At 75.2% G+C, this 115343-nt stretch carries 95 protein-coding genes and 1 tRNA gene (1 of these 96 running past the window's edge); 52 read left to right on the top strand and 44 right to left on the bottom strand.

From position 1 onward, the window contains the following. On the top strand, positions 1-2081 hold the 3' portion of the coding sequence (gene pcrA, locus ACFPK1_RS23300) for a DNA helicase PcrA (protein ID WP_378023399.1). Its footprint begins 250 nt before the window's first position; the window shows 2081 of its 2331 coding nt (coding positions 251-2331); the start codon falls outside the window, past its left edge; its stop codon occupies positions 2079-2081. A gap of 348 nt (positions 2082-2429) precedes the next feature. Here the strand turns inward: pcrA and ACFPK1_RS23295 are convergent, their stop codons facing one another. Together ACFPK1_RS23295 and ACFPK1_RS23290 are read right to left on the bottom strand one after the other, a co-directional pair. After that, positions 2430-3680, bottom strand: a complete 1251-nt coding sequence (locus ACFPK1_RS23295) for a M23 family metallopeptidase (RefSeq protein WP_378023340.1) — start codon at positions 3678-3680, stop codon at positions 2430-2432. A gap of 368 nt (positions 3681-4048) precedes the next feature. Continuing rightward, on the bottom strand, positions 4049-5002 hold the full coding sequence (locus ACFPK1_RS23290) for an alpha/beta fold hydrolase (RefSeq protein ID WP_378023339.1): 954 nt from the start codon (positions 5000-5002) through the stop codon (positions 4049-4051). Between the two features lie 294 nt (positions 5003-5296). Between ACFPK1_RS23290 and sucC the strand changes: the two genes are divergently transcribed. The 6 genes from sucC to purH all read left to right on the top strand — a co-directional run bounded on the left by sucC (position 5297) and on the right by purH (position 12983). Further along, positions 5297-6472, top strand: coding sequence for an ADP-forming succinate--CoA ligase subunit beta (gene sucC / locus ACFPK1_RS23285; protein ID WP_378023338.1), 1176 nt, complete (start codon positions 5297-5299; stop codon positions 6470-6472). Between the two features lies 1 nt (position 6473). Then, positions 6474-7355, top strand: a complete 882-nt coding sequence (sucD, locus tag ACFPK1_RS23280; RefSeq protein WP_378023337.1) for a succinate--CoA ligase subunit alpha — start codon at positions 6474-6476, stop codon at positions 7353-7355. A gap of 60 nt (positions 7356-7415) precedes the next feature. Beyond that, positions 7416-8957, top strand: coding sequence for a DUF5336 domain-containing protein (locus tag ACFPK1_RS23275; protein WP_378023336.1), 1542 nt, complete (start codon positions 7416-7418; stop codon positions 8955-8957). A 342-nt stretch (positions 8958-9299) separates the two neighbouring features. Continuing rightward, entirely contained in the window at positions 9300-10727 is a 1428-nt protein-coding gene (locus ACFPK1_RS23270) for a cell division protein PerM (protein WP_378023335.1), read from the top strand. A gap of 61 nt (positions 10728-10788) precedes the next feature. Beyond that, on the top strand, positions 10789-11406 hold the full coding sequence (gene purN, locus ACFPK1_RS23265) for a phosphoribosylglycinamide formyltransferase (protein WP_378023398.1): 618 nt from the start codon (positions 10789-10791) through the stop codon (positions 11404-11406). Next, the gene (gene purH / locus ACFPK1_RS23260; RefSeq protein WP_378023334.1) at positions 11403-12983 is read left to right on the top strand and encodes a bifunctional phosphoribosylaminoimidazolecarboxamide formyltransferase/IMP cyclohydrolase; all 1581 of its coding nucleotides are present in this window, start codon (positions 11403-11405) and stop codon (positions 12981-12983) included. The genes purN and purH overlap by 4 nt, the downstream gene beginning before the upstream one ends. Here purH and ACFPK1_RS23255 read toward each other — a convergent pair. Together ACFPK1_RS23255 and ACFPK1_RS23250 are read right to left on the bottom strand one after the other, a co-directional pair. Continuing rightward, on the bottom strand, positions 12980-13882 hold the full coding sequence (locus tag ACFPK1_RS23255; protein WP_378023333.1) for an alpha/beta hydrolase fold domain-containing protein: 903 nt from the start codon (positions 13880-13882) through the stop codon (positions 12980-12982). The two genes, purH and ACFPK1_RS23255, sit on opposite strands and share 4 nt — an antisense overlap. A gap of 11 nt (positions 13883-13893) precedes the next feature. After that, the gene (locus ACFPK1_RS23250; RefSeq protein ID WP_378023332.1) at positions 13894-15291 is read right to left on the bottom strand and encodes an MFS transporter; all 1398 of its coding nucleotides are present in this window, start codon (positions 15289-15291) and stop codon (positions 13894-13896) included. Between the two features lie 64 nt (positions 15292-15355). On the opposite strand from ACFPK1_RS23250, the gene ACFPK1_RS23245 reads away from it, so the two are divergent. Then, positions 15356-15685 (top strand): chorismate mutase, encoded by a 330-nt coding sequence (locus ACFPK1_RS23245; protein ID WP_378023331.1) that lies wholly within the window; start codon positions 15356-15358, stop codon positions 15683-15685. On the opposite strand, the gene ACFPK1_RS23240 is transcribed toward ACFPK1_RS23245, so the two are convergent. After that, on the bottom strand, positions 15637-16455 hold the full coding sequence (locus ACFPK1_RS23240; RefSeq protein WP_378023330.1) for an NAD-dependent epimerase/dehydratase family protein: 819 nt from the start codon (positions 16453-16455) through the stop codon (positions 15637-15639). The two genes, ACFPK1_RS23245 and ACFPK1_RS23240, sit on opposite strands and share 49 nt — an antisense overlap. Before the next feature lie 115 nt (positions 16456-16570). Between ACFPK1_RS23240 and ACFPK1_RS23235 the strand changes: the two genes are divergently transcribed. From ACFPK1_RS23235 to ACFPK1_RS23225, 3 genes are all read left to right on the top strand, one after another. Continuing rightward, a complete protein-coding gene (locus tag ACFPK1_RS23235; RefSeq protein WP_378023329.1) occupies positions 16571-17446 on the top strand; it encodes a hypothetical protein in 876 nt (291 codons plus the stop codon). After that, positions 17443-19149 (top strand): DNA polymerase Y family protein, encoded by a 1707-nt coding sequence (locus tag ACFPK1_RS23230; protein WP_378023328.1) that lies wholly within the window; start codon positions 17443-17445, stop codon positions 19147-19149. The genes ACFPK1_RS23235 and ACFPK1_RS23230 overlap by 4 nt, the downstream gene beginning before the upstream one ends. Positions 19150-19211: 62 nt before the next feature. Next, entirely contained in the window at positions 19212-22787 is a 3576-nt protein-coding gene (locus ACFPK1_RS23225) for an error-prone DNA polymerase (protein WP_378023327.1), read from the top strand. A gap of 167 nt (positions 22788-22954) precedes the next feature. Here the strand turns inward: ACFPK1_RS23225 and ACFPK1_RS23220 are convergent, their stop codons facing one another. Next, on the bottom strand, positions 22955-23623 hold the full coding sequence (locus ACFPK1_RS23220) for a GPR1/FUN34/YaaH family transporter (protein WP_378023326.1): 669 nt from the start codon (positions 23621-23623) through the stop codon (positions 22955-22957). Between the two features lie 201 nt (positions 23624-23824). Here ACFPK1_RS23220 and ACFPK1_RS23215 point away from each other — a divergent pair, with 201 nt between their 5' ends. The 6 genes from ACFPK1_RS23215 (at position 23825) to ACFPK1_RS23190 (ending at position 29687) form a co-directional block, all read left to right on the top strand. Continuing rightward, positions 23825-24379: a hypothetical protein gene (locus tag ACFPK1_RS23215; RefSeq protein WP_378023325.1), complete on the top strand. Its 555-nt coding sequence runs from the start codon at positions 23825-23827 to the stop codon at positions 24377-24379. Between the two features lie 67 nt (positions 24380-24446). Beyond that, complete coding sequence (locus ACFPK1_RS23210) at positions 24447-25469, top strand: DMT family transporter (RefSeq protein WP_378023324.1); 1023 nt, start codon at positions 24447-24449, stop codon at positions 25467-25469. Between the two features lie 7 nt (positions 25470-25476). Next, positions 25477-26331 carry a bifunctional methylenetetrahydrofolate dehydrogenase/methenyltetrahydrofolate cyclohydrolase gene (locus ACFPK1_RS23205; RefSeq protein WP_378023323.1) on the top strand — a complete coding sequence of 285 codons (855 nt, stop codon included), beginning with the start codon at positions 25477-25479 and terminating at the stop codon, positions 26329-26331. A gap of 190 nt (positions 26332-26521) precedes the next feature. Next, positions 26522-26914 carry a DUF3017 domain-containing protein gene (locus tag ACFPK1_RS23200; RefSeq protein ID WP_378023322.1) on the top strand — a complete coding sequence of 131 codons (393 nt, stop codon included), beginning with the start codon at positions 26522-26524 and terminating at the stop codon, positions 26912-26914. 112 nt (positions 26915-27026) lie between these two features. Then, positions 27027-28244 (top strand): NADP-dependent isocitrate dehydrogenase, encoded by a 1218-nt coding sequence (locus ACFPK1_RS23195; protein WP_378023321.1) that lies wholly within the window; start codon positions 27027-27029, stop codon positions 28242-28244. A gap of 156 nt (positions 28245-28400) precedes the next feature. Further along, complete coding sequence (locus ACFPK1_RS23190) at positions 28401-29687, top strand: AI-2E family transporter (protein ID WP_378023320.1); 1287 nt, start codon at positions 28401-28403, stop codon at positions 29685-29687. Between the two features lie 117 nt (positions 29688-29804). Here ACFPK1_RS23190 and ACFPK1_RS23185 read toward each other — a convergent pair whose 3' ends face one another. Together ACFPK1_RS23185 and ACFPK1_RS23180 are read right to left on the bottom strand one after the other, a co-directional pair. Further along, a complete protein-coding gene (locus ACFPK1_RS23185; protein ID WP_378023319.1) occupies positions 29805-30236 on the bottom strand; it encodes a DoxX family protein in 432 nt (143 codons plus the stop codon). 69 nt (positions 30237-30305) lie between these two features. Then, complete coding sequence (locus ACFPK1_RS23180; protein WP_378023318.1) at positions 30306-30788, bottom strand: GNAT family N-acetyltransferase; 483 nt, start codon at positions 30786-30788, stop codon at positions 30306-30308. 48 nt (positions 30789-30836) lie between these two features. Between ACFPK1_RS23180 and ACFPK1_RS23175 the strand changes: the two genes are divergently transcribed. Further along, entirely contained in the window at positions 30837-31403 is a 567-nt protein-coding gene (locus tag ACFPK1_RS23175) for a TetR/AcrR family transcriptional regulator (RefSeq protein WP_378023317.1), read from the top strand. A 46-nt stretch (positions 31404-31449) separates the two neighbouring features. Here ACFPK1_RS23175 and ACFPK1_RS23170 read toward each other — a convergent pair whose 3' ends face one another. Beyond that, on the bottom strand, positions 31450-32613 hold the full coding sequence (locus tag ACFPK1_RS23170; protein ID WP_378023316.1) for an MFS transporter: 1164 nt from the start codon (positions 32611-32613) through the stop codon (positions 31450-31452). A gap of 105 nt (positions 32614-32718) precedes the next feature. Here ACFPK1_RS23170 and cofG point away from each other — a divergent pair, with 105 nt between their 5' ends. The 4 genes from cofG (at position 32719) to yhjD (ending at position 37814) form a co-directional block, all read left to right on the top strand. Next, positions 32719-34053 (top strand): 7,8-didemethyl-8-hydroxy-5-deazariboflavin synthase CofG, encoded by a 1335-nt coding sequence (cofG, locus tag ACFPK1_RS23165; RefSeq protein WP_378023315.1) that lies wholly within the window; start codon positions 32719-32721, stop codon positions 34051-34053. After that, positions 34050-35153, top strand: coding sequence for an FO synthase (locus ACFPK1_RS23160; RefSeq protein ID WP_378023314.1), 1104 nt, complete (start codon positions 34050-34052; stop codon positions 35151-35153). Before cofG ends, ACFPK1_RS23160 begins: the two co-directional genes overlap by 4 nt. Positions 35154-35185: 32 nt before the next feature. After that, the gene (locus ACFPK1_RS23155; RefSeq protein ID WP_378023313.1) at positions 35186-36670 is read left to right on the top strand and encodes a flavin-containing monooxygenase; all 1485 of its coding nucleotides are present in this window, start codon (positions 35186-35188) and stop codon (positions 36668-36670) included. 85 nt (positions 36671-36755) lie between these two features. Further along, complete coding sequence (yhjD, locus tag ACFPK1_RS23150) at positions 36756-37814, top strand: inner membrane protein YhjD (protein ID WP_378023312.1); 1059 nt, start codon at positions 36756-36758, stop codon at positions 37812-37814. 4 nt (positions 37815-37818) lie between these two features. On the opposite strand, the gene ACFPK1_RS23145 is transcribed toward yhjD, so the two are convergent. Next, positions 37819-39096 (bottom strand): PucR family transcriptional regulator, encoded by a 1278-nt coding sequence (locus ACFPK1_RS23145; protein WP_378023311.1) that lies wholly within the window; start codon positions 39094-39096, stop codon positions 37819-37821. A 221-nt stretch (positions 39097-39317) separates the two neighbouring features. Between ACFPK1_RS23145 and ACFPK1_RS23140 the strand changes: the two genes are divergently transcribed. Both ACFPK1_RS23140 and ACFPK1_RS23135 read left to right on the top strand, forming a co-directional pair. Further along, positions 39318-40262, top strand: coding sequence for an alpha/beta hydrolase (locus tag ACFPK1_RS23140; RefSeq protein ID WP_378023310.1), 945 nt, complete (start codon positions 39318-39320; stop codon positions 40260-40262). 14 nt (positions 40263-40276) lie between these two features. Continuing rightward, positions 40277-41797 (top strand): flavin-containing monooxygenase, encoded by a 1521-nt coding sequence (locus tag ACFPK1_RS23135; RefSeq protein WP_378023309.1) that lies wholly within the window; start codon positions 40277-40279, stop codon positions 41795-41797. Positions 41798-41813: 16 nt separating this feature from the next. Here ACFPK1_RS23135 and ACFPK1_RS23130 read toward each other — a convergent pair whose 3' ends face one another. The 4 genes from ACFPK1_RS23130 to ACFPK1_RS23115 form a co-directional block, all read right to left on the bottom strand. Next, positions 41814-43250 (bottom strand): AMP-binding protein, encoded by a 1437-nt coding sequence (locus ACFPK1_RS23130; protein ID WP_378023308.1) that lies wholly within the window; start codon positions 43248-43250, stop codon positions 41814-41816. Between the two features lie 16 nt (positions 43251-43266). Then, positions 43267-44472, bottom strand: a complete 1206-nt coding sequence (locus tag ACFPK1_RS23125; protein WP_378023307.1) for a D-alanyl-D-alanine carboxypeptidase family protein — start codon at positions 44470-44472, stop codon at positions 43267-43269. A gap of 291 nt (positions 44473-44763) precedes the next feature. Next, positions 44764-45816, bottom strand: a complete 1053-nt coding sequence (locus tag ACFPK1_RS23120; RefSeq protein ID WP_378023306.1) for a PA containing protein — start codon at positions 45814-45816, stop codon at positions 44764-44766. Positions 45817-45965: 149 nt separating this feature from the next. Next, a complete protein-coding gene (locus tag ACFPK1_RS23115) occupies positions 45966-47327 on the bottom strand; it encodes a primosomal protein (protein WP_378023305.1) in 1362 nt (453 codons plus the stop codon). Positions 47328-47425: 98 nt separating this feature from the next. Here ACFPK1_RS23115 and ACFPK1_RS23110 point away from each other — a divergent pair, with 98 nt between their 5' ends. The 3 genes from ACFPK1_RS23110 (at position 47426) to ACFPK1_RS23100 (ending at position 50147) form a co-directional block, all read left to right on the top strand. Continuing rightward, positions 47426-48346 (top strand): haloalkane dehalogenase, encoded by a 921-nt coding sequence (locus tag ACFPK1_RS23110; RefSeq protein WP_378023304.1) that lies wholly within the window; start codon positions 47426-47428, stop codon positions 48344-48346. After that, the gene (upp, locus tag ACFPK1_RS23105; protein ID WP_378023303.1) at positions 48339-48968 is read left to right on the top strand and encodes a uracil phosphoribosyltransferase; all 630 of its coding nucleotides are present in this window, start codon (positions 48339-48341) and stop codon (positions 48966-48968) included. Before ACFPK1_RS23110 ends, upp begins: the two co-directional genes overlap by 8 nt. A 66-nt stretch (positions 48969-49034) precedes the next feature. After that, positions 49035-50147, top strand: a complete 1113-nt coding sequence (locus ACFPK1_RS23100) for a class II histone deacetylase (RefSeq protein WP_378023302.1) — start codon at positions 49035-49037, stop codon at positions 50145-50147. Here the strand turns inward: ACFPK1_RS23100 and ACFPK1_RS23095 are convergent. Further along, a complete protein-coding gene (locus tag ACFPK1_RS23095; protein WP_378023301.1) occupies positions 50090-51118 on the bottom strand; it encodes a helix-turn-helix transcriptional regulator in 1029 nt (342 codons plus the stop codon). The two genes, ACFPK1_RS23100 and ACFPK1_RS23095, sit on opposite strands and share 58 nt — an antisense overlap. Positions 51119-51204: 86 nt before the next feature. On the opposite strand from ACFPK1_RS23095, the gene metG reads away from it, so the two are divergent. The 6 genes from metG (at position 51205) to ACFPK1_RS23065 (ending at position 59586) form a co-directional block, all read left to right on the top strand. Continuing rightward, entirely contained in the window at positions 51205-53004 is a 1800-nt protein-coding gene (gene metG / locus ACFPK1_RS23090; RefSeq protein ID WP_378023300.1) for a methionine--tRNA ligase, read from the top strand. Positions 53005-53037: 33 nt separating this feature from the next. Beyond that, positions 53038-53922, top strand: coding sequence for a TatD family hydrolase (locus ACFPK1_RS23085; protein WP_378023299.1), 885 nt, complete (start codon positions 53038-53040; stop codon positions 53920-53922). A gap of 305 nt (positions 53923-54227) precedes the next feature. Beyond that, positions 54228-55760 (top strand): transglycosylase family protein, encoded by a 1533-nt coding sequence (locus tag ACFPK1_RS23080; protein ID WP_378023298.1) that lies wholly within the window; start codon positions 54228-54230, stop codon positions 55758-55760. A 37-nt stretch (positions 55761-55797) separates the two neighbouring features. After that, positions 55798-56703 carry a 16S rRNA (adenine(1518)-N(6)/adenine(1519)-N(6))-dimethyltransferase RsmA gene (gene rsmA, locus ACFPK1_RS23075; RefSeq protein WP_378023297.1) on the top strand — a complete coding sequence of 302 codons (906 nt, stop codon included), beginning with the start codon at positions 55798-55800 and terminating at the stop codon, positions 56701-56703. Between the two features lie 32 nt (positions 56704-56735). After that, complete coding sequence (locus ACFPK1_RS23070; RefSeq protein ID WP_378023296.1) at positions 56736-57740, top strand: 4-(cytidine 5'-diphospho)-2-C-methyl-D-erythritol kinase; 1005 nt, start codon at positions 56736-56738, stop codon at positions 57738-57740. 85 nt (positions 57741-57825) lie between these two features. Next, on the top strand, positions 57826-59586 hold the full coding sequence (locus ACFPK1_RS23065; protein ID WP_378023295.1) for an ABC-F family ATP-binding cassette domain-containing protein: 1761 nt from the start codon (positions 57826-57828) through the stop codon (positions 59584-59586). Here the strand turns inward: ACFPK1_RS23065 and ACFPK1_RS23060 are convergent. From ACFPK1_RS23060 to ACFPK1_RS23050, 3 genes are read right to left on the bottom strand one after another with little or no spacing between them, the layout of a single operon-like run. Beyond that, positions 59534-60136: a hypothetical protein gene (locus ACFPK1_RS23060; protein ID WP_378023294.1), complete on the bottom strand. Its 603-nt coding sequence runs from the start codon at positions 60134-60136 to the stop codon at positions 59534-59536. The two genes, ACFPK1_RS23065 and ACFPK1_RS23060, sit on opposite strands and share 53 nt — an antisense overlap. Beyond that, entirely contained in the window at positions 60136-60648 is a 513-nt protein-coding gene (locus tag ACFPK1_RS23055; RefSeq protein WP_378023293.1) for a DUF6653 family protein, read from the bottom strand. Before ACFPK1_RS23055 ends, ACFPK1_RS23060 begins: the two co-directional genes overlap by 1 nt. After that, a complete protein-coding gene (locus ACFPK1_RS23050) occupies positions 60645-61391 on the bottom strand; it encodes a CPBP family intramembrane glutamic endopeptidase (protein WP_378023292.1) in 747 nt (248 codons plus the stop codon). The genes ACFPK1_RS23055 and ACFPK1_RS23050 overlap by 4 nt, the downstream gene beginning before the upstream one ends. A gap of 109 nt (positions 61392-61500) precedes the next feature. On the opposite strand from ACFPK1_RS23050, the gene ACFPK1_RS23045 reads away from it, so the two are divergent. From ACFPK1_RS23045 to ACFPK1_RS23035, 3 genes are read left to right on the top strand one after another with little or no spacing between them, the layout of a single operon-like run. Next, entirely contained in the window at positions 61501-61863 is a 363-nt protein-coding gene (locus tag ACFPK1_RS23045; RefSeq protein ID WP_378023291.1) for a response regulator, read from the top strand. Then, positions 61860-63593 carry a sensor histidine kinase gene (locus tag ACFPK1_RS23040; RefSeq protein WP_378023290.1) on the top strand — a complete coding sequence of 578 codons (1734 nt, stop codon included), beginning with the start codon at positions 61860-61862 and terminating at the stop codon, positions 63591-63593. Before ACFPK1_RS23045 ends, ACFPK1_RS23040 begins: the two co-directional genes overlap by 4 nt. Further along, entirely contained in the window at positions 63584-64228 is a 645-nt protein-coding gene (locus ACFPK1_RS23035) for a response regulator transcription factor (RefSeq protein WP_378023289.1), read from the top strand. The genes ACFPK1_RS23040 and ACFPK1_RS23035 overlap by 10 nt, the downstream gene beginning before the upstream one ends. Here ACFPK1_RS23035 and pth read toward each other — a convergent pair. Both pth and ACFPK1_RS23025 read right to left on the bottom strand, forming a co-directional pair. After that, positions 64225-64815: an aminoacyl-tRNA hydrolase gene (gene pth / locus ACFPK1_RS23030; RefSeq protein ID WP_378023288.1), complete on the bottom strand. Its 591-nt coding sequence runs from the start codon at positions 64813-64815 to the stop codon at positions 64225-64227. The two genes, ACFPK1_RS23035 and pth, sit on opposite strands and share 4 nt — an antisense overlap. A gap of 9 nt (positions 64816-64824) precedes the next feature. Continuing rightward, positions 64825-65532 carry a 50S ribosomal protein L25/general stress protein Ctc gene (locus tag ACFPK1_RS23025; RefSeq protein ID WP_378023287.1) on the bottom strand — a complete coding sequence of 236 codons (708 nt, stop codon included), beginning with the start codon at positions 65530-65532 and terminating at the stop codon, positions 64825-64827. A 157-nt stretch (positions 65533-65689) separates the two neighbouring features. On the opposite strand from ACFPK1_RS23025, the gene ACFPK1_RS23020 reads away from it, so the two are divergent. Beyond that, a complete protein-coding gene (locus ACFPK1_RS23020) occupies positions 65690-66325 on the top strand; it encodes a class I SAM-dependent DNA methyltransferase (RefSeq protein ID WP_378023286.1) in 636 nt (211 codons plus the stop codon). A 51-nt stretch (positions 66326-66376) separates the two neighbouring features. Here ACFPK1_RS23020 and ACFPK1_RS23015 read toward each other — a convergent pair whose 3' ends face one another. The 4 genes from ACFPK1_RS23015 to ACFPK1_RS23000 form a co-directional block, all read right to left on the bottom strand. Further along, positions 66377-66988 carry a class I SAM-dependent methyltransferase gene (locus tag ACFPK1_RS23015; protein ID WP_378023285.1) on the bottom strand — a complete coding sequence of 204 codons (612 nt, stop codon included), beginning with the start codon at positions 66986-66988 and terminating at the stop codon, positions 66377-66379. A 35-nt stretch (positions 66989-67023) separates the two neighbouring features. Continuing rightward, a complete protein-coding gene (locus tag ACFPK1_RS23010; RefSeq protein ID WP_274282959.1) occupies positions 67024-67995 on the bottom strand; it encodes a ribose-phosphate diphosphokinase in 972 nt (323 codons plus the stop codon). Positions 67996-68003: 8 nt separating this feature from the next. After that, on the bottom strand, positions 68004-69470 hold the full coding sequence (glmU, locus tag ACFPK1_RS23005) for a bifunctional UDP-N-acetylglucosamine diphosphorylase/glucosamine-1-phosphate N-acetyltransferase GlmU (protein ID WP_378023397.1): 1467 nt from the start codon (positions 69468-69470) through the stop codon (positions 68004-68006). Between the two features lie 118 nt (positions 69471-69588). Beyond that, positions 69589-71337, bottom strand: coding sequence for a diguanylate cyclase domain-containing protein (locus ACFPK1_RS23000; protein ID WP_378023284.1), 1749 nt, complete (start codon positions 71335-71337; stop codon positions 69589-69591). Between the two features lie 168 nt (positions 71338-71505). Here ACFPK1_RS23000 and ACFPK1_RS22995 point away from each other — a divergent pair, with 168 nt between their 5' ends. Next, positions 71506-72297 (top strand): phosphatase PAP2 family protein, encoded by a 792-nt coding sequence (locus ACFPK1_RS22995; protein WP_378023283.1) that lies wholly within the window; start codon positions 71506-71508, stop codon positions 72295-72297. A 5-nt stretch (positions 72298-72302) separates the two neighbouring features. Here the strand turns inward: ACFPK1_RS22995 and ACFPK1_RS22990 are convergent, their stop codons facing one another. Beyond that, positions 72303-73721, bottom strand: a complete 1419-nt coding sequence (locus tag ACFPK1_RS22990; protein ID WP_378023282.1) for an MFS transporter — start codon at positions 73719-73721, stop codon at positions 72303-72305. 59 nt (positions 73722-73780) lie between these two features. Further along, a complete protein-coding gene (locus ACFPK1_RS22985) occupies positions 73781-74875 on the bottom strand; it encodes a carboxylate--amine ligase (RefSeq protein WP_378023281.1) in 1095 nt (364 codons plus the stop codon). A gap of 250 nt (positions 74876-75125) precedes the next feature. On the opposite strand from ACFPK1_RS22985, the gene ACFPK1_RS22980 reads away from it, so the two are divergent. Beyond that, entirely contained in the window at positions 75126-76055 is a 930-nt protein-coding gene (locus ACFPK1_RS22980) for a glycosyltransferase family 2 protein (RefSeq protein WP_378023280.1), read from the top strand. Between the two features lie 15 nt (positions 76056-76070). On the opposite strand, the gene ACFPK1_RS22975 is transcribed toward ACFPK1_RS22980, so the two are convergent. From ACFPK1_RS22975 to ACFPK1_RS22960, 4 genes are all read right to left on the bottom strand, one after another. Then, a complete protein-coding gene (locus tag ACFPK1_RS22975) occupies positions 76071-77033 on the bottom strand; it encodes a polysaccharide lyase (RefSeq protein WP_378023279.1) in 963 nt (320 codons plus the stop codon). 149 nt (positions 77034-77182) lie between these two features. Beyond that, positions 77183-79285: a lipopolysaccharide biosynthesis protein gene (locus tag ACFPK1_RS22970; RefSeq protein WP_378023278.1), complete on the bottom strand. Its 2103-nt coding sequence runs from the start codon at positions 79283-79285 to the stop codon at positions 77183-77185. A gap of 206 nt (positions 79286-79491) precedes the next feature. Further along, a tRNA-Gln gene (locus ACFPK1_RS22965) sits at positions 79492-79562 on the bottom strand. An 86-nt stretch (positions 79563-79648) separates the two neighbouring features. Continuing rightward, entirely contained in the window at positions 79649-80725 is a 1077-nt protein-coding gene (locus ACFPK1_RS22960; protein WP_378023277.1) for a polysaccharide lyase, read from the bottom strand. 422 nt (positions 80726-81147) lie between these two features. Between ACFPK1_RS22960 and ACFPK1_RS22955 the strand changes: the two genes are divergently transcribed. The 6 genes from ACFPK1_RS22955 to ACFPK1_RS22930 all read left to right on the top strand — a co-directional run bounded on the left by ACFPK1_RS22955 (position 81148) and on the right by ACFPK1_RS22930 (position 87387). Then, positions 81148-82983, top strand: a complete 1836-nt coding sequence (locus ACFPK1_RS22955; protein WP_378023276.1) for a sugar transferase — start codon at positions 81148-81150, stop codon at positions 82981-82983. Positions 82984-82993: 10 nt separating this feature from the next. Then, complete coding sequence (locus tag ACFPK1_RS22950; protein WP_378023275.1) at positions 82994-84253, top strand: class I SAM-dependent methyltransferase; 1260 nt, start codon at positions 82994-82996, stop codon at positions 84251-84253. Next, positions 84250-85071, top strand: a complete 822-nt coding sequence (locus ACFPK1_RS22945) for a glycosyltransferase family protein (protein ID WP_378023274.1) — start codon at positions 84250-84252, stop codon at positions 85069-85071. Before ACFPK1_RS22950 ends, ACFPK1_RS22945 begins: the two co-directional genes overlap by 4 nt. Positions 85072-85074: 3 nt before the next feature. Beyond that, a complete protein-coding gene (locus ACFPK1_RS22940; protein WP_378023273.1) occupies positions 85075-85731 on the top strand; it encodes a PIG-L deacetylase family protein in 657 nt (218 codons plus the stop codon). A gap of 52 nt (positions 85732-85783) precedes the next feature. Beyond that, complete coding sequence (locus ACFPK1_RS22935; protein WP_378023272.1) at positions 85784-86809, top strand: NAD-dependent epimerase/dehydratase family protein; 1026 nt, start codon at positions 85784-85786, stop codon at positions 86807-86809. A gap of 152 nt (positions 86810-86961) precedes the next feature. Then, the gene (locus ACFPK1_RS22930) at positions 86962-87387 is read left to right on the top strand and encodes a hypothetical protein (protein ID WP_378023271.1); all 426 of its coding nucleotides are present in this window, start codon (positions 86962-86964) and stop codon (positions 87385-87387) included. Positions 87388-87444: 57 nt separating this feature from the next. Here the strand turns inward: ACFPK1_RS22930 and ACFPK1_RS22925 are convergent, their stop codons facing one another. Next, positions 87445-87990, bottom strand: coding sequence for a dTDP-4-dehydrorhamnose 3,5-epimerase family protein (locus ACFPK1_RS22925; RefSeq protein ID WP_378023270.1), 546 nt, complete (start codon positions 87988-87990; stop codon positions 87445-87447). A gap of 51 nt (positions 87991-88041) precedes the next feature. On the opposite strand from ACFPK1_RS22925, the gene ACFPK1_RS22920 reads away from it, so the two are divergent. Next, positions 88042-89190 carry a class I SAM-dependent methyltransferase gene (locus ACFPK1_RS22920; RefSeq protein ID WP_378023269.1) on the top strand — a complete coding sequence of 383 codons (1149 nt, stop codon included), beginning with the start codon at positions 88042-88044 and terminating at the stop codon, positions 89188-89190. Positions 89191-89211: 21 nt separating this feature from the next. Here ACFPK1_RS22920 and ACFPK1_RS22915 read toward each other — a convergent pair whose 3' ends face one another. Both ACFPK1_RS22915 and ACFPK1_RS22910 read right to left on the bottom strand, forming a co-directional pair. After that, positions 89212-90432, bottom strand: a complete 1221-nt coding sequence (locus ACFPK1_RS22915; RefSeq protein ID WP_378023268.1) for a glycosyltransferase family 4 protein — start codon at positions 90430-90432, stop codon at positions 89212-89214. Further along, positions 90429-91517: a glycosyltransferase family 2 protein gene (locus tag ACFPK1_RS22910; protein WP_378023267.1), complete on the bottom strand. Its 1089-nt coding sequence runs from the start codon at positions 91515-91517 to the stop codon at positions 90429-90431. The genes ACFPK1_RS22915 and ACFPK1_RS22910 overlap by 4 nt, the downstream gene beginning before the upstream one ends. Positions 91518-91820: 303 nt before the next feature. Between ACFPK1_RS22910 and ACFPK1_RS22905 the strand changes: the two genes are divergently transcribed. Beyond that, positions 91821-92753, top strand: coding sequence for a polysaccharide lyase (locus ACFPK1_RS22905; protein WP_378023266.1), 933 nt, complete (start codon positions 91821-91823; stop codon positions 92751-92753). Continuing rightward, complete coding sequence (locus ACFPK1_RS22900; RefSeq protein WP_378023265.1) at positions 92750-93781, top strand: hypothetical protein; 1032 nt, start codon at positions 92750-92752, stop codon at positions 93779-93781. Before ACFPK1_RS22905 ends, ACFPK1_RS22900 begins: the two co-directional genes overlap by 4 nt. 89 nt (positions 93782-93870) lie before the next feature. On the opposite strand, the gene ACFPK1_RS22895 is transcribed toward ACFPK1_RS22900, so the two are convergent. The 9 genes from ACFPK1_RS22895 to ACFPK1_RS22855 form a co-directional block, all read right to left on the bottom strand. Further along, positions 93871-95880, bottom strand: coding sequence for a lipopolysaccharide biosynthesis protein (locus ACFPK1_RS22895; protein ID WP_378023264.1), 2010 nt, complete (start codon positions 95878-95880; stop codon positions 93871-93873). A gap of 214 nt (positions 95881-96094) precedes the next feature. Continuing rightward, on the bottom strand, positions 96095-98263 hold the full coding sequence (locus ACFPK1_RS22890; protein ID WP_378023263.1) for a heparinase II/III family protein: 2169 nt from the start codon (positions 98261-98263) through the stop codon (positions 96095-96097). A 290-nt stretch (positions 98264-98553) separates the two neighbouring features. Next, the gene (locus ACFPK1_RS22885; protein ID WP_378023262.1) at positions 98554-99738 is read right to left on the bottom strand and encodes a glycosyltransferase; all 1185 of its coding nucleotides are present in this window, start codon (positions 99736-99738) and stop codon (positions 98554-98556) included. Then, positions 99716-100915, bottom strand: coding sequence for a glycosyltransferase (locus tag ACFPK1_RS22880; RefSeq protein WP_378023261.1), 1200 nt, complete (start codon positions 100913-100915; stop codon positions 99716-99718). Before ACFPK1_RS22880 ends, ACFPK1_RS22885 begins: the two co-directional genes overlap by 23 nt. A gap of 37 nt (positions 100916-100952) precedes the next feature. Beyond that, positions 100953-102071 (bottom strand): glycosyltransferase family 4 protein, encoded by a 1119-nt coding sequence (locus ACFPK1_RS22875; RefSeq protein ID WP_378023260.1) that lies wholly within the window; start codon positions 102069-102071, stop codon positions 100953-100955. Continuing rightward, positions 102068-103648: an O-antigen ligase family protein gene (locus ACFPK1_RS22870; protein ID WP_378023259.1), complete on the bottom strand. Its 1581-nt coding sequence runs from the start codon at positions 103646-103648 to the stop codon at positions 102068-102070. The genes ACFPK1_RS22875 and ACFPK1_RS22870 overlap by 4 nt, the downstream gene beginning before the upstream one ends. A gap of 54 nt (positions 103649-103702) precedes the next feature. After that, complete coding sequence (locus tag ACFPK1_RS22865) at positions 103703-106243, bottom strand: hypothetical protein (protein WP_378023258.1); 2541 nt, start codon at positions 106241-106243, stop codon at positions 103703-103705. Between the two features lie 139 nt (positions 106244-106382). Then, positions 106383-107588, bottom strand: coding sequence for a glycosyltransferase family 4 protein (locus tag ACFPK1_RS22860; protein WP_378023257.1), 1206 nt, complete (start codon positions 107586-107588; stop codon positions 106383-106385). Further along, the gene (locus ACFPK1_RS22855; protein ID WP_378023256.1) at positions 107569-108894 is read right to left on the bottom strand and encodes a nucleotide sugar dehydrogenase; all 1326 of its coding nucleotides are present in this window, start codon (positions 108892-108894) and stop codon (positions 107569-107571) included. Before ACFPK1_RS22855 ends, ACFPK1_RS22860 begins: the two co-directional genes overlap by 20 nt. Before the next feature lie 220 nt (positions 108895-109114). Here ACFPK1_RS22855 and ACFPK1_RS22850 point away from each other — a divergent pair, with 220 nt between their 5' ends. After that, positions 109115-110296: a GNAT family N-acetyltransferase gene (locus tag ACFPK1_RS22850; protein ID WP_378023255.1), complete on the top strand. Its 1182-nt coding sequence runs from the start codon at positions 109115-109117 to the stop codon at positions 110294-110296. A 23-nt stretch (positions 110297-110319) separates the two neighbouring features. Beyond that, complete coding sequence (locus ACFPK1_RS22845) at positions 110320-111264, top strand: polysaccharide deacetylase family protein (protein ID WP_378023254.1); 945 nt, start codon at positions 110320-110322, stop codon at positions 111262-111264. Here the strand turns inward: ACFPK1_RS22845 and galE are convergent. Both galE and ACFPK1_RS22835 read right to left on the bottom strand, forming a co-directional pair. Then, a complete protein-coding gene (gene galE / locus ACFPK1_RS22840) occupies positions 111239-112231 on the bottom strand; it encodes a UDP-glucose 4-epimerase GalE (protein ID WP_378023253.1) in 993 nt (330 codons plus the stop codon). The two genes, ACFPK1_RS22845 and galE, sit on opposite strands and share 26 nt — an antisense overlap. Beyond that, on the bottom strand, positions 112228-113583 hold the full coding sequence (locus tag ACFPK1_RS22835; protein WP_378023252.1) for a glutamate-1-semialdehyde 2,1-aminomutase: 1356 nt from the start codon (positions 113581-113583) through the stop codon (positions 112228-112230). Before ACFPK1_RS22835 ends, galE begins: the two co-directional genes overlap by 4 nt. A gap of 207 nt (positions 113584-113790) precedes the next feature. Here ACFPK1_RS22835 and ACFPK1_RS22830 point away from each other — a divergent pair, with 207 nt between their 5' ends. Next, positions 113791-114297: a hypothetical protein gene (locus ACFPK1_RS22830; RefSeq protein ID WP_378023251.1), complete on the top strand. Its 507-nt coding sequence runs from the start codon at positions 113791-113793 to the stop codon at positions 114295-114297. Between the two features lie 110 nt (positions 114298-114407). Continuing rightward, entirely contained in the window at positions 114408-115220 is an 813-nt protein-coding gene (locus tag ACFPK1_RS22825) for a hypothetical protein (RefSeq protein ID WP_378023250.1), read from the top strand. Positions 115221-115343 lie beyond the last annotated feature (123 nt).

Below are 115343 nucleotides of genomic sequence, written 5' to 3'. Positions count from 1 at the left end.
TGTGCGTGCGCATCCTGCGCCGCGAGTACCGCCACCTCGACCTGAGCTCCACGTTCTCCATCTACGACGCGGACGACTCGCGACGGCTGGTCGCGTCGGTGGCCCGGGGGCTCGACCTCGACGCCAAGAAGTACTCGCCGCGGGGCCTGCTCGCCCGCATCTCGGCGTGGAAGAACGAGCTGGTCTCGCCCGTCGAGGCCGTCGACGCCGCCACCACCGAGGCGGAGAAGCGCACCGCCGAGGTCTACACCGTCTACCAGCAGCGCCTGCAGCAGTCGAACTCGCTCGACTTCGACGACCTCATCGGCCGCACGGTCGACCTGCTGACGCGTTTCCCCGACGTCGCCGAGTACTACCGCCGCCGGTTCCGCCACATCCTGGTCGACGAGTACCAGGACACCAACCACGCGCAGTACATGCTGGTCCGCGCCCTGGCGGCGGGCAGCGACGACGGGTCGGTCAAGCCCGCCGAGCTGTGCGTGGTCGGCGACGCCGACCAGTCGATCTACGCCTTCCGCGGCGCGACCATCCGCAACATCGTCGAGTTCGAGCGCGACTACCCCGAGGCGCGCACGATCCTGCTCGAGCAGAACTACCGCTCCACCCAGCGCATCCTCACCGCGGCGAACGCCGTCATCAGCCGCAACCCGGAGCGTCGCGACAAGCGGCTGTGGACCGACGCGGGCGACGGCGAGCTGGTGGTCGGCTACGTCGCCGACAACGAGCACGACGAGGCCGCGTTCGTCGCCGCCGAGATCGACCGGCTGGTCGACGCCGGCGAGGTGCGCTTCGGCGAGGTCGCCGTGTTCTACCGGACCAACGGCCAGTCCCGGGTCTTCGAGGACGTGTTCATCCGCCTCGGGCTGCCCTACAAGATCGTCGGCGGGGTCCGCTTCTACGAGCGCCGCGAGGTCCGCGACGCGATGGCCTACCTCAAGGTGCTGTCCAACCCCGAGGACACGGTCTCGCTGCGGCGCATCCTCAACGTGCCCAAGCGCGGGATCGGCGACCGCGCCGAGTCGGTGGTCGCCGACGCCGCCGACCGCGAGCGCATCACCTTCGCCGCGGCGCTGCGCCGGGCCGCCGCCGGCGAGGTGCACGGCCTGGCCACGCGCTCGCAGCGCAACATCGCCGACTTCGTCGAGATGATGGACGGGCTGGCCGAGACCCTCGTCGGGGGTGCGCCGGTCGACGAGGTGCTCGACGCGATCCTCGACCGCTCCGGCTACCGCGCCGAGCTCGAGGGCTCGGAGGACCCGCAGGAGCAGTCGCGCCTGGAGAACCTGCAGGAGCTCGTCAGCGTCGCCCGCGAGTTCGTCCAGGACGCCGTCAACGCCGCCGGTGTCGAGGACGCCGCCGAGGAGCAGACCGAGGAGCAGCAGCAGGGCACGGCCGCGGACGGCGACGGCGTGCCCGAGCCCGGCTCGCTGGAGGCGTTCCTCGAGCGGGTGTCGCTGGTGGCCGACGCCGACTCGATCCCCGACGGCGGCGACGGCGTCGTCACCTTGATGACGCTGCACACGGCCAAGGGCCTCGAGTTCCCCGTCGTGTTCGCCACCGGCTGGGAGGACGGCGTGTTCCCGCACTCGCGGGCGCTGGCCGACCCGGCGGAGCTCTCCGAGGAACGCCGGCTGGCCTACGTCGGCATCACCCGCGCGCAGAAGCGGCTGTACCTCTCGCGCGCGGTGATGCGCTCGGCGTTCGGGCAGCCGCAGGCCAACCCGCCGTCGCGCTTCCTCGACGAGGTCCCGGCCGACGTGTGGGAGTGGCGCCGCGTGGAGCCCAGCTCCGAGCGCTCCTCGCCGGTCGGTCGCACGCGGTTCGGCTCCGGGCGCTGGGCGAGCCCCGGCACCGACCTGTCGGGGCGCACGTCCCGCCCGTCGCCGATGCGCCCGGACTGGAAGGAGGCGCCGACCATCTCGCTCGAGGTCGGCGACCGCGTCACCCACGACAAGTACGGCCTCGGCACGGTCGTCACCGTCGACGGCGTCGGCTCCCGGGCCACCGCCACCATCGACTTCGGCTCCTCGGGCACCGTGCGCCTCATGCTCATCGGCGGGGTCCCGCTGACGAAGCTGTAGCTCGCCGCGAGTCCCTGGTTCTGAGCGAAGGGCACCTTCGGTCAACGAGACGGGCGAGGGGCGCCCTTCGCCGGGACGCCGCCGGGTGGTGGGTCGGGCGAGGGGCACGTTCCGCAGGCCCGCGAGCCTCGTGATCATGCGCAACGTGCCGGTCGCGGCGGCGCAGCCGTGCTCGATGCTTCCCTGATCAGGAGCGTCGTCGTCCCCGCGCTCGCCGACATCCGGTGCACCGCGTGCTCCTGATCTCCGGTGAGCCGCGCGCCCGGAGACCCCCGCACCACGCCCCCGGGAACGACGAGGGCCCCGGAGCGCGTGCTCCGGGGCCCTGGTCGTCTTGCGGGGAGCGGACTAGTCCTGAGGGGAACCCAGCGAGATGCCGCGCTCGGCGAGCCACGGCAGCGGGTTGATCTTGCGCCCGCCGTCCTCCCACACCTCGAAGTGCAGGTGCGGGCCGGTCGACTGGCCGCGGTTGCCGATCTCCGCGATCTCCTCGCCGGCGCGGACCTGCTGGCCCTCGCGGACGTAGGAGCGGTTGACGTGGCCGTAGACGTTGACCGTGCCGTCCTCGAGCTGCACCCGGACCCACTGGCCGAAGCCGCTGGCCGGGCCGGACTCGATGACGGTGCCGTCGCCGACGGAGACGATCGGGGTGCCGATCGGGCCGGCGATGTCGATGCCGCGGTGCGACGAGCCCCAGCGGGCACCGAAGCCCGAGGTGAAGCGGCCGTCGGCGGGCTTGACGAAGTCGGGGCGGGCGGCCTCGGCGGCGGCGCGCGCCGCGGCGGCCGCGCGGTCGGCGGCCTTGCTCAGCGAGCCGACCTGGTGGCCGTCGTCGGAGTCCGAGGACGAGGAGGCCGACGACGAGGACGTCGACGCGGTGCTCTCGGCCGCCGAGGTGACCGGCAGGACACCCGAGGTGGCCGCGTCGAGACCGGTCGCGCCGCCGGGCGACGCCGCCGAGGAGCCGCTGCCGTCGCTCGTCGTGCCGGTGCCGGCGGCCAGGGCGAGCTCGGCGGTCGTCGGGGCGTCGCCGAGCGCGTCGAGGCCCGTGAAGCTGTGCCCCGCCGTGGCCAGGGCGCCCGCGGCCACCGCGGCGACGGCGAGCCGCCCGCGCAGAGGCGACGGGCCGCGCTCGGCGGGCGGTGCCGGGCGGACGCCACGGCGGGGGTCGACGTCGCGGCGCTGGGGAGCCCGCGGCGGCGGGCCCTGCCGGGGGTCCCGGGGCGAGCGGTGCTCGCGGGGGAGGTCGCGGAGGGTCTCGTCGTGCCCGGTGGGCCGACGGTGACCGCCGGTGGTCGGGCCCTGCGGAGCCGGACCGGCCGGACGTGCGGGGGCCTGCGGGCCCCGGTGTCCGGGGTGGAGGCCGACCGAGCGTGCCGGCAGCGGGCCGGGCGCCTGCCCGGAGCCGCTGACCAGGCCGGCGGCGTCACCACCGCGACGGCCGCCGCGGGCGCCGAGCCCGGGCAGTCCTCCAGCGAGGCCGGAGAAGTCGGAGAAGCGCGGTCCCGACGGAGCTCCACCGGCGCCGGCGAGGGCGGGGGTGAGACCGAAGGAGCCGAAGAGGGACGCGGACGGCGGGCGTGGGGAGCTGTGCGCCAAGACCATCCTTCCCGCAGATCGGGGCCGGTCGCGGCGACATCCAGGGCGGGTGGTTCGGGGAGTGCCCTGCCGGAACGTTCGGGGTCGTTCCGTTTGTCGTTCGTGACCTGGCCGTGATGAGGACGGGCAGAAAGTAGCGACGAGGTCACGGCGTGAGCAAACGACAGGAGTGCCCCGAGCCGGTCGCTACGCCGTGCGTGCGGGCGTGCGCGCCGAGCGGTCGTCACCGGGTCGGGTGACACGGATTCGCTCGGTCGGCGGCACCGCCCCGGTCCTCGCGGCTCTCCGGCCCGTTCGGCGCGGCTCCGGAGCCCGCCGGCACGCCCCGTCGACCGTTCGCCGCGCCTGTGTCGCGCGGGTCACGCCGCTCAGCCCGCGAGCTGGCCGGCTCGGACGCGGTTGCCCCGCACCGGACGCCGCGACAACAGCCGTGTGACGAGGTGCACGACCTCGGCGTCGATCGTCATCGACAGGTGCCCCACGTGCTCGAGCTCGACCTCGGTGACCTGCAGGTCGGGGTGCGTCAGCCGCGCCGCGCGCTGCGGGATGATCAGCTGGTCCTGGCGGCTCCACACCGCGAGGAACCGCGTGCGGCAGTCCGGGGCGGGTGCCTCGAGCTCGCGCAGCAGGTCGGAGCCCGGCTGCAGCTGCATCGGCACGCGCGTCGGCGGCAGGAAGTGCGCGATGAGGCTGCCCTCGTGCGGCGTGCCGAGCGTGACGAGGGTGTCCACGCGGGCGTCGCCGCCGAGGCGCTGGACGTAGTAGCGCGCGATCAGCCCGCCCAGCGAGTGCCCGACGACGTGCACCCGGTCGGCGCCGGTGCTCGCGCACAGCCGCTCGACGTGGTGGCCGAGGTCGCGGGCGGCCACCCGGATGTCGCCGGTGAACGCCGTCAGCACGCTGAAGTTGATCGCGTGGACGATGCCGAACCCGCGCCGGCGCAGCGCGCGGGCCAGCAGCGCGAAGATCGAACGGTTGTCGACGATGCCGTGCACGAGCAGGACGGGGGTCGTCGAGCTCTCCATGTCGGAGACGACGAGGCTGCGTTGCGCGGGGGACAGGGCCGCGGTGCGGTGGTGGACGAACGTGCCCGCCGGGCGCAGCACCTCGTCGACCAGGCCCCACGGGTAGAGCGACATGTGCACGGCGGTGTAGGCGACCTCGACGGCGAGGCCGCGGACGCCCGCCGGGACCCCGAAGGTGCGCGCGACGTAGCCCAGGCCGCGCCAGACGGCCCCGGCGAGGGCCGACACCGGCCGCTCCGCGGGGCCCAGCGCGTCCGTCGGCTCCGGCGCCGACGACATGACGCCCGTCACGTCCATGAGGTGGACGTTAAGGGTTGTTCACTCGGGATCCTCACCAGGGTGCGCGCCGAACCGATCAAGATCGCCCCCGGATGGGCCCGATCGGGCCATGCCGGAAACGATCCAGACCCCGCTCGACCTGCCCGTGTGTCGGGCGTCGCCCCGGTCGCGGCGCCTCGCGGGGCCCGGCGTCGATAGGGTCGCCGCGCATCCGTCGGGACGTGGGCGCTCGCTGCACAGCAGGGCGCCACGCGACCTCGCCCGGGCACCGCCGCCGGCGGCGGCCGGGGAGTTGGTGAGGAGAGTTCACGAGTGGACCTGTACGAGTACCAGGCGAAGGACCTCTTCGCCGCCCACGGGGTGCCGGTGCTGCCCGGTCGCACCGTCGACACCGCCGCGGAGGCGGAGCGGGCCGCGGAGGAGATCGGCGGCCCGGTCGTCGTCAAGGCGCAGGTGAAGACGGGCGGCCGCGGCAAGGCCGGCGGCGTCAAGCTGGCGCAGAGCCCGGCCGAGGCCAAGGAGAAGGCCCAGGCGATCCTCGGGCTCGACATCAAGGGCCACATCGTGCACCGCGTGCTGGTCACCGCGGCCAGCGACATCGCGGAGGAGTACTACTTCTCCTTCCTGCTCGACCGCTCGAACCGCACCTTCCTGGCCATGTGCTCGGCCGAGGGCGGCATGGAGATCGAGGAGCTCGCGGTCGAGCGGCCCGAGGCGCTGGCCCGGGTGCCGATCGACCCGATCGCCGGCGTCGACCGCGCCAAGGCCGACGAGATCGTGAAGCAGGGCAAGCTGCCCGCCGAGGTCGCCGACGAGGCCGCGCAGGTCATCGTCAAGCTCTGGGACACCTTCGTCGGCGAGGACGCCACGCTGGTCGAGGTCAACCCTCTGGTCCGCGACCCGCAGGACAACGTCGTCGCGCTCGACGGCAAGGTCACCCTCGACGAGAACGCGGAGTTCCGGCACGAGGCGCACGCCCAGCTCGTCGACGAGAAGAGCCAGAACCCGCTCGAGGCCAAGGCCAAGGAGTCGGACCTCAACTACGTCAAGCTCGAGGGCGGCCAGGTCGGCATCATCGGCAACGGCGCCGGGCTGGTCATGTCGACGCTCGACGTCGTCGCCTACGCCGGCGAGGCCCACGGCGGCATGAAGCCCGCCAACTTCCTCGACATCGGCGGCGGCGCGTCCGCCGAGGTCATGGCGGCCGGGCTCGACGTCATCCTCGGCGACGGGGACGTCCGCAGCGTCTTCGTCAACGTCTTCGGCGGGATCACCGCCTGCGACGCGGTGGCCAACGGCATCGTCGAGGCGCTGAAGATCCTGGGCGACGACGCCACCAAGCCGCTCGTCGTGCGGCTGGACGGCAACAACGTCGACGAGGGCCGGCGGATCCTCGCCGAGGCGAACCACCCGCTGGTCACGGTGGTGGACACGATGGACGACGCGGCCGCGAAGGCCGCCGAGCTCGCCTCGAAGGCTGGTGCGTGAGATGTCGATCTTCCTCAACGAGAACAGCAAGGTCATCGTCCAGGGCCTCACCGGCTCCGAGGGCATGAAGCACGGGCGCAAGATGCTCGCCGCGGGCACGCAGCTCGTCGGCGGCGTCAACGCCCGCAAGGCCGGCACGAGCGTCGACGTCGACGGCACGAACGTGCCGGTGTTCGGCGGCGTCGAGGAGGCCATGAAGGAGACCGGGGCCGACGTCTCGGTGCTCTTCGTGCCGCCGAAGTTCGCCAAGGACGCGGCGATCGAGGCCATCGACGCCGGCATCGGGCTCGCCGTCGTCATCACCGAGGGCATCCCGGTGCACGACTCGGCCTGGTTCTGGGCGCACGCCACCGCCAACGGCAACCGCACCCGCATCATCGGCCCGAACTGCCCCGGGATCATCTCCCCCGGCAAGTCGCTCGCGGGAATCATCCCGGCGAACATCTCGGGCCCCGGGAAGATGGGGCTCGTGTCCAAGTCGGGCACGCTGACCTACCAGATGATGTACGAGCTGCGGGACATCGGCTTCTCGACGGGCATCGGCATCGGCGGCGACCCGATCATCGGGACGACGCACATCGACGCCCTCGAGGCGTTCGAGGCCGACCCCGACACCGAGGCGATCGTGATGATCGGCGAGATCGGTGGCGACGCCGAGGAGCGGGCCGCGGACTACATCAAGGCCAACGTGACCAAGCCCGTCGTGGGCTACGTTGCGGGGTTCACGGCCCCCGAGGGCAAGACGATGGGCCACGCCGGCGCCATCGTCTCGGGCTCCGCGGGGACCGCGCAGGCCAAGAAGGAGGCGCTCGAGGCCGCGGGGGTGAAGGTGGGCAAGACTCCCACCGAGACCGCCGACCTCGCGCGCTCGCTGGTCAGCTGACCCCAGCCCGACCTGCAGCCTGACCCGCAGCCGACGCCGCCGTCCCCGGGAGGACACCTCATGAGCTCACCGAACCAGGGCCCGCCCCCGGGCGGCCCGTCCGGTCAGCGCCCGGGCCAGGCGGCGTCCGGCCCGGGCGGCTGGGGCGCCGGCGGCGGCTCGTACGGCGCGCCCGGCGGCGCGCCGTACGGGGGATCCTCCTGGGCCGGCGCCGGCCAGCAGCACCAGCAGCCGTACGGGGCGCCGGGCCAGGGCCACGGGGCGCCGGGCCAGGGCCAGGCGCCCGGCTGGGGTCAGCAGGGTGCTGGCGCCGCACCGGCGGCGTCCCCTCCGCAGACCGGGGGCTTCCCCGCGGCCACGACGACGATCACGACCACGCCCGGGACCGGCGCCCCGGACGGCGGGGCCGGGCACGGGTCGGCGGGGCCGGCGGGGTCGGGCTCCGGCGCCGAGCGCGGTGTCGCGCTGGGCGCGGGGGTCCTCGCGCTGCTCGCCTACATCCTGTCGTTCTTCGGCTCCGCCGAGGCGTCGGGCGTGGCCTCCGACCTCAGCGCGGCGTTCGGCTCGCTGTTCTACCTGCCGCTGGTGCTCGCCGGCGGCCTGCTCACCGCCGCCTCCCTGCTGCCCCGCACCTCGAACACGCTCGTGCCGGGCGCGGTCGTCGGGGTCACCGGCGCGCTGGCGATGCTCCCGCTGCTCGCCTACGCCGACGCGCTGCTCGTCGTGCAGGTGGTCCTCGCGGTGCTCGCCGCCGTGGCCGCGGTGGTCGCCGCGCTCTTCGGCACCGGTGTCCTCAGCGCCCCCGCCTCGCGCCCCGCCTCGTCGGGCTTCGGCGCGCCGTCGGGCGGGCCGGGCCAGGCTCCCGGCGGGCCGGGCCCGCAGCCGACGCCCGCCGGGCCGTGGGGCGGGCCGGCCGGGCCGCCGTCGGGCGGCATGTCGGCGCACCAGCAGCCGGGGTACGGCGGTCAGGGTCAGCACACCGGCCCGGGGTCCGGGCAGTTCGCCGCGGCCCCGCGGGGCCAGGCCGGGCCGACGTCGGCGCCGGCCTCCGGCCCGCCGTCCGGTCCCTTCGGGGCCGGCTACGGCTCGGCGGCGACCACCCAGGTCGTGCCCAGCGCGACCGCGGGCGGCCAGGGCGGTCAGGGGGGCCAGGGCGGTGACGCCGGCGCGTCCCCGTCCCGTGACGACGCGCCGTCCAACGGCCCCGCGGCGACGGTCCCCGGACCGTCGGGTCCCGGGTCGTCGGGTCCCTCGGGAGCTCCCGGGTCCTCCGACAGCGGCACGCCGAGTGGTGCCCCCGGCTTCAGTTCCTACGGGGCGGGCGAGTCGTCGAGTGCCGACGCCGGCCCCAGCACCCCGCCGCAGGGGAACCCGCAGGGCTCCTCCGGCGCCAGCTCCACCCCGGGGTACGGCATCCCCTCCACCGGCTGGGGCGCCCCCTCGGGGCCCGGCGCGGGGTCGGGGCCGGCGAACGGTCCGCTCGCCCCGCCGCCCGGTGGTGAGCGCCGCGGCGCCCACGAGTCCGGCGAGGACCCCGGCCGCCCGGCCCCGGACACCGCGTCCCCGGACGACCGCCGCGGCGAGTGGGGCTCGCCGCGCTGACGTGCGCGCGCCGGGCCCCGACCGTCGGGTGATCAGGAGCGCGTGGTCCACGCGAGGGTGCGGCGTGACGTGGCTGGTGTGCTCGTGATCTCGGGCTGCTCGGCGGATCCTGGCTCGGCCCGCGTGATCAGGAGCGCGTGGTCCACGCCGGAGCGTCGCGTGACGTGGCTGGTGTGCTCGTGATCTCGCGGGGTGCCGCGCACCCGCCGTTCCCCGGCGTGTCGCGCAGCGAGGGTGTGGTGATCCTGGCGTCAGACGCCAGCACAGCCGCATTGCTCGCACCCCCGGGCCGCGCGGCGTGGCAGCGGGGGAACGTGTCCACGGTTTGACAGTGTCGGGGGTGTGACCGCCCCGACCAGCCAGTCCCCGCGACGTGGCGGGCGCGGGAGTCGCACCGCCACCACGACCACGGCACCCGCGCCGCCCGGGTGGCTGCCGGTCCTCGCGCGCGTGGCGCTGCTGCCGCCGCTGACCCTCTACGGCGTGGCCGTCGTGCTCGCCGGCGTGATCGCCGCGCTGGCGTCGGGGACGACGCCGGGCGGTGAACCGGGGCTCGGGCAGGCGCTCGCGGTCGGGATCCCGCTGTGGCTGGTCGCGCACCTCGTCCCGTTGCAGGTCACCGGTGTGCCGCTGGGCATGCTGCCGCTCGCGCCCGCCCTGCTGCTCGCGGTCCTGATCGCGACGGAGGCGCGCGGCGCGGTGGCGCGCCTCGAGCGTCGCGCCGACGGGCGCACGGCGGGCCTGCTGCACGGGGTCGGCGTGCCCGTCGTCGCCACGGCCGCCGCGGCGCACGCGGTGATCGGCGTGCTCGCCGCGGCGCTGCTCACCCCCGAGACCGTCGTCGACGCGTCGCCCGGCCTGGCCGGGGTGGTGTGCGGGCTGCTCGCGGGCCTCGCCGCGCTGGCCGGCGTCGCCCGCCCGTGCGGCCTGCTCGCGCTGCCCCGCCGCCTGCCGGGGTGGGCGCGCCAGGGGCTGCAGGGCGGCCTCCTCGCGACGACGGCGCTGCTCACGGCGGGCGCGGGGCTGCTGCTCGCCGCCCTGCTCGCCGACATCGGTGCGGTGCGCGGGGTGCTCGCCGACGTCGCCCCCGAGGCCGGCAGCGGCGCGGGCCTCACGGTGCTCACGCTCGCGTACCTGCCCAACGCGGTCGTCGCGGCCGCGGCGTGGCTCGTGGGACCGGGGGTGTCGATCGGGGCCGCCTCGGCGACACCGACCGCGATCACGTCCGGGCTCCTGCCGCCCGTGCCGCTCGCGGCGGTGCTCCCGCAGAGCCCGCCGCCGACGTGGGCGGGGCTCGCGTTCGCCGTCCCGCTCGCCGTCGGCAGCATCGTGGGCTGGCGCCTGGCCCCGATCGCCGCCGACGCCCCGCCGCGCATCAAGGCCACCGTCACGGCGGCGGTCACCGCGGCGCTGCTCCTCGGGCTCGCGGCGGCCCTGTCCGGCGGGCGTCTCGGCGCCGGCCCGTTCGACCCGGTCGAGGTGCCGGCCGGGCCCGTCGCCGTCGCGGTACTGGGCTGGGTGCTCGTGCCCGGGCTGGTCGTGGCGCTTCTCGCCGTCCCGCTCGGCAGCGTCCCGGACCGTTCCCGCCGCCGACCGGCCGGCACGTCCCGCAGCACGCGGGCCACCCCGGAGAAGCCCGACGAGCCCGACACGACCGCCGAGGAGGCCCCCGCCACCCAGGCCGCGGACGCGCCGGACGCCGAGGCCTCCGACGACGCCGCCGCCGAGGCGAGCGAGGGCGTCCGACCTGCGGAGGAGCCGCGCGGTTAACCTGGACGCCGACACCCACGGCGGCCCGGGAGCAGCGCTGACCACCACCGAGCAGCACCGGCTGACTCTGCCCGTGCCCGCCCGCGTCGTCGTCCTGGCCTCCGGATCGGGGAGCCTGCTGCAGGCGCTGCTCGACGCGTGCGACGGTGACGGCTACCCGGCGCGCGTCGTCACCGTCGTCTCCGACCGTCCCGCGGTGGGCGCGCTGGACCGCGCGACGGCCGCGGGCGTCGACGTCGCCGTGGTGCGGCCCGCCGAGTTCGCCGACCGCGCCGCCTGGGACGCCGCGCTGGCCGAGACCGTCGCCGCCGCCGGGCCCGACCTCGTCGTGTCCGCCGGGTTCGCCCGGCTGCTCGGCACCGCGTTCCTGGCCCGGTTCGGCGGCCGCACGATCAACACCCACCCCGCGCTGCTGCCCGCGTTCCCCGGGGCCCACCCGGTGCGCGACACCGTCGCCTACGGGGTGAAGCTCACCGGGGCGACCGTGCACCTGGTCGACGCCGGCGTCGACACCGGCCCGGTGCTGGCGCAGGAGGCCGTCACGGTCGAGCCGGACGACACCGAGGACACGCTGCACGAGCGCATCAAGGTGGTGGAACGCCGGGTGCTCGTCGAGACCGTGGCCGCGCTGGCCCGCCACGGCGCCACCGTCACCGGACGAGGAGTGAGGATTCCGTGACCGACGCCATCGAGGGCCGCCGGCCCATCCGCCGCGCCCTGGTCAGCGTGTTCGACAAGGCCGGTCTGCTCGACCTCGCGACGGGGCTGCACGCCGCGGGGGTCGAGGTCGTGTCGACCGGGTCGACCGCCGCGCGGATCGCCGACGCCGGCGTCCCGGTCACGCGGGTCGAGGAGGTCACCGGGTTCCCCGAGTGCCTCGACGGCCGCGTGAAGACGCTGCACCCGCGCGTGCACGCCGGGCTGCTCGCCGACTCGCGGCTGCCCACGCACGTCAGCCAGCTCGACGAGCTCGGGATCGCGCCGTTCGACCTGCTGGTGGTCAACCTCTACCCGTTCACGCAGACGGTGGCGTCCGGCGCCTCCCCCGACGACTGCGTCGAGCAGATCGACATCGGCGGTCCGGCGATGATCCGGGCGTCGGCGAAGAACCACGAGACGATGACCGTCATCACCGACCCGACGCGCTACCCGTGGCTGCTCGAGCAGGCCAAGAACGGCGGCGTCGCGCTGGCCGACCGCCGCGCGCTCGCGGCCGAGGCCTTCCGGCACACCGCCGCGTACGACGTGGCCGTCGCGTCGTGGATGGGCAACGTCCTGACCTCGGACGCCGAGCCGGGCTCGCCGTTCCCCGGCTGGGTCGGCACGACGGCCCGGCGCCGCGCGGTGCTGCGCTACGGCGAGAACCCGCACCAGGCCGCCGCGCTCTACGGCGACCCGGAGGTCAGCTCCGGCATCGCCGGTGCGACGCAGGTGCACGGCAAGGAGATGTCGTACAACAACTACGTCGACACCGACGCCGCCTGGCGCGCCGCCCACGACCACGACGGCGTCTGCGTGGCGATCATCAAGCACGCCAACCCGTGCGGGATCGCGGTGGCGACCGGTGACGAGGACGTCGCCGCCGCGCACCGCAAGGCCCACGCCTGCGACCCGACCAGCGCGTTCGGCGGCGTGATCGCCGCGAACACCGAGGTCTCCGTGGCCATGGCCGAGACCGTCTCGGAGATCTTCACCGAGGTCATCGTGGCCCCGTCCTACGCCGACGGCGCGGTCGACGTGCTGGCCCGCAAGAAGAACATCCGCGTGCTGACCGCGACCTGGGCGCCGTCCCCGGTCGAGCAGCGCCCGATCTCCGGCGGGCTGCTCCTGCAGCAGCGCGACGCCGTCGACGCCCCCGGCGACGACCCGGCCTCGTGGACCCTGGCCTGCGGCGACGCGGCCTCGCCCGAGCTGCTGGCGGACCTCGCGTTCGCGTGGCGCGCCTGCCGCGCGGTGAAGTCGAACGCGATCCTGCTCGCCCACGACGGCGCCACCGTCGGCGTCGGCATGGGCCAGGTCAACCGCGTCGACGCCGCGCGCCTCGCGGTCACCCGCGCCGGCGACCGCGTCCGCGGCTCGGTGGCCGCCTCCGACGCGTTCTTCCCGTTCCCGGACGGCTTCGAGGTGCTCGCCGAGGCGGGCGTCGCCGCCGTCGTGCAGCCCGGCGGGTCGGTGCGCGACGAGCAGACGATCGAGGCGGCCCGGAGGGCCGGCGTGACGATGTACCTCACCGGCACGCGGCACTTCGCGCACTAGGCGGAGAGCTGCTGTCGCAGCCACGCCCCCGCCCGCCCGAGCGCCGCGGCCGCCTCGGGGTAGACCCCGACGCCGAGCTGGAAGAAGTGCTGCATCTGCGGCCAGACGTCCAGGGTCACCGGGACGTCGGCGAGCGCGGCGGCCCGGGCGACGGCGAGCGCGTCGTCGAGCAGCACCTCGTGGCTGCCGACCTGCACCAGCAGCGGCGGCCACGCCGCGGCGACGTCCCCGGGCGCCGCGAGGGCGGGCGAGGCGGTCGGGTCGGTGGGGTCGTGGCCGTCGAGGTACTGGCGGGCCATCCGCGTGAGGCTCTCGCGGCTGCACTCGAGGTCGGCGGCGCGGCGGGACTCGAAGGACGGCGCCGAGCAGGTCAGGTCAGCCCACGGTGACATGAGGAAGGCGGCGGCCGGGCGGGCGAGCCCGGCGCGGGCGGCGGCGAGCAGGGTCTCGAGGACCAGCCCGCCCCCGGACGACTCGCCGGCCAGCACGAGACGTTCGCCCGGGACCCCCTGCTGCTCCAGGAGCCACCGGGCGGCGGCGACCGCCGCGTCCACGTCCTGCGGGAAGGGGTGCTCGGGGGCCAGCGGGTAGTCCAGCAGCAGCACGCGGGCGTCGAGGGCCAGGGCGAGGTGGCCGGCGAACTTGTGGCGCGAGGCCGGCGAGGTGATGACGTGCCCGCCGCCGAACAGGTAGAGGACGGTGCTGGTGGGCGCGGTCCCGCTCACCCACACCCCGGTGACGCCGCCGTCGGCGACGGTCTCGTAGGTGACCCCGACCGGTGCCGCGGTGAGGTCCTCGGCGTGCTCGCCGGCCTGTCGTTGCGCCGTGAGCGGCATCTCGGCCATGCGCGGCGCCTGTCGCAGCATCTCGGCGAACCGCTCGGCCTCGGCACTCACCACGGTCGTCCTCCTCAGGCGGTCACGGGATCGGTGGTGGCGGCGGAACGTCGCGGCCACTGGCTGACGAGGGTCGCCGCCCCGGCGACGAGCAGGAGCGCGGCGACCGCGAGGAGGGTGAGGGCCAGACCGGCCACGGTGGGCGGGCGCGGGCCGACTGCCTCGATGATCGCCGTGGCCGCGACGATGCCGATGCCGCCGACGCAGATCAGCGAGGTGAGCACGACCCCGGTGGCCTCGGCGGAGCGCTGCGGCGGCAGGACGTTCTGCACGGCGAGCGGGGCCAGCCCGTACCCCATGCCGGTGGTCAGCCCGCAGACCCCGAGCGCGAGGACGAACAGCGGCAACGGCCCGGCGAACGCCAGCAGGGCCAGCGCCGGCGCCCCCGCCAGCACCGAGACGGCCATGATCGGACCGGCGGGCCTGCGGGCCGTCAGCCACCCGGACAGCGGCCCGCACGCGGCGAGCCCGATGGACGAGACGCAGAAGGCGAGCCCGGCCGCCGCCGCGGACAGGCCGCGCAGGGTCTGCAGGTCGATGGTGGCGGCCACGATGTAGGTGACGGTCCCGACGTTGGCCAGCGTCCCGGCGGCACAGAGCACCACGAACAGCCGGTTGCGCACGAGCGAGGGCCGCACGAGGGCAGCGGGGGCGTGGCGCTCGCGGACCCCGAACGCGACGAGCAGCGCCAGCCCGCCGAGCAGCGGCCCCCAGGTCGCCGGCGTGGTCCACCCCTGCACGCCGACGTCGTCGATGGCGACGCTGACCGCGACGAGCCCGCCGACGACGGTGACGACGCCCCACCAGTCGAGGGTGCGCAGGTCGCGGCCCGCCTCCTCGTCGCGGGAGGTGGCCAGCCGGCGCACCCCCCAGATCGCGAGCAGGGCCACGGGCACGTTGACCAGGAACACCCAGCGCCAGCCCACGGTCGACGACAGCACGCCGCCGACGATCGGCCCGAGCGCGGTGCCCACCCCGGAGACGCCGAGCATCACCCCGGTGACGCCCGGGCGCTGCTCGGGGGTCGTCGCGTTGGTGACCAGCGCGAAGCTCGACGGCATGATCAGGGCCGCGCCGACGCCCTGCGCCACGCGGGCCCCGATGAGCACCGGCACCGAGCTCACCAGGCCGCACACGAGCGAGCTCAGCCCGAACAGCGCGATCCCGGCGACCAGGACCTCGCGGCGCCCGAGCATGTCGCCGAGCCGTCCGGCCGGGATGAGCAGCGCGCCGAGCGCGATCATGTAGCCGCTCAGCAGCCACTGCAGGTTCGTCACGGTGGTGCCGAGGTCGAGGGCCATGGTCGGCAGCGCGAGGCCCAGCGAGAAGAAGTCGAGCTGGATGCAGAAGAGGCCCGCCGCGACGGGGAGGAACGGCGTTGCGGTACGCAACGTAGCCGTCGACAGGGCCATGAGGAGTACGTTAGGGCGTCATGCCCGGCTCGTCATCACTCTGCGTCGATCCAGTGGGGGTCTGATGGCCGACGAGCTCGAGGTGCTGCGCGCGGAGCTCGACGGCATCGACGACGCGCTGTTCGCCCTCGTCCGCGACCGGATGCGCTGCATCGAGCGCGTCGGGGCGGTCAAGGCGCGGGCGGGCACGCCGGTGTTCCAGCCGGGTCGCGCGGCCGAGGTGCAGCGCCAGGCCGCCGCCCGGGCGCGGGAGCACGGCCTCGACGAGGCCTTCCTGGTGCGCCTGGCCGACCTGCTCATGGAGGAGGCCATCCGGGTCGAGGAGGCGATCGTGGCCCGGGCTGCTCAGCCCGGGGTGTCGAACGACGGGCCGGCGAACTCTCCGCCGACGTAGCCGTCGGTGTCGGCGGTCCGGTCACCGACCTCCGCCGCGTGGACCTCCGCGTCGTCCTGCGGGCGGTAGCCGATCTCGTGCGCGCCGGCGAGCGACCAGACCCGGCGGGTGTTGGCCGAGACGCCCCAGACCACGCGGAACCCCGGTGCCCGGCAGGTCAGCGAGGCCTCGACGAGCCGGCCGCAGTCGTCGGGCGAGAGCCAGGTCGCGAGCCCGCGGGCGTTCGGCGGGGTGTCGCTGCAGGTGCCGATGCGCAGGCAGACCACGTCGAGGCCGTAGCGGTCGTGGTAGAGGCTGCCGAGCGCCTCGCCGGTCACCTTGCTCACGCCGTAGTAGGTGTCCGGGCGGGCCGGGAGGTCGTCGGGGACGGGGTCCGTGGCGGGCTGGAAGCCGGCGGCGTGGTTGCTGCTCGCGAACACCACGCGCCCGACGCCCGCGCGCCGGGCGGCCTCGAACACGACGTAGGTGCCGTGGATGTTGGTCGCCAGGATGCTGTCCCACGGCGCCTCGCCGCTCTGTCCGCCCAGGTGGACGACGGCGTCGACCCCCGTGCAGGCGTCGACCATCGCGTCGAGGTCGGTGACGGACGCGGTGATCGCCTCCTCGTGCTCGTCGACGCCGTCCGGGGTGGTGAGGTCGAGCAGGCGCAGCGTGCGGCCGGGCCGGGGGAGGCGGGCCCGGAGGTAGCCGCCGATCCGCCCGGCGGCGCCGGTGACGAGGACGCGCTCGGTCGCGGGAGACGGAGCGGAGCGGAGCTCGACCGTTGACATTGCTGTCCCTCTTCTCCGTGACTCGTTCCCGTGACCTCACCCGCGGGCTCGGCGGTTGTCGGGGGTGTGGGTTAGCGTTCTCCTCGTTCGAACACGTGTTCGAGGAGGGGCGCTCATGGGCAGTGCGTCATCGTTGCTCGACGACCAGGGTTCCCCGTCGCGGCGGTGGGCCGATCTCGGGGTGGTGCGGGCCTCGGAGCTGCGGGGCCGGCGGCGGGCCCCGGCACCGTCGGTCCCGGAGCCGGTCGCGGGGCCGGTCGCGGGGCCGGTGCCGGAGGAGGTGGGTGAGCCGGTCGTCGAGCCGCCGCGTGCGGAGCGTGAGGGCAGCGCGGTGCTGCCGGTGTCCGCGCCGCTGGCCGGGCTGCTGCCCGACGGCGGGTTGCGGCGCGGGTCGGCGGTCGCGGTGTGCGGGTCGACGTCGTTGCTGCTCGCGCTGCTGGCCGAGGCCTCGCGGGACGGCTCGTGGTGCGCGGTGGTGGGGCTGCCCGACCTCGGGGTCCAGGCGGCGGCCGAGGCGGGGCTCGACCTGGCGCGCACGGCGCTGGTGCCCCGGCCGGGGCCGCGTCCGGCGGCGGTGGTGGCGGCGCTGGTCGACGGGGTCGACGTGGTCGTGCTCGACACGACGCTGCCCGGCGTGCGGTGGCCCGCGGGCGATCGCCAGCGGCTCGGCGCGCGGGTCCGCCAGCGGGGCGCGGTGCTGGTGCCGGTCGGGGCGCCGGGCGCGTGGCCGGGCGCCGAGGTCGAGCTGCGGGCCGAGGGCAGCGCCTGGGCCGGGCTCGGGGGCGACGGCGCGGGGCGCCTGCGCTCGCGGCGGGTCCGGGTGCGCTCCGCCGCCCGGGGGCGCCCGGGCGAGCAGGAGGAGCCGCTGCTGCTGCCCGGGCCCGCCGGGACGTGCCTGCCGGACGGGGAGCTGCCGGTCGGGGCGCCGCTGACGGGCCCGCCCCGGCGGGTCGAGCGCGCGTCCGCCCCTCTCGGGGCGGTGGCCGGGTGAGCGCGCCGGCGCGGGTGCTCGCGCTCTGGTGTCCCGACTGGCCGGTGGTGGCGGGCGCGGCCGAGGCGGGGCTGCCGCCCGCGCGGCCCGCGGCGGTCCTGGCGTCCCACCGGGTGGTGGCCTGCTCGGCGACGGCGCGGGCGCAGGGGATCCGACGGGGGCTGCGACGCCGCGAGGCCCAGGCCCGCTGCCCGGACCTCGCGGTGCTCGCCCGCGACCCCGAGCGCGACGCCCGCTGCTTCGAGCCGGTCGCGGCGGCGGTCGAGGAGCTCGCGCCGGGGGTCGAGGTGGTGCGCCCGGGGCTCGTGGCGCTCTCCGCGCGCGGCCCGGCGCGGTACTTCGGGGGCGAGGAGGTCGTGGCCGAGCGCCTGGTCGACCGCGTGGCGGCGCGCACCCGCGTCGAGTGCCAGGTGGGGGTGGCCGACGGGCTGTTCGCCGCCGGCCTCGCCGCCCGCCGCTCGCTGCTGGTCCCGGCGGGGGAGAGCCCGGCGTTCCTGGCGCCGCTGCCGGTCACCGAGCTCGAGCTCGAGCCGGGCGTCGAGCCCGACACCGCCGGCGCCGACGACGACGCGAGCGCGACGCGCGCCGAGCTGATCGGCCTGCTGCGCCGGCTCGGGCTCACGACGCTGGGTGCCTTCGCCGGCCTGTCGGCCACCGACGTGGCGTCCCGCTTCGACGCCGCCGCCGTCCGGGCCCACCGCCTGGCCCGCGGGCTCGACGAGCGCCCGCCCTCGCGGCGCCGGATCCCCGACGAGCTCACCGTCGAGCTCCCGCTCGACCCGCCGGTCGACCGGGTCGACGCCGCCGCCTTCGCCGCCCGCTCGCTGGCCGAGCGGCTGCACGAGGCGCTGGGCCGGGCGGGCCTGGCGTGCACGCGTCTCGGCGTGCAGGCCCGCACCACCGAGGGCGACGAGCTGGCCCGGGTCTGGCGCTGCGCCGAGCCGCTGACCCCGCACGGCACGGCCGACCGCGTGCGCTGGCAGCTCGAGGGCTGGCTGTCACGCCGGCAGGGCGGCAGCCGGGACGGCGGGCTCACCGTGCTGCGCCTGGTCCCCGAGGAGGTCGTCGACGCCGGGCGGCTGCAGCTCGGGCTCTGGGGCGAGGTCGGAGTGGCCGACGAGCGGGCGGGGCGGGCGCTGGTGCGGGTCCAGGGCCTGCTCGGGCCCGAGGAGGTGCTCACCGGGGTGTCCGGGGGCGGGCGCGGTCCCGGCGAGCGGATCCGCCTCGTGCCCTGGGGCGACGAGCGCACGCCCCGCGGTGCCGATCCGGAGGCGCCGTGGCCCGGCGTGCTCCCGGCGCCCTCGCCGGCGCGGGTGCCGCCCGAGCCGCTGCCGGCGCGGGTGCTCGACGCCGGGGGTGCGCCGGTGCGGCGGGCCGCCCGCGGCCGGCTCACCGCCCCGCCCGCCCACGTGGCTCTCGGCACCGACCCGTCGGCCCCCACCGCGCCGGTCCGCGCGTGGGGCGGCCCGTGGCCCGATCCCGGCCGCTGGTGGGACCCCCGCGCCGCGCCCGGGGGCAGCCTGCGCATCCAGGTCGTGTGCAGCACCGACGCCGACGAGATCGCCGCCGGCCGCGACCCCGAGCCCGACCCGGCGGCCGACCTCGCGCCCGACCCGGTCGCTTCCGGCGCCGATGCGGTGGGCCGCGCCCTGCTCCTGGTCCACCGCGACGATCGCTGGGCGGTAGAGGGGATCTACGACTGACCGGCTGTCGGACCCGTCGTCTATCGTGTCGAACACGTGTTCGAGTGACTGTGAGGTGCGGGATGGGGTGGAACAACCCGCCGGTCGACTGGTCGGAGATGGAGCGCCTGCTCTCCGGGCGCCCGGCCGACGGGCCCAGTCTGCAGGGGCGGGGCAACGGGACGCGGAAGGCGATCCAGGGAGGCGCAGCGGAGCGGAGCCCGACCCGTCGGGAGGGCGACGCCACGGTCCGGCGGCGCGACGACGAGCCGCACGAGGGGCACATCGGCCCCTGGCCTCCCGACGACTTCGTCCGCGACCCCCTCGCGTTCGACGACGGCGACCGGATCGACGGCCCGGGCACCATCCGCGCCCCGCGCGACGAGCAGTTCCCCGGCGACGGGGGCGACAGCCCGGCGTGGAGTCGGCACCGCACGCCCTACCGCCCGCCGGCCGGGCGGCGGTCCACGGGCACGACGGTCCCCTACGCCGAGCTGCACGTGCACTCCAACTTCAGCTTCCTCGACGGTGCGTCGCACCCCGAGGAGCTGGTCGAGGAGGCGGCGCGCCTGGGCCTCGAGGCGATCGCGCTCACCGACCACGACGGCATGTACGGGGTGGTGCGCTTCGCCGAGGCCGCGCAGGAGCTGGGGGTCCCGACGGTCTACGGCGCCGAGCTCTCGCTGGGCCTGTCCGCCCCGCAGAACGGCGTGCCCGACCCCGAGGGCGACCACCTGCTGGTCCTCGCCCGCGACCCCGACGGCTACCGGGCGATCTCGCGGGCGATCACCGAGGGCCAGATGCACACCCACGGCGAGAAGGGCCGCCCGGTGTACGACCCGGAGCGTGTCGCGTCGACGCTCGGGGGGCACGTGCAGGTGCTCACGGGGTGCCGCAAAGGGTCGGTGCGCCGGGCGCTCGCGGCGGGCGGGGCGGAGGCGGCCGCCCGCGAGATCGAGCGGCTCGTCGCCCTGTTCGGGGCCGACGACGTCGCGGTCGAGCTCACCGACCAGGGCCTCCCGGACGACACCGAGCGCAACGCGGCGCTGGCCGAGCTCGCCGGTCGCGCCGACCGGGGCCGCGGTCTGCGCACCGTGGCCACCACCGGCGCCCACTACGCGACGCCCGACCGCGCGCGGCTCGCGGCCGCGCTCGGGGCGGTGCGGGCGCGGCGCAGCCTCGACGACGCCGAGGGCTGGCTGCCGCCAGGGCCGGCGCACCTGCGCTCGGGGGCGGAGATGGCGCAGCGGTTCGCGCGCCACCCGCAGGCCGTCGCCCACGCCGCGGCGCTGGGCCGCGAGTGCGCGTTCGGTCTCGAGCTGCTGGCGCCCGAGCTGCCGCCGTTCGCGGTGCCCGAGGGCGAGACCGAGGCGAGCTGGCTGCGGCGCCTGACGTGGCTGGGGGCGGGGGTGCGCTACGGCGACCGGATGCGCTCGCCGCGGGCGTTCGAGGTGATCGACCACGAGCTGGACGTCATCGAGCGGCAGGGCTTCCCCGGCTACTTCCTCATCGTCGCCGACATCGTGCGGTACTGCGCCGACCACGACATCTACTGCCAGGGCCGGGGCTCGGCGGCCAACTCGGCGGTCTGCTTCGCGCTGGGCATCACCCACGTCGACGCCGTCCAGATGGGCCTGCTGTTCGAGCGCTTCCTCTCCCCGGAGCGCGACGGCTACCCCGACATCGACCTCGACATCGAGTCCGACCGCCGCGAGGAGGCCATCCAGTACGTCTACGCGCGCTACGGGCGCGACCGGGCCGCGCAGGTCGCCAACGTCATCACCTACCGGCCGCGCTCGGCGGTGCGCGACGCGGCCCGCGCGCTGGGGTTCTCGCAGGGCCAGCAGGACGCGTGGAGCAAGCAGATCGACCGCTGGGGTCCCGGCGCCGAGCTCGCGGGCCAGGTGCCCGAGATGCCCCCGGCGGTCGCCTCGCTCGCCGAGCAGATCGCGGGCTTCCCGCGCCACCTCGGGATCCACTCCGGCGGCATGGTCATCTGCGACCGGCCGGTCGACCAGGTGGTGCCCGTGGAGTGGGGGCGGATGCCGGGACGCAGCGTCATCCAGTGGGACAAGGACGACGCGGCGGCGGTCGGGCTGGTCAAGTTCGACCTGCTGGGGCTGGGGATGCTCTCGGTGCTGCACTACGCCGCCGACCTCGTCGCCGAGCACCACGGGGTGCGGGTGGCGCTGCACGACCTGCAGCCGGTGGACGAGAACGTGTTCGCCATGCTCGCCGAGGGCGACTCGGTGGGCGTGTTCCAGGTCGAGTCCCGCGCGCAGATGGCGACGCTGCCGCGGCTGCGGCCCCGGGAGTTCTACGACCTGGTGGTCGAGGTCGCCCTCATCCGGCCCGGGCCGATCCAGGGCGGGTCGGTGCACCCCTACATCCGGCGGCGCAACGGGCTGGAGCGCGTCGTCTACGACCACCCGCTCTGCGAGCCGGCGCTGGAGAAGACGCTCGGGGTGCCGCTGTTCCAGGAGCAGCTGATGCAGCTCGCCGTCGACGTGGCCGGCTTCTCCGCCGCCGAGGCCGACGAGCTGCGGCGCGCCCTGTCGGCCAAGCGCTCCACCGAGCGGATCGAGCGCATGCGGGAGCGGTTCTACGAGGGCATGGCGGCCAACGGGATCACCGGCGACCTCGCGGACACGATCTTCCACAAGACCAGGGCGTTCGCGAACTTCGGCTTCCCCGAGAGCCACTCGATCAGCTTCGCGTCACTGGTCTACGTCAGCGCCTGGTACAAGCTCTACTACCCGGCCGCCTTCTGCGCGGCGCTGCTGCGGGCCCAGCCGATGGGCTTCTACTCGCCCCAGTCGCTCACCGCCGACGCCCGCCGGCACGGGGTGGTGGTGCTGGGTCCCGACGTCCAGGTCGCCGCCGACACCCCGGGCCTCGAGCCGCACCCCGACAGCCACGCGGGGGTCGCGGTGCGGCTGGGGCTCGCCGGGGTGCGGGGGCTGGGCGACGAGGTGGCCGCGCGGATCGTGCGCGAACGCGACGCGCACGGTGCCTACCGCGACGTCGCCGACCTCGCCCGGCGCGCCGAGCTGACCACCGCCCACGTCGAGGCCCTCGCCACGGCCGGGGCGCTGGGCTGCTTCGGGCTCGACCGCCGCGAGGCGCTGTGGGCCGCCGGCGCGGCGGCCGCCGGGGTCGGGGTGGTGCGCGACGGCGTGCGGCACGACCGCCTGCCCGACACCGCGGTGGGGCTCGAGGCCCCGGCGCTGCCCGGCATGAGCGCGGTCGAGCTCACCGTCGCCGACGTGTGGGCCACCGGCCTGACCCCGGACAGCCACCCCGTGACCCACCTGCGCGCGGCGCTCGACGAGCGGGGCGCGTACTCGGTGGCCGGGGTCGCCGGGGTGCCCGAGGGCGAGCGCATCGAGGTCGGCGGGGTGGTCACCCACCGCCAGCGCCCCGCGACGGCGGGCGGGACGACGTTCCTCAACCTCGAGGACGAGACCGGCATGCTCAACGTGGTCTGCTCGGAGGGCCTGTGGGCGCGCCACCGCGTGGTGGCCCGCACCAGCGCCGCGCTCGTCATCCGCGGCCGCGTCGAGCGGGCCCACGACGCGCCGACCGTGGTCAACCTCGTCGCCGACCGCGTCGAACGCCTCGAGCTCCGGGTGCCCTCGAGCTCCCGCGACTTCCGCTGACGCGCCCCGCACCATGTCTGGCGAGGGGCGCCCCTCGCCCGCTCTTCCGCGCGAAGGGCCCCCTCGCTCGAGACGCCGGGCGAGGGAGCCCCACCGGTGTTCCGGCGAGGGGCACCCGTGGCCCGTCCACTCGAGCGAAGGTGCCCTTCGCTCAGAAAGGGGGTCCGTCAGCCGCCGACGATCGGCTTGCCCATGGGCATGGGCTTCCCGCCCGTCGCCTGGCCCAGGGCGTCCACGAAGAGGTAGACGCCGACCAGGGCGAACGCGAACACCACGATCCCGCCGATGGTCAGCAGGCCCGTCGAGCCGCTCGAGGTGCCCAGCAGCACGATCAGCAGGGCGGCGTCGATGAGCACGAACAGCAGGGTGAACACCGACGGCAGGCGCAGCGAGGCCACGGTGAGCACGACGACGCCGATCAGCCAGGTCAGCAGGAAGGTCTCCTGCGCCCCGGTGGCCACGGCGGTGTCGGTCGACGTCGGTCCGAACCAGTCCGCCCCGAGCGAGGTGGCGAGCACGGCGAAGCTCAGCCAGAACCCGGTGAAGATGCCGAAGATGGCGGCCGGGGCGCCCGCCCCCACGCGCACCGCCCAGACCGTGGCCACGAGCTGGCCGATCCCGGTGCACATGAACAGGATCGGGAGCATGCCCACCAGTGCGGTGCTCGCGGCGCCGGTGAAGCCGATCAGGTAGAGGCCGAGCGCCACCGACCCGATGACGAAAGTGGGTACACCCACCAGCGCCGGGTTGGCCCCCGCCGCGGCGGCGGCGGCCGCGTCGGCCTCGGCATCCGGGGCCGCGTGGGCGGCGCTGGACTGCTCGTCGATCGTGGTCATCCCCACTCCTTCGTGTGTCCGACCGGGATCCGCCCGCGGGGCTCGCCCCCTTGCGCTACGCGGCGCAACGGCGTGAATCCGGTGTGAGACGAGTGTGGTGTGGGACACGGCTACGCGGGCACCGGACGAACGGAGGGGGACGAACGGAGGGGGGACCTGTCCATCCGCATCGTGAACCGATCCAGGGGGCATGCTGCCCGCATGGCCGCCCGCCGACAGGACGCACGAGTGCTGCGCGAAGCCGCTCGAGGGGTGGTCGGCGGCGCCGTGGGCACCGGCGCGATGGCCCTCGCGGCCCATCTTCGCCGTCGCCGCTTCGCGCGGCGACACGGGGTGACGCCGGAGGAGGCCGGCGTCGTCCTCGACTACGACGACAGCGACCAGGTCGTCGTCGCCGCCTCGACGCTCACCGGCCTCGCCGTCGGCTGGGTGCCGCGCTCGCCGCGGGAGCGCCGGGTGCTGTTCTGGGTCGTGCACTGGGGTTACGGGTCGGTGGTCGGCGCCGCGCACGTCGCCCTGCAGCACGCCCTGCGACGCGAGCCGGCCGCCGGGCTGGTGTTCTTCGCCGCCTCGCAGGTCATGGCGCTCGCCCTCTTCCCGGTGCTCGGCGAGACCCCGCCGCCGTGGCGCTGGGAGCGCCGGCTGGTGGTGACGAGCTTCGTCCAGCACGCCGTCTACGCGGGCGGGGTCGCGGCGACCAACGCGGCGACGTCCTCGCCGACGCTCACCGCGCGCCTCGGTCGCCGCGCCCGCTGAGCCGGACCGGTCGCGAACAACCGGTCACCGGGCGGGCACACGGTGTGCGCGCTAGGTTCCCGTGACCGTGGCGGCACCCTCCTCGCGCACGGCGCTCGGGCTCCTCGGGGCCTTCGTCACCGGCGCGTTCATCGTCGGCCAGGCCCGGGTCAACGCCGAGCTGGGTGCCGAGCTCGGCGACGGCGTGGTGGCCGCGGTGATCTCCTTCGGGCTCGGCCTGGTCCTGCTGCTCGTGCTCCTGGCCCTGCTGCCCGCCGGCCGGCGCGGTCTCGGGCGCGTCGGCTCCGCGCGGCGCCGCGGGCAGCTGCGGACCTGGCAGCTGCTCGGCGGCCTGGGCGGCGCGCTGCTCGTCGCCGGCCAGGGGCTGACCGCGCACGTCCTGGGCACCGCGCTGTTCACCATCGCCGTCGTCGCCGGTCAGTCCGGCGGCGGGCTGGTCGTCGACCGCGTCGGGCTGGGGCCGGCCGGACCGCAGGCCACGACCCCGCCGCGCATCGTCGGGGCCGTGCTGATGCTGGGCGCGGTCGTGCTCTCGGTGGCGCCGTCGGTCAGCACCGACGCGCCGGTGGTGCTCGCGCTGCTCCCGCTCGCCGCCGGCCTCGCCGTCGCCGCCCAGCAGGCCCTCAACGGTCGGGTCGCGGCGGCCGCGGGCGGGTCACGGAGCGCGTCCGCGCGGGACGAGAGCGACTCCGTGGTCGCCTCGGTGCTCCCCGCCGCGACGGTCAACTTCATCGTGGGGGGCGCGGCCCTGGTGGTCGCCGCGATCGTGGCGGTGCTCGTGCTCGGCCCGCCGAACCCGCTGCCCAGCGCCTGGTACCTCTACCTCGGCGGGCCGTTCGGCGCGATCTTCATCGGGCTCGGGGCGTGGGTCGTCGGGCAGGTCGGGGTGCTGCTGCTCTCGCTCGGCGCGGTCGCGGGGCAGATCGTCGGCGCCCTGGTGCTCGACCTCGTCCTGCCCTCGGCCGCCGGCACACCGGGTCCGACCACCGTGCTCGGGGCGCTGCTGACCCTCGTCGCGGCGGGCGTCGCGTCCGCCCCGTGGCCACTGCGACGGTCAGCTGCGCGGAACACGGGGTCCGCCCTGCCATGATGAGGACGTGACCGCGACCAAGCTGGACGGGAAGGCCACCCTCGCCGCGATCCTCGACGACCTGAAGGCACGGGTCGAGGCGCTCACCGCCGCGGGCCGGACGCCGGGCCTCGGCACGGTGCTCGTCGGCGATGATCCGGGGTCGCACTCCTACGTCAAGGCCAAGCACAACGACTGCGCCAAGGTCGGGATCGACTCGATCCGCCGCGACCTGCCCGCCGACGCCACCCAGGCCGACGTCGAGCGCGCCATCGACGAGCTCAACGCCGACCCGGCGTGCACCGGGTACATCGTCCAGCTCCCCCTGCCCAAGGGGCTGGACTCCGGCGCGGTGCTCGAGCGGATCGACCCCGACAAGGACGCCGACGGCCTGCACCCCACCAACCTCGGGCGGCTCGTGCTCCAGGAGCCGGGCCCGCTGCCGTGCACCCCGCGCGGGGTGGTCGAGCTGCTGCGCCGCTACGACGTGCCGCTGAACGGCGCCAAGGTCACCGTGCTCGGCCGCGGGGTCACCGTGGGCCGCCCGCTGGGCCTGCTGCTCACCCTGCGCTCGGTGAACGCCACCGTGACCCTGTGCCACACCGGCACCAAGGACGTCGCGTCCGAGCTGCGCGCCGCCGACGTCGTCGTCGCGGCCGCCGGCGTCCCCGGGCTCGTCACCGCCGACATGGTCAAGCCCGGCGCCGCCGTGCTCGACGTCGGCATCACCCGCGGGGAGAACGGCCTGGTCGGCGACGTCGCGCCGGAGGTCGCCGAGGTCGCCTCCTACCTCGCCCCGGTCCCGGGCGGCGTCGGCCCGATGACGCGCGGCATGCTGCTCACCAACGTCGTCGAGCGCGCGGAGCGCCAGAGCAACGGATGAGCATCGGATGACCGCCGTGACCCCACGACCGGGACGACCGCCGGGACCCCCACCGGGTCCGCCGGCGGTCGGATCGCGGTCCGGGTCACCCGCCGGTGCCGCGGACGCGACGGCGGAGGCCGCCGCACCCCCGGCCCCGCGTCCCGCGCCGCGGTCGGGTCCGCAGCCGGCGTCCCGGACGGTGCCGCCGGTGTCCCCGACGTCACCGACGTCGCGCCCCGGGATGCCGCCGCCGGACGAGAGCCCCACCGAGATGCTCCCGGCGGGCCGCCACGCCCGCCCCCCGCGATCCCGCGCGGAGACGCTGCGCAAGCTGCGGGGTCACGTGGCGTTCCTCGCGGTGATGCTGGTGGTGGCCGTGGCGTTCGCCCGGATCGGCCTGCAGCACTGGCGCGAGGGCACCACCGAGCTGGGCCTCGCGCTGCTGCTCGCGGGGGTCCTGCGGGCGAGCCTGACCCGCACCGCGGCCGGTCTGCTGGCCGTCCGCAGCCGCCGGGTCGACATCGTCACCTACGTCCTGTTCGGGCTCGTCATGGTCCTGGTCTCGCTCACCATCACGGGTGGCCCGCTCGCGAGCCGGTGACGCCGCCCACCTGGGTATTCCTCACCCGTCGTCGCCCGCACGCGCGTTGATAGCGTGCGGACGAGCCAGCCGGCGCCGGTGGTCGGCGCCCCATGAGGAGGTCTCTCGAGTCGTGGCGAAGATCAAGGTAGAGGGCACCGTCGTCGAGCTCGACGGTGACGAGATGACCAGGATCATCTGGCAGTTCATCAAGGACAAGCTGATCCACCCGTACCTCGACATCGATCTCGAGTACTACGACCTCGGCATCGAGCACCGCGACGAGACCGACGACCAGGTCACGGTCGACGCCGCGAACGCGATCAAGAAGCACGGTGTCGGCGTCAAGTGCGCGACGATCACGCCGGACGAGGCGCGCGTCGAGGAGTTCGGCCTCAAGCGGATGTACCGCTCGCCCAACGGGACGATCCGCAACATCCTCGGCGGTGTCATCTTCCGCGAGCCGATCGTCTGCCAGAACATCCCGCGCTACGTCCCGCACTGGACCAAGCCGATCGTCGTCGGTCGTCACGCCCACGGCGACCAGTACCTCGCACAGGACTTCAAGGTCCCCGGCCCGGGCACCGTCACCATCAGCTACACGCCCGACGGCGAGGGCGAGCCGATGGAGTTCCAGGTCGCGAAGTTCCCCGAGGAGGGGGGCGTCGCACTGGGCATGTACAACTACAAGGACTCGATCGTCGACTTCGCCCGCGCCTCGCTGCGCTACGGGCTGGACCGCAACTACCCGGTCTACATGTCGACCAAGAACACCATCCTCAAGGCGTACGACGGCATGTTCCGCGACACCTTCGAGGAGATCTTCGAGGCGGAGTTCAAGGCCGACTTCGAGAAGGCCGGCCTGACCTACGAGCACCGCCTCATCGACGACATGGTCGCCGCCGCCCTGAAGTGGGAGGGCGGCTACGTCTGGGCCTGCAAGAACTACGACGGCGACGTGCAGTCCGACATCGTCGCGCAGGGCTTCGGCTCGCTCGGTCTGATGACCTCGGTGCTCATGACGCCCGACGGCACCGTCGAGGCCGAGGCCGCCCACGGCACGGTGACCCGGCACTTCCGCCAGCACCAGCAGGGCAAGGAGACCTCGACCAACCCGATCGCGTCGATCTTCGCCTGGAGCCGTGGCCTCGCCCAGCGCGGCCGTCTCGACGGCAACGACGCCCTCGTCGACTTCGCGCAGAAGATCGAGGACGTCTGCATCAAGACCGTCGAGGACGGCAAGATGACCAAGGACCTGGCGCTGCTGATCGGCAAGGACGCGCCGTACCTCAACACCCAGGACTTCCTCGACGCCATCGACGAGGGCCTGCAGAAGGCCGTCGCGAGCTAGCGGCGCCCGACTCGCCGAGGGGCCTCGTCCGACGTCGTCGGGCGGGGCCCCTCGTTCGGGGGATAGGACCTGCCGTCGCCGGGCACCCCGGGCCGTTCGGCCGCCCCGCCGCACGTCGCCGCCGGAGGACCCCCCATCACTGACAGACTCGGCTCCATGGACGAGGCCCCCGCCTCCCGGGACATCGCGCGTGGTCACACGCCCACACGCGGGCACGTCATCGGCGAGGGGCTCGCGTGGGCCGCCCGGTGGAGCCTGCGGTTCCTGCTGGTCGTGGCCGCCCTCACGGTGGTCGGGTTCCTGGTGATCTCGCTGTGGGACGTCATGTTCCCGGTGTTCCTCGGGCTCGTCATCGCGACGGTGCTGGAGCCGCCGGTGACGTGGCTGCGCAACCACGGGTGGAACGGGACGCTCGCGACCGCGGTGGTGCTGCTGCTGGGGCTGGCGATCTTCGGCGGGATCATCGCGGCCATCGCCCCGGCGGTCGCGGGGCAGGCCCCGGCGATCGGGCAGGGCGCCGTCGGCGGGATCCAGCAGATCCAGAGCTGGCTGCAGGGGCCGCCGTTCAACCTGGGCGCGAGCCAGATCGGCGGGTACGTGCAGGCCGCGGTCGAGCGCATCCAGCAGAGCGCGGGCCAGATCGCCACCGGCGTGCTCACCGGCCTGACGACGGTGGCCAACAGCGTCATCAACGCCGTGCTCGCGCTCGTGCTGGCGTTCCTGTTCGTCAAGGACGGCCCGACGTTCCTGCCGTGGCTGCGCCGCGTCGCGGGCCCGACGTCCGGCGGCCACCTCGCGGAGATCGGCGCCCGCTCGTGGCTGCGTCTCGGGGGGTTCATCCGCAGCCAGGCGCTCATCGGGTTCGTCGACGCGCTGTTCATCGGCGTCGGCCTGGTCATCTTCGGCGTCCCGCTGGCCCTGCCGCTGGCGGTGCTGACGTTCTTCGGCGCGTTCATCCCGATCATCGGCGCCCTCGTCGCCGGGGCGCTGTCGGTGCTCATCGCGCTGGTGGTGCAGGGGCCGGGGACGGCGATCGGGGTGCTGATCCTCATCCTCGCCGTGCAGCAGATCGAGGGAAACCTGCTCCAGCCGCTGGTCCAGGGCCGCGGGCTGGGGCTCAACTCGGCGATCGTCATCCTCGCGGTGACGGCGGGCTCGAGCCTCGCCGGCATCGCCGGGGCGTTCCTGGCGGTGCCGGTGGCGGCGGTGATCGCGGAGATCCTGCGCTACTTCGGCGAGCAGATCGACCTGCGCACCGGCCACCAGGACGAGCCGAGCCAGGACGCGGTCGCCGAGATGCAGGACGACGACACCGACGTGGGCACCGATCTGGACCCCGACGCCTCGGACGACTCCGGTGACTCCGAGGAGCCGTCCGCGACGACCACGGTCCCCGGCTCCGACGGCACCTCCCCGGGAACGGCGCGGCCCGCCGGCGGCTGAGGCACGGGGTGTCTCAGCGTGGCGGCCACGCTGACGTCCAACAACAGGAAATCCACCAGCTCGACGCACGCGAGGGCGGCCCCGGCTCCGGAGCCGCCCTCGCGTGCGTCGGTCGGGTCAGCGACCGAGCAGCACCGCGCGCGGATGACGGACCAGCGCGGCGGTCTCGGCGCGGCGCACCCACGCCACCACGGCGACGAGCACGAGCACTACGGCCGGCAGCAGGATCATCGCGCCGCCCAGCGTCGCCGCGGTGATCACGACCGCGCCCGTCATCAGCACCACGCAGCCGGTGGCCGCGAGCCCGGCCAGGCGGGGGACCAGCAGCCCGATCGCGGCGGCCAGCTCGACCACGCCGAGCGCCACCACGCCCGCCGGGCCGATCCCCATCATCGCGAAGCCGGCGACGTTCGTCGGGTCGAGCGAGACCTTGCCGAACCCGGACATCAGGTACAGCGCGGCCAGCAGGACCTGGAGGACGACGAGGCCCCAGCGCGCCGCCCGGGGACGCGCGGCGATCGGGGCCTCGGTGGCGGTCGTGGTGCTCATCGTTCATCTCCTCGGTTGGACAACCTCTAGGTTGATATGAAAACAGGACCGAGGAGTGCGGTCAAGGGGTCAGGCGAGCGCGAGCTCGTAGGACTGGCCGTGCTCCACGCCGCCGAACGCGGTGTGGTCCTCCTCGCCGGTGAGCACGAAGCCGGCCTCGAGGTAGAGGTGTCGCGCGGCGGCCAGCGGCTCGTTGGTCCACAGCACGAGGCGTGCGTAGCCGGCGTCCCGGGCGAAGGCGACGCACCGCGCGACGAGCGACCGCCCGACGCCGTGGCCGCGCGCGGCCGGGTCGACGAGCAGGAGGCGCAGGCGGGCCGTCCGCTCGTCCTCGTGCACGCACAGCACGCTGCCGACGCGCACGCCGTCGAGCTCGGCGATCCAGCCGGCGTCGCGCCCGGGCCGGGCGTGGGCCGCGTGGTCGGCGACGATCCGCGAGGTCACGGCCTCGACGGCCCAGTCGTACTCGGCGGCGTAGAGCTCCCCGTGGGCCATCAGCACCCAGCCCAGGTCCCCGGGGCGGCCCAGCTCCCTGATCGTCACCTCACTCATCACGACCTCCTCACTGAAACGAGTGTTTCAGTGAAGCACACTGAGCGGGTGTCGGAGGGTTCCGCGCGGCAGCAGGAGCTGCTCGAGGCCGCGTACGCGTGGGTGCTCGACCACGGCTGGGCCGGGATGTCCCTGCGTCCGCTGGCCGAGGCGATCGGGTCGAGCCCGCGCGTGCTGCTGTTCCTGTTCGGCAGCAAGGACGGGCTGGTGCGCGCGCTGCTGGCGCGCTCGCGGGCCGACCAGCTCGCGGTCGTCGACGCCGTCGGCGAGGGCGGCGACCTCGCGGCGGTGGGCGCGCGCGTCTGGGCGTGGCTGGCGGCGCCTCCGCACCGGGCGCTGGTGCGGCTGTGGCTCGAGGGCTACACGCACTCCGTCGCCGACGACGGCGCCGGGCCGTGGGCGGGGTTCGCGGCGCGCACCGTCGCCGACTGGGACGCGCTGCTCGCCGACCACCAGTCCGCCGCCCGCCGCGACACCGCGGCCGGTGCGGCCGAGCGCGCGCTGCTGCTGGCGGTCCTGCGCGGGGCGCTGCTCGACCTCCTCGCGACCGGCGACACCGCCCGCCTCGACGCCGCCGTCGCCGCGCACCTCGATGGCCTCCGGCCTCGTGAGTGATCCGGGTCGCCCCGGCCATCCGGATCACTCACGAGGCCGCAGGCCCTCACGCGACGAGGCCCACGAGCGCCGCGAGGACGGTCGCCCCGCCCAGCACGAGGAACGCCGCCGGGAACCCGCCGGCGAGGCCCGCGACGGCGACACCCCCGGCCGGCGCCAGAGCCACCGCGAGCGTGACCGGCGCCGAGAAGACGCCGTTGATGCGGCCGAAGGCGCGCGTTCCCCAGCGGTCCGACACCGTTGATGCCTGCAGCAGCGTGCTCAGCCCCCGTCCGACGCCGGCGACGACCGCGAGCGCGATGAGCAGCGCCGCCGGCCCGGGCACGAGCGCGAGCGCGATCACCCCGGTGCTGCCGAGCAGCAGCACGGCGGCGACGCGGAGGCGCGGCGTCGACCGCCGCACCAGCGGCACGAACGTCAGCCGCCCGGCCACCTGCCCGACCCCGGTGAGCCCCAGGCCCAGCGCGGCGAGGCCGAGGTCCAGCCCGCGACCCATGAGCAGCGGGACGAGGTTGATCGTCGTCGCGAAGAGCCCGAAGGCACCGACCGTCATCACCGCGGTGACCACGGCGAACCGCGGGCTGCGCAGCACCGACCGCGCGTGCTCGGCGTCCGCGGCCTCCGTGTCGGCGCCGCGCTCGTGCGGGCGCCACGGCGGGGTCAGGAAGGCGGCGTGCAGCGGCACGGTGACGACGGCCAGGACGACGGCGAGCACGAGGTAGGTGCCGCGCCACCCGAGGGCGCCGAGGAGCGCGGCCGTCAGCGGGGCGAACACGGTGCTGGCGAAGCCGCCGAGGAGGGTGACGGTCGTCAGGGCGCGGACGCGGTCCTCGCCGTACCAGCCGGTGAGCGCCGCGAAGGCCGGCGGGTAGAACGTCGCCGCCTGCGCGAGCCCGGCGAGCGCCCACGCCGCGTAGAACCACGGCAGCGTCGGCGCCGTCGCGATGGCGACCACGGCGAGCACGCCGACCATCGAGCCCGCCGTCATGACGGGACGCGGGCCGTGGCGGTCGATGAGCCGCCCGACGACGATGCCGCCGCCGGCCGAGACGAGCGCCCCGACGGAGAACGCGCCGGTGGCCGCGCCGACCGACCAGCCCGTGTCCCGGCTGATCGCGCTCACGAGCACCGGGAACGCGTAGTACAGGACGCCCCAGCTCACGATCTCGGTCACGCACAGCGCGGCGAGGGCGCGGCTCCGGGCCTCCACCTCGCCCACCCTGGACCACGCGCGGACGGCCCGCTCCGTGATCGGGCGACCCCCCCACCACGCCGGCGATGCCGCATCGCCCGCGCGGCGCGTACGTTCGAGGCCGTGGTCGTCCCCGCCGATCTCCCGCACCCGCTGTCGCTCCCGCGGCCGTTGGCCGAGCTCCCGGCACCGGCCGAGCCGCCGCGCACCGAGGTGCGGGTGGCGCTCGGGCGGGCCGCCGACGGCGCGCTCGCCGCCGACCCGGAGCACCCGGCCACGCTCGCCGACGCGACGACGCTGCTCGCGGCGCGGGGTGAGGAGCTCGACGCGCTGCTCGGGCTCGCCGCCGCCCGCCGCGACGAGCACCTCGCCGGCGAGGGGCGCGCCGGCGTCGTCACCTACAGCCCCAAGGTCTTCGTCCCGCTGACCCGCCTGTGCCGCGACCGCTGCCACTACTGCACGTTCGCCACCGTGCCCGGGCGCCTGCCCGCGGCGTACCTCGAGCGCGACGAGGTCCTCGACATCGCCCGCGAGGGGGCGGAGCAGGGCTGCACCGAGGTGCTGTTCACCCTCGGCGACCGCCCCGAGGAGCGCTGGGCCGCCGCCCGCGACTGGCTGGGCGCCCGCGACCTGACCTCCACCCTCGAGCACGTCGAGCGGTCCGCCCGCGCGGTGCTGGAGGAGACCGGCCTCCTGCCTCACCTCAACCCCGGCGTCATGGACCTCCTCGAGCTCCAGCGCCTGCGCGGGGTGTCGCCGTCGATGGGGATGATGCTCGAGACCACCGCGACGCGGCTCTGGTCGCGGCCGGGCGGCGCGCACTACGGCTCCCCGGACAAGGAGCCCGCGCTGCGCCGCCGGGTGATCGACGACGCCGGACGCGCGCGCGTCCCGTTCACCAGCGGGATCCTCGTCGGCATCGGCGAGCACCGCGCCGAGCGGGCGCAGTCGCTGCTCGTGCTCGCGGAGTCGGCGCGCCGGGGCGGGCACCTGCAGGAGGTCATCGTCCAGAACTTCCGCGCCAAGCCCGACACGGCGATGCGCGGGGAGCCCGACGCCGAGTTCGACGCGTTCGTCGCCGCGGTCGCCGTCGCGCGCCTGATCATGCCACTCGGTGTCAGTGTCCAGGCGCCGCCGAACCTGGCCGGCGAGCTGGACGACTCGCAGAGCGCCGCCGACGACCAGGCCCTGCTGCTGCGCGCCGGCATCGACGACTGGGGCGGCGTCTCGCCGGTCACCCCCGACCACGTCAACCCCGAGCGTCCCTGGCCCGGTCTCGACGCGCTGCGCGCCGTCACCGGCGCCGCCGGGTTCACCCTCACCCCGAGGTTGACCGTCTACCCGCGCTACGTGCGGGACCCGAACCAGTGGCTGCACCCCGACCTCGTCGACCCGGTCATCGCCCTGGCCGACCAGCAGGGCCTGGCCCGGCCCCGCCAGCCGGCAGCGGCGCGGTGAGCACGCGCGCCCACCTCACGCGCGCCGAGGCCGACCCCGCCGGCCTGTCCGACGAGGCCTACGTCGCCCTGCTCGGCGTCGACGGCGAGGAGCTCGACGCGCTCGCCGCCCTGGCCGACGGGCTGCGCCGCGACGCCGTCGGCGACCAGCTGACCTTCGTCGCCAACCGCAACCTCGACACCGCCGTCGTGCGCGACCCCGACCACGCGGACGCCCTGGTCGACGAGGCGTGGGCGCTCGGCGCGACCGAGATCTGCGTGCAGGGCCCGCTGCCCGCCGACGTCCCGGACCGCGCCCCGCTCGACCTCGTCGCGCTCGTCACCGGGCGGGTCCCGCTGCACCTGCACGCGTTCCGCCCCGCGGAGGTCGCCGACGCCGCGGCGCGCCTGCGGTGCAGCCCCCGCGAGTTCCTCGTCGCCGCCCGCGAGGCCGGGCTCGGATCGGTGCCGGGCACCGCCGCGCGCATCCTCGACGACGACATCCGCGCGCTGCTCACCGGCGGCACCGACATCCCCGCGGCGCGGTGGGTCGAGCTCGTCACCACGGCCCACGAGGTCGGCCTGCGCTCGACGGCGACGATGGTCTACGGGCACGTGGAGACGCCGGCGCAGCAGGTCGCGCACCTGCGCGCGCTCGCCGCGATCCAGGACCGGACGGGCGGGTTCACCGAGTTCATCGCCATGCCACTGGTGCCCGAGGCCCACCCAGCTGGTGGCTTTCCTGACGTTGAACGTCAGGGTGGCCGCCACGCTGACACACCCCGGGAGACGCGGGCGCTGCACGCCGTGGCGCGGCTGCTGCTGCACGGGCGGATCGACCACGTGCAGGCCGCGTGGCCCAAGCTCGGGCCGGAGCTGACGACCGCGGTGCTGCGCGGGGGCGCCGACGACGCCGGCGGCCTGCTCCTCGACGGCGCGCTCGACCCGGCGGCCGGGGCGGAGGCGGGCCGGCAGCTCACGCTCGCGCAGGTCGAGGCGCTCGCCGCCGAGCTCGGCCGCACGCCCCGCCAGCGCACCACCGTCTACGGCGATCCGTCCCCCGAACGGCTGGCGGTCCTGCGCGCGCCCGGGACGTGGCACCCGCCCACGACCCGGGCGTAGGTTCGGGTCGTGGCTGATCACGGCGGGTCGCGGTGAGCGCACCCGTCGACGTCGACGTCGCCGTCGTCGGGGCCGGGTTCGCCGGCATCGGCCTGGGCGTGCGGCTGGCCCGCCGCCGCCGCGAGTCGTTCGTCCTCCTCGAGCGCGCGCACGGGGTCGGCGGGACGTGGCGCGACAACCGCTACCCCGGCGTCGCCTGCGACGTGCCCTCGCACCTGTACTCGTTCTCGTTCCGCCCCAAGCCCGACTGGTCGCGGGTGTTCGCGCCGGGCCCGGAGATCCACGACTACCTGCGCGAGTCGGCCCGCGACGAGGGCCTCGACCCCCACCTGCGCCTCGGCACCGAGATGCAGCGCGCCCGCTGGGACGGCACCCGGTGGCGGATCGCGACGTCGTCGGGGACCTACCGCGCGCGCGTGCTCGTCGTCGCCGCCGGGCGCCTGTCCGAGCCGCGCATCCCGGAGATCCCCGGGCTGTCCGACTTCGACGGTCCGGTCTTCCACTCCGCGCGCTGGGACGGCGCCGCCGCGCTGGCCGGGAAGCGCGTCGGCGTCGTGGGCACCGGCGCCTCGGCCGCCCAGATCGTGCCCGCGCTGGCCGGCACCGCCGCGCACCTCGTCGTCTTCCAGCGCACCCCGCCGTGGGTCGTGCCGCGCGGCGACCGCGCCTACACCGCGCAGGAGCGCCGCGCGTTCGCGCTCGACCCCGCCGCCGAGCGGGCCCTGCGCGAGGAGCTCTTCGAGGAGGCCGAGAGCGCCATCGGGGCGCGGCGACGCGTGCGCCCCGACATCGACCGGTTGCGCGAGCGCGCGCTGGCCCATCTCGCCGCCCAGGTGCCCGACGCGCGCCTGCGGGCCCGCCTGCGCCCGGACTACGAGATCGGGTGCAAGCGCATCGTCATCTCCGACGACCTCTACCCGGCGCTCGGGCGCGACGACGTCACCCTCGAGCCGAGCGCGCTGCACCGCGTCGAGAAGACCACGGCGGTCGCGGCGTCGGGCGCCCACCACCCGCTCGACGCGCTCGTGCTCGCCACCGGCTTCTGGACGACGCGGCTGCCCTTCGCGCAGCGCATCGAGGGCCGGCACGGCCTGCTCGCCGACCGCTGGGCCGACGGGATGACCGCGCACGCCTCGACCGCGGTGCACGGCTTCCCCAACATGTTCGTGCTCAACGGGCCCAACGCGAGCCTCGGGCACAACTCCGCCGTCTACATGATCGAGGCGCAGATCGACCACGTCCTCGGCGCGCTCGACCACCTCGGCGCCGGGGCGGGCGCGCCCCTCGAGGTCACCGCGGAGGCCGAGGAGGCCTACACCCGCGAGATCGACGCGATGAGCGCGGACACCGTGTGGCTGCAGGGCGGGTGCCGCAGCTGGTACGTCGACGAGACCAGCGGGCGCCTGACCCTGCTCTGGCCCGGGACCGCCCGCTCGTTCCGGGCGCGCAACGGGACGTTCGACCCTCGCCCCTACGGGCAGTCGCCGGTCCCGGCGACGCCGGACGGCGGCGCGTGACCATCGGCCACGCGGGGTAGCTAGGTCCCACGCGGGCCGGAGGGCGTCCGCGCCAGTCGGGGACCGCGAGAGGAACGCGCCAGCGATGACGAGCGCCAGCACGACCGACACGGACGCGAACGGGTCGACCGAGCCGACGCAGCTGGAGAAGCTGCGCGCGAAGTACCCGTGGCTCGACCACCTCGTCAAGGCCGCCACCCGCTACACCGAGAAGCACGGCGACCACTACGCCGCGGCGATCACCTTCTTCTCGATCCTCGCGCTCGTCCCGCTGCTGATGGTGGCGTTCGCCGCCGCGGCGTTCGTGCTGGCCAACGACCAGGCGCTGCTGTCCCAGATCCAGAACAGCATCACGGCCGCGGTCCCGCCCGGGCTGGGCGACCTGCTGAACTCCGTCATCGACCAGGCCATCGCCCAGCGCCAGGCGGTCGGGATCATCGGTCTGCTCGGCGCCCTGTTCTCCGGGCTCGGGTGGATGAGCAACCTGCGCGAGGCCCTCTCGGAGCAGTGGGACCAGCGCGGCGAGCCGCCGTCGATCGTCAAGCGCTACGGCAGCGACCTGCTCGCCATGGTCGGCCTCGGCCTCGCCTTCATGCTGTCGTTCGCCGTCACCGCGATCGCCACCGGGCTGTCGAACACCATCCTCGACTTCCTCGGGCTCGGCGACGCCGGCTGGGCGCACGTCCTGTTCGTCATCGCCGGCATCGTCATCACCGTCGCGGCGAACTGGCTGGTCTTCCTCTGGGTCATCGCCCGGCTGCCCCGCGAGCCGGTGACGCTGCGCTCGGCGGCCCGCGCCGCGCTGCTCGCCGCGGTCGGGTTCGTCATCCTCCAGCAGGTCATGACCGTCTACATCTCGAGCGTGACCAGCTCGCCCGCCGGCGCCGCGTTCGGCCCGATCATCGGTCTGCTGGTGTTCGCCAACTTCGTCTCGCGGTTCATCCTGTTCGTCACCGCCTGGGCCGCCACGCTCAAGGAGAACGAGCGCGAGGAGATCCCCGAGCCCGCCCCGGTGATCGTCCGGCCGGCGGTGACGGTCGGGCGCACCCCGGGGCCGCGCGCGGCGGCGGGCCTGCTCGGGGCGGGCGCCGTCCTCGGCGTGCTCGGGCTGAACCTGGGCCGCCGCCGCGACCGGGACGCGTGACCCGCTAGTCCGCCGGCGCCGACGGCCCCAGCCAGGCGCACGCCAGCAGGGCGAGCTCGACGTCGAGGCGGTCGTCACCGAGCGGCCGGCCCCGCACCTCGTGGGCCCGGGCGACGCGGTACTTGACGGTGTTGCGGTGCACCTGCAGGCGCCGGGCCGCCGTCGCCAGGCTGCCGCCGGTCGCGAGGAACACCCGCAGGGTCTCGCGCAACCGCCCGACGCCGGGCTCGGGATCGGCGAGCGGGCCGAGGACCCGCCGCACCCACGCCCGCGCGCCCTCCCGGTCGGCACACAGCAGCGCGACCGCGCCGACCTCGTCGAACAGCGTCACCGCCGGCGCGCCGGTGCCCGAGGCGAGCGCGACGTCGCGGGCGCGGCGGGCCTGGTCGTGGGTCAGGCGGAACCCGGTGACGCCGGCCAGCGGGGCCCCGCAGGCCACGTGCAGCCCCGGGCCGTGCCGCGCGACCGCCCGGGCGAGGGCCTCGCGGGGCGGTGCGCCGTCGTCGCGGCGCGTCACCCACACCCAGGCGCTGCCCGCGTCCCACGGCACCACCAGCGGGCGTCCGACGGCGTCCAGCGCCGCCCCGACGTCCAGCGCCACCCGTTCCAGGGCCGCGACCGAGTCCCCGGTCCCGGCGGGCGACGGCTCGTCGACCCACACCACCAGCCCCAGGTGCACCGGCGCGAGCCGGTAGGCCAGCGTCGTCTCGACGGCCAGCTGCTCGTCGGGGTCGTTCGGCGTCCGCCCGGCCAGGACGTCGCGCACCCGCGCCAGGCGCAGCGCGTGCCGGCTCTGGCGCCAGTGCTCGCGCTCGGCCTCGTAGGCGCCGATGACGTGCTGGGTCACGTGGTCGACGTAGTCCATGACCACGAGCACGATCCGCTGCGACGCCGCCGCGGCCGCCTCCCCGGGACGGCGCGCGGCCTCGGCGAATGCCCACTCCATGAGGTGCGACTGGCCGACGCGGTAGGCCCGCACCAGCGCGTTCACGGGGACCTCGCGCTGGGCCAGGCGCCGGGCGTAGGCCATCGCCGCGGCCGGGGGCTCGACGTCGCGCGGGTCGAGGTCGTGGCGCAGCACGTGCAGGATCGTCTCGACGTTGGCCTCGACGCTCGCGGCGAGCAGGTCGAGCAGGGCGGGGTCGCCGCGCAGGTCCTCGATGCGGGTGGCGAGCACGTCGCTGATCGAGGCGCTGACCTCGGCGCGCTGCGGCGCCAGGGCGGCCGCGACCTCGGCGACCGTGGCCACCGCGTCCTCCGGGGCGGGGGAGGGCTCGAGCATGACCACCCCTCGACCACCACCTGTGTGTGCGCCCGCGTCGGCCCCCGCTCGCGACCGTAGCCGCCCCGGCGTGTGACGACCAGCACTCGCAGCGTGACCCCGGTGTCGGACGTCGGCGGGGACAAGCCGCCGGTCACGGTTTCGTCCCCGGCGCACAAGCGCGGTCCGTGTGCGCTGTATCACGCTCGCTGGGACCCGTCCCCGACCTCCCGGGAGCCCCCATGGCCGTCCACCCCGAGGCGCAGGCACTCCTCGACGCGCTGGTCGAACAAGGCATGCCGCCGATCGAGTGCATGACCGTCCCGCAGGCCCGCCAGGCCGCCGGGGCCTTCGTCGACCTGCAGCCCCCGGCGGAGGACGTCGGCACCGTGTCCGACCGGGCGATCCCCGGCCCCGCCGGCGACATCCCCGCGCGCATCTACGTCCCGCACGGCGGCGGCAGCGGCGGCGTGCTCGTCTACTTCCACGGCGGCGGCTGGGTGATCGGCGACCTCGAGACCGTCGACCGGCCCTGCCGGTCGCTCGCCAACGCCGCCGACGTCGTCGTCGTGTCGATCGACTACCGGCTCGCCCCCGAGCACGTGCAGCCCGCAGCCTTCGACGACTGCTACGCCGCCACCGTGTGGGTCGCCGAGCACGCCGACGAGCTCGGGGTGGACGCGGCGCGCCTCGCGGTCGGCGGCGACTCGGCCGGCGGCCACCTCGCGGCCGCCGTGAGCCTCGCCGCCCGCGACCGCGGCGGCCCGGCGATCGCGTTCCAGCTGCTGTTCTACCCCGTCGTCGACTTCGACTGGACCAGCCCGTCGATCACCGACAACGGCGAGGGCTACCTGCTCGGCCGCGCCACGATGCAGTGGTTCTGGGCGCACTACCTCGGCGCCACCGACCCCGCCGACGACCCGTACACGTTCCCGCTGCGCGCCCCCGACCTCTCCGGGCTGCCGCCGGCGTTCGTCGCCACCGCCGAGTACGACCCGCTGCGCGACGAGGGCGAGACCTACGCCGGCAAGCTCGAGGCGGCCGGGAACACCGTCACCGCCAAGCGCTACGACGGCATGATCCACGGCTTCCTCTGGACCCTCGGCGCGACGCCGTCCGGTGGCGCGGCCCTGGACGACGCCGTCGCCGCGCTGCGCCCCGTCCTGAGCCCGACCGTCTCCGCCTAGGGGAAGGAGCCACCGTGACCATCACCGAGAGCAGCCCGACCACCCGGGCCGGCGGGAGCGGCGACGTCGACGGCACAGAGCACGTCGACGTCCTCGTCATCGGCGCCGGCGTCTCCGGCATCGACGCCGGCCACCACCTGCGCGAGCGGTTCCCCGACAAGACGTTCGCGATCCTCGAGAAGCTGCCCGGCCGGGGCGGGACGTGGTGGACCCACCGCTTCCCGGGCGCCCGCTCGGACTCCGACCTGTTCACCTACGGCTACGCCCACAAGCCGTGGCGGGGCCCGTCGATCGCCACCTCGGAGGAGATCACCAACTACCTCGACGAGGTCATCGAGGAGGACGACCTCAAGGCGGCGATCCGCTACCGCCACGAGGTGACGAACGCGAGCTGGTCGTCGCAGGACCAGCGGTGGACGGTCGACGTGCACCGCGCGGACACCGACGAGACGCTGCAGATGACCTGCGGCTTCCTGTGGATGTGCCAGGGCTACTACAACCACGCGGACCCGTACCGCCCCGAGTGGCCCGGCACCGACCGCTACCGGGGCGTCATCGTCCACCCGCAGCAGTGGCCCGAGGACCTCGACTGGACCGGCAAGCGCGTCGTCGTCATCGGCAGCGGCGCGACGGCGGCGACGGTCGTGCCGGCGATGGCCGAGACGGCCGCGCACGTGACGATGCTGCAGCGCACGCCGACGTTCATCGCGGCGGTGCCGAAGACGCACGAGCTCGCGGTCCAGCTGCGCGCCCTCGACATCCCCGAGGAGTGGACCCACGAGATCCTCCGCCGCGCCTACATCGAGCAGTTCAACGAGCTGACCCGGATGTGCCAGGAGACCCCGGAGGAGGCGCGGACCTGGCTCCTCGACGAGATGCGGCCCTACCTGCCCGAGGGCTACGACGTCGAGAAGGACTTCAACCCGGGCTACCGCCCGTGGCAGCAGCGGATCGCGGTGGTGCCCGACGGCGACATCTTCACCGCCATCAGCGAGGGCCGGGCCTCGGTGGTCACCGACACCATCGACACCTTCACCGAGACCGGCATCCGGACCTCGTCGGGCGAGGAGCTCGAGGCCGACATCGTCGTCTCGGCCACCGGGTTCAACCTCAGCGCCCTCGGTGACATCCCGTTCACCGTCGACGGCGAGCCCGTCGACGTCTCGCGGCAGGTCACCTGGCGCGGGATCATGATCTCGAACATCCCGAACATGGCCTACGTCTTCGGCTACTTCCGGCACAGCTGGACGCTGCGGGCCGACCTCGTCAGCGACCTCATCTGCCGGCTGATGACGACGATGGAGAGCCGCGGGGCCCGCTCGGTCACGCCCACCCTGCGGCCCGAGGACGCGGACATGGAGATCCGTCCGTGGTCGGAGCCGGACAACTTCAACTCCGGCTACGTCATGCGCAGCCAGGACAAGATGTTCAAGCAGGGCGACCGCACGCCGTGGACGCACATGCACGAGTACGCCGAGGAACGCCACACCCTGCCCGCCGCCGACCTCGACGACGGGAGCCTGCAGTACCGCTAGCCGGCCGGCCGCCTCCCTACCGGTGGGCCGAACGCCGGACCTTGCCCGCGTCGTCGCGCAGCGCCCCGGCCGAGCGTCGCCACGCCCGTGGCCGCTTGGCCGGGGAGAGCCGCGCGGCGACGTGGGCGTCCAGGTCGGCGTCGGTGATGGCGCCGTCCGTCTGGACGACGGCGTGGGGCACCGAGCCCAGGTCCTCGTCGGGGGCGGGCACGACGACCGCCGAGACGACCGCGGGGTGCTCCAGGATCGCCGCCTCGACCTCGGCCGGGTAGACGTTCTGGCCGCCGACGACGATCATGTCCGTGGCCCGGTCGGCGAGGTAGAGGTAGCCGTCGCCGTCGAAGGAGCCCATGTCGCCCAGCGACTCCCAGCCGCCCGGGCGGGCGCGCGCCTCCGCCCCGATGTAGCGGTAGGTCGTGCGGCCGGGCTCGGGGCGCAGCCACAGCTCGCCGACCTCGCCGACGGCGCACCGCCGCGCGCCGTCGAGGGTGCGCGCCTCGATCTCCCCGCCGGTGACGCGCCCGACCGAGCCGGGGTGCTCCAGCCACTCGCGGCCGGTGATCGACGTGCGGGCCTGCGCCTCGGTGCCCGCGTAGCCCTCGAGGACGCGGTCGGGCCCGAGCCAGTCGATCACCGCGCGCTTGACCGCGGGCGGGCACGGGGCGCCGATGTGGAACAGGGTGCGCAGGGCGGGGAGCTCCGGCAGCCGCGGCTGCTTGACCATCCGTCCCATCATCGTCGGCACCGCGTAGATCCAGGTCGCGGCGTGCTCCTGCGCGAGCGCCAGCGCGCGGGCCGCGTCGAAGCGGCCCATGAGCACGACGTGGTTGCCCAGCATCAGCCCGAGCAGCGAGAACAGGTACGGCGCGTTGTGGAACAGCGGCGCCGTGCACAGGAACGTGCCGTCGGGCTCGATGCGGTAGACCGCGGCCCGGCTCGCGACGATGTCGATCGTCCCGGGCTCGCCCGCGACGATGACCTTGGGTCGGCCGGTCGAGCCGCCCGAGGTCGGCGCCTTCCACGCGGGCGGGGCCGGCGCGGGCGGTGGCGGGGTGTCCGGGCCCTGCGGGCGGTGGCCCAGCTCGAGCACCGTGGTGCCCGCCGGCGCGACGGCGGGGTCGGTGCCCGGCGCGAGCCCGGCCACGACCGGCGGGCGCACGACGTCGAGGACGGCGGCGAGCTCGCCCTCGGACAGCTTGTGTGACAGCGGCTGCGGGACCGCGCCGAGCTTCCAGGCCGCGAGGGTCAGCGCGTAGTGCTCGGCGACGTTGGGCAGCGCGATCGAGACGAAGTCGCCGGGCCGGACGCCGCGCGCCGCGAGGTCGTGGGCCCACCGGTTGGCGTGCGCCTCGAGTCCGGCGCGGGTCCAGCTGGCCTCGTCATCGGTCACGGCCGGCCGGTCGGGGCGCTCGCGCGCCATGCGGGTGAACGCGTCGCCCAGGGTCTCGACCATGGGCGGGATCCTGCGCTCAGCGACGCCCGGAGCGCAGGGCGACGAGGCCACCGACGCCCGCGACGACCGCCACGAGCAGCAGCGGCGTGCCCCACGAGGACGCCGCCCCGGACTCGGGCGGGACGGGCCCGGCGGCCCCGGTCTCGGGGATGATCTCGACCTGCGGGCCGTCCTCGTCCACGGGCCCGTCGGTGAGGGCGCCGACGCCGTCGACCGACGGGAGCGCGAAGCCGTGGTCGAGCAGCGCGGCCGCCTGCTGGTACATCGGCGTGGGGCGCTGCTCGCCGCGCATCAGCACGACGACGAGCCGGCGGCCGTTGCGCTCGGCGGCCCCGATGAAGGTGTGCCGCGCGTCGTCGGTGAAGCCGGTCTTGCCGCCGAGGTAGCCCTGGTAGCCGGTGGTCAGCAGCTTGTTGTCGTTGACGACCTCGAACGGCGGGTTGGTGCCCCAGCCGGGGAACGGGATGCGGGTGGTGGCGACGGCCTGCGCGAACGGCGCCTCGCGCATGGCGACGCGGAAGATCGACGCGAGGTCGTAGGCCGACGTCTGCATCCCGGGGCCGTCGAGCCCCGACGGGGTGGCCGCGCGGGTGTCGAGAGCGCCGAGCTCGCGCGCGGTGGTGTTCATGAGGTCGACGGTGGCCGGGACGCTGCCCGTGAGGCGCACCGCGAGCGCGTGGGCGGCGTCGTTGCCCGAGGCCATCATCATCGCGTCGAACACCTGGCGGATCGTGTACTGGCCGCCGGGCCCCATGCCGACGCGCGTGCCCTCCTGGTCGGCGTCCTCCTGGGTCCCGGTGATCGTCTCGTCGAGGGGGAGCTGCCGGGCGACGAGCAGGCCGGTCATCGTCTTCATCAACGACGCCGGGCGCAGCCGCGCGTGCGCGTTGCGGGCGGCGAGGACCTGCCCGGAGTCGAGGTCGGCGAGCACGTAGGACACGACCCCGACCGCCGGCGCGGCCGGGGCCCCGGGGGCGACGACGTCGCCGCAGTCGCCCATCGCCGGGCCGCCGACGGGCGGGTCGGGCACCGGGAGCGGCGCGGGGGTGGGCGCGCCGGGCTGCGGCACCTCGGACTCGTCGACCGGCGGGCCGGGCGCGGTGCCGAACGGGCAGGACGCGCCGGCGGGCAGGGCGGGCTGGGCGGCCGCCGCGCCGGGCAGAGCACCCAGGGCGAGCGCCAGGAGCACCGTCACCGTCGCGAAGCGCCGTCGGGAACGCACCGGGGCGACCCTAGACGCCGGGGCCGGGCCCGCGAGGACCGACGGGCCGGGCACCTCGCCAGATCGATCTCCCGCGAGTGCCACCGGTGCTGTCGCCGTGTTCCGGTCCTCGCGGGAGATCACGGGTACCTGGGGCACGTCCGGTGCGCCCTTGGGGCGCACCGCGTGCCCCTGATCTCGGGGACCGGGGCGGAGGCGCACTTCCGCACCGAGCTCCCTCGTTCTGGCGAGGGGCGCCCCTCGCCCGTCTATCCGAGCGAAGGTGCCCTTCGCTCGGAACAGGGCGAGCGCTCAGTCCTCGGCGCTGAGGTTCTCGGTCGGGAGCTCCGTGCCGTTGTTCTGGGCCTCGCGGGTGGCGGGCTTGCGCGAGCCGCGGCGGGCGGTGGGGCGCGGCGCCGGCATCGAGCCGGACGAGCCGCCGCCCGGGCCGAGGATGATCTCGGCGAAGGTCGCCATCGCCTCGTCGAGGTGGCCGGCGTTGCGGCGCTCGGACTCCTCGTTGGCCTGGCGCACCAGGGCCACGACGGCCTCGTGGTCGGGGCGGCTGACGAGCGTGCCGTCGAGGCGGTCGAGCCCGTTCTCCACCGACGTCGACAGCGCGCCGACGCGCTCGTTGATCCCGGTCTCGACGCCGTCGAGGCGCCCGCCGACCTGGTCGAGCCGGCCCGACAGCGCCTCGAGGCGCGAGGTGAGCTCGCCGATCTGGGTGCTCGCCTCGGTGCGGCTGGTGGTGGCGTCGGTGCGGGCGGCCTCGCGGGTGCCGGTGATCTCCTCGGAGACGCCGCGGGCGAGGTCGTCGAGGCGGTCGCGCAGGCTGGCGTCCACGGCGTCGACGCGCTCGCGCACCGGCCCGGTGACGGCGGCGGGCAGCCCGTCGAGGCGCATCTCGTGGCGGTCGAGGCGGTTGTCGAGGTCGTCGAGGCGCTTGTGCAGGCCGGCGATCCGGTCCTCGAGCCCGTCCATGCGCCCCGCGACGCCCTCGAACCGGCCGGTGACGCCGTCGAGACGGCCGTCGAGCTGGGCGAACGGGGTGGCGAGGCGGTCGGCCACGCGGTCGACGAGGCCCTCGACCAGCCGGGCGAGCGAGGAGACCGAGGACTCCTGCGCGTCGAGCTTCGCGACCGTCTCGTCGAGGCGCTCGGCGAGCACGCTCATCTCGGTGCGGTCGGGCACGTCGGAGAGGCGCTTGCGCAGCGCGCCGAGCGTGTCGAGCGCCGCCAGCCGACCGTGGATCTCGTCCAGCGAGTCGAAGATCTGCTGCTGCTCGCTGTCCCGGACCTCGGCCGCCCGCACCAGCATGCTGCGCATGCGGTCGAAGGACATGGTCTGGCTGTTGTCGATCACGCGCGCCCACTCTCTGCGACGGTTCCGGCCCCGGGGACGGCCGGACTCGGCGGGGCCGAAGCGTAAACACCCCTCGGGGCGCCACCCCATCCGGGTGATGGACAGCCTGCCGAAGGTCCACCACACGAGCACCAGGGGTGCACTCGGGTTCAGTGCCGGCGCAGGCGCCCCAGGAAACGGTCCTCGAGACCTCGCCACGCGGCGGCCTCGCGGTCGAACGGCGGGGACGGCGTGAGGCGCGTCGGGTCCGGGCGCACGACGAACGACACGAGCCAGCCGAGGCTCTCCGACGGCGCCAGCGCCTCGCGGGTGCGGGTGTCGTCGGCCCAGTCGGCGGCGTCGATCACGAGCTCGACGGCGAGCTCGAGCTGCTCGGCGTCGACGACGTCGGGGCCCTCGGCGATGTCGTCGGCGACGCCGGCGAGCACGTAGCGGTTCTCCGGGGCGACCTCGATCTCCAGGTCGCCGCCGGTCGCGGCGCCGACGACCTCCTCCCAGGTGGCGACGTCGGCGAGGTCGTGGCCCTCGGCCCCCTCGTTCGCGATCCACGTGCGCAGGGCCCGCGCCGAGCCGAAGGTCTCGATGGTCCCGCGCCGCCCGAGGAAGACCGGCGCGTCGTCGAGGTAGCAGCGCAGGGTGATGACCTCGCCCTCGGAGGTCGTGATCGCGATGGGGTCGATGCCGACCTCCTCCCAGAAGCTCTCCTCGGGCTCCTCGGCGGCGTCGACGAGGTCGCTGCGCAGCGACTCGCCCGCGGTGTCCTCGCGGAGCTCGGAGGGGGCGTCGTCGGGCACGTCCTTCGGGTCGGTCGCGACGGCCTCGGGGTCCTCCGGGTCGTTCTCGGCGTTCTCGGCCGGGGCGGCCTCCTCACCCTCGGCGTCGCCGGCCTCGTCGCCGGTGTCCCGGGGTGTCGCCGTGGCGCGCAGTCGCGTGGCCAGGTCCTCGTCGACCTCGGGCGTGGTGACCATGGCGTCGAGCGCGTCGACGACCTCGTCCCAGCGCTCGTCGACGACCTCGGCCAGCTCGCCCCACAGGGCCTGGCCGTCGCGGCCGGCGAACGCGGTCGGGCCGGCGGTGAGCGCGGCGAAGGCGGGCGTCGCGTCGAGGACCTCGTGGACGACCTCGAGGTCGCAGACGTCGGCGAGCGAGCGGCACATCGCGGCGACCTCGGCGAGGTCGTCGAGCGTCCACGTGTCGGGATCGCCCGCGACCAGCTCGGGGACGCCGACGACGTCGTAGCGCTGCACGTCCTCGGGGGTCAGCTCGTCGACCGAGAGCTTGACGACGACGGGCCACGCGGGGTGGTCGGCGAGGTCGTGCTCCTGGCCGGACTCCTCGGCGGTCGCGACCCACGCCGCGAGGTCGGCGGCGTCCGCGAAGGCGAACAACGCGTCGTCGTCACCGAGGAAGGCCTCCCACTCCTCGCCGTCCTGACGCCACCGCGGAGCCCACAGCGTGACGAGGTCGCCGGCGGTGAGCGCCAGCGTGATCGGGATGATGTCCTGCGCCATGCCGGGCGGCCTCCGCGAACCGGGGGACTGGGGGGTGCGCGGCGCACCCTATGACGACGGTCGTGACCTGCCTGTACCGCCGTGCCACCCTGCCCCCCGTGGACCTGCTGCGCACGCCGGACGACCGCTTCTCCGATCTCCCGGGCTCCGTGCTCGAACCCCGGTACGTCTCGGTCGACGACCCCGACGGCGGGGACCCGATCCGCGTCGCCACCTACGCGGACGGACCCGGGGACGCGCCGACGGTGCTGATGCTGCACGGCGAGCCGACCTGGTCGTTCCTCTACCGCCACGTGATCGACACCGTGGTCGGCGCCGGGCTGCGGGCCGTGGCGATCGACATGGTCGGCTTCGGGCGGTCGGACAAGCCGACCCGGATCGCCGACCACAGCTACGCCCGCCACGTCGCCTGGATCACCGGCGCCGTCGACGCGCTCGGGCTGCGCGACGCGGTGCTGCTCGGGCAGGACTGGGGCGGGCTGATCGGGCTGCGGCTCGTGGCCGCCGAGCCGCAGCGGTGGGCGGGCGTCGTCGCCGCCAACACCGGGCTCCCGACCGGGGACGTCGACATGCCGGCGGTGTGGTGGCAGTTCCGGAAGGCGGTGGAGAAGGCCGAGGTCCTGGACGTCGGGCGCCTCGTCGCCTCCGGGTGCGCGCGGGGCCTCGGCCGCGCGGAGAGAGCCGCCTACGACGCCCCGTTCCCCGACGAGAGCTTCAAGGCCGGCCCGCGGGCGATGCCCCTGCTCGTGCCGACCCGCCCCGACGACCCGGAGAACGGCCCCAACCGCGCCGCGTGGGAGGCGCTCGGGCACTTCGGGCGCCCGTTCCTCACGGCGTTCGGCGACTCCGACCCGATCACCGGGGCGATGGCCCCGGTGCTGCGCGGGCACGTGCCGGGCGCCGCCGGGCTCGATCACCCGGTGATCGCGGACGCGGGCCACTTCCTGCAGGAGGACGCGGGCGACGCGCTGGGCCGCGTGGTCGCGGGGTTCGTCGCTAGCCTGCCGAGCCATGGTTGATCCGCGCGTCGTCCGCCACCCGCTCGTCGACGTACGGATGACCACCCTGCGCGACGCGACCACCGACCGCGCGACCTTCCGGGCCGCGGTGCGCGAGCTGACCGCCATGGTCGTCTACGAGGCGATGCGGGAGGCGCGGACGGCACCGCTCGAGGTCCGGACGCCGGTGGCGACGACGACGGGCGCGGTGCTCGCGAACCCGCCGGTGCTCGTGCCGGTGCTGCGCGCCGGGCTGGGCATGGCCGAGGCGGCGCACGCCCAGGTGCCGGGGGCGATCATGGGGTTCGTCGGCGTCGCCCGCGACGAGTCGACCCTGCAGCCGACGCCGTACATGGAGTCGCTGCCCGGCAGCCTCGCCGGCATCCCGGTGTTCGTGCTGGACCCGATGCTCGCCACCGGCGGATCGATGGCCTACACGATCGACCTGCTCCGGGCGCGCGGCGCCGACGACGTCGCGGCCGTGTGCCTGCTGGCGGCCCCCGAGGGCGTCGACCACCTGGCCGCGACCCACCCCGACGTGCCGGTCTACACCGCCGCGCTCGACGAGCGGCTCAACGAGCACGGCTACATCGTCCCGGGGCTCGGCGACGCGGGAGATCGCCAGTTCGGCGCCATGCCCTAGGCGCGCCCTCGACAATGGGCAGAACGGCCCATGGCCCCGGGCCGCGGCACGGGGTGGGGTCGGTCCATGACGACCGGCGCGCTGTGGCACGAGAAGTACATGTGGTGGGACACGCGGCACGCGAGCGTGTTCATCCCCTCGGGCGGCTGGCTGGAGCCCGACGAGCACGCGGAGAACCCGCGGACCAAGCGGCGGCTGAAGAACCTGCTCGACGCGACGGGCCTGTCGCAGCAGCTGCAGTGGCTGGCGCCGCGGGAGGCGACGGTCGAGGAGCTCTGCCGGGTCCACGACCGCGAGTACGTCGACCGGATGAAGGCGCTCTCGGACGACAACGGCGGTGACGCGGGCGAGCTCACCCCGTTCGCGGCCGGCGGCTTCGAGATCGCGGCGCTGGCGGCGGGCGGGGTCATCGCGGCGGCCGAGGCCGTGCGCGACCGGGTGGTCGACAACGCCTACGCCATCACCCGCCCGCCGGGCCACCACGCCGAGCGGGACCGCGGCCGCGGCTTCTGCATGTTCGGCAACGTCGCGATCGCGGCCCGGCACCTGCAGGCGGCGGGCCCCAGCGAGATCCGGCGGATCGCGGTGGTCGACTGGGACGTCCACCACGGCAACGGGACGCAGCAGGCGTTCTGGGACGACCCCTCGGTGCTGACGATCTCCCTGCACCAGGACGGCTACTACCCCCACGAGTCGGGCTACGCCGACGAGCGCGGCGAGGGCGCGGGGCATGGCGCCAACATCAACGTCCCGCTGCCGCCGGGCACCGGGACCGGCGGGTACGAGTACGCGTTCGACGAGGTCGTCGTGCCCGCGCTCGAGCGGTTCCGCCCGGAGTTCGTGTTCGTGGCGTCGGGGTTCGACTCCAGCGCCCTCGACCCGCTCGGCCGGCAGATGCTGCACAGCGAGGGCTTCCGCCGCCTGACCCGGCGGATGCTCGACGTGGCCGGGTCCACCGCGGGCGGGCGGCTCCTGGGCGTCCACGAGGGCGGGTACTCCGCGGGCTACGTGCCGTTCTGCGGGCTCGCCGTCCTCGAGGAGCTCAGCGGCATCCGCACCGAGGCCGACGACCCGTTCCTGGACTTCCTCTCCGCGATGGCCGGGCAGGACCTCGCCCCGCATCAGCAGGACGTCGTGGACGGCCTGGTGCCCCTGGTGTCGGAGGTCCCCGCCCCCTGATCGGCCGGCAGCCGCCGCAGCCCCTCGGCGACCGCCAGCGCAGCCACGGCGGCCCGCGACGACGCGCCGAGCCGGGCCGTCACGTTCTCGAGATGGTGGGCCACGGTGCGCTCGGCGATCCCGAGCCGCCGGGCCGTCGCGCGGTTGGTGCGGCCCGCGACGACGTGGGTCAGCACGTCGAGCTCGCGGGCGGTGACGTCCGCGGGCAGGTCCTCCTCGCTCACCAGGACCAGCACGCCCGCGGCGACCGGGACGAGGCGCACGAGGTGCCAGCGCCCGCCGAGCAGCGCGCGGTGGGCGCCCGGCCCCGCCGTGGCCGCGGCGGCGAGGACGGGCGCGGGCGGCGGGGTGCGGCCGGGCAGCGGCGCGACGACGCCGTCGGCGCCCAGGAGCGCGGCCCGTGCCCGGTCGGACATCGGGCCGGCGATCCCGTCGGCGACCGCGTCGAGGCGCCGCGACGGGTCCAGCAGCGTCGCCAGCGTCCCGGCGGCGAGGTTGAGGGCGCCCATCAGCTCGCTGCTCGGCGAGCGCCCGCCCGCGGTCGAGAGGTGCACGTTGCCGACGTAGCGGCCGTCGGGCGTGGTCAGCCGGAGGGTGGCGCCGCCGGTGTAGCCGCCCGGGCGGAAGACGCGGGTGACCGACGGCCCGGTCTCGTAGCCGTCGACGTCGCTCCAGCTGCGGGCCGGGTGGTCGGGCTGCTCGCGCAGCAGCCGGTACCCGTCGTCGTCGGCCAGGAAGGCCGGCGACCGCAGGAAGCTCGAGACCCCGGCGCGGTAGCCGCGGACGCACACCGTGCGGACCCGCCCGCCGAGCGGCTCGACGACGTCCCACGCCGAGGCGCAGACGGCCGGGTCGGAGTGCAGGACGTCGAGGACGGCCTCGCCCACCCGGCGCTCCGCCGTGCCGGCGGCCCCCGCGGCCCGCAGCAGCCCGAGCGCGGTGCGCGTCACCTGCTCGGTGGTGTCGCTCACACCCGGGAGGCTAGGCCGGGCGCGCCCGCGCGTCACGGCCGTCGAGGCGCCCGGAGTCCGGTGGCGGCGATGAGGAGAATGGAGGCATGAGCATCCCCGTGCTGACCGCCGTGGCGTGGCCGTACGCCAACGGGCCGCGGCACATCGGCCACGTGTCCGGCTTCGGTGTGCCCTCCGACGTCTTCTCGCGCTACCAGCGGATGGTCGGCAACCGGGTGCTCATGGTCTCGGGGACCGACGAGCACGGCACGCCGATCCAGGTGCAGGCCGACGCCGAGGGGACGACGCCCCGCGAGCTCGTCGACCGGTACTCGCGGGTGATCCAGGACGACCTCGTCGGGCTCGGCCTGTCGTACGACCTGTTCACGCGCACGAGCACCGACAACCACCACCGCGTCACCCAGGACCTCTTCACGGCGCTGTGGAACAACGGCTACGTGAGCACCGAGAAGACCCTCGGCGCGATCAGTCCGTCGACCGGGCGCACGCTGCCCGACCGCTACATCGAGGGCACCTGCCCGATCTGCGGCTACCCGAGCGCGCGCGGCGACCAGTGCGACAACTGCGGCAACCAGCTCGACCCCGCCGACCTCATCAACCCGCGCAGCCGCATCAACGGCGAGACGCCGCAGTTCGTCGAGACCGAGCACCTGCTGTTCGACCTGCCGGCGTTCTCCAAGTCGCTGGCGTCGTGGCTGGACACCCGCACGCACTGGCGGCCGAACGTCCTGAACTTCAGCCGCCGCCTCGCCGAGGACCTCAAGCCCCGCGCGATCAGCCGCGACCTCGACTGGGGCGTGCGCATCCCGCTCGACGGCTGGCACGACGCCCCGATGAAGCGCTTCTACGTCTGGTTCGACGCGGTCATCGGCTACCTGTCGGCGTCGGTCGAGTGGGCGCAGCGCACCGGGGCGCCCGACGCGTGGAAGGAGTGGTGGTGCGACCCCGAGGCGCAGGCCTACTACTTCATGGGCAAGGACAACATCACCTTCCACTCGGTGATGTGGCCCGCGATCCTGCTCGGGCACAACGGCGAGGGTGACCGCGGCGGCGAGGTCGGCTCGTTCGGCCGGCTCAACCTGCCCACCGAGGTCGTCAGCTCCGAGTTCCTGACGATGAGCGGCTCGAAGTTCTCCACCAGCCGCGGGACGGTCATCTACGTCGGCGACTTCCTGCGCGAGTTCGGGCCGGACGCGCTGCGGTACTTCATCTCGGTCGCGGGCCCGGAGAACCAGGACACCGACTTCACCTGGGACGAGTTCGTGCGCCGCACCAACTTCGAGCTGGCCAACGAGTGGGGCAACCTCGTCAACCGCTCGGTGTCGATGGCCGCGAAGAACGTCGGCGCGGTGCCGGAGCCGACCGCGCCGGACCCGGCCGACGAGGCCCTGCTCGCGCAGTCGCGGGCGGCGTTCGAGACGGTCGGGGCGCACCTGGCCCGCTCGCGGTTCAAGCAGGCGATCGGCGAGGCGATGCGGGTGGTCGGCGAGGCCAACGCCTACCTCTCGCACCAGGAGCCGTGGAAGCGCAAGGACGACCCGGCGCGCCGCGACACGATCCTGCACACCGCGCTGCAGGTCGTGCAGGACGCCAACACGCTGCTGACGCCGTTCCTGCCGCACGCCGCACAGAAGGTCCACGAGGCCCTCGGCGGCAGCGGGGTGTGGGCGGAGCAGCCGCACCGCGAGGACGCGGGCACCTCCGGCGAGCTCGGCACGAGCCACTCGGTGCTCACCGGCGACTACGCGCACGAGCAGGCGCGCTGGGAGTCGACACCGATCCCGGTGGGCCGGCCGCTGGCCCGCCCGACGCCGCTGTTCGCCAAGCTCGACCCGTCGCTGGGCGAGACCGGGCCGTCGTGGGCGCCGATCCAGACCGGTGAGTGACAGGGGAGACGAAGCGGAGCGGGAGCTCGACCGATGAGCAAGGGCCGCGTCCCGCCCCCCGTGCCCGAGCCCCTGGGCCCGGGCGTCGTGGACGCCCACACCCACCTCGACGCCTGTGGGGCCCGGGAGCCCGCGGTCCTCGCGCAGGTCCTGGACCGCGCCACCGCGGCCGGGGTCGAGGCGATGGTCACGACGGCCGACGACCTCGACTCCGCGCGCTGGGCGGCGTGGGCGGCCGGTACCGACCCGCGGGTGTTCGCCGCGGTGGGCCTGCACCCGACGCGCTCGAACGACCTCACCGACGACGCCCGGAAGGCCATCGAGGAGCTGACGGCGCTGCCGCGCGTCGTGGCGGTCGGCGAGTCCGGGATGGACGACTACTGGACCACCCGCCGCGAGGACTGCGCCCCGCTCGACGTCCAGCGCGAGGCCTTCGCGTGGCACATCGACCTCGCGAAGCGCACCGGGCTGCCGCTCGTGGTGCACGACCGCGACGCGCACGACGCCATCGTCGACGTCCTCACCGCCGAGGGCGCCCCGCCCGTGACCGTCTTCCACTGCTTCTCCGGCGGGCCCGAGCTCGCCCGCCGCTGCGCCGACGAGGGCTGGTTCACCTCGCTCTCGGGCACCGCGACCTTCCGCAACGCGAACGCCGCGGAGCTGCGACGAGCGGCGGCCGGGATGCCCGACGAGCTCGTGCTGGTCGAGACCGACGCCCCGTTCCTGACTCCGCATCCGTACCGCGGTCGGCCGAACGAGCCCTACGTCGTCCCCCACACGGTGCGAGACCTCGCGGAGCTGCGTGACGTGCCGGCCGAGCGGTTGGCCCAGATCAGCGCCGACAACGGCAGGCGGGCCTTCCGGTTGGCCGAACAGCCTCAACCTTCACGCTCCGTCGCACGAGAGAGCGGTCAGTAGCCACGCTCGTCGTCGTCGGGGTGCCGTTCGGCGCAACACGGTCGTGTCGGCTTGATGGTGGCGACACCCAACTCGTTACCGTGCTGTGACTCGCCGGGATGGAACCACCCCCGAGGCCCGCGTGACGAGGACTTCCCCAGGTCCGGATCACAGGGAGACCGCCACGAGGTCGTGACGGCTCCCAGGGCGCGGTTCCTGCCCGGATGTACGGACGAAGTGGACTCCCCTGTGCCTGTGCGCTCCCTGCTCGCTCTGAGGGCCCTCTCGCTCGTCGTGCTCCCCGCCCTCCCCACCGAGGCCGGACGATGAGCGCGGACACCGCCACCAGCCGCGGCCGCGCCGGATACGCCGAGAACGGCGAGACCGACACCGCGGGCCTGCCCGTCGTCGGTCACGGCTACCGCCACGACGAGTACGCGTCGGACTACGGCTACGACGCCGCCCACGAGTTCGGCTACGACACGGGCTACGACACCGCCTACGGCGCCCGCGGCTTCGACGCGCAGGCGCCGGCGTGGTTCGACGACATCACCGGCCCGCTGCCGGTGCAGGACGCCCACGGCGGGAGCGGCGCGATCGCCCTCACCGACCTCGACGAGTGGAACGACCTCGAGTCGTTCACCGGCGAGCAGGAGCCGGCTGTCGGCGACCGTGGGCGGGAGGACCCGCACGGCGACCTCACCGCCGCCGCCCCGGCCGGGCTCACCTCGTTCGACGACCCCGACCGCCTGGCGCCCGACACCAAGCGGCGCTCGAACGCGGTCAAGGGCGGCGTCGCCGTCGCCCTGCTCGCGGTCGCCGCGGGCGGCAGCACGGCGGTCGCGCTGGACAAGGAGGTCACGGTCACGGTCGACGGCGTCGACCAGGTCGTGCACACCTTCTCCGGCGACGTCGCCGGCGCCCTCGACAGCGGGGACATCGAGATCGGCCCGGGCGACCAGCTCGCCCCCGGCCCGAACGCCGAGGTCCACGACGGCGACCACCTCGTCATCAACCGCTCGCGCGACGTCGCGCTGATGGTCGACGGCCGCCCGCAGACGTTCCAGACGACGGCCCGCACCGTCTCGGACGCGCTGGCGCAGCTCGGTCTCCCGACCGACGGCCTCGCCAGCTCGGCGCCGCTGAACGCCGCCATCCCGGTCAACGGGATGAACCTCGACGTGCGGACCCCGAAGACGGTCACGCTGGTCGACGGCGGCGCCGCGCCGCGCCAGGTCACGACCACCGCGCTCACCGGCCCGGAGCTGCTCGCGCAGAACGGCCTCGCGCTCAGCCCGACCGACACGCTCGCCGGTGGCGACGGCCTGGCCAACGGGTCGACGATCACCGTCACCCGCAACACGGTCAACCAGGTCACCGAGACCCGCCCGGTCGCGCCGCCCATGCGCACCGTCGACGACCCCGACCTCGAGCAGGGCGAGACCCGCGTCGAGGAGCCCGGCCAGGCCGGCGAGGAGATCGTCACCTGGACGGTCAACGCCACCAACGGCGCCGAGACCGGCCGCACGCAGGTCGGCGAGTCGCAGGTGACGCGCCAGCCGGTCGGCGGCGTGATCCACCGGGGCACCAAGCCGAAGTCGACGGCGCCGGCGGTGTCGAACGGCGGCAAGTGGGACCGCATCGCCCGCTGCGAGTCGACCGGCAACTGGTCGATCAACTCGGGCAACGGCTACTACGGCGGCCTGCAGTTCGACCGCTCGACCTGGCGGGCCTACGACGGCGACCAGTACGCCGCCCTGCCGCACCAGGCGACGCGCGAGGAGCAGATCGCCGTGGCCGAGCGCGTGCGCGCCGACCGCGGTGGCTACGGCGCCTGGCCGGTCTGCGGCAAGAAGTAGGTCGGGGGGCAGACGTGGCCCCTGCGATGATGGGCGTGTGACGAGCCCGGTCCGCCTCCTGGGCCCCGCCGACGTCCGGGGCCTCGCCGCGGAGCTCGACCTGCGGCCGACGAAGCGGCTGGGCCAGAACTTCGTCCACGACGCCAACACCGTGCGCCGCATCGTCCGCCTCGCGGGGGTGGGGCCGGACGACGTGGTGCTCGAGGTCGGCCCGGGGCTCGGCTCGCTGACGCTGCCGCTGCTCGAGGCGGCCGCCGGCGTCGTCGCGGTGGAGATCGACCCGGTGCTCGCCGGGCGGCTGCCCGCCACGGCGGCGGAGCGGGCGCCCGGGCGCGACCTGCGGATCGTCACCGGCGACGCCCTGCGCCTCGCCCCCCACGATCTGACACCCGGCGACCTGCCGCGCGCCCCGGACGTCCTCGTGGCGAACCTGCCCTACAACGTCGCCGTGCCCGTCGTGCTGCACCTGCTCGCCGTGCTCCCGGGCCTGGCCCGCGGGCTGGTGATGGTGCAGTCCGAGGTCGCCGAACGCCTGGCCGCGCGCCCGGGCGAGAAGGCCTACGGGGCGCCGTCGGTCAAGCTCGCCTGGTACGCCGACGCGCGCCGCGCGGGGCCGGTGCCGCGGGCGGTGTTCTGGCCCGTGCCCGGTGTCGACTCCGGGCTCGTGGCGTTCACCCGCCACGACCCGTCGTCCTCCGGCGCAGCCGCCACCGACGTCGACCGGACCGAGGTCTTCGCCGTCGTCGACGCCGCCTTCGCCCAGCGCCGCAAGTCGCTGCGGGCCGCGCTCGCGGGCTGGGCCGGGTCGGCGCCCGCGGCGGAGACGGTGCTGCGGGCGGCCGGCGTCGATCCCGGCGCGCGCGGGGAGGCGCTCGACGTCGCCGCGTTCACCGCCATCGCGCGGGCCCGGCGTGCTGTGACGCCGGACGCCCTGACGCCCTGAGCGCGAACGGAGGCGGTCCGTACCCTGGACAGGTGCTCTCCGCCGTCGGACCGCCGGTCACCGTCCGCGTCCCGGCCAAGATCAACCTGCACCTGTCCGTCGGGGACCTGCGCGACGACGGCTACCACGACCTCGTCACCGTCTTCCAGGCGCTGAGCATCGCCGACGAGGTGTCGGTGACCCGGGCGGTCGCCGGCGCGATCGAGCCCGGCGTGGCGGTCGCGGGCGCCGACGGCGTCGACGTCTCCGAGGTCCCCGCCGACACCACCAACCTCGCCTGGCGCGCCGTCGAGGCCCTGGCCCGGCGCGTCGACCGGGAGCCCGACGTCCGCATCGGGCTGCACAAGGCGATCCCCGTCGCGGGCGGGATGGCGGGCGGCAGCGCCGACGCGGCCGGCGCGCTGCTGGCCGCCGCGAGCCTCTGGCGGGTCGACATCGGCCGCGAGGGGCTCCTGGAGATCGCCGCCGAGGTCGGCTCGGACGTCGCGTTCGCGCTGCACGGCGGCACGGCGCTGGGCACCGGGCGCGGCGAGCGGCTCGTCCCGGTGCTCTCGCGGCACACGTTCCACTGGGTCGTGGCGGTCGCCGACCACGGCCTGTCCACGCCCACCGTGTTCGGCGAGCTCGACCGCCTGCGTGCCCGCCCCGAGGCGCCGCGGCGGGTCGGCGACGTCGAGCCCGTGCTCGAGGCGCTGGCCTCCGGCGAGGCCCGCTCGCTGGCGCTCCTGCTCGGCAACGACCTGCAGGCGGCGGCCGTGAGCCTCGACCCCGGGCTGCGGCGGACCCTGCGCGGCGGCGTCGACGCGGGCGCGCTGGCCGGAGTCGTGTCCGGGTCGGGGCCGACCTGCGTGTTCCTCTGCGACGGCCAGGACGCCGCGGTCCGCGTGGCTGCCGAGCTGGCAGGCGCCGGGGTGTGCCGCACCGTGCGCGTCGCCCACGGCCCCGTCCCCGGCGCGCGCGTCGTCGACGGTGACGGCGGGCCCGCCGGGCCGCCCTCCCCGCCCCGTCCCGACCCCGGTCCCGGCGCCTACGCCTGACCCGCCCGCTGTTTCGCAGCGAACGTGGCGTTCGCTGCTTCTATGCGCGCGAACTCCCCGTTCGCGCTCCCTGGAGACTGGAACCGTGCCCAACCTCGTCAACCTGGAGTCGGTGTCGATCGGCTTCGGCGGTCCCAAGCCGGTCCTCGACGGTGTCTCGCTGGGCGTCGACACCGGCGACCGCATCGGAGTCGTCGGCCGCAACGGCGGCGGCAAGTCGACGCTGGTCCAGGTGCTCGCCGGCGCGCTGACCCCCGACTCGGGGCGGCGCAGCCCTGTCGGCGGCCTGCAGATGGCGCTGGTCAGCCAGCAGACGCAGCTGTCGGGGGAGACGGTGCGGGACGCCGTCCTCGGCGGGCCCGTGCCCGACCACGAGTGGGCCGCCGACCCGCGCAGCCGCGCCGTCGTCGAAGGTCTGCGCCCCGGCGGCGACCGCGGGCTGGACGCGTCGGTCGAGGGCCTGTCCGGGGGTGAGCGCCAGCGGATCGCGCTCGCCGCCGCCCTGGTGCGCGAGCTCGACCTCCTCGTGCTCGACGAGCCCACCAACCACCTCGACGTCGAGGGCGTCGGCTGGCTCGCCGAGCACCTGCTCGCCCGCCGCACCGCGCTCGTCGTCGTCACCCATGACCGCTGGTTCCTCGACACCGTCGCCTCACGCACCTGGGAGGTCGTCGACGGGCACGTCGAGCAGTACGAGGGCGGGTACGGCGACTGGATCTTCGCGCGGGCCGAGCGGGCACGCCTCGCCGACGCCGCCGAGCAGCGCCGCCGCAACCTCGCTCGCAAGGAGCTGGCGTGGCTGCGCCGCGGTCCGCAGGCGCGCACGTCGAAGCCCCGCTACCGGGTCGAGGCCGCCGAGGCGCTGATCGCCGACGTGCCCGAGCCCCGCGACTCCGTCGAGCTCGTCACCATGGCCAAGCACCGCCTCGGCCGCACGGTGATCGAGCTCGAGGACGCCACCCTGACCGTCGGGGACCGCACGCTGGTGGACCGCCAGACCTGGCGCATCGGGCCCGGCGACCGCATCGGCATCGTCGGCGTCAACGGGTCGGGCAAGACGACGCTGCTGCGCGCGGTGGGCGGGGAGCGCGCCCTCGACGGCGGGCGCCGCGTGCAGGGCACCACGGTCCGGCTCGCGCACCTGTCCCAGGACCTCTCGGGCCTGCCGATGCACCGCCGCGTGCTGCAGGCCGTCGAGGACGTCGCCGAGCGGGTGACGATCGGGCGCCACGAGCAGACCGCCTCGCAGCTCGCGGAGCGCTTCGGGTTCCCGGCGTCGCGGCAGTGGACGCCGGTCTCGGAGCTCTCCGGCGGCGAGCGGCGGCGCCTGCAGCTCGTGCGCCTGCTCATGACCGAGCCCAACGTGCTGCTGCTCGACGAGCCCACCAACGACCTCGACGTCGACACCCTCCAGCAGCTCGAGGACCTCCTCGACGGCTGGCCGGGCACGCTCGTCGTCGTCAGCCACGACCGCTACCTCACCGAGCGCGTCTGCGACCGCGCCGTCGCGCTGCTCGGCGACGGGCGGATCACCGACCTCCCCGGCGGGATCGAGGAGTACCTGCGGCGCCGGGCCGGCCAGCCCGCCGCGCCGTCGATCTCGGCGTCCTCGTCGGGGGGCGGGGCGCCGCGTGGCGAGGCCGAGCGCCGTGCCGCGCGCAAGGAGGTCGCGCGGATCGAGCGCCGCCTGGAGAAGATCGTGACCGAGGAGAAGAAGCTGCACGAGAAGCTCGCCGCGGCGGCCACCGAGCCGGGCCGGCTCCAGGAGCTCGACGCCGAGCTGCGCGCGCTGCTCAGCGAGCGCGAGCAGCTGGAGGAGGCGTGGCTGGAGAACGCGGTCGACTGAGCCGCGTCCCCAGCGCGAGGAACGCCAGCCCGACCGGCGCGCCGAACGGCGCCGCGCCCGCCGCGAGCCCCAGCACGCCGGCGACGACGAACGCGGCGCCGAACGGCCACGGGTGCGCCCGGGCGCGCAGCAGCGCCACGCCCCACAGCACCCAGCCCAGCCCGAAGAGCAGGTAGCTCGCGAGGGCGCCGACGACCAGCGGCCCGGTGCGCTCCACCGCGAAGATCTCGGGCGCGACGCCCGCGAGCCACGGGGCGGCGAAGCCGTCGAACCACATGTTGCCGCCGAAGAACACGACACCGGCGAGCGCGGCCACGAACCCGGCCGTGGACAGGGCCGGCGCCTCGCGCAGGTACACCGCGACCAGCGCGACGGCGAGCACGACGAGGGCCACCGCGTAGCCCGCGTTCGCGGCGATCGTCAGCGGGTCGGAGGCGAAGGCGGCGACGTCGTGGCCGGCGGCCAGCCGGCCGAGGTCGGTGAGCACCAGCAGCGCCCCGGCGACGATCGCGATCGGGCCGGCGTGACGGGCCAGCGGCAGGTCGGTCATCAGTACTCCCAGGACGCGTAGCGGGGGTCGCGCTTCATGTCCTCGAAGAGCAGGACGGCGCGGTCGAGGTACCAGGCCTTGGCGCACTGGCAGCACAGCAGCCCGGTGAGGGCGAGCAGCAGGTCGAGGCGGACCAGCCCGACGACGAGCGCGGCGAGCGCCACGAGCTGGAGGGTCGAGGCCACCATCGGCACCCGCGACGTCCCGAACTGGGGCGGGATCTCGGTCTTCTCGGTGCCGATCCGCTCGCCGAGCACCGCCTTCGACGCCCAGTGCCGCGTCGAGCGCGGGGGCGGGAACAGCAGCGGGTTGACCACCATGAACACGAGCACGACGCCGGCCGCGAGCAGCGCCCACCACCCGAGCCACACGCGGCTCCAGACGGCGAGGGCGAGCAGCGGCAGCACCGCGAACCGGGTCCACACGCTCCACGGGTTGGCGTGGCGCATCCAGCGCTCGCCCGTCAGGCCGAACAGGCGCGCGACGCGGCCGTCGGCGATGGTCCGGGTCATCGCAGGACACCCACCCCGGGCAGGCTCGTCGTCGCCGCGGCCGGGGCGCGCCCGAGCCACCGGCGCCGGTCGGCCACGACGAGGACGACGGCGAGGAGCAGCCAGACGGTGAAGTAGAGGACGGTGTCGTCCTGGATCGCGCCCTCGACGGCGTGGGCGACGATGCAGAGCAGGACGCTGCCCCCGGTGCGGTCGAACAGCCACGAGTACCAGAAGGTCACGCCCACCGTGCCGATGATCATGCCGGCGAGCGTCGACCGGTGGTCGCCGCCCTCCAGGAACACCAGCGGCAGGTGCCAGACGGTGACCACCACCGCGAGGACCGCGGTCGCCGCGAGCGGCGAGAGCCGCGCCTGCATCCCGGGCAGCGCGAACCCGCGCCAGCCGGGCTCCTCGCCGAGGGGCCCGTCGGTGGGGTCCACCAGGCGGATCAGGAGCACGAGCAGGACGTCGCCCCACGCCACCGACCGGATCGGCGACGGGTCGCCGAGCCCCGCCGCGACCAGGTGGACCGCGAGCGGCACCCCGATCGCGAGCACCCACCACCACCAGCGCACCCGCCAGCGCACGAGGCGGCGCCCGAGCTCCGCCAGGCCGGCGCGGCCCTGGGCGATCGGCACCACGACCAGCGCCGCCACCAGCGGCGCGAACGCCCCGAACGACCCGAACGGCAGGAAGCCCCAGCCGATCACGTAGGTCAGCACGAAGAACGCGACGAGGGGGTGCTTGCGGATGGCCGTCATGCCCCGTCAGCGTCCGCGCGGCCCCGGGAGGCGGGTAGCGGGACAGCCCTCGCCACGACCAGGGTCAACCCCGTAGTGCCGCGCGTGCCCCGGTGCGAGTGTCCGGAGCGTGACCGCCCGCGTGCTGATCGTCGATGACCACGCGTCGTTCCGCTCGCTCGCGCGCCGCCTGCTCGTCGCCGAGGGCTTCGACGTCGTCGGCGAGGCCGGGGACGCCGCCGACGCGTTCGACGCCGTCCGCTGCCTCGCGCCCGACGTGGTGCTGCTGGACATCCGGCTCCCGGACCTCGACGGTTTCGGTGTGGCCGAGGTCCTGGCGGGTGGCGACGCGGCTCCCGCCGTCGTGCTCGTGTCGAGCCGCGCCCGCGACGACTACGGGCGGCGCGTCGACACGAGCCCCGCGCGCGGCTTCATCGCGAAGGACGACCTGTCGGGGGAGGCGCTGCGCCGGGTGCTGGGAGACGTGGGGTGAGGCGCCGGGGCGCCCTGGTCGCCGCCGCCGCGGTGCTCGCGGGCGTCGCGGCGGCGGTCGCCCTGGTCCGCGGCGGGTACACGGTCCCCGCCGAGCTCGTCGCCCCGACGCTCGTGCTCACCCTGGCCGTCGCCTGGTCGTTCGTGGGCGTCGGGCTCGTGGCCCACCGCCGCCGGCCCGACAGCCGCACCGGCGTGCTCATGGTGCTGTTCGGCTTCGCGTGGCTCGCCCGGTTCGTGGTCGCCGTCGACACGACCCCGGCGTTCGTCGTCGGTGTGCTGCTGGGTTCGGTGGCGCTGTCGGTGTTCGTGCAGCTGCTCGTCACGTTCCCGACCGGGCGGACCGCGAGCGTCGCGCAGCGCGTCCTCGTCGGGGCCGGGTGGCTGCTCTCGGTCCCGCTCGACGCGGTCTTCCTGGCGCTCGGGGCGCAGCGGGGCCGGGGGGACGGCCCGCCGCCCAACGGGTTGGTGATCACGCCGGCGGGCGGCGAGTTCCGGCCCGAGGCGGTCGACCTCGCCGTGCAGGGCGTGGTCGTCGTGCTGTTCGTGTCGGTGCTGGTGTCGGTGTGGGCGCGGTGGCGGGCGGCCGGGCCGGCGGCGCGGCGGGCGCTGACGCCGGGGCTGGTCGGGGGGACGGTGGTGGTCGGCACCCTGCTCGTCGAGCGCACGGCGATCCTGCTGCTCCTGCCCCCGTCGGCGGGGGTCTGGCTGGCCTGGTCCGCGCAGGTCGTGCTGGTCGTGTGGCCGGCGGCCCTGCTGCTGGGGCTGCTGCGCAGCCGCCTCGACCGTTCCGGGGTGGGGCGGCTCGTCGTCGAGCTCGGCGGCGGGCCGGCGGTGCCCGAACGGCTGCGGTCGGTGGTCGCGCGCACGCTGCACGACCCGTCGGTCGAGCTCGTCCACCGACGGCCCGGCACCGACGGGTTCGTCGACGCCGAGGGCGTGCCCGTCGAGGTCGGGGGCCGCGCGGTGACGTTCCTCGAGCGCGACGGCGAGCCGATCGCCGCGCTGCTGCACGACCCCGCGCTGAGCGCCGAGCCGGACCTCGTCGAGGCGGTCGCGGCCGGCGCGGGGCTGGCGATGGAGAACGAGCGCCTGCACGCCGAGGTCCGCCACCAGCTGCGCGAGGTCCGCGCCTCGCGCGCCCGCCTGGTCGAGGCCGCCGACGCCGCCCGCCGCCGCGTGGAGCGCGACCTGCACGACGGCGCGCAGCAGCGGCTCGTCGCGGTGGGGCTGGCGCTGCGCCTGGCCCGGGCGGGCGCCCCGCCCGCGGAGCTCGACGCCCTGCTGGCCGAGGCCGCCGACGAGCTGGGCGCCGCGCTCGCCGAGCTCCGCGAGCTCGCGCGCGGCATCTACCCGCCGCTGCTCACCGACGGCGGCCTCGGGCCGGCCCTGCTCTCGCTGGCCGAGCGGGCGCCGCTGCCGGTCGTCCTCGCCGCGGTCCCCGCCGACCGCCCGCCCGAGACCGTGGAGCGGACCTGCTACTTCGTGGTCTCCGAGGCGCTGACGAACGCGGCCAAGCACGCGGGGGCGTCGAAGGTCGAGGTGGGCGTCGTCGCCGACGGTGCCGGGCTGCGCGTCGAGGTGGTCGACGACGGCGTCGGCGGCGCGGACGCGGACGGCTCCGGGCTGCGCGGGCTCGCCGACCGCGTCGCCGCCCTGGGCGGGCGCCTGGAGGTCTCGAGCCCCGCCGGGCGCGGGACGCGGGTGACGGCGAGCGTGCCGTGCGGGTGATCGTGGCCGACGACGCCGTGCTCTTCCGCGTCGGCGTGGCCCGCCTCCTCGCCGACGCCGGGATCGAGGTGACCGCCGAGGTCGGCGACGCCGGGGCGCTGCTCGCCGCGGTCCGGGCGGACCCGCCGGACGCCGTCGTCGTCGACATCCGCATGCCGCCGACCCACACCACCGAGGGCCTCGACGCCGCCCGCACGCTGGCCGGCGAGCACGCCGGCGTCGGGGTGCTCGTGCTGTCGGCGCACGTCGAGCCGCACTACGCGCTGGCCCTGCTCGAGTCCGACACCGGCGGCGCGGGCTACCTGCTCAAGGAGCGCGTCGCCGACGTCGAGGAGCTCACCGACGCCCTGCGCCGCGTGGCCGCGGGCGGTGTCGTCGTCGACCCGTCGGTGGTGGCCGAGCTCGTCGGGCGCCGCCGTGTCGTCGATCCCCTCGAGGCCCTGTCCGAGCGCGAGCGCGACGTCCTGGCGGTGATGGCGGAGGGCCGCTCGAACCACGGGATCGCCGAGCGGTTGCACCTCGCGGAGAAGACCGTCGAGGCGTACGCGCGCTCGGCGTTCACCAAGCTCGGCCTGCACGCCGCGCCCGACGACAACCGTCGGGTCCTCGCGGTGCTGGCCTACCTGCGGAGCTAGTGGATGCGGTTCTGGGCCGGCTCGAGGCCCTCGGAGGCCAGCGCCTCGACGGCGTCGGCGGCCAGCTCGACCGAGACGTCGAGCTCCTTGCGCTCGGCCGCCGACCAGCGCTTGAGCACGTAGTCGGCGGGGTCCTGGCGACCGGGCGGGCGGCCGATGCCGAAACGCACGCGCAGGTAGTCCTTGGTGCCGAGCGACTTGGAGATCGAGCGCAGCCCGTTGTGGCCGCCCTCGCCACCGCCGCGCTTGAGGCGCACGACGCCGAACTCGAGGTCGAGGTCGTCGTGGACGACGATCACGTCGAGCGGGTCGACCGAGAAGAAGCGGGCGGCGCCGGCGACCGGCCCGCCCGAGAGGTTCATGTAGCCGCGGGGCTTGGCCAGCACCGCGCGCCGGCCGGCGAGCCGGCCCTCGGCCACGTCGGCGCCCGAACGCTTGTGCGGCGAGAACCGGGCGCCGAGGCGCCCCGCGAGGACGTCGGCGACGACGAACCCGACGTTGTGCCGGGTGCCCTCGTAGTCGGGGCCCGGGTTGCCCAGCCCGACGACCAGCAGGGGGCCGTCGGGCCGGGCAGCGGGGGAGCTCACGGAGTCCGGTCAGCTCTCGTCGGAGGAGCCCGAGGACTCGGTGCCCTCCGCGGGCTGGTCGCCGTCGGCGGCCTCGGAGGACTCGCCGGTCTCGGCGGCCTCGTCCTCGGGGACGTCCTCCTCGACACCCGCGCCCTCGGTGTCGATCTCCTCCTCCATGGCCTCCTCGGTGGGGGCCTCGGCGACGTTGACGACGAGGAGCTCCGGGTCGGAGATCAGCTCGGCGCCGTCGGGGAGGCGGATGTCGCCGGCGAGGAACTGGGTGCCGATCTCGGCGTCCTCGATGACGACCGTGATCTCCTCGGGGATGTTGGTCGCGTCGGCCTCGACGGTCAGCGTGTCCTCGTTCTGGAAGACCAGCGTGCCGGAGGCGGCCTCGCCCATGATCACGACGCGGACGTCGACCTGGACCTTCTCGCCACGGCGGACGAGGACGAGGTCGACGTGCTCGAAGAAGCCCTTGATCGGGTCGCGGACGATGCTCTTGGCCAGCGCCATCGGCGGCTGCCCGCCGAGCCCGGTGATGGTGAGCAGGGCGTTGCGCCCGTTCTCGCGGAGCACCGCGGCGAACTCGACGGTGTCGAAGGCGAGGTGCACGGGGTCGGTGCCGTGCCCGTAGAGCACGCCGGGGACCTTGCCCGCCCGCCGGACGCGACGCGCCGCGCCCTTGCCGAACTCGGTGCGGCTCTCCGCGGCGATGCGGATCTCGTCGGCCATGGTGTTCTCTCCTGCGGTCGTCTGCGGGTCTCTCGGGTCGGCGCGCCGCGCGCGGCCCACCCGGACGCCGGGGACGGCCGCACCGCGTCGATCACGGCCGGCCCGCGCGGGTCGGCCCTCGCCGAAGTGCGTCGTCCACGATACCTAGGGTGCCTCCGTGACCCTCGACCGGGAGGCGACGCGGGCGGGCTACGACGCCATCGCCGCGCCGTACGCGGCCCACTTCCGCGACGAGCTGGCGGGCGCCCCGCTCGACCGGGCGGTGCTCGGGGCGTTCGCGGAGCTCGTCGACGGTGACGTGCTCGAGGTCGGCAGCGGCCCGGGCGGCGTCGCCGCGCACCTGCACGGGCTCGGCGTGCGGGTCCGCGGGGTCGACCTGTCGCCGGCGATGGTCGAGCTGGCGCGCGCCGAGCACCCCGGCATCGGGTTCGCCGTCGGCGACATGGCCGCCCTCGACGTCGCCGACGCCGCGCTCGGCGGGCTCGTCGCCTGGTACTCGCTGATCCACGTGCCCGCGCCCGAGCTGCCGGCGGTGCTCGCCGAGTTCCGGCGCGTGCTGGTGCCGGGCGGGCGTCTGCTGCTCGGGTTCCAGGTCGGCGACGACGTGTCCCACCACGACGAGGCCTTCGGGCAGCGGGTCAGCCTCGACTTCCGCCGCCTGCAGCCCGACGCCGTCGCCGCCCTCCTCGACGCGGCCGGGTTCGACGTCACCGCCCGCGTCCTGCGCGCGCCGGAGCCGGACTCGCGTGCGGCACCCGTGCCGCAGGCGGCGCTGCTCGCCCGCGCGCGCTGATCCCCGGCGCCTGACCCGTGTCCACGGGACACGGGTCGGCGGATGCTCCCCTCAGGGCGTCGCGGCGCCGAGGTAGAGGTACGCCATCGGCCCCGGCGCGGGCAGCCGGTCGTGGGTGAGGTCGGTGACCGTCAGGCCGGCGTCGCGGACGAGGCCGTCGATCGGGCGCGTGAGGTGGCACCCGCCGGCGACGCGCTGCTGGAACCCGTCGAGGCGGTGCTGCCAGCGGGCGGTGCGGGGGTCGGGGGACAGGCCGTGCTCGAGGAAGAGCAGCCGGCCGCCGGGGCGCAGGACCCGGCGGACCTCGCGCAGCGCCCGGTCCACGTCCGGGATGGTGCAGAGCGTGAACGTGCTGACGACGGTGTCGGCGGAGTCGTCGGGGAGATCGAGGTCGGCGCCGTCGAGGCCCACGTGGTCGACGGGGATCGACGCCTCCGCGATCCGCCGGGCACCACGCCGCCGCGCGACCGCCGACGGCTCGACGGCGCGCACCGAGGTCACCGCCGCCGGGTAGAGCGGCAGGGTCGGCCCGCTGCCGAACCCCAGCTCGACGACCTCGCCGCGGGCCCGGGACACGACGCGCTCGCGCAGCGCCCGGACCTCCTCACCCCGGAGCGCGACGTCGACGAGCCGCGGGACGACGTGCTCGGTCCAGAACGCCACGCCGGCACGCTACGCGGCTGCGGCCTGGCGCGACTCTAGGCGTTGCCGTCGAAGAGGTTCGTCACCGAACCGTCCTCGAAGACCTCCCGCACGGCGCGCGCGATGACCGGCGCGATCGAGAGCACGGTCAGCGAGGGGAAGCGCTTCTCGTCCGGGATCGGCAGGGTGTTGGTGACGATGACCTCGCGCGCCCCGCAGGTCGAGAGCCGCTCGACGGCCGGCCCGGAGAGCACGCCGTGGGTGGCGGCGATGACGACGTCGGAGGCGCCGTCGGCGAGCAGCGCCTCGGTGGCCTTGGCGATCGTGCCGCCGGTGTCGATCATGTCGTCGACGAGGATGCAGCAGCGGCCCTCGACCTCACCGACGACGCGGTTGGCGGCGACCTCGTTGGGGCGCGTCTTGTCGCGGGTCTTGTGGATGAAGGCCAGCGGGACGCCGCCCATCATGTCCGCCCACTTCTCGGCGACGCGGACGCGGCCGGAGTCGGGGGCGACGACGGCGAGGTCCTCGCCGGAGTAGGCGTCGCGCAGGTGCTCGGCGAGGACCTTGTTGGCCAGCAGGTGGTCGACGGGACCGTCGAAGAAGCCCTGGATCTGGTCGGTGTGCAGGTCGATCGTCATGATCCGGTGCGCGCCGGCGGTCTTGAGCATGTCGGCGACGAGCCGGGCGGAGATGGGCTCGCGGCCGCGGTGCTTCTTGTCCTGGCGCGCGTAGCCGTAGAACGGCACGACCGCGGTGATCCGCTTGGCCGACGCCCGCTTCAGGGCGTCGATCATGATGAGCTGCTCCATGATCCACTGGTTGATGGGATCGGTGTGGCTCTGGATCACGAACGCGTCGGAGCCGCGGACCGACTCCTCGAACCGCACGAAGATCTCCCCGTTGGCGAAGTCGTACGCCGACTGCGGGGTGATCGTGACGTCGAGCTCCTTCGCGATCTCCTCGGCGAGCTCGGGGTGGGCCCGTCCGGAGAAGAGCATGAGGCTCTTCTTCGGGGTCGACGACATGCTGACGGTCACGGGTCCTCCTGCTCGGCCTTCGCGGCTTGTTCGGCGGCTTGGGCCGCGGCGGTGCCCGGGCGCTTCCGGGTCACCCAGCCCTCGAGATTGCGCTGCGGCCCCGAGGACACCGCGAGGGCTCCCGGGGGGACGTCCTCGCGGACGACGGTGCCCGCACCGGTGTAGGCGCCGTCCCCGACCGTCACCGGCGCGACGAACGTGTTGTCCGAGCCGGTGCGGACGTGCGACCCGACGACCGTGCGGTGCTTGGTGACGCCGTCGTAGTTGACGAACACCGACGACGCGCCGATGTTGCTGGCCTCGCCGATCGTGGCGTCACCGACGTAGGTCAGGTGCGGGACCTTGCTGCCCTCGCCGATGTGGGCGTTCTTGACCTCGACGAAGGTGCCGATCTTGCCGCGGGCGTCGAGCTCGACGCCGGGGCGCAGGTAGGCGAAGGGGCCGACGGAGGTCTCCGGGCCGACGCGCGACGACGAGCCGTGGGTGCGCACCACCGCGGCGCGCGCGCCGACGGTGACGTCGGTGAGCGTGGTGTCGGGGCCGATCGCCGCGCCCTCGGCGACGGTCGTGCTGCCGTGCAGCTGGGTGCCGGGGTGCAGCGTCACGTCGCGCTCGAGGCGGACGCCGACGTCGACCCACGTCGAGCGGGGGTCGACGACCGTGACCCCGGCGCGCATCCAGCGCTCGAGCAGGCGGCGGTTGAGCTCCGCGCCCAGCTCGGCCATCTGCACGCGGTCGTTGACGCCGGCGACCAGCCACGGGTCGGAGGTCTCGACGGCGCCGACCCCGCGCTCCTCGCGGGCCGCGATCGCCACCACGTCGGTGAGGTACAGCTCGCCCTGCGCGTTGTCGGTGGTCAGGCGGCTCAGCGCGTCGCGCAGGAACGCGAGGTCGAAGGCGTAGACGCCGGAGTTGACCTCGTTGATCGCCAGCTGGTCGAGCGTCGCGTCGCGGTGCTCCACGATGGAGGTGACCTGGTTGGCCCCGTCGCGCACGACGCGGCCGTACCCGCGCGGGTCGTCGAGCTCGGCGGTCAGCAGCGTCACGGCGTAGTCGCCGGAGGCGTGCTCGCCGATGAGCGCGCGCAGGGTGGCCGCGTCCAGCAGCGGGACGTCGCCGTACGAGACGAGCACGGTGCCGGTGAGGTCGGCGGGCAGCCGCGCGACACCGCAGGCCACCGCGTGCCCGGTGCCGCGCCGGCGGTCCTGCACGGCGGTGAGCACCTCGCGGTCGAGCTCGGTGGCGAGCCCCAGGGTGTGGGTGCCGACCTGCTCGCGCTCGTGGCCGACCACGACGACCAGGTGGTCCGGGGTCGTGCCGGCGGCGGCGTGCACCGCGTGGCCGAGCAGGCTGCGCCCGCCGACGGGGTGGAGCACCTTCGGCGTCGCCGAGTGCATCCGGGTGCCCTCGCCGGCGGCCAGGACGACGACGGCTGTCGGGCTGGCGGTCGGGCTCGGCGGCATCGGCTCGGTGACTCCCACTCCTGCCTCTCCTGCGCGGACCGGCCCCGGGTCCGGGGCTCGACGGCCCGATCCTACGACCGCGTCCGCGCCGCCCGGCCGGGGCGTGGGGCCCGGCCCGTCACCCACGCGTCACCGGGAGGGCTCCGGTGGCGGGGCCGTCGTGGGTGCGCACCGCGTCGCCGCCGGCGCGCTTCGCCGCGTACATCGCGGCGTCGGCGCGGGCGAGGACGTCGGCGGGCCCCTCGCCGGCGCGGGCCGCGACCACCCCGACCGACAGCGTCACCGGGCGGCCCTGCGCCGCGGGCAGCGCGGCCACCGCGGCCCGGGCGCGGCCCAGCGCGGCGGCGGCGTCGGCGACCACGGTGTCGGGCAGCACGACGACGAACTCGTCGCCGCCGTAGCGCGCCACCAGGTCCGGCGCGCGCAACGACGAGCGCAGCGCCGTCGCCACGCCGCGCAGCACCTCGTCGCCGCGCGCGTGGGAGGCGGTGTCGTTGATCTGCTTGAAGCGGTCGACGTCGATCATCGCGACGGCCGGCGACCCCACGGCCCGCTCGAGCACCTCGTCGAGGTGCCGGTCGAGCGCGCGGCGGTTGGGCAGCCCGGTGAGCGGGTCGGCGAGCGCGAGGGCGGTGACCTGCCCGTGCTCGCGGCGCAGGCGGTCGTGGGCGAGCCCGGTGCGCAGCGAGAGCGCCCGCGCCCGGTGCAGCGTCCACAGCTCGGCCTCGAGGTCGGCGACGTAGTCGCCCAGCGCCGCCTCGGCGGCCCGGCGGGGACCGCCGGAGGTCGCCATCCGGGTGCGCAGCCGCGCGAGCTCCCGCGTGATCGCCAGCATCAGGCTCGCCTCGCCCCGGGGCGGGCGTGCGCGCCGCGTCGCGAGCAGGGCGACCGCGGCGTCGTCGTCGCCCGCCCGCTCGAGCGCGCGGGCGCGGGCGAGCTCGACGACGAGGCGGTCGTGCTGGGAGGGCACCACGTGGCCGGCGGCGAGCGCGGCGGCGCCGCGGCGCGCGATCCGGCGCTCGTCGGGGGTGGGCGCCGGGCCCCGGCTCGGGCACGCGAGCACCCCGGCGGCGGCGAGCAGGGGCCGTTGGACCCCCGACGCGCGGTGGCAGAGGCGCCCGGCGACGGCGAGGGCCTCGCCGAGGCGCTCGCCGCCCGGCCGCCCGGCGCGTTCGAGGCGCAGCCCCCACGACACCCCCAGCCGCACTCGGTCGTAGTCGCCCGCCCCGCCGTCGCCGGGCTGCTCGACGAGGGTGTCGGCGAGGTCGTGCAGGCCCAGCGAGATCAGCGTGCTGGCCGCGAGGCGCCGGGCGCACCTCACGTTGTGGCGGTGCTCGGCGAGCGTGGCGGCGTGGTCGACGAGGACGGGCTCCTCGAGGTGCGCCAGGCCGGTCGCCACCGCCGAGAGGGCGGCCTCCTCGTCGCCGACGAGCAGCGCGCGCCGGGCGCGCAGCATCTGGGCGTCCGCACCGAAGAGCGACAGCCCGTGCGCCGCGACGAGCTCGAGCAGCTCGTCGAGCTGCGCCTCGGTGACCGCCTCGGTCGCCGCGTCGGGCACGGCGGCGCCGGACCCGCCCGGCTCCGCGGCCAGCAGCACGCGCGCGACGAGGCTCTGGCGCAGCAGCAGCGCCCGCAGTCCCGGTTCGCCGGCGGACGCGCCCGGCGCGGCGAGCACCGCGTCGAGCTCGGCGGCGCTGCCGAGCGGGTCGGGGCAGGGCACGAGCGTGGCGGTCTGCACGGCGGCGGTGGTGCGCTCGAGCAGCGCGGCCCGGGCGTCGGCGCGCGCCTGCCGGTGCGGGGCGACCGCGTGCAGGGTGGTCGTGCTCGAGGAGGCGGCGGCGTGCTCCCGGCCGTGATCCGCGGCCATGCGCACCTCCGGCGCTCTGCGGCGACCCACCGGACGGGGGATCCGGCGTGACGATCGAGCGGCGATCCGCGCCGGGGTGTCGACGCACACCGACCATCGGGGGACCACTCTGCCCCGTCCCGGGGAGCCCCCTCGAACCGCCCCGGTGATCGGGCACGCTGTACGCCCATGCCGCGCTCGCCGTCGGGCACGACTCCCACCCCGTTGCGGATCACCCGCCCCCTCCCGGGGCCCGCGTCCGCCCTGCTCCGCGACGCCTCCCCGGCGCCGCTGCTGCGCCCCGGGAGCCGCGGTGCCGTGGCGCTGACCGCGCTGGCCGCGGCCTTGGTGACCGCGGTCCTGGGCTGGCGCTACGCCGGTGACACCGGTGCCGGGCGCACCGACCGCGGGCTCACCGCGCTGCTCGACGCGCAGCACGGCGTGCCGCGGGTGCTCGCGCAGGCGTTCGCGGCGCTGGGCGGCCCGCTCCCGGTCGCGGTGGCGCTGCTCGTGCTCGCGCCGCTGGCGTGGGCGCTGCGCGGCGGGCGGGGGCTCGCCCTCGTGCTCGTGGGGCCGCCGACGGCGATGGTGACGACGTCGCTGGTGCTCAAGCCGCTCGTGGAGCGCACGCGCGGCGGCGAGCTGGCGTTCCCGAGCGGGCACACGACCTCGGTGGCCTCGCTCGCCGTGGCCTGCGGGGTGCTGGTCGTCGGCCTCGTGGCGGTGCCCCGTGCGCTGCGGCTGCTCGCGGTGGCGGGCCTCGCCGGGCTCGTCCTCGCGGTCGGCGCGGGCCTCGTCGTCCGCGGCTACCACTACCCGACCGACACCCTCGGCGCGCTCGGTGTCGCGGTGGCCGTCGTGCTCTCCGCGGCGCTCGCCGTCGACGCGTTCGCCGACGTCGTCGCCGACCCGGGACCCGACCCGCGCTCGTTCGACCCCCGCGAACGGCCGACGGACGTGCTGCCCCGCGCCACGCGGTGATCGGGTCAGCGCGCCGCGGCGAGCTCGCGGGCCTCCTCGTCCGAGGTGGCCGCGGGCTGCGACCCCGGTAGCGGCCGACTTCCCGGTTCCCGCAGGAACCGCACGGCGACGAGGCCGACGATCGCCGCGAGCACCAGGTACACCGCCGGCATGACCAGCACGCCGGTGGCGGCGATGAGCCCTTCGACGATGACTGACGTGGTGCCGCCGAACAGCGAGACCGCCACGTTGAAGGTGATCGCGAGCGACCCGTAGCGCACGCCGGTGCTGAACAGCGCGGGCAGCGTGGAGGGCATGGTGGCGTTGAAGCACACCATCGTGATCCCCAGCAGGAGCAGGCCCCCGAGGACGCCGGGGATCGACCCGGTGCGCATCAGCAGGAAGGCCGGCAGGGCGAGCACCAGGAGCATGACGCAGCCGGTCAGGATGATCGGCTTGCGTCCCACGCGGTCGGAGAGCCTGCCCAGCAGGGGAACGATGGCCAGGAGCACGAGGAACAGGATGATCTGCAGGACGTGCGACGTCGTCGTCGTGACCGTCGGCGCCCCGTACTCGCCGAGCGTCTCGGTGAGGTAGGTGGGCACGACGGTGGTGAGCGTGTAGTTGGTGACGTTGAAGACGATCACCAGGCCGCCGCAGACGAGCACCGGGCGCCACCCGTGGCGGGCCGCCGCGCGGAAGAACGCCCGGAACGACTGCTTGCCCTGCTCCTCCGAGGACTCCGAGAGCTGGCTGAACGCCGGCGTCTCCTCGAGGCGGTAGCGCAGGTAGAGCCCGATCATGCCCATCGGCAGGGCGATGAGGAAGGGGATGCGCCAGCCCCAGCTCAGGAGCTCGGGGGAGTCCTCGCCGAGGACGGCCTGGAGCACGGTGACCACGCCGGCGCCGAGCAGGTAGCCGGTGATCGTGCCGAACTCCAGGAAGCTCGCCAGGAAGCCGCGGCGGCGGTCCGGCGCGTACTCGGCGACGAACGTCATCGCCCCGGCGTACTCGCCGCCGGTGGAGAAGCCCTGCAGCAGCCGGCACAGGAGCAGCAGCAGCGGCGCCGCCATCCCGATCGAGGCGTACGTCGGCAGCAGGCCGATGCCGAACGTGGCCACCGCCATCAGCAGCATCGTCGTGGCGAGGGTCTTGGTGCGGCCGATGCGGTCGGCCAGCGGGCCGAAGAACAGCCCGCCGAAGGGCCGCGCGACGAACGACGCCGCGAACAGGGCGGCGGTGATGACCGGGCCGCCCGCGGTGCCCGGCGGCAGGAACACCACCTGGATCGTCGTCTCCAGGTAGGCGTAGACACCGAAGTCGTACCACTCGGTGACGTTGCCGATCCCCGACGCCGTGACCGCGCGCCGGACGAGGCCCGGCGGTGTGACGGTGACGCCGTCGACGGTGTGGGGCCCCTCGGGGTTCGCCTCGGGTTCCGGCATGGCGAAGGCTCTACCCTGGTGATGTCCCGGGCAGACCTCCTCGCCGAGGTTTCGTCGAGTCAGCGTGCCGGCGCGGGGACCGGCGCCTTCTCCGTGCCGACGCGGTCGCGCACGCGGGCCAGGAACGGCCGCGGGTCGCGGGGGTCGAGCGTCGCGAACACGCCGGTCGACACGTAGGGCCGCAGGCCGCCGAACCACGGCAGCCGGCCGTCGCGCCAGCGGTCGAGCAGGATGCGGGTGTCCTTGAACTCGTTCACCCAGTGCACCCCCTCGCGCCAGGACGGCGCGACCGGGACCTCGCCGTGCACGAGGTGGCGATAGGTCAACAGCGGGAAGTCGACGCCGCAGCGCACGGCGAGGCGGCCGGACATGTTCGGCCGCCCGTTGACCTCCATGAGCTGGTAGCGGCCGTCGCGCTCGTCCTGCTTGAACTCGACGTTGGCGAAGCCCTCGATGCCCATGGCGGCGACGATCGCCCGACCCGGCGCGATCACCTCGGGGACGTGCCGGCTGACCACCGCGGACGGGTAGCCGAAGTCCCGGGGCGACAGGCGCAGCTTGCAGGAGGTCATCTCGGCCCGCGGCACGCCGTCGACGACGTAGACGTTGTAGTTGACGCCGCCGGTCTCCGGCCCGGGGATGAGCTCCTGGACCATCGTGCCGATCCCGAGCTCGTGCGCCTCGCCCCACGCGGTGCGCAGCTCGTCGGGGGTGTGGACGCGCTTCATCTTCACGCCGAACGCCCGGTTGTAGCGGAAGCTCTCGGCCGGCTTGACCAGGCAGGGGAAGCGGAGGCGCTCGGCGAGGGCCTCGAGCTCGTCGTACGAGGACGGCGACACCGTGCGCGGGGCCTCCACCCCGGCGCGCTCGGCGACCTCGCTGGTGATGCGCTTGTCGAGGAAGGTCCGGGCGACGCCCTCGGCGGGGCAGGCCACGGTGTGGCGGGCGGCGAGCACCTCGTGGTGGGCCGCGACGGTCTCGAGGCTCTCGTCGGTGGTCGGGACGATGACGCCCGGGCCGTGCGTGTCGGCGAGGCGCAGCAGCGCGGCGACGTACCCGGTGGGCTCGTCGGCGGGGTCCGGGACCGTCACGCTCCCCGCGGCGTGCCGCGAGTGCCGCGTGATCTCGCGTCCGGATGACAGCACGGTGACCACGGGGACACCCGCTCGGCCCAACGAACCGACCACGGCCAGCCCTGCCTCGTACCCGCCGCAGACGAAAGCGGGAACAGTGCCGACCGCACCCCCCATTTGGTGCAGGCTCATGAGGGCAGCGTAAAGACACGGTTCGGACACGACCGAGCGACCCGGGCGAAGGGGACGCAGGACACCCGATCGGGACCCGGCGGACGACCCGGCCCGGCCCGGCCGGGACGCTCCCGGACACCCCGGTAGCCTCACCGGGGTGCTGTTCACGGTGTTCACCGCCAGCTACAACCGGGCGCACACCCTGCCCCGCGTGTACAAGAGCCTGCAGGCGCAGACGCTGCGCGACTTCGAGTGGCTGATCGTCGACGACGGGTCGACCGACGACACCGCCGCGCTCGTGGCCGGCTGGGCCGCCGAGGCGGACTTCCCGATCCGCTACGTGCACCAGCCCAACGGCGGCAAGCACAAGGCCGCCAACCGGGGCGCCCGGGAGGCCCGCGGCGAGCTGTTCCTGCCGCTGGACTCCGACGACGAGTGCCGCCCCGAGGCACTCGAGCGCTTCGCCGCGCACTGGCACGGCATCCCCGACGACCAGCGGCCGGGCTTCTCGGCGGTCACCGCCCTGTGCGACGACCAGCACGGCGCGATCGTCGGCTCGCGGTTCCCGTACGACCCCACCGACTCGGACGCGCTGGAGATCCGCTACCGGTACCACGTGACCGGCGAGAAGTGGGGCTTCCAGACCACCGCGGTCCGGCGCGAGTTCCCGTTCCCCGAGGTCGACGGGCAGCCCAACGTCCCCGACGCGATCGTGTGGAACCGCATCTCGCGCCACTACCGCACGCGGTTCGTCAACGAGGTGCTGCGGACCTACCACGTCGACGGCGACGACTCGATCACGCAGAGGAGCCGGGCCGGCGCGTCGTGGCGGGCGCCGGCGTTCGCGCTGCGCTGGAAGATCACCCTCAACGAGGAGCTCGGCTGGTTCCGCCACGACCCGAAGTGGTTCGTGCGCGCGGCGGCCAACTACGCCCGCTTCTCCTGGGACGACGGGCACGGGTTCCGCGCGCAGGGCCGTGAGCTGACGAGCCCGCAGGCGAAGCTCCTGCACGCCGCCGCCGCGCCGCTGGGCTACGTGCTGCACCGCCGCGACCGCCGGGCCGCCGAGGCCGCCGAGGCCGCCTGACGGCTCACGGAGGGGTCAGCGGACCTGGCGGCGGCGCACCACGGAGACCACGGCCACGACCGCGCCGATGAGCGCGAGCGTGCCGGCGGCGAGGCCGACGCGCAGGGTGTTGTCCGACCCGCCGGAGTCGCCCGCACCCGCGTCCGGCGTGCCCTGGGCCGACGACGCGCCCTGGTCGACCATGGCGGCGTCGACCGCCTGCCGGTTGCGGCCGACGGCGACGTCGTCGAGCGTCAGGCTCGCCGGGTCCGAGAGGTCCCGGGAGCGGTAGAGCCCGACCTTCATGTAGTCGCCGCCGTCGTAGAGCGTGCCGTCGGGCGGGTTGAACGCGGTGACCACGCGGCGCCCGCCGCTCCAGACGTCGACGGTGCCCTTCTCCGGGTCGCGCGAGAACACGATGCGCACGATGAGGTCGATCGGGTCGCCGGGCGCGATCGGGGCGATCGACTGCTGGTAGGCCTCGTTCCGGTCGTCGTCGCCGCCGGTGATCATCAGCTGGCCGTCCTGCACCGCGATCGCCACGGGCGGCGAGCCCTCGTCGCCGTAGTGGTGCCACTGCATGATGATCTGGAAGCGCTGCGCGTCGACGGGGAAGTCGTCGGCGAGCTGCCCGCGGTAGCCGTAGTAGTAGACGTCGCCCTCGCGGCCGTCGGGCACGCGCGGCAGCAGCTCGCTGCGCTGGTCGCCCCCGTCGAGCGAGAACTCGAGCGCCTGGCCGTGGCCCGACGGCGAGCTGACCTCGCGGGGCGCGCCGTCCTGCTCGTTGTAGTCGTTGCGCTGGAACGAGCCGAGCATGTCGCCGCCCGTGTCCGCCCGCCAGATCAGCCCGTCGCCCGCCGGCGGCGTCGGGGAGGACGCGAGCGCGGGGCCGGGCGCGAGGAGCCCCACGAGGACCGCGACGACGGCGGCGGCCACGGCCGCGACGAGGCGCCGGGCGTGGGGCCTGCGCGCCGCGCGTGCACGGTCGGTCGTGGTCACACCGCTCCCGGGGTCGAGGACGTCGGACGGGCCGCGAGGGGCGCCCTCGGTCGAGCGGGGCACCGCACCTCGCGGTGATCCCGAGCGTACCCGGACCGGGTGAAGGGCCCGTCGGTTCGACGGCGCCCGGAGCAGGGCGTCAGCGGTCGTCAGCGGTCGTCGTGACGGGGTCCGCGCAGCACACGCAGCGGCTCGGCCCGGCCGGCGTGGCGCCCCTCACGGTCCTCGTGGCCCGGCCCCGGCGGACGCTGCGGCCCCGCCGCGTGCCGTCCGGACGCCGGCGGGTGGCCGTGCGCGGGGGCGCGCCCGGGGACCGGCCCGTGCCCGTTGCCGTGCCCGTTGCCGTGCCCGTTGCCGTGCCCGTTGTGCCCGTTGCCGTGGTGGCCGTGCCCGTGGCGCCCGTGCCCGTTCGTGTGCCCGTTGGTGTGCCCGTTCGTGGGGCCGTGCCCGGCCACCGGCACCGCGTAGAGCCGCTCGGTCATGGCGACCGCCCACGGCGGTGCCGTCTCCCGGCCCGCCCCCGACGGGACGAGCACCACGGTCGGGGCGTCGTCCAGCGCGGCCTGGCGCGAGGGGATCGCCTCGGTGGGCCGGCCGGTCATCGGGTCGAGCGGCGGCTCCGCGGGCTCCGTGCCCACCGCGACGGTCTCCGGCGCCGGCTCCGGGGTGGCCGCGTCCGAGCCCGACGTCTTCTTCGGCCGCTTGAGCACGGAGCGCACGCCGGCGGCGAGCTCGCGGCTCACCGACGGCGACAGGATCCGCAGCAGGCCGAGGTAGATGCCGGCGAAGACGAGGACGTCGACGATCAGCAGGCCGAGGCCGATGACGATCGGGCGCCCGTCGGAGCGGAAGAAGCCGTTCTCCAGGACGAACGTCGCGACCAGCGCGACGACGCCGGAGACGAGCACCGGCACGAGCACCCGCATCGCGTCGCGGACCCGGACGCCCGCCACGCGCATCCCGATGCCGATCGCCAGCGAGCCCGCGGCCAGCGCCTCGGCGGAGGCGGCCATGCCGACCCCGAGCAGGCCGAGCGTCGGCAGCAGGGCGAACAGCGCGATCACGGTGACGACGAGGCTCGTCCCGGTGATCCAGTTGAGCAGGCGGCTGCGGCCGGTGCCCTTGATCGACTCCTTGCCGATGGAGGCCAGCGCCATGCCCGGGCCGTAACCGGCCATGCCCATCAGCACGAGCCCGGCGCCGCGCCACTCCTCGCCGAGCGCCACCACCACCAGCGGCTCGCCGATCGCGACCAGCAGGGCGCCGGCGGGCAGCGCGGTCACCCAGAGCGCGGTCATCGCCCGCAGGAAGCCCCGGCGCAGGCGCCCGGCGTCCTGGGCGATGCGGGAGAACGCCGGGAAGAGCACGTAGGACGCGATCTGGATGATCGCCGTGCCGGGCAGGGCCGCGATGCGCCGCCCGTAGCGGTACATGCCCAGCGCGCCCTGGCCCAGGAAGCGGCCGGTGAGGCCGGCCTCCATGAACTCCCGGCCCTTCTGCGCGAACTCGCTCGCGATGAGCGGGAGGGCGAAGCGCGCCATCTCGCGCCACAGCGTGAAGCTGAACCGCCCGCGCCCGGGCCACCAGCCCGCGAGCCACCAGGTCAGCACGAGCGTGACGACCTGCGAGGCGTAGAGGGCGATGACGAGGCCCCACACGCCGAAGCCGAGCGCCGAGAGCGCGATCGCGGTGGCGGCGAAGGTGACCGCCGTCGACGGGTTGACGATCATGCGGCGCTTGAAGTTGAAGCGTCGCTGCATCAGCCCGTCGGGCACGTTGGTCAGCGCGTGGATCGTCAGCACCGCGGCGGTGGCGGCGCACACCGCCCCCGCGACGTCACCGCCGAAGAAGGCGCCGATCAGCGGGGAGACCGCGAACGCGAGGCCCGACATGATGATGCCGTTGACCAGCGTCACCCAGAACACGGTGTCCGCCGCGTCCTCGACGTCCTCCTCGCGCTGGATGAGCGCCGCGCGCAGGCCGCCCTCGGTGAACGTCACGAGGAAGTTGGTGAGGATCGAGCCCGCCGTGAACGCGCCGACCTCGGCGGGGCTGAGCAGCCGCGCGACGGCCAGCGTCTGGATCAGCGAGATCGTCTGCGTGACGACGAGGACGATCGCGGAGATCTTGGCGCCGCGCTGGAGCGTCTTGCCGAGCTTGTCGATCGAGGGCTGCGCCGTGGCCGCGGCCGTCGCGTCCTGCGCGACGGTCGTGGTCGGTGCCGGGTCTCCCGGTCGCGCCGGGCCGCTCATGCGGTGAGCGGCACGGTCACTCTTCCGGAGCCGGGCTTCTGCGGTGAGCGCCGGACAGAGGACACCCCGCCCGGACGGGCAGTCGGACGCCGATCGTGCCGGCGCGGGGAGCGAGGCATGGAGCGCAGCGTATCGAGCCGTGACGGAACGCTGTCGGGCGGCTGGCTCGTCCGTGCCCGGATCGTGGGCGACCCCGGTGTGCCGTGCTCCGCCGCCTGGATTCGAACCAGGATCATCGGAACCAAAATCCGAGGTGTTGCCCTTACACCACGGCGGACCGTCACCCGCGGGCGACGGTGACCATCGTGACACGTGGCACCGCGTGCCCGGCGCCGACCGTGGGGGAGGTCGCGCCCCTCGACGTCAGGCCCGGGGCCCGGCGTGCTCCCGCCGCTGCGGCCCGGGTCCCGCCGGGGCCCGGCGCAGCGAGCGGGTCGCGACCAGCAGCACCACCACGCCGAGCAGCAGCGCGCCCGCCACCCACGTGACCGTGTCGACCTCACGGCCGGCGACGCCGCCCGTCGGCGTGGCCGCGTCCTCCGCGACCGGGTCCGTGGCGGGCGTCCCGGACCCCATGCCCGTCGGGGCGACCGAGGCCATCGTCGACCCGACCCGCAGGTCGTCGACCCACAGCCGGCCGGGCTCGTCGATCTTCTGGGCTCGGTAGAGGCCGAGCTTGAGGTAGTTGCCCTGGTCGAGCAGCGTGCCGCCCGGCGGGCTGTAGCGCTCGAGGACGTGGCGGCCGTCGCGCCACACGTCGACGCTGCCGCGTCCGGGGTCGCGGGAGAACGCGATGCGCATCGACACGTCGATGCGGTCGCCGCCGCGGATCGGGCCGAGGTCCTGGAGGTTCTCGCCCTCGGAGGCGAGCGCGAGGCGGCCCTGCTTGACCTCGAGCGCGATCGGCGGCGAGCCCGAGTCGCCGGTGTGGTGCCACTGCAGGACGACCTGCCAGGCCTCGGTGTCGGTCGGGAAGTCCCGGGCCAGCGCGGCGCGGTAGGTGTAGTACCAGACCTGGCCCTCGTACTGGTCGGGCACGCGCGGCTCGACCTCGGTGCGCTGGTCGCCCCCGTCGAGGCGGAACTCGAGCGCCGGGCGGCCCGGCGACGTCGGCGAGGCGATCGTGCGCGGGGCGCCGTCCTGCTCGTTGTAGCCGTTGCGGTCGAAGACGCCGAGCAGGTCGCCGCTCGCGGGCAGCTCGAACACCGGCCGGTCGTTCGCGGGGGGCGGTGCCGCCACCGCGGGGCCCGCCGCGAGGGCGGCGAGCGCCGCGGCCACGGCCGTGACGGCCAGGAGGAGGGCGGGCACGCGACCGGTGCGGCGTCGCGGCGCCGGCCCGGGGTCCGACCCGGGGGCGGCGTCGTGGGGCATCGGGGGCGGCTCCTCGGTGTCGGGGCCGGTGCCGGCCTCGTGACCGGCGGGTTCGGCTGATCCGGACATACCCGGCGGATCGTCGGTCCGTCCGCACGATACCGAGCCCCCGGGAGCCGACCTCGGGGCGTCCGTCCGGGTGCTGCTCGTCACGACGTCCCCCGGCCGGGTCCGGCCCGTCACCCCACGGCGTCCCCATCACGACGCGCTGCGTGCGTTCGGGTGCCCGCCCCCGCTCGACGGGCGCCGGGAGTGGGGCAGGATGACCGCCACGGTGGCGGGCGGTAGCCGTCCTGGGGCTCTCGACCGTGGGTGTGACCCGCACGGTCCAATCCTCGGCGGCAGCGGCGTGACCGTGGGGGGAGGCCGATCGTTGATCCTCACGACATCCCGCTGCGGAGCGCACCCCGGGCGTCCCGATCGAAATCGGGTGCGATGGCGACGCAACCTCACCGTGACCCGGGCGTCTCACGTCGAGCGGAAAGGTGTCCATGGCCGACGAGGTGCTGCGGGTGGGTATGCCCGGCCGCACGACCCACGACGGGGGCGACGTGACGAACGGACGAGCCAGGGTCTCGGAGCAGACCGGGCTGTCGCAGGAGGACGTCCGGGTCGACGCATCGGGACGCGACCGGTCCCCGGGTGCGGACGACCGCGGACCGGGCCGCGACGACCGGCCGGGCCCGCCGATCGGCCCGGCGCCGGTGGAGCCGTCGCCGGTGGTGCCGACCGAGCACGCCGGGCCGCCGACCGGGCCGCCCTTCACGGCGGGGCTCGGGCCGGGGCTCGGGACCGGACTCGGGGCGGGCGGCCTGCCCGTCGCGGACGACGGTGCGTTCGTCGAGCCCGCGCCGACGGCGCCGGGCTTCGTGCGCATCTGGGAGGACGAGGGCCCCGAGCAGCCGGGCAGCGTCGCGGTCGCCACGAGCTGGCAGCTGAAGTTCGCGCTCGCCGTGGCCCTGTCCGACCTCGCGACCCTCGCGGTCTGCGTCCTGCTGGGCGCCTGGGTCGGTTTCGGCGAGGGCGTCGGGCCGCAGAGCTCCGACCCCTGGATGCTCGGCGGGGCGGCGGCGGTCCTCGTGACGCTGGCCATCGTCGCCTGCCGCGCCTGGGACCCCCGCACCCTCGGCCAGGGCGCCGAGGAGTGGAGCCGGCTGATCCGCGCGTTCGTCTCCGCGGCGATCGTGCTGGGCCTCGCCGGGCTCGCCTTCGAGCGCCTGGGCGTGCGCCCCTGGGTGTTCGGCGTGCTGCCGGTCGCGGGCCTCGCCGCGATGGCCGGGCGCTACATGCTGCGCCGCTGGCTGCACCAGGCCCGCAAGCGCGGGCGCGGGATGCTGCCGGTGCTCGCGGTCGGCACCGAGCAGGCCGTGCGCGACCTCGTCGAGCGCACCCGCCGCGTGCCGCACATGGGCTGGGTCGTCATCGCGGCCTGCACCCCGACCGGTCTCGGTGAGGAGGGGCAGGGCCACGTGGCCGGCGTCCCGGTCATCGGCGACCTCGACGACCTCTCCTCCAGCGTGGGCAGCGGGCGCTACGGCGTCGTCGCCGTCGCCCCGACGCCGGGCTGGAGCCCCAAGCGCCTGCACCGCCTCGCGTGGGACCTCGAGGGCACCGGCTCCGAGCTCGTCGTCGACCCGGGCCTCATGGAGGTCGCGGGGCCGCGCCTGCACGTCGCGCCCGTCGACGGCCTGCCGCTGCTGCGCCTCACCGAGCCGCGCCTGTCGGGCGTGCCGCGGGTCTTCAAGCTGATGTTCGACCGGATCACGACCGCCGCGCTGCTGCTCCTGCTGCTGCCCGTGTTCGCGGTCATCGCGGTGATCGTCAAGCTCGACGGCGGCCCGGTGTTCTACCGCCAGACCCGCGTCGGGCAGCGCGGCAAGACGTTCCGGATGATCAAGTTCCGGTCGATGGTCCCGGACGCGGACAAGCTGCGCGAGGACCTGCTCGCCGGCACCAACGACGGCTCCGGGCCGCTGTTCAAGCTGCGCAAGGACCCGCGCGTCACCCGCATCGGCCAGCTGCTGCGCCGCTACTCGCTCGACGAGCTCCCGCAGCTGTTCAACGTCATCGGCGGCTCGATGTCGCTGGTCGGGCCGCGCCCGCCGCTGCCCGGCGAGATCGACGCGTACACCGACGCCGCGAAGCGCAAGTTCCTCGTCCGCCCGGGCATGACCGGCCTCTGGCAGGTCAGCGGCCGCTCCGACCTGTCGTGGGAGGAGTCGGTCCGCCTGGACCTGCGGTACGTGGAGAACTGGTCGCCGGCGATGGACCTGGTGATCATGTGGAAGACGGTCTCCGCGGTGTTCCGCGGCGACGGTGCCTACTGAGACGGACGCCTTGGACAAGATCATCTGCCGACTCTGCGGCTCGGCCGACCTCGCCAGCTTCGTGGACCTCGGCGCCACCCCGCCGTGCGAGCTGTTCCTCACCGCGGAGGCGCTCGAGGCGCCCGAGCCGACGTTCCCGCTCCACCCGCGGGTCTGCCGCTCCTGCCTGCTCGTGCAGCTGCCGCCCCTGATCGACCCCGACGAGACGTTCACCGAGTACGCGTACTTCTCGTCGTTCTCGACGTCGTGGGTCGAGCACGCGCGGCGGTTCGTCACCGCCGCCACCGAGCGCGCCGGGCTGGGGCCCGACTCGCTGGTGGTCGAGGCGGCGAGCAACGACGGCTACCTGCTCGCGCACGTCGTCGCCGACGGGATGCGCGCGGTCGGCGTCGAGCCCAGCGCCAACGTCGGCGCGGCGGCCCGGGAGAAGGGCGTGCCGACGATCACGGCGTTCCTGTCGCCGGAGACCGGGGCGGCCGTCCGCGACGAGCACGGGCCCGCGGCGCTGGTCGTGGCCAACAACGTCTACGCGCACATCCCCGACGTGGTGGGCTTCACCCAGGGGCTGCGCGCGATGGTGGCCGACGACGGCTGGGTATCGATCGAGGTCCAGCACCTGCTGACGCTGATGCGGTACCGCCAGTTCGACACGATCTACCACGAGCACTTCCAGTACTACACCGTCGGCACCGCGCAGAAGGCGCTGCGCTCGGGCGGTCTCGAGCTGGTCGACGTCGAGCTGGTGCCCACCCACGGCGGGTCGATCCGCCTCTGGGCGCGGCCGACCGAGCTCGGTCTCGGCCCCTCGCAGGCCGTCGCCGACGTGCTGGCCGAGGAGGCCGCCGCCGGGCTGGACACCGTCGAGGGCCACGCGGGGTTCGCCGGCGAGGTCTCGCGCATCCGCAACGACCTGGTGCGCTTCCTCATCGAGGCCGCGGACGCCGGGAGGTCCGTCGTCGGGTACGGCGCGCCGGGCAAGGGCAACACGCTGCTGAACTACTGCGGCATCCGCCCGGACCTGCTCGCCTACACCGTCGACCGCAACCCCTACAAGCACGGCCGGTACACCCCGGGCACGCGGATCCCGATCCACCCGCCGGAGCGGATCGACGCCGACCGCCCCGACTACGTGCTCGTGCTGCCGTGGAACCTGCGTGAGGAGATCACCGCGCAGCTCGCCCACGTGGCCGACTGGGGCGGGAAGCTCGTGTTCCCGATCCCCTCGTTGCAGGTGGTCGAGCCGGGCTCTGGCAAGGTGCTGGAACCGTGAAGGTCGTCCTCTTCTGCGGTGGCTACGGCATGCGGATGCGCAACGGCGATTCGGATGCCCCGAAGCCGATGCAGATGGTCGGGCCGCGCCCGCTCATCTGGCACGTGATGCGGTACTACGCGCACTACGGGCACAAGGAGTTCATCCTCTGCCTGGGCTACGGCGCCCACCACGTCAAGAACTACTTCCTCGACTACCACGAGACCGAGTCGAACGACTTCGTCATGCGCCACGGCGAGATCGAGCTGCAGGGCTCGGACATCGCCGACTGGACGATCCACTTCGTCCACACCGGCCTGGAGTCGCCGATCGGTGAGCGCCTGCGCCGCGTGCGCCACCTGGTGGAGGACGAGGAGATCTTCCTCGCCAACTACGCCGACGTGCTCACCGACGCCCCGCTCGACCACATGATCGAGCGCTTCCGGGACTCCGACGCGACGGCGTCGCTGCTCGCCGTGCCGCCGCAGGCGGTGTTCCACATCGTGGACGTCGACCCGGGCGAGCGGGTGAACTCGATCTACCCGGTCACCGACATGCGGATCCGCGAGAACGGCGGGTACTTCGCGCTGCGGCCCGAGGCGATCGACTACATCCCGGAGAACGGCGACCTCGTCGGCGACGCCTGCACCTCGCTGGCCAAGGAGGGCAAGCTGCTCTCCTACACCTACGACGGGTTCTGGCAGCCGGCCGACACCCTCAAGGAGCGCAACGCGCTCGAGGCGGCGTACCGCGCCGGCACCCGGCCCTGGATGGTGTGGGAGCGCGAGCCCGAGCGTGCGCCGCTGGAGGGCCTCGTCGACGAGGCCCTCGGCCGCTGACCCGTGCGCGCCCTGCTGCCCGAGACCGTCGACGAGCTGGTCCTGCTCGCCGCGCACTGCGACGACATCCCGATCGGCGCCGGGGGCACCGTCCTGACCCTGTGCCGGGCGCGCCCGGGACTGCGGGTGCGGGCACTCGTGCTGTCGGGCGCCGGGACCCCGCGGGAGGCCGAGGAGCGCGCCGCGCTGGCGGCGTTCTGCCCGGGCGCCGACCTCGCGGTCACCGTCCTCGACATGCCCGACGGCCGGCTCCCGACGCACTGGGAGTGGGCCAAGGAGCAGCTCGAGGCGTTCCGGCGCACCTGCGAGCCCGACCTGGTCCTCGTCGGGCACCGCGGTGACGACCACCAGGACCACCGGGAGCTCGCGAAGCTCGTGCCGACGGTGTTCCGCGACCACCTCGCGCTCGGCTACGAGATCCTCAAGGCCGAGCCGGACCTCGCCCAGCCCCCGCTGCTGTGGCCGCTGTCGGACGAGGTCGTGACGGACAAGGTGCGGCTGCTGCACGAGCACTACCCGTCGCAGGTCGCCCGGGCCTGGTTCGACGAGGAGACGTTCCGGGGGCTCGCGCGCGTGCGCGGCGTGCAGGCCGGCGTGCGCTACGCGGAGGGCTTCCACCTGACGCGGGCGCGCCTCGGCGCCCCCGTACGGTCAGGCTGACGTCCCGAGCACCACCACGCCAGACCAGTAAGACGAAGGAGTGACCGCCGCGATGCGCGTCCTGCTCACCGGCCACCAGGGCTACCTCGGCACCCTCATGGCGCCGCAGCTCACCGCGGCGGGGCACGAGGTGACCGGCCTCGACTCCGGCCTCTACGCCGACTGCGTGCTCGGCGAGCTGCCCGCGGCCGAGCCCCCGGCGCTGGCCGTCGACCTGCGCGACGTCACCGCCGAGCAGCTCGCCGGGTTCGACGCCGTCGTGCACCTGGCGGCGCTGTCGAACGACCCGCTCGGCGCCCTGGCGCCGCAGCACACCTACGACATCAACCACCACGCCTCCACCCGGCTGGCGCGGCTGGCGAAGGAGGCCGGGGTCGGGCGCTTCGTCTACGCCTCGACCTGCTCGGTGTACGGCGCGTCGGGCACCGAGGACATCCTCGACGAGGAGGCGCCGATGAAGCCGGTGACCCCCTACGCCGAGTCGAAGGTGCGCGTCGAGGCCGACCTCGTCGAGATGGCCGACGACGACTTCGTCCCGGTGTCGATGCGCAACGCCACCGCGTTCGGGTTCTCGCCGCGGCTGCGCGCCGACATCGTGCTCAACAACCTCGTCGGCCACGCGCTGCTCTCGAACCGCATCCTGGTCATGAGCGACGGGACGCCGTGGCGCCCGCTGGCGCACGCCCGGGACATCGGCGGCGCGGTCGTCGCCGCGCTCGCGGCGCCGGCCGACACGGTGCGCGCGCAGGCGTTCAACGTGGGCTCGACGGAGAACAACGTGCAGGTCCGCGACATCGCCGACGCGGTGAAGGTCGCGGTGCCCGAGGCCGAGCTCGTCATCACCGGCGAGACCGGCGGCGACCCGCGCTCCTACCGCGTCGACTTCACCAAGATCGGCAAGATGCTGCCCGAGTTCCGGGCGGCGTGGTCGGTCGCCGACGGCGCCGAGGAGCTGATCCGGGAGTACCGGGCGCGCGGCCTGACCCAGGAGGCGTTCGACCGGCGCTTCACCCGCCTCGCGGTGCTCAAGGACCGCCAGGAGGCCGGCACCCTCGACGAGTCCCTGCGCCCCGCCTGAGCCCGCTGTCGACGGCGTCGTCACACACGGTCGCAGGGCCCCCCATGATCCTGCTCTTTCCGGGTGATCTTGCTTGTCGCCGCTCTCCCTCTGTGGTCATCGTGCCCGGCGTGACCCCGCCGTCCGGGCGAGGGCGACGACGGGGGGTCTCCATGTCGGTGCGTGCGTTCCTCGGCCGTGGCGGGCTCGCCCTCGCCGGCGCCTGCCTGCTGGCGGGTCTCGGCGCCGGCGTCGCGTCCGCGGCGCCCGACCACTGCGTGTCGACCAACGGCACGGTGCGCGTCCAGCAGGGCACGGCGACGTGCTACTCGGTGGCCGGGCGCGGCAACGTGGCCGTCGCGCACGGGCCGGGCACCAACGCCGAGGCGGGCGCCACGCCCGGCGACGAGCACAACCGGGCACGGGTCCAGGGCTCGAACAGCACCGCCGTCTCGGGCGACGGGGACAACAACAGCGCGACCGCGCGCGGGACCGACACCGGCGCCCGGGCCGGCAACGGCAGCAACAACACCGCGGTCGCGCGGACCGACGGCTGCCGTGCGGACGCCCAGGGGCAGGGGACCACCGCCAGGTGCTGACACGCCCGTCCCGACCTCTACGTGAGCGAACTTCGGGGCTATAGCCCCGAAGTTCGCTCACGTGAGGGAGGCGAGCAGGGCCCTCCAGGAGCCGGCGGTGCGGTCGCGTTCGGAGATCGCGGTGACCGGCTGCGGCCAGGCGATCGCGAGGTCCGGGTCGTCGTGCGCGACCGCGACGTCCTCGCCCGGCGCGTGCGGGCGGTCGATGCGGTAGCAGACGTCCGCCACCTCGGTCAGCGCCTGGAAGCCGTGCAGCAGCCCCGGCGGCACGAAGAGGTGGTGGAAGTCCTCGTCGTCGAGCCGGAAGCTCTCCACCGTCCCGAACGTCGGCGAGTCCGGCCGGGCGTCGACGAGGACGTCGAGCACCGCACCGTGCGCCACGCGGACCAGCTTCGCCTCACCGCGCCCCTGCCGGCCGTGCATGCCGCGGATGGTGCCCTGCCGGGAGCGCGACTGGCTGTCCTGCGACTCGGGCCCGAGGTCGATGCCGTGCTCCGCGGCGATCGCCGTGTCGAACGTGCGGGTGAACAGCCCCCTGTCGTCGCGGTGCGGCGTGGGGACGAGCACCCGCACACCCTCGATACCTGCCGTGCGAACCTCCACCCGACGAACCCTGCCATCCCCGTGCGCGACGACCGCGAGAGGATCCCACCCGTGGACCCCGTCGACGAAGCAAGCCCCACCGACCCCTGCCGCTGGTGCGGCGCCGCCGACGGCACCGTCGTCCTCGACCTCGGCGACCAGCCCGCCGCCGACCACTTCCCGGCCGCCGACGACCCCGGACCCGACCCGGTGCACCCGCTGCGGATGTGGCTGTGCGGCACGTGCCGGCTCGCGCAGCTCGCCGAGGACCCGACGTCCCCCGAGGAGCCCCGCGGAGCCGAGCCCGACGCCCTCGTGGCCCAGGCGCGCGACGCCGTGGCGCGCGTGGAGGCGGCGGGGCTGCTGCCCGCGGGTGGCGGGTCCGTCACCGAGTTCGGCAGCCCGCACGGCGGCTCGTGGCTGGACCTGCTCGGCGCGACCGGGCTCGCGGAGGCCTCGGACGGACCCGCCGACGTCGTCGTCGACTGCTTCGGGCTGATGCACGCCGCCGACCAGCGTGCGGGGCTCGCCGAGCGCGCGGCCGCGACCGCGCCCGGCGGCGTCCTGCTGCTGCAGTTCCACACCCTCGCCGCGATCGTGGCCGACGGCGGGTGGAACGCCCTGCGCCACGGCCACTACGCCTACTACGCGACGCCGGTGCTCGTGCGGATGCTCGACGAGATCGGCTTCGAGGTGACCCACGCGTTCCTCTTCGACCTCTACGGCGGCACCGTGCTGCTCGCCGCGCGCCGCGACGGGGTCGACGGCCCGCGCGACCCCGACGCGGTGACCGCGCTGGTCGAGCGCGAGACCGCCCTGGGGGTCACCGACCCGGCGATCGTCGCCGGCCTGGAGGAGGCGGCCCGGCGCAGCGCCGAGGAGCTGCTCGCGCACCTCGAGGTGTCCCGCGAGAAGCAGCACGACGTCCTGGGCTACGCCGCGGCCTCGCGCGCGGTGCCGCTGCTCAACCGCGCCGGCATCGGCCCCGAGCTCCTGCCCGCCGTGGCCGACGGCGCGCCCGCCAAGCACGGGCGGCGCTTCCCCGGCGTCGGCATCCCGATCGTGGCCCCGGACGAGGTGGTCACCCGCCACCCGGACGAGGTCGTGCTCTTCGTCACCGACATGCTCGCCGAGATGCGCCGCCGCATCCCCGAGGTGGAGGCCGGCGGGGGCCGCTGGGTGATCGTCGACCCGACCGTGCGCACGGTGACCCCCGCCTGAGGCCCGGGATGCGCCGGCGGCTCAGCGGCCGGCGCACCCCGCGCGGGGAGCCGTGGTGAACAGGTCCGCCCAGCGGCGCCCGACGGCCTCCCAGCGGTAGTGCTCCTCGACGAGCGCGTGCGCGCCGGCGCGCAGCTCGTCGGCCAGCTCGGGATCCTTGAGCACCGTGCGGATCGCGTCGGCGAAGGCCCCGGGTCCCTCGGCGGTCATCAGCGACTCGCCGTCGCGGACCTCCGGGATGGCCTCGACGCCCATCCTCGTGGAGACGACGACGAGCCCCATGCCGAACGCCTCGAGCACCTTGTTCTTCAGGCCGCTGCCGGTGCGCATCGGGTTGATCATCACCGGGTAGGGCGCGACGGCGGAGCGCAGGTCCTCGACGTAGCCGGTGAGGACGATCAGCGGCTCGTGCGCGGCGAGCCCGGCGAGCCAGGACGGCGCGTTGGGCCCGACGACGCACAGCTCGACGCCGGCGTCGCGCAGGTGCGGCTCCCAGACCTCGTTGAGGAAGAACCACAGCGCGTCGCGGTTGGGCGCGAAGCCGAGGTTGCCCCAGAACACGACCCCGTGCCGGGTGCCGGGCTCGGCGAGCGGGGTGAGGAACGCGTCGTCGACCCCGTTGGGGATCGTCCGCACGACGCCGCTGCTGCCGTGGAGGCGCTCGATGGCGCGGGTGTCGGGGTCGCTGATCGTGACGACGACGTCGAACCGGTCGGGCAGGCGCCCCTCGGTGACCCGCTTGCGCCGCAGTGCGAGCCGGTCCTTCCAGAGCTGGAGACCGTGCGAGGGGTGCGCGCTGCCCGAGAGGGCCCGCTCGGCGGTGAGCGCGCCGCTGTCGCACACGTCGAGCACGGTGGTGACGCCCTCCAGCGTCACGGCGAGCTCGGCGAGCGCGACGCCGAACACGACGACGTGCGTGATCTCCTTCTCGGCCACGATCTCGCGGAGCCGGTCGCGCGCGGCGGCGAACCGGGCCGGGCGCGAGAGCCGCATGTAGTGGTCGTTGGAGGCGCGCAGGTAACGCCGCGCGCGCTCGCGGCCGGGCGGGAACGCCGTGATGACCTCGACCGAGGCGAAGAGGGGGTCGACGGCGATGCCCACCGGCCCGTCGGTCTCCTCCTCGAGCGGGATGGCGACGAGGTGCGCCTCGGCGGGCAGGTGCGCGCAGAGGTTGGCGACGCGCAGGTCGTAGCCACTCTGCCGCGACTCGATGCGCCGCGACGTCAGGACGAGGATCCTCATCGCACCGTCCGGTGGCGCGTCCAGCGCGAGCGCCAGTCGCGCGAGCGCAGCGCCTTGACGCGGGCCTGGACGCTGCGCTTGAGCGGGTGCACGGCGCCGAGCGCGCGGGGCGCCACGCGCAGGGCGAGCACGAGGGCGCCGGTGCGCGCGGTCGGGCGCTGCTCGTGGGCCTCGGTGACGTACCGGCGCGCGGCGTGCGCGTCGCCGTGGGCGAACGCGACCCGCGCCCGCCGGATCGCCTGCTGGTAGCGCAGGCGGCGCTGCACGCGCTCGAGGGCGGCGAGGGCCTCCGGGTCGCCGGTCCGCGCGGCCTCCTCGGCGGCGCGGCGCAGCACGGTCTCGCGCTGGCGCTCGAACTCCTCGCTGCGCTCGGCGTCCACCGGGCGGCTCTCCGAGCCCGCCTCAATACGGAACAGGCCCAGCCGGTCGCCGATCATGCGGACGTCGTGGCCGGCGAGGATCGCGCGCAGCCAGAACTCCAGGTCGTGCACCAGGGGCGCGTCGGTCTGGAAGCCCATGCCGCCGAGCGCGTCCCACACGTCGCGGCGGATCGGGGCGCAGTAGTACGGGCAGGGGCCGTCGACGATGTCGGCGACGGTGAGCCGCCGCGCGCCCGCCGGGGCCTCGGCGAGGCCGGCCGCCTGCAGGTAGGTGCGCGCCAGCGGCTGCTGGCCCGGGTCGGTGAACTGCACGGCGTCGCAGGTCACCGCGGCGACCGACGGCTCGGCGTCGAGCACCGCGCCGGTGCGGGCCGCGAACTCCGGGGTGATCGCGTCGTCGGCGTTGAGGACCACCAGGTAGCGCCCGGTCGCGACCTCCGCGGCCGCCCGCACGCCGCCGACCGCGCCCCGGTTCTCCTGGCGCACGAGGTGGATGCGGGGGTCGGCGAGGTGGGCCTGCGCGACCGCCGCGACGGCGTCGTCGTTGCCGTTGTCGACGACCACGAGCTCCCAGTCCTCGCGCGTCTGGGCGAGCACCGCATCGATCGTCCGGCCCAGGGTGTCCTCGGCGCGGTAGGCGGTCGTGAGGAAGCTGAACACGGGCCGCTCTCCCGGCCGGTCGGCGCCGTCGGAGCTGGTGGTCACCCCGCGAACGCTACCGCCGAGGGGTCTTCGCCCGATCGGCCGCCCTGAGGCCGTGACGGACCACGGTGTCGCCTCGCGATCCACGTTCTGGTGACGACGGCGCCCCGAACGTGGCGAACCGGGCGCAGTACCCGCCATTCACAGCAGTCACTGCCGCCTCATCGTGCCCTCCTGCCTCATCTGCCCGTGTAATTGTGATCGATGGCGACGAGTGGTCGTCTAGATGCGACGAACGGACGGCATCACTGCTCCTTCTGCGGCGAGCGGTGAGTGTCTGACGGTCGACGGTCTGGAGGGGTACGCGTGAAGAACGGCACCAGCGTCTCGGCACGGGGCGGGACGCGACGAGGGACCCGCATCGCGGCGGCACTGCTGCTCGCGCTGTCGGTCTCGGCGACGGAGGCGGCCGCCTGGGCGTCCGAGCCCACCCCGCCGACGGAGCCGGACGGCCCCTCGGTGGGTGTCGAGGTCGGTGCGGGCGGCGTGGGGGTGGACGTGGGTGTCGGGGCGGGCGCCGGCGGCGGGGAGTTCGCGAGCACCCGCGGCGGGGTCACCGTCGGCGGCAACCAGGTCTTCCTCGGCGACTGGGAGACCGGCGACTTCAGCCAGTGGGGCGTGTGCCAGTCGAAGCTGGTCAACGGGGGCTGCCGCGGCGTGGGCCGCGGCAACGCGAACATGACGATCACCGACGCCCCGGACGTGCGGCAGGGGCAGCACGCCGCGCGCTTCACGGTGAAGCCCGGCGACGTGCCCAACTTCGGCGGGGGCGAGCGCAGCGAGGTGCAGTCCAACGCGCCCGGCGCGCTGGTGCACGAGGGCGACGAGCGCTGGTACGAGTGGTCGGTCCAGTACCCGCAGGACATGCCGGACGTGAAGGGCCGCTTCTTCATCATCCTGCAGTGGCACAGCGCGTCGGGCTCGCCGCCGCTGGCGATCGACCTCAGCAAGGGCACGGTCGACATCGGCGGGGACGGCGTCCGGTCGGCGCCGCGGCGCACGATCGGCCCGATCCGCCGCGGTGAGTGGGTCGACTACGTGCTGCACGTGAAGTTCTCGAGGAACGCGGGCACCGGGTTCGTCGAGGCGTGGGAGAACGGGCAGCAGACCGTGCAGCGCACCAACCGGGCGACCATGGTCGACGGCGAGAACTACCTCAAGCAGGGCATCTACCGCAGCACGAGCTCCACCGGCACGGTCAGCCTGACCATGGACGGGCTCCGGGTGACGGCGCCGTGAGGGGGGCACGCCTGCTCGCGACCGCGCTGCTCGCCGTCGTCGGGGTCCTCGGCGGGCCGGTGCTCGGGGCTCCCGACGCGGTGGCGGCCGACCCGGCCGGGACCGGGCCCGTCCGCGACCTGTACCTCCAGCCCTTCGCGTGGGACTCCCCGTGGAACCTGCCGCTGTCGACGCAGGCGCGCTACGTGCCCTTCGACAGCGGGGTCGGCGAGGTCTACCTCGACATCGAGGACATCTCGGTGGACCCGTCGTTCCCGGTGCGCACGCTCGACGCGGACGGCCGTGAGGTGAAGGTGCACACCGACCCGGAGCTGACCGCCGACGGCTCCTGGAACCACTGCTCGACGTTCCTCGTCGACGACGGCACCCGGCAGAACGTCATCCAGGGCCAGCCGCTGAAGCTCGACGCCGGCGGCGACCCGTCCTACGAGCACGGCTGGCCGGAGGTCTCGCTGACCTCCGACGGACTGCCCGGCTGCCACGGCGGCTCCGGGCTCTCGGGGCTCGGCGGCAGCGTGCGCGTCGGCGAGGTCTCGGGCGAGGCGCCGATCCGGCACGCGCTGAAGATCAGCTTGAACTGCAAGCGCAGCTGCAGCACCGCCGACCGGGGCTTCCGCTGGCCGGCGACCAAGGCCGACGGGTACTACGAGGACGCCTACGGCGGGCAGCACCCCGGCGTGAAGATGGGCTCGCTGATGGCGGTCCCGCCCGACGCCGACCTGTCCGGCATCACCGACCCCGATGTCAGGAAGATCGCCGAGGCGATGCAGACCTACGGTGCCTACGTCGTCGACGACACCTCGGGGACCACCACCAACTCGCTGTCGGTGCAGGCCGGCGCCCAGGAGGAGCTCCCGAACATCGGCTCCGACCAGATGCGCGAGCTGTTCGCCCAGCTCGACCTCGTCGACAACAACACCCCGGGCACGCCCGGCGGCGGCCCGCTGGGCGGACCCCGCCGCGCGCCGTGCGCCGGACCGTTCGCCGACGGCACGGGCGGCGCGCCGCCAGGGTGCGGAGCGGTGTAGCGAGGGCGTCCCCGGGTGCGTGGGAGGCAGCCAGGGCGTCCCTCGCCCACCCGGGGCGAGCGCGGCGGCGCGTGGGGTGCGAGGGGCCCTCAGGCGTCGCCGCGCTCGTCGTGCCCGTCGGCTCCGTCGTGCTCGCCGTCCGACGGGCCCCGGCGGCCCTGGCGGCGCGTCACGACCGACACGAGGCGCCGCGGCTTGCCGTTGCCGTTGCCGTTCGCGTGGTCGTTCCCGTCGGCGTGGTCCGGCTCGGCCGTCGCCCGGACGGCCGTGGTCGGGGCGTCGAGCGACGACACCGGGTCCAGGGCCGTCGTCGGCGGGTCGAGCAGCGGGCCGTGCGGCGGCGGGGTGGGGCCCCGGGGCGGCACCGGCGGGCGGGGTGGCCCCGGCGGCGGCCCGGGACGGCGGGGCACCTGGGTGGTGCTGACGTCGTCGCCGAGGAAGGACAGCGGGAGGACGACGGTCGGGGCGTCGAGCAGGTCCCGGCGCCAGCCGACGGGCTCGTCGTCGGGCTCCGGCTCGGCGGCCTCGGCGCCCTGCTCGTCGTCGTCCCCGCCCTTGCGGCGCTTGCGGACCGCCGAGAGGATCTCGCGCAGGGAGCTCGGGTCGATGAGGTAGAGCACGCCGGCGAAGATCGCCAGCAGCAGGAGCGTCTCGCCGGCCAGCGCGAGCAGGCCCAGCAGGATCGGCAGCTGGTCCGCGTGGACGACCGTGTGCTCGAGGAAGCCGACGGCCACCCCGGCGACGGCGGCCGCGACGAGCGCCGGCACCAGCACGCGGAACAGCTCGCGCCACGACACCTTCGCGAGGTCGCGCGCGAGCACGAGGCTGACGAACCCGCCCAGGGCGGCGTCGATCGACACCGCGATGCCGACGCCGACCAGCCCGAGCGGCAGCAGCGCGATGAGCCCGCCGACGCCGACCACGATCGACAGGGCGGTGAGGACGTGGATGCGCCGGCTCTTGCCCGCGCCCTTGATCGACTCCATGCCGATCGCGCTCATCGCGGCGCCCGGCCCGAAGCCCGCCATCGCCGCGACGAACAGGCCGGCGGGGCGCCACTCCTCGCCGAGGAGCACGACGATCATCGGCTGGCCGAGCGCGATGAGCATCGCCGAGAACGGCATCGTCGCCGTCCACAGCGCCCGCAGACTGCGCAGGAAGCCGTCGTGGAAGCGCTTCGCGTCCGAGGCGATGCGCGAGAACGCCGGGAAGAGCACGTACGAGGCGACCTGGATGATCGCCGTGCCGGGCAGCACGCCGATCCGGCGGCCGTAGCGGTACTGACCGAGGGCGCCCACGTCGAGCGTGCGCCCGATGAGGCCCTGCTGGACGAGGTCGCGGGACCGGTCGGTGAGGTTCGAGACGATCAGCGGGAACGAGAAGCCGGCCAGCTCGCGCCAGATGCGGTAGCTCGGCCGGGTCCTGCCGGGGCGCCACTTGCACATCACCCAGCACGAGATCAGCGTCGCGAGCTGCGAGGCGTAGAGGCCGATGACCATGCCCCAGACGCCGAAGCCGGCGAACGCGAGCGTCACCGTCACGACCGCGAACGACCCCGCCGTCAGGGGGTCGACGATGAGGCGGCGCTTGAAGTTGAAGCGCCGCTGCAGCAGCGCCTCGGGCACGTTCACCAGCGAGTGGATGAGCAGCGTGCCGCACGTCGCCGCGCACACGAGGCCGACCATCCGGTCGTCGTCGAAGAACATCGCCATCAGCGGCGACGCGGCGAGGGTGGCGCCGGCCATGACGATGCCGGTGAACAGGCTCGCCCAGAACGCGGTCTCGGTGGCCCGCTCGACGTCCTCCTCGCGCTGGATCAGCGCCGCGCGCATGCCGCCGTCGGCGATGGTCACCGCGAAGTTCGCGAACAGCGTGCCCGCGGTGAAGACGCCGATCTCCTCGACCGTCAGCAGCCGGGCGACGAACACCGTCTGGATCAGCGAGATGAGCTGGGTGAAGATCAGGGCGACGGCGGCGAACTGCGCCCCGCGCCGCAGCCGGCTCCCGAGGCCCTGCAGCGACGGGTTGTGCTCGTCCGGGGCCTCCTCCTGCGGGGAGGCGCCGCCCTCCGACGGGGGGTCGACCTCCGCCTCGGGCATGGCCTGCCCGATGCCGGGCTGAGCGTGCCCGGGAGTGCCGTGGGGGCGACCCCGACCGGTGGTCCCGTCGCTCTCGGGAGGCTGCGTCATCGACCCGTCATGGCTGCCGTGGCCGGCGGGGGCGTCCGGTCACCGGACACGTCCGCGGCGCCGCGCCCGGGACGGGCGCGACGCCCCATCGTATCGGGGACGGGAGAGCACTCCCGGATCCCGCTCAGCGTGACCCCACGACCGTCGCGCGCGGGCCGGTCGAGCCCGTCCAGTGCACGCGCACGGCGCCGTCGCGGCCCGGGTCGACGATCGGGGACGGGGCCGGGCGGTCCGCCGCCGCGCCCGTGACGAGCAGGGTGGCGACGATCACGGGCTCGGCCCGGGTCGCGGCGACCTGCGCGCCCACGAACCAGCACGGGCGGCGCTGCTCGAGGCGCTCGGACCACCAGCCGAGCTCACCCGCGCCGGGGTCGCCCCCGCGCAGGCGCCAGCCGGACGCCGGGGCCGAGGCGGAGGTGACGATCCGCAGCACGGGCTCGCCGTCGCGCCGGGCCACCACGGTGCCGTCGACCGTCTCGTCCAGGGCCAGGTCGGGGTGCAGCGGCCACGTCGTGCGGACGGGGGGGACGGGCTCGCCGCCCTCCCCCACGGGGGAGAGCACGTCCACGACGAGCACCACGTCGTCGTCCGGCGGGGCGTCGACCACGCGGCGGTGGACGACGGGCACCTCGAGGCGCCGGTAGCCGTCGTGCTCGGCGTCGACGCGGCCGGCGGCGAGGTCGACGTCGCGCACGCGGACTCCGGCGTGCTCGGTCCAGAGGAACGGGCCGCCCATCACCGACTGGTCGGCGTCGTCCACCGCGACCGTGGCGTGCGCGCGGGTGGAGCGGTGCGCGGTGCGCCAGTCGGGGTGGGCGAAGTAGCTGCCGGTGCCGGGGTCGCCGACGAGGTCGTGCCCGTCCACCGCGACGCCGACGGCCAGCGCGTCCGCGTGCCCGTGCGCGGCGATCGACAGGTAGCCCAGCGGCCCGACGTCGACGAGCACCCGGCGCCGCCCGGAGCGCAGGATCGCCAGCCCGCCGTCGGCGGCGTGGGCGGAGCCGGGCTCCCAGGCGCCGGTGGTGTCCTTCGTCCCGAGCCGCGCCGCGATCCACGCCGACGTCAGGTCGGACGTCCCCGCCCGCCGCGCGGCCGGCAGGCCGGTGAGGGCCGCGGCGAGCGCGAGGTGCGGGCGGACCTCGCGGGTCGGCGCGGGGTCGAGGCGCAGCGCGAAGCCCTCGTCGTCGTCACCGGTGCGGGGGGTCGGGTCGCCGGTGCCGACGAGGTCGGCGAGGTGGCCCGCCGAGCGCCCGATCGCGGCGAGCAGCGTCCCGTCGGCGGCGGTCGGCGCGTGGCCGGGGTCGAGGCGGCGCAGCAGGGCGACGACGGCGAGGAGCTCGGCGGTGAAGACCTGGTACCCGACGGCCTGCTCGGCGCCGACGCCGTCCGGGAGGATCTGGCGGCGGGCCTCGACGGCCAGGGCGTCGACCGCGTCGCGCTCCCAGCGGGCCGCGGAGGCGAGCTCGGGCAGGAGGATCGCCACGGTGGCGAGGCCGGCGAGCTCGCCGACGAGGTGGTTGTTGGCGGAGCTGTGCTTCGAGCGGTCCCGCCAGCAGCGCCGGGCGCCCGCGGCGAGCATCCGCACCGCGCGCCGGTAGCGCTCGGGGGTCAGCGCGGGGTGGTCGGCGAGGCCCTGCAGGGCGACGAGCACCGAGATCGCGCGCACGCCGATCTCGAACGCCCCCCGCCAGGCGATGCCGCGCCCGGGCGGGTTGGCGGCGATCCAGGCCTCGAGCTGGTCGAGGGCCTCGGTGCCGTAGCGCTCGTCGCCGGTCAGGAGCCACGCCTGCGCGAGCCACGGCAGGTGCTGGAGGCGGTTGAGCTCCCAGATCCACTTCGGCTCGCCGTGCCCTGCGCGGTGGTTGATCGCGTGCGACGGGAGGGCGGGCCAGCGGACGTCCGCGAGCGGGTCGTACGACCAGTCGACCGGGCCGTCGTAGCGCGCCTCGGGGTGCGCGAAGAACGTGAAGCGGTGCTCGAGCACCCGGTCGGCGGCGGCGAGCAGCTCCTTGACCGCCTCGGGGTGCGCGGCGGCGACGGCGGCGGCGCTGGCGCGGTCCAGGAGCACCGGGCGGGCGGTGCCGGCGCGGAAGTCGCCGAGCAGGGCCGCCCAGTCGGGGTCGGCGCGCCCGAGCAGGGTCGCGTCGTCGGGCTCGTGGTCGCCGGTGACCCGGCGCGCGGCGGTGGCGCCGACGGTCAGCGCCCGGTCGGCGACCTCCCGCGGGCCCATCGAGCGCAGCCGCCGGGCGTACCAGGTGACCTTCGCCGGGGCGAGGGAGTGCAGACCGGGCATGGGGAAACGGTAGGCGGCGCGGTCCGGGGCGCCCGCGGCGGGCCCGGGCGGGTGTGGGCCGGGTCGTCGGCGGGGTGTGGGCGGGAGATGAGGCGGTGGGCGGGGAGATCAGGAGCACGTGGTGCACCTTGCGCCGCGGATCCGCGTGCACCAGGTGCTCGTGATCACGGGCGGGGCTTGCCGACCCCGCAGCGAACGGGGACTTTGCGCGCCTAGAAGCAGCGAACAGCACGTTCGCTGCCACCGGCCGGACCTGCCACCGGCCGACCCACGACCTGCCACCGACCGACCTACGACCGCCGCGCGACCGCCTCGACCATGTCCGTGAACGCCGCTGCCGTGTTCTCGATCGTGAACTCGGCGCTCGCGCGTTCCCGGGCCCGGCGGCCGAGCTCGGCGCGCAGGGCCGGGTCGTCGGCGAGGCGCACCAGGCGCTCGCCCAGGGCCGCCGCGTCGCCCGAGCCGACGAGGAAGCCGTCGACGCCGTCGGTGACCTGGTCGCGCAGGGCGCCGACGTCGGTCGCGACGACGGGCAGGCCCTGGGTCATCGCCTCGATCACCGAGATCGGGACGCCCTCGTGCACCGAGGACAGCGCGAACACGTCCCCGCCGGCGAGCAGCCGGGGCACGTCGCGGCGCAGGCCGAGGAACGTGACGGCCTTCTCGAGGCCCCGCTCGGCGACGAGGTCCTCGAGCTCCGCGCGCCGGGTGCCGTCGCCGACGACCACCAGGCGCAGCTTCGGGTGCGCGGCGCGGGCGAGCGCGTCGATCATCACCTCGTGCGCCTTCTGCCGCGAGAGGCGCGCCACCATGAGCACGACGACGTCGTCGTCCTCGACGCCGAGCTCCGCGCGGACCTCCGCGCGGCGGCCGGGCGGTTCGGGCTCCGGGGCGGGGATGCCGTTGGGCACGAGGAACTCGCGGGCGCGGCTGCGCCAGGACCGCCCGACGCCCTCCTCGTCGTGCAGGTAGCGCCCCTGGCTCGGCGCGAGCAGCGCCAGTCCCGCGCTGAGGAACAGCGTCTCGACGACGTAGCGGGGCAGCACCCGGGAGCCGACGCGCGTGAGGTCCATGTCGTGGGCGGCGACGACCGACCTCGTCCGCCCGCTGAGGACCGCCGCCACCCGGGCCAGGGTCAGCGCGGCGCGGTGGTGGTGCGAGACGACGACGACGTCCGTGCCCCGCGCCCGGAAGTGGCGGGCCAGCCGCGGGATGCGCCCGAGCCCGGCGCGGTCGAGGCGGTCAAGACGGTGATGGCCACCGCGCGGCAGCACGGTGACCCCGTCGGAGACGGCGCGGAAGTCGCCGGCCAGGGGCCCGGGCTCGCGCAGGCAGACGACGTCGGTGACGACCCGCGCCGGGTCGAGGTGCGCGAACGTGTTGCGCAGGACGATCTCGGCGCCGCCGACCGCGGCGACGTCGAGGACGAGGGTGACCCGCAGGGGCCCGCCCTCAGCGCCCGGCCGCGAGGGCACCGGTCTCCCGCACGGGACGCCCGGCGGTCTCCTCGATGACGGCCTGCGCGCGCTCGATCGAACGCTGCAGGGTGAACTCCTCGCGCACCCGCGCGCGGCCCGCCAGGCCCATCCGCCGGGCGCGCTCGGGGTCGGCGAGCACGTCGAGGAACGCCGTGGCGAGCGCCTCGGGGTCCTCGCGGGGCACGACACGTCCGGTGACGCCGTCCTCGACCATCTCCGGCACCCCGCCGACGTCGGTGCACACGACCGGCAGCGAGGCGCTCATGGCCTCGAGCACCGACATCGGGAAGCACTCGACGGTCTTCGAGCTCAGTGTGAACACGTCGAAGACCCGCAGCAGGCGCGGGACGTCGTCGCGGTGGCCCAGGAAGAGCACGCGCTCGCGCAGGTCCAGCTCGTCGACCAGGGCCTCGAGGCGAGGCCGCTCGCGGCCGTCGCCGGCCATCACGAGCCGCACGTCGTCGCGCCGGTCGGCGACCCGGCGGAACGCGCGCAGCAGCGTCGCCTGGTCCTTCTCGGGGCGCATGACCGCGGCGGTGCCGATGACGAGCTCGTCGTCGGCGATGCCCAGCTCGTGGGCGAGCGCGGTGTCGCGGCCCGCGCGCTCGGGCGTGGTGAAGCCCAGGTCCGTGCCGTTGTGCACGATCCGGACCTTGTCGCGGTCGTGCCCGAGCTCGCCGGTGATGTAGCCGAGCTGGGCGTGCGCGACGCCGTAGACCGCGTCGGTGACCTTCGCGAGCAGCCCGTCGACGGTGCGCCGCAGCCGCCCGTGCGGGGTGACGTCGCCGCAGTTGTGCACCCACACCGCGAGCCGCGGCACACCGGCCAGCACACCGGCGACACGGCCCAGGGTCTCGGCGTTGAAGCCGCGCAGGATCACGACGTCGGGGCGCTCGCGGCGCAGGTGGCGCACGAGGTCGACGAGCATGCCCGGGATGTCGCGGCGGCTCCGGCGGAACTCGACACCGGGGACGCCCGCGGCCTGGAGCTCGGTCCAGTTGGTGCCGATCCCGCCGTCCTGCAGGCAGACCAGCGAGCCGGCGAACCGGTCCTGGTCGAGACCGGCGAGCAGCGTCGACGCGTGGCGCTCCGCGCCGCCGACGGCCAGGGTGGGGACGACGAACAGGACCCGCAGCGGGCCGTGAGGCCGCACCGGGCGGCGGGGCCGTCTCACGCGGTGACCGTAGGCTCGATCATGACGCGGAGAGTAGTCACCGCGTCGCTCCGGGTCCCGGAACCGGGTGCCCGTGGGCGGCCAGCACCGCGTGGTAGAGGCCCTCGATGCGCGCGGCGACCGCGTCGGCGGCGAACTCGTCGCGCGCCCGGGCGGCCCCGGCCTCCCCGAGCGCACGCCGGCGAGCCTCGTCGCCGAGCAGCTCACCGAGCGCGTCGGCCAGCGCGCCGGCGTCGTGCGGGGGCACGAGGAGGCCCTCGACGCCGTCGGTGACGAGCTCGGGGATGCCGCCGACCTCGGTGGCGAGCACCGCCAGCCCCCGCGACATGGCCTCGAGCACGACCATCGGCTGGCCCTCGTTCTCCGAGGGCAGCGCGAGCACGTCGGCGCTCGCGAGGAGCTCCGCGACCTGGTCGGCGGAGAGCCAGTCGTGCACGGTCACCGAGTCGGCGACGCCGAGGTCGCGGGCCAGGGTGCGGGCGCGCTCGTGCTCGCCGTCACCGGCCATCGTCAGGTGGCCGCCGGACTCCCCGCCGGACGACTTCGCCCACGCCTCGATCAGCGCGAACGCGCCCTTCTTGTCCCAGATGCGCCCGAGGAAGACGACGTGCGGCGCCGCACCCGCGGGCCGGCGGGTCACCGGGGAGAGGCGCACCGGGTTGGGCAGCGAGGTCAGGTGCGCGTCCGGCGCGATCCGCGCGAGCCGGGTGCGCATCAGCTCGCCGAGGGCGATGACGACGTCCGCGCGGGTCAGCGTCGCGGCGATCACTCGCCGCAGCGGTGCGGGCGCGCGGTCGTGGAAGAGGTGGAAGCGCCCGGAGTGGACGTGCAGGACGACCGGCACGTCGAGGAGGTAGGCGAGCCACGCCAGCGCGGCCTTGCGCACGAAGCTGCCGGCCGACGACATGTGGATGTGCACGAGGTCGGGGCGGCGCAGCAGCATCGTCGCGGTGTAGCGCGCGAGGCCCGACGCGAACGCCATCGCCTTATCGGCCCGCGAGCCGTCACGGTGGGTCGCGACGTGCCGCACGCCCCAGCGCTCCCAGAGCCCGGTGGCGGCGAGCGTGCGCACGCAGGTGGCGATGCCGCCCTGCGTGCGCGTGCTCGTGGAGACCCAGAGCGTGCGGGGCGGCCTGGTGCGGCCGGGTCCGCTCACGGGGCGCCCACGAGGCCACCGCGCGGCCCGCCGGTGCCCGGGGTCTTCTCCTCGCGGGGGTGCTCGTCGTGCCAGGCGGCGACCTCGGCGGGCGTCATCCCGCCGGGCAGGCCGCTGCCCGCGGCACCGGGCCGGGCCACCCAGCGGCCCTCGCGGAACCGGTCGAGCTGGCCGACGACCATGCCGGCGTAGAGGAACGGCATCATCGACGCGAAGTCGAGCAGCCGCAGGTCGACGGTGACGCCGTTGACCACGAGCACGACCATCGCCATGCCGCCGACCAGCGCCAGCGGGCGCCCGAGCAACGAGTTCTCCGGCAGCTCGTGCAGCGCGCGCCACAGCGCCCAGAACACGGTCACCAGGATGCCGAGCCACATCAGCAGGCCCGGGATGCCGAGCTCGGCGGCGATGCCCAGCTCGTTCTCGTGCGAGATGATGCCCAGCCCGCGGTTCCAGTCGATCTCCTGGGACCACACGGTGTGCTCCCAGGTGTTGTAGGTCTGGAAGCGGCCGATGCCGATGCCGACGAACGGGTGCTCGGCCACGGCGCGCAGCGACGTCGCCATGATGTTGAGCCGGTCGTAGACCTCGTTCGACGAGCCGATGCCGCCCGCGGAGCGGTCGTCGGAGAAGAACGTCGCGGCGTTGGCGGCCACACCCGCGAGGCCGAGCAGCCCGGAGACCACGAACGCCCGGCGCCAGTGCTTCGCGAACACGATGCCCAGGCCCACCACGACGACCAGCGCGAGCAGCGACGCGCGGGTGTGGGTGAGGTACACCGAGTAGGCGCACGCCGCGGCGAGGCCCCACAGGCCCCAGCGCAGCCAGCGCGGGGTGTCGGGGCGCGAGGCCAGGAACAGGCTGACCACGTAGCCCATCACCAGGATCATCCCGTTGACGACGGGCTGGTTGAACACGCCGTTGGCGCGGCCCTTCCAGTTCGGCGAGTCGACGATGTACGACGGCCACACCGCCCAGTCCGGGCCGTGGAACTGCATGATGCTGACCCACGCCGAGTACGCGGCCATCGCGACGGTGATCCAGAGGACCCACTTCACCGCGTTCTCGTCGGTGAGGACGGCCTTGGCGACCACGTAGACCACCAGCGGCAGCAGCACGCCGCCGAAGATCCAGCGCCACACGTCGATCGAGGCGCCCGTGATCGGGTCGATCGCCTCGTACTCGTGGGGCAGGAACATCGAGAGGATGTTCCAGACGATGTAGGTCGTCATCAGCCACTCGACGGCCCCGAGGCGCGGCAGCTCCCGGGCGCGCTGGGCCACCGCGATCGCCAGCGCCAGCACCATCGCGTAGAAGCAGGGCGTCAGCGCCTCCATCGAGACGAACTCCTTCTGCGGTGTCCGCAGGAAGCTCGCCCCGAACACCAGCAGCAGCGCCAGCAACGGGTTGCCCAGCGCGAGGAGCCCGACGCCGGCGGCCACGGCGCCACCGGCCAGCAGCACGCCGACGTCGCTCGGCGCGCTGACCGCGAGACCGAGGACGACGACGACCGCGACGGCGCCGACGACGAGGTCACGGCGCGAGGACCCTCGGAAGCGTCCGGTCAGCAGGCTCACTCAGTTCTCCGTCTCAGGTCGCCGGTCCCGGTCGCCCGGGGGTCGCCCCGGGTGTCACTTCTCCGTGCGCAGCGTGACCGTGGGGGCGGAGAGACCGCCGGTGTGCGGGCCCGACGAGGCGTCGGAGGACTTCTTGTCGCCGTCCTTCACGCCCGCACCCGCACCGGCGGGGGCGGAGCTGCGCGTGAACCGCGCGGTGCCGACCCGCTTCGCCCCGGGGGGCGAGCTCGGCGACGCCGAGGCGCCGTCGGCCTTCGGGCTCTTCGGGCTCGACTTGGGGGCGCCGGACTTGGGGGCGCCCGCCGACGGGGCACCGGCGGGCCGGGCACCGGCCGGGCCGCTCGGGCCCGACGAGGAGGGGCCGGAGGCGGACGGGCCGGCGCCGGGGTTGGCGCCCGGCTGCGGGCCGGTCGGCTTGGGGCCGCCGCCGGCACCGCCGGCACCGCCGGCACCGCCGGGGGTGGGCTTCGGGCTCGGGGAGGGCTTGGCGCCGGCACCGCGGCGCGTGTGGACGCTCACCCCGGGCGCCTCGGTGGCGGGGCTGCCGGGACCGGGCTGCGGCGCGCCGCCCGCGGGCTTGGGCGCACCGGCCTGGGTGGCCTGGTTGCCCTGGGCCGGACCGGACGGGCCCTGCGACGAGCCACCCTGGGCGGTCGGGGCGGCCGGGCCCGCCGGGCCGGACGAGGGCTTGGCGCCCGCGGTACCCGAGCTCGCCGACCCACCGGGCGAGGGCTTCGCGCCGGGGGAGGGCTTGGCGCCCTGGCTGCCGCCCGCGGGGGCGGCGCCGGACGGGGCGGACGGGGCACCGGAGCCCGAGGCGCCGGTGGCGGGCTTGGCCGGACGGCCCGACGCCTGCTCCGGGCGGGGGCCCGAGCTGCCGTTGGTGCCCTGCGCGGGCTGCCCCGACGGGGCCGCCGCGCCGCGCACCGCGGTGCCGTTGGTGGGCTTCGCGCCGTTCACGGTCGCGCCGTTGCTGCCCTCGGCGGCACCGGCACCGGCGGCACCCGCCGCCGCGCCCGCGGCGGCACCGGCGCCCATCGCGGCGCGGGCCTCCTCGAGCTTCTCGCGGGAGATCGGGGCGGTGCGGTCGGCCGGGGGGACCTGCGCGGGACGCGGGCCACCGGGCGGGGGGGCACCGGGACCGGCCGGGCCGGCGGGCCCCGCCGGGCCGCCCACGGGACGCGCGGCCGGCACCGGGCCCGCGGGCAGGCGCGCGGGGGTCCAGTTGCGCTCGGCGAGGAAGCCCGGGTCGACGAGCTGGCCGGGGTTGCGCACCAGCACCACGCCGAGCGCGGTGCCGCCGGCGCGGGCCAGCGAGTCGAGCGCGTTGGAGGCGTCGCGGGAGCGGGTCTCGCCCTCCTCGACCACCAGCAGCGAGCGGTCGGCGGCGGAGCAGACGACCTGGCCCTCGACGCTCTCGGCGGGCGGGGCGTCGATGATCACCAGGTCGGCGAGCATGGCCCCCTGGCCGAGCAGGCGCGAGACGTGCGAGCGGGAGTACAGCGCGAACAGGTCGTCGCGCTTGCTGCCCCGCGGCGAGACGAGCAGCGCCCGGCCGTTGGAGAACACCTTGCCGTCGATGCGGCTGTCGCCGCGCTCGGCGAGGAAGTCGGCGACGCCGGACATCGAGGCCAGCTCGGTGGAGCCGCCGGCGTCGCTCTCGAGGTCGGCCTGGACCAGCAGCGTCGTCTGGCCCTGCAGGGCGCGCAGGCCGGCGAGGGCGACGGCGACGCGGGTCTTCGACGCGCGGGCCGTGACCGGGCCGGTGATCGCGAGCGAGCCCGGGGTCGGCATGCCGTGGGCGTTGGTGAGCCCCATCAGCGCGCGCAGCATCTCGTTGCGGGCGTTGTCACCGGAGCGGCGCTTGCCGCCGACGACGGCGAGCACCTGCAGGCCGAGGCGGTCGCGGACCTCGCTCGGCGTCACGATCCGGTTCTCGAAGCGGCCCAGCGCCATCGCGAGCAGCGCGCCGAGCACGAGACCACCGATCAGGGCGGCGCCGGCGTTGCGGGCCGCGTTGGTCGGGTTGGAGACGACACCGGCGTTGAGCTGGAGGTCCTGCAGCTGGTTGGTGCTGCGGCCCTGGATGTCGTTGATCTGCTCCTGCAGCCGGCTGATCTCACCCTGGTTGTTGGCGCGCTGGGCCGCGGCGAGCTGCGTGTTGAGCGTGTTCAGCTGCTGCTGCTGGGCGTCGCCGCCGAGGCTCGAGTTGACGTCGTCGCGCAGGGCGACGGCCATCTTGGTGGCCGACTCGGACGCGACCTCGGGGCTGTCCGCGACGGCCTCGATGTACACGATCGGGCTGGCCGCGGCGATGCGGGCGTTGAGGCCGACGGAGTCGGGCACACCGGCGGTCTGGCGCAGCTGCTGCTGCGACGACGCCTGGTTGAAGTAGTCGGCGTAGCCCTGGGCGAGGACGGTGTCCTGCTCGGGCGCGCGGTCCTGGGACACGATGGTCAGCGCCGACCGGCCGGTGTAGGTCGATCCCTGCAGGAGCGAGGCCCCCAGCGAGCCGGCTGCCGCCACGATGCCGATGACGAGGATCAGCACCCACCGGCGGCGGATGCGATCCCACTGGATCTGGAGCGGGCTCATGACGTGCCTTTCGTCCGGTCGTCGGCGTGTCGCCCCCCGGGGACGCCGGTGGGCATCCTACGGTGGTGGATCAAGGCGACCGCCGTGCTGCGCCCGTCGAGGGGCCCGCGGACGGGTCGTCGACGGAGCTGGTCATCGCTCAGGTGCTCTGACGGTTCCGCATGGCCGACTCGTAGGCGGCCAGCAGTTCCTTCTCCGAGTTGGTCCAGGACAGCGGCCCGGACACGCGTTCCATGCCGATCTCGCCCATCGCCGCGCGGCGACGGGGGTCGTCGAGCAGCTCGGACACCAGGCCCGCGAACTCGCCGACGTCGTTGGGTCGGGCGTAGACCGCCGCCTCCCCGGCCGAGACCCTCGCCTCGACCAGGTCGAACGACACCACCGGCCGCCCCATCGCCATGTACTCCATGATCTTGTTCATGGTGGACACGTCGTTGAGCGGGTTGCGCGGGTCCGGCGCGAGGCAGACCGACGCGGTGGACAGATGGCGCAGCACGTCCTCGTCGGGGATGCGGCCGGTGAACGACACCCGGTCGTCGAGCCCGTAGGCGTGTGCGAGGGCGACGACGTCGTCGAAGGCGTCGCCGGTGCCCATGAACACCGCGTGCCAGTCGTCGCGGCGCTCGGCGAGGTCGGCCAGGGCGCGGATCGCGTAGTCGACCCCGTCCTGCGGGCCCATGACCCCGAGGTAGCAGAGGAGGTGCTCGCGGCCCCGGGCCAGCGCGGGCTCGGGCTCACGCAGCGCGAACCGCTCGACGGCCGGTGCGCTGCGCACCACGAACGTGTCCTCGACCGGCACCCGCCCGCGGCCGGTGGCCACGGCGCGGTAGCTCTCGTTCGTGGCGATCACCGTGTCCGCGGTGCGGTAGGTGCCCCACTCGAGCAGGCGCATCCCCCAGTACATCGAGTCCTTCTTCTCGCGGAACCGCGAGAGGTAGAGCTCGGGGACCAGGTCGTGCTGGTCGAAGATGACGCGGGCGCCGCGGGCCTTCGCGCGCAGCGCGGGCAGGAACAGCAGGTCCGGCGGGTTGCACAGGTGCACCACGTCGACCGGCGCGCGCTTCTGGATGCGCTTGATCAGCCGGTTGGTGTGCCAGAGGGCGGTGCCGTACTCCTTGAGGTAGCCCTGCGGGCCGCCGGTCGCCGCCTCGAGCGGGTACCGGTGGATCCGCACGCCGTCGATGACGACCTCGGTCTCGGTGTCCCGCTTCGTGCCGAGCGGGCAGATCACCTCGACCTCCCACCCGTGCCCGGTGAGGGTCTGGCACTCCTGCCAGACCCGCCGGTCGAAGGGGACCGAGAGGTTCTCGACGATGATCAGGGCTCTACCAGGCAAGGCCGACATATCCCTCCTGTTGGCGACGCGCCGCGGCGTCGGGCAGCCGGACGAGGTCGATCACGGGCGCCGCGGTGCCGTGGCCGAGGGCCTCGCGGACGTCGTCGTCCGCCTTCCCGACGACCAGGACCTCGGCGTGGTCGACGACGTCCGCGACGGAGTCGACGAGCAGGTCACGCAGGTGGGGCAGGTGGGCCTCGATGAAGGCCCGGTTGGCGCCGAGCAGCGCGGACTCGACGACCGCGGGGTCGTAGATGCGCAGGTCGTAGCCCTTGCCGAGCATCCGCTCGCACAGCTCGACCAGCGGGCTCTCGCGCAGGTCGTCGGTGCCGCCCTTGAACGCGAGGCCGAACACGCCGACCCGGCGCTTGCCGGTGGCCGCGACGTGCTCGAACGCGCGCTGGATGTGTTCGTCGTTGGACGGGAGCACGTTCTCGAGGATCGGCACGCGCACGTCGTGCCGGCGGGCGGCGTGCACCAGCCCGCGCAGGTCCTTGGGCAGGCACGAGCCGCCGAACGCGAAGCCCGGGCGCAGGTACGCCGGGCTGATGTTCAGCTTCGTGTCGGACAGGAAGATCTCCATGACGTCGTGGGAGTCGACGCCGAGCTCGCGGGCCAGCGCGCCGATCTCGTTCGCGAAGCCGATCTTGAGGCCGTGGAACGTGTTGTCGACGTACTTCGTCATCTCGGCCACCGGCGGTTCGACCCGGAACTCCGGGGCGCCCAGTCCGGCGTAGAGCGACAGCACCGCGTCGCCGCTCGCGGGATCGAGCTCGCCGACCACGGTCTTGGGCGGGTCGTAGAAGTCCTTGACGCTCGAGCCCTCGCGCAGGAACTCGGGGTTCACCGCGACCCCGAAGTCCTGCCCGGCGACCAGCCCCGAGGCCTCCTCGAGGATCGGCACGAGCACGCCCAGGCAGGTGCCCGGCAGCATCGTCGAGCGGAACACCACGGTGTGGCGGCCGGCGTCCGGGTCCCGGGAGGCCAGGGCCTCGCCGATCTCGCGGGCGGCGCGCTGCAGGTAGGTGGTGTCGAGGCTGCCGTTGGGCGCCGACGGGGTACCGACGCAGATGAGCGACAGGTCGGTGGCGTGGATCGCGGTGGCGACGTCGTCGGTGACCGTGAGCCGGCCGGAGGCGACGACCTCGGCGACGATGTCGCCGATCCGCTCCTCGACGACCGGGGTACGACCGTCACCGATCATCGCGAGCTTGGCCGGGTTGACGTCGACGCCGATGACGTCGTGGCCCTCCGTGGCCAGGCAGGCGGCGCTCACGGTGCCCACGTAACCGAGACCGAAGACACTGACCTTCATCGCAGGGAGTCCTCGCAGAAGGGTCGGGGTCGCGGCGGGCCGATGGGGAGCGAACCGCACGCCGGGCTGGACCAACGGTACCGACGGCATTCGGCGGCATCGCCGTCGGGCAGCGCGCCGGGACCCGACACTGAGGATTCGCTCACCGATAGGAGGACGTCCGGCGGCCGGGGAGGTTGGCCCCCGGATGCGCCGGATGCCGCCCGTTAGCCTCGGCCGGGTGAGCCGTGACGTCGAGATCCTCGCCGATCCCGCCGACGAGCCGGGCCTGACCGACGAGTGGCGCGCCCTGGCCGAGGCCGCGGGCAACGCCTTCGTGTCCCCGGAGTGGTACGCCGCCTACGCCCGGCACTACGGGCAGGACGCGCCCCCGTTCGTGGTGCGGGTGCGCGACGCGGACGGAAGCCTCGCCGGGCTGCTGCCGCTGTGCCGCTCGGGACGGACCGTGCGCTTCGCCGGCGCGAACGTCGGCGACCGCTTCGCGCCGGTGGCCGCGGCGGGACGCGAGGCCGAGGTCGCCCGCGCCGCGGCCGGCGCGCTGGGGCGCGAGGCCGTCGTCCTGCACAACGTCGACGCCGGAGCGGCGTGGGTCCCGGCGCTGGGCGAGGGCCTGCGCGGACGCGTCGCGGCGACCCGGTTGCGCGGCGGCGTCATGCCGTTCGTGCCGCTCACCGGGCACACGTGGGACTCGTTCCTCGGCGCGCGCAGCCGCAACTTCCGCCAGCAGGTGCGGCGCAAGGAGCGCGCGCTGGTCGACGGTCTGGGCGCGAAGGTGCGCGCGACGTCGTCGCCGGGCGAGGTCGCCGCCGACGTCGCCGAGTTCTTCCGGCTGCACAACCTGCGCTGGGACGAGCGCGAGGGCGGCTCGACGATCACGAGCCCCACCGTGCACGCGTTCCACGCCGACTTCGCCGCCGCGGCGCTGGAGCGCGGCTGGCTGCGGATGTCGTTCCTCGAGGTCCCGGGAGACGGGAATGAGCACAGCACGCCGATAGGGGAGCGGAGCTCGACCCCAGGAGACCGGACCGCCGTCGCGGCGCTCTACGCCTGGCGGATCGGCGGGCGCTACGCGTACTTCCAGGCGGGCTTCGACCCGGAGTGGGCCGAGAAGAGCGTCGGTCTCGTGCTCATGGCGCACACGGTGCGCGAGGCGATCGAGGAGGGCGCCGAGGAGTACGACCTGCTGCTCGGTGGCGAGACCTACAAGGCGCGCTTCGCCACCGACGAGCGCGCGGTCGAGACGCTGGTCGTCGCGGGCGCGCTGGACCCGACCCGCCTGCTCGCGCAGGTCGACGCCGGCGTCCGCCGCGCCACCGACGGGCTCTCGCCGGAGCTGCGCGCGCGCCTGCGCGACGCCGCGCGTCCGGTGCTGGCCCGGATGCCCGGAACGCGCAGGCGCTGAGCGTGCCGATACCGTCGAACGCCATGAGTCGACGACTCCTCGTGCTCGGCTGGCACAACATCGACCCGACGCCGTTCTACCCGGCGGACCCGGGTGCGGGGCGTCGCGGGTTCGACCGCCAGCTCGCGGCGATCGACAAGCTCGCCACCGTGGTCCCGCTGTCCGAGGCCGTCGACACGCTCGCGGCCGGCGGCTCACTGCCGCCGCGGGCGGTGGCGCTGACCTTCGACGACGGCTACGCCGACTGGCTCGACGCCGCCGTGCCCGCCCTCGACCGGCGCGGCATGCACGGCACGTTCTTCCTGGTCTCGGACATCCTCTCCGGGCGCATCGGCGCCTGGTGGGAGGAGCTCGCCGACGCGTTCGACCGGTGCACGGCGAGCTCGCTGGAATGGGCCGGGCGCACCCACGACCTCACGACGCCGGCCGCGCGGCTCGGCGCGCAGGCCGCGCTCAAGGACGAGCTCAAGCTGGTCGACCGCGCCACGCGCGTCGAGGCGGTCGCGCGCATCGCCGAGCGCATCGCCCCGCCGCCGCCCGAGCGCGCGCCGATGTTCCTCGACTGGGCCGGCGCGCGGGCGCTCGCCGCCACCGGGCACGGCGTCGGCTCGCACACCGTCACCCACCCGATCCTCGCCCGCGAGGACGCCGACACCCAGCGCGAGGAGCTCGTCGAGAGCCGTCGCGCCCTCGAGAGCGGGCTCGGGCAGACCGTCGACCTGCTCGCCTACCCGAACGGGAACGCGGGCGACTACGACCAGCAGACGATGGAGCTCGCGCGCACCGCGGGCTACCGCGCCGCGGTGACCACGCGGCCCGGCATCGTCGGTCCCCACGAGCCGCCGTACGCGATGCATCGGGTCGTGCTCACGCCGCTCACCGACGTGGGCGAGCTGTTCGGCAAGGTCGCCCGCAAGGGCACGGGGCTCGCGAAGAAGGTCGTCAGGACGCTGGCGCCGACGGGCTGAGGCGCGCCCTGCGCGCCTCCCAGGCGGAGGCGACGATGTCGTCGAGGTCGTGGCGGGCGCGCCAGCCGAGCCGCTCGGCGATCCGGGAGACGTCCGCGACCACCGAGGCCGGGTCGCCCGGGCGCCGCGCGGCGAGCACCGGCTCGACGGGGGTGTCCGCGATGCGCGCGACGGTGGCCATCACCTCGAGCACCGAGAAGCCCCGGCCGACGCCGACGTTGAGCGTCTCGGCGCACGGCGCGTCGAGCAGCGCGGTGGCGGCGACGTGGGCGTCGGCGAGGTCGTCGACGTGCACGAAGTCGCGCACGCAGCTGCCGTCGGGGGTGTCGTAGTCGGTGCCGAACACCGTCGGCGCGCTCCCGCGGGCGACGGCGTCGAGCGCGATCGGCACGAGGTTGGCCTGGCCCCGGTCGGCGAGGCGCGCGTCCCGGGCGCCGGCGACGTTGAAGTAGCGCAGCGCGACGTAGCGCAGGCCGGTGGCGCGGTGGACGTCGGCGAGCAGCCACTCGCCGGCGAGCTTGGTGGTGCCGTAGGGGTTCACGGGCTCGCACGGGTCGTCCTCGCCGACCGCCCCGCCCGCCGTGGCCCCGTAGACCGCGGCGCTCGACGAGTAGACGAACCGCCCGACGCCGGCCCGGTCGCAGGCCGCGAGCACGCTGCGCAGGCCCTCGACGTTCTCGCGCCAGTACCAGAGCGGGCGGGCCACCGACTCGGGCACGCTCTTGCGCGCCGCGAAGTGCATGACGCCGTCGAGGTCGTGGTCGGCGAGGGCCGCGGCCACCGTGTCCTCGTCGAGGGTGCTCGCCCGCACGAGCGGGACGTCGTCGTCGACGCGCTCGGCCAGCCCCGTCGACAGGTCGTCGAGCACCACCACCGCGTCGCCGCGGGCCCGCAGCGCCCGCACGGTGTGCGCGCCGATGTACCCGGCGCCGCCGGTGACGAGCCAGCGTCCCCCCGCGGCGGTCACCTCAGCCGCCTCGGTGCCGCCGAGGCGCGCAGCGCGGGGGCGACCGGGCGGCCCTCGAGCACCGCCTCCGGCCCGTCGGTGAGCGCCTTCTCGTAGGCGGGCAGCGCGCCGGCCACCGCGGCGACGGTGTGCTCGACGTCGGCGTCGGTGTGCGCCGCGGAGATGACGAACGACTGCCCCAGCACGCCGCGGCGCAGCAGCTCGGCGAGGAACACGGTCCGCATCGGCTGCGAGGGGTGCCCGTCGGCGTCGCGGGTGCGGAAGACGAGGCACGCCGGGTGGCCGACGACGTCGACGAACTCGGTGAGCCCGGCCGCCGCGACGACCTCGTTGCACGCCTCGGCGAGCTTGGTGCCCTGGCGGCGCATGGTGGCCACCGGGTCCTCGCGGCGGTAGGCCTCGACCACGGCGCGGAACGCGGTGAGCCCCACCGTCTCCGGCCCGTGGGTGGTGGAGAGCAGGAAGACCCGGTCGGCGTCGGTGCGCAGCCCGCCGAGCTCCATCAGCTCCCGGCGGCCGGCGAGCGCGGAGACCGGGAAGCCGTTGCCCATCGCCTTGCCCCACGTCGACAGGTCGGGCGTGACGCCGTAGACCGCCTGCGCGCCGTGCGCCGACCAGCGGAAGCCGGTGATCATCTCGTCGAACACCAGCACCGCGCCCTGCGCCGTGCACAGCTCGCGCACGCCCTCGAGGAAGCCGGGCGCCGGCTCGTGCAGCGCCGCCGCGGCCTCCATGAACACCGCGGCGATGCGTCCGGGGTGCGCGGCGAACAGCGCGCGCAGGGAGTCGAGGTCGTTGTAGACGAACCCGAGCGTGCCCACCTTCGTGGTGGCGGGGATGCCGGCATTCATCGGGGTCCCGCCGATGAACCAGTCGTCGGTGGAGAAGAAGGGCTGGTCGGCGACGGCGACCATGTCGCGCCCGGTGGCCGCGCGCGCGAGCTTGAGGGCGGCGGTGGTGGCGTCGGAGCCGTTCTTCGCGAACTTGACCATGTCGGCGCCCGAGACCAGGCCGAGGAAGTCCTCGGCGGCCTCCACCTCGAGGCGGCTCGGGCGCGAGAAGCTCATGCCCCGGTCGAGGACCTCGCGGACGGCCGCGTTCACCGGCTCGTAGGCGTGCCCGAGCGTCACCGAGCGCAGGCCCATGCCGTACTCGACGAACTCGTTGCCGTCGGCGTCCCACACCCGCGCCCCGCGGCCGCGCTCGATGATCGGCGTCATCGTCTCGGGGTACTGGTCCGACCCGCGCGCGTAGGTGTGCGCGCCGCCCGGCACGAGGTCGTGCAGCCGCGCCTGGAGGCGGGCGGACTGGGTGAAGTCGAGCTGTGTCGGCGTCGGCGAAGCAGACGTCATGGGCCTCAGCTTCCCTGGTCGGCGGGAGGTGACCGCGTCCAGGGTGACGAAGCCGTTGCTCCGCGCGGGAGCCCCGCCGTCCCGGACAGGGTGTGTCGCCATCCTCCGCTCCGCGGGGTCACGGGCGGGAACCGGCCCGCCACCCCGTCGGCCCAACGGCCGTCCCCCGGTCCAGAACGGGCGTCCGCGACGTCCACACTGGTCCGCATGGCAGCACCGGTCGCACCTCCCGGAGCAGCGGAACCCCGGCCGTCCGGGCGGCATGCGCGCCGCGACGACGGTCCCGCCCAGCCGGTGCCCCGGCGCTCCCACCGCCGCTCGGCGGCCGTCACGCTGCGCCGGGTGCCCTGGCCCGTGGCCGCCGACCCCGACGCGGTGACCGCGACCCTCGCCGGCGGCCCGGCGCACCCCGCGCCCACCACCGCCACCACCGTCCTGCCCGGATCGCCCGCCGCGCCGACGGCGCAGGCCGGCGTCCCGGGACTCCGGGCGGTCCCGACGCCCCCGCCACCGCCACCGGGCCCGGCGGGTCCCCGTCCGGGGCTCGCGCCGCCGCCGACGGTGCCGCCGCCCGTGCCGCCGCCCGGGCTGTCGGGACCGCACGGGCCGGCGGGGCCGCCGCCGCGGCGCGCGCCGATCCGCCGCGAGCCCGTGCCCGGCACGCCGGTCGCCGAGCCCCGCCCCGTCTGGGGACCGCCGCAGCCGGTGCGCTGACCGGCGCGGGGGGCGCCTGACCGCCGTCCGGGTGACGATCCGTGTCGGATCCGACAGCGATCGTCACCGACACCGCGATCATCCCGAGGGCGCCTGGCAGAGTCGTCGTGGTGGGCGGATCCGGGGTGTCGCAGCGGATCGCCCGGCTCGTGCGCGTGATGCACCGTGACGGGCCCTACCGCCCGCCGCGGGGCCCCGAGCTCGCCGCCCTCGACGCGCTGGGCGACGCGCTGGCCCACGGCGACGGCGCCGCGGCGGCCGCGGCCGGGGCCGACCTGGGGCTCGCGGCGACCCGCGAGGGCGACCGCCTGCTGCTCGCCTCCGATCCCGGCGACGAGCGGGCCTGGCTGGTGATCGTGCTGCGGGCCGCGCCGGACGCGGTGGTCGAGGTCCCGCACCCCAACGCCGACCTCGCCACCGAGCACGTCGGGCTCGCCCTCGCGCAGCGCCGCCCCGGCGTGCTCTACCTGCAGGCGGGCGCCCACCGGGTCGCCGGCGCGCCGCCCGAGGCGCGCGACCGCGTCGAGTGCCCCGCCGACGTGTCGTCCCGCGACGACGCGCCGTTCTCCCGGGTCGCCGCGGTGCTCGTGGGCCGGGGCCTGCCGCAGGTCCAGCTGCACGGGTTCGCCGACCGCGCCGGCGTCGACGTCGTGCTCTCGCCCGGTGCGGCGGGGGACAGCGCGCTGCTGGCGGCCGTCCGGGACCGGCTCGCGGACGCGGGGGAGCGGGTGGGCGAGGGCGACGACGAGCGCTGGGCCGACCTGCTGGGCCGCCGGAACGTGCAGGGCCGCGCGGCGGCGCGGGCCGGGACCGCGTTCGTGCACCTCGAGCTCTCCCGCTCGCTGCGCCGCGACGCCGACCGGCGCGAGGCGGTGGCCGCGGCGCTGGACAAGGCGCTCGACGAGGCGCTCGACGGGATCTAGTGTCCTGAGTCGGAAGTTCGGCAGCGGTTGTTAGGTTCGAGGTATGGCTCGTGGACCTGCGCCGGTGGCGATCGTGCTCTCCGAGGACGAACGGGAGCAGTTGGAGTCCTGGGCGCGGCGGCG

It is taken from the genome of Actinomycetospora rhizophila, from assembly GCF_042657905.1.
GTDB classification, from domain to species: domain Bacteria; phylum Actinomycetota; class Actinomycetes; order Mycobacteriales; family Pseudonocardiaceae; genus Actinomycetospora; species Actinomycetospora rhizophila.
The sequence above is the reverse complement of the archived record's forward strand: the minus strand, read 5'-3'. Positions and strand labels throughout refer to the sequence as shown.

Coding starts and splice junctions, on each gene's coding strand:
- ACFPK1_RS23290 (WP_378023339.1), bottom strand. CDS start 5,002: ATGGACGTGACGGGCGTCATGTCGTCGGCGCCGGAGCCGACGGACGCG.
- sucD (WP_378023337.1), top strand. CDS start 6,474: ATGTCGATCTTCCTCAACGAGAACAGCAAGGTCATCGTCCAGGGCCTC.
- ACFPK1_RS23275 (WP_378023336.1), top strand. CDS start 7,416: ATGAGCTCACCGAACCAGGGCCCGCCCCCGGGCGGCCCGTCCGGTCAG.
- ACFPK1_RS23250 (WP_378023332.1), bottom strand. CDS start 15,291: ATGGCCCTGTCGACGGCTACGTTGCGTACCGCAACGCCGTTCCTCCCC.
- ACFPK1_RS23245 (WP_378023331.1), top strand. CDS start 15,356: ATGGCCGACGAGCTCGAGGTGCTGCGCGCGGAGCTCGACGGCATCGAC.
- ACFPK1_RS23240 (WP_378023330.1), bottom strand. CDS start 16,455: ATGTCAACGGTCGAGCTCCGCTCCGCTCCGTCTCCCGCGACCGAGCGC.
- ACFPK1_RS23235 (WP_378023329.1), top strand. CDS start 16,571: ATGGGCAGTGCGTCATCGTTGCTCGACGACCAGGGTTCCCCGTCGCGG.
- ACFPK1_RS23225 (WP_378023327.1), top strand. CDS start 19,212: ATGGGGTGGAACAACCCGCCGGTCGACTGGTCGGAGATGGAGCGCCTG.
- ACFPK1_RS23220 (WP_378023326.1), bottom strand. CDS start 23,623: ATGACCACGATCGACGAGCAGTCCAGCGCCGCCCACGCGGCCCCGGAT.
- ACFPK1_RS23215 (WP_378023325.1), top strand. CDS start 23,825: ATGGCCGCCCGCCGACAGGACGCACGAGTGCTGCGCGAAGCCGCTCGA.
- ACFPK1_RS23190 (WP_378023320.1), top strand. CDS start 28,401: ATGGACGAGGCCCCCGCCTCCCGGGACATCGCGCGTGGTCACACGCCC.
- ACFPK1_RS23185 (WP_378023319.1), bottom strand. CDS start 30,236: ATGAGCACCACGACCGCCACCGAGGCCCCGATCGCCGCGCGTCCCCGG.
- ACFPK1_RS23180 (WP_378023318.1), bottom strand. CDS start 30,788: ATGAGTGAGGTGACGATCAGGGAGCTGGGCCGCCCCGGGGACCTGGGC.
- yhjD (WP_378023312.1), top strand. CDS start 36,756: ATGACGAGCGCCAGCACGACCGACACGGACGCGAACGGGTCGACCGAG.
- ACFPK1_RS23145 (WP_378023311.1), bottom strand. CDS start 39,096: ATGCTCGAGCCCTCCCCCGCCCCGGAGGACGCGGTGGCCACGGTCGCC.
- ACFPK1_RS23140 (WP_378023310.1), top strand. CDS start 39,318: ATGGCCGTCCACCCCGAGGCGCAGGCACTCCTCGACGCGCTGGTCGAA.
- ACFPK1_RS23130 (WP_378023308.1), bottom strand. CDS start 43,250: ATGGTCGAGACCCTGGGCGACGCGTTCACCCGCATGGCGCGCGAGCGC.
- ACFPK1_RS23115 (WP_378023305.1), bottom strand. CDS start 47,327: ATGGCGCAGGACATCATCCCGATCACGCTGGCGCTCACCGCCGGCGAC.
- upp (WP_378023303.1), top strand. CDS start 48,339: ATGGTTGATCCGCGCGTCGTCCGCCACCCGCTCGTCGACGTACGGATG.
- ACFPK1_RS23100 (WP_378023302.1), top strand. CDS start 49,035: ATGACGACCGGCGCGCTGTGGCACGAGAAGTACATGTGGTGGGACACG.
- metG (WP_378023300.1), top strand. CDS start 51,205: ATGAGCATCCCCGTGCTGACCGCCGTGGCGTGGCCGTACGCCAACGGG.
- ACFPK1_RS23085 (WP_378023299.1), top strand. CDS start 53,038: ATGAGCAAGGGCCGCGTCCCGCCCCCCGTGCCCGAGCCCCTGGGCCCG.
- ACFPK1_RS23080 (WP_378023298.1), top strand. CDS start 54,228: ATGAGCGCGGACACCGCCACCAGCCGCGGCCGCGCCGGATACGCCGAG.
- ACFPK1_RS23060 (WP_378023294.1), bottom strand. CDS start 60,136: ATGACCGACCTGCCGCTGGCCCGTCACGCCGGCCCGATCGCGATCGTC.
- ACFPK1_RS23055 (WP_378023293.1), bottom strand. CDS start 60,648: ATGACCCGGACCATCGCCGACGGCCGCGTCGCGCGCCTGTTCGGCCTG.
- ACFPK1_RS23050 (WP_378023292.1), bottom strand. CDS start 61,391: ATGACGGCCATCCGCAAGCACCCCCTCGTCGCGTTCTTCGTGCTGACC.
- ACFPK1_RS23025 (WP_378023287.1), bottom strand. CDS start 65,532: ATGGCCGACGAGATCCGCATCGCCGCGGAGAGCCGCACCGAGTTCGGC.
- ACFPK1_RS23010 (WP_274282959.1), bottom strand. CDS start 67,995: ATGTCGTCGACCCCGAAGAAGAGCCTCATGCTCTTCTCCGGACGGGCC.
- glmU (WP_378023397.1), bottom strand. CDS start 69,470: ATGCCGCCGAGCCCGACCGCCAGCCCGACAGCCGTCGTCGTCCTGGCC.
- ACFPK1_RS23000 (WP_378023284.1), bottom strand. CDS start 71,337: ATGGCCGCGGATCACGGCCGGGAGCACGCCGCCGCCTCCTCGAGCACG.
- ACFPK1_RS22995 (WP_378023283.1), top strand. CDS start 71,506: ATGCCGCGCTCGCCGTCGGGCACGACTCCCACCCCGTTGCGGATCACC.
- ACFPK1_RS22990 (WP_378023282.1), bottom strand. CDS start 73,721: ATGCCGGAACCCGAGGCGAACCCCGAGGGGCCCCACACCGTCGACGGC.
- ACFPK1_RS22970 (WP_378023278.1), bottom strand. CDS start 79,285: ATGAGCGGCCCGGCGCGACCGGGAGACCCGGCACCGACCACGACCGTC.
- ACFPK1_RS22960 (WP_378023277.1), bottom strand. CDS start 80,725: ATGTCCGGATCAGCCGAACCCGCCGGTCACGAGGCCGGCACCGGCCCC.
- ACFPK1_RS22955 (WP_378023276.1), top strand. CDS start 81,148: ATGGCCGACGAGGTGCTGCGGGTGGGTATGCCCGGCCGCACGACCCAC.
- ACFPK1_RS22935 (WP_378023272.1), top strand. CDS start 85,784: ATGCGCGTCCTGCTCACCGGCCACCAGGGCTACCTCGGCACCCTCATG.
- ACFPK1_RS22930 (WP_378023271.1), top strand. CDS start 86,962: ATGTCGGTGCGTGCGTTCCTCGGCCGTGGCGGGCTCGCCCTCGCCGGC.
- ACFPK1_RS22915 (WP_378023268.1), bottom strand. CDS start 90,432: ATGAGGATCCTCGTCCTGACGTCGCGGCGCATCGAGTCGCGGCAGAGT.
- ACFPK1_RS22895 (WP_378023264.1), bottom strand. CDS start 95,880: ATGCCCGAGGCGGAGGTCGACCCCCCGTCGGAGGGCGGCGCCTCCCCG.
- ACFPK1_RS22890 (WP_378023263.1), bottom strand. CDS start 98,263: ATGCCCGGTCTGCACTCCCTCGCCCCGGCGAAGGTCACCTGGTACGCC.
- ACFPK1_RS22865 (WP_378023258.1), bottom strand. CDS start 106,243: ATGAGCCCGCTCCAGATCCAGTGGGATCGCATCCGCCGCCGGTGGGTG.
- ACFPK1_RS22860 (WP_378023257.1), bottom strand. CDS start 107,588: ATGTCGGCCTTGCCTGGTAGAGCCCTGATCATCGTCGAGAACCTCTCG.
- ACFPK1_RS22855 (WP_378023256.1), bottom strand. CDS start 108,894: ATGAAGGTCAGTGTCTTCGGTCTCGGTTACGTGGGCACCGTGAGCGCC.
- ACFPK1_RS22845 (WP_378023254.1), top strand. CDS start 110,320: ATGAGTCGACGACTCCTCGTGCTCGGCTGGCACAACATCGACCCGACG.
- ACFPK1_RS22835 (WP_378023252.1), bottom strand. CDS start 113,583: ATGACGTCTGCTTCGCCGACGCCGACACAGCTCGACTTCACCCAGTCC.
- ACFPK1_RS22830 (WP_378023251.1), top strand. CDS start 113,791: ATGGCAGCACCGGTCGCACCTCCCGGAGCAGCGGAACCCCGGCCGTCC.